We start from the raw sequence: 115,343 nt of genomic DNA on the forward strand, positions 1-115,343 counted from the left end.
GATTCAGGCAGACAACGGACAAAACCAGGGTGGCGACTTAGATCAGTGGCGGTTGAAACGCGCTTTGGCTGGAGGTGGGTCTTTGCCAGATGTGGGAATTTATTGTCTGAATGCAGCTCGTTATTTGACAGGAGAGGAACCGATCGCAATCAACGCTCAAATCTTCAGCACTCCTGGCGATCCGCGCTTCAAAGAGGTAGAAGAAAGTGTTACTTTCCAATTGCGGTTTCCCAGTGGAGTGCTAGCGATTTGCTCGACTAGCTACGGCTTTCATGAAGGACGACGGTTTCGTGTCTTCGGTTCTGATGCTTGGGGACAACTCGATCCGGCGTTCTCTTACAACGGTTTGCGAATGATGGTTTCGCGTAAATCACCCACCAACAGTATGGCAGAGAACATTAGCGAAGTGCGTCTGAGTGAAAAGAATCAGTTCGCTTTAGAAATCGATCATATGGCCGATTGTCTGATTAACAACAAGCAACCCCACACCCCTGGGGAAGAAGGTTTGCAAGATCAAAAACTGATAGCTTTAATTTACGAAGCAGCACAAACAGGCAAAACGATTACCTTACCACGCGTATCAGGACTGGACGTAACTCGCGGCCCTGCTCCCAGAACTCTTAAGTGATTTATCGAGTTATAGTGAATGAGGTTGTAGTTTTGAAATCCCAATTAACTAATCATCGGGTTGATTTACAAGATTGCACTATTTTTTATCAGCAAAGTACATTAGAGTCGAGTTCAATCCCTATCCTATTTCTACACGGATGGGCAATCTCTACTGAGCCTTATCAAGAAGTGCTGAAGCTACTAGCACAGCAGCATCCCATAATTGCTCCTGATTTGCCCAGTTTTGCGAGATCGACTTACTCTGAGCTAATTCCGGATTACCTTAGCTATAGCAAAATTCTCCTTTCATTTGTGGAAGTTTTGGATTTACGACAATTTCATGTAGTAGGACAGTCATTCGGTGGGGGTATTGCCATTACTTTATGTACACTTGTTCCAGAAAAAGTCAAAAGTCTAATTCTGGTAGATAGTACCGGGATTCCCGCGCCGTCTATACCGGAGATGATAGTGCGAAGGGCGATCGAAATGACGGTTCAAATATTTCTTCCAAGGCGCAGATTGAAATTAGTTGATATTCCTTTGGTTTTCTCCTATAACTTGTTATTCAATACAGCAAATGTCATTCAAGGATTGCTAATTTCTTTGTACGAAGATATCAGCCATCTGCTACCAAAAATTCAAGCACCCTGTTTGTTATTATGGTCAGATAAAGACCTAACTACGCCATTAAATAACGCTCAACAAATGGCAGCAATTATTCCCAACTCTCAATTAATTACTGTAGAAGAAGGTTTACACGAATGGGGACTTTGGTATCCTGATAAATTTACATCACTCATACTAAATTTTATCGATCGAGTCGAGCAATATTGATACAGTGATACAGCCACCTCTGTGAGCGATTTCTACCTTTTCATCAATATCAATTTCTAATCCTACTTCAACAATCTTAGACCGCTGAGGGTAACTAAAACTGTGGAACCTTCATGACCAATGACGCCGATGGGTAAGTTAATATTTCCCAAAAAGTTGCCCACTAAAAGCAAGACAATAAAACCCAATGCTATGACTATATTCTGTTTGACTATGAGTTGCGATCGCCTGCCTAAATGTATGGCCGCAGCAATTTTTTCTAACTTGTCTGCCATCAAAACTATATCTGCGGTTTCCAATGCCACATCGCTACCCGCGCCTCCCATTGCTATACCCACAGATGCTTGTGCTAAAGCTGGTGCATCATTAATGCCATCGCCCACCATTGCCACAGTTTGATACTTTTGCTGTAAACGACGAATCACATTCAGCTTATCTTCTGGCAAAAGTTGAGCATACACTCGCTCAATTCCTAATGCTTTGGCGACACTATTGGCAGTTTCCTCATTATCCCCAGTTAGCATGACAATTCGTTCAACTCCCAACTTCTTCAACCGATTAATAGTCTCCGCAGCTTGGACTCTCACCTCATCTGCAATAGCAATAATACCTATCACCTCTGCCCCTCTGCTCCTCCGGTTACTGAGCGCAGCCGAAGTATGCCCCTCTGCTCCCTCTCCTTCCCCCGCTACCCAAACCACAGTTTTACCTTCTTGCTCCAAATATTGAGCTATTTGGAGCAATTCTTCGGCTAAATTTGTGACATACTGCTGCACAAAAGCGGCATTGCCAACAATTATCTGTTGTTCTTCGACAATTCCCACAATTCCCCGTCCGGGTATGGCTTGTACTTGGATTGCAGCAACCCAATTCAGATCGGCAGCGGCTTGTACAATTGCCTTGCCAATGGGATGTTCGGACGATGATTCCACACTTGCAGCGGCTTTTAATACATCATTTTGTGTGTATTTACTGGCTGCAATGACTTGGAAGACCTGCACCTGTCCAGTTGTGAGGGTACCAGTTTTATCAAATGCGATCGCTCGAACTTTGCCAATCTTCTCTAACTGTGCGCCATTCTTAAATAAAATCCCTTGTCTTGCACCGTTGGCAATTCCGGAAAGCAGGGTAGGCATAATTGCAGCCATTAAGGCGCAGGGAGAAGCCACCACTAAGAAGGTAAGGGCGCGATAAATGGTAGTTTCCCAATCCCAACCCCAGAGGAATGGCGGTAAAGTTGCCAGTAATATCCCGGCTATTACAATGACTTTGGCATATGCTTTTTCAAAGCGATCGATAAATTCTTGCGAAGGGGGTGCTTCTGTCTTTGCTTGTTCCACCAAACGAATCACCCGCTGAATCAAACTACTTTGGGCTGGTTTGTGGACTTTAATCTGCAATGCGCCATAGCCATTGAGCGTACCGGCAAAAACTTCTGCACCGACTGTTTTCTCTACAGGTAAAGACTCGCCTGTAATTGCGGCTTGATTGAGGGTGCTGTAACCAGACACAATAATTCCATCTGTAGGAATTAACTCTCCGGGTTTGACGACAATTTCATCACCAACTTTTAGCTGACTGATAGAAACTTCCTCTTCCCTTCCCTGAAGCAAAATCCTTGCGGTGTCTGGTGTCAAACTCATCAAACTCCGAATACTCCGCTCAGTTCGCTGCATCGCATAGCCTTCGAGTGCGCCACTGATGGCAAAGATGAGAATCAAAATTGCCCCATCAATAATTAAATGATATTCTCTTCGCCATAAGCCCAAACCAGCAGCACCAATGGCGGCGACAATCATCAGCAAATCTACATCGAGTTCTTTTTCTTTGAAAAGGGTAGTCAGTCCCTCCCGCGCACTTTCGTAACCACCAATGACGTAAGCAGCAGGTAGCAACAACAGCGCCAATTCCAAAGCGCCAAGATGCAAGGCGAACCAGCCCAAAAATAACAACAAGCCACAAACTACGGCTGCTAAGATATCTGCGTGTTCTCTGGTGAATTGGGTAAAACGCTGTGGGTAGAGCATGAGAGGTAAATTAACATCGACTCTCTCACGCTAAACCTTGACATTAATGTTAATGTCAAGCTCTATAATGATTTTGAAAGGCAAAGGGGTGCTAAGGGAAGCGCAAAGGTACGCGAGTTGCACAGTCGCTCAAGAAGTTTGTTGACCGATGACGATTAACTGTCAACCGTCAACAGTTAACAGCCAACACAAGACAATGTGAAACTTAAATGTGTTACAGCTTATTTGTTATACTTGCTCTAAAACTTCATCTTTTTCCCAATTCACTGATTCTTCCATTGTCCCAAGCTCTGCGAAAGCTTTAGCAGCTTTGAGGGTTGTATTCAAGTCAACACAAGATTTAGCAGGATAAACACCTTCCTGACCTCCAACTATTACGAATTCATCTATATCTGATTTAGATGGGTCAACAAGATAATGAAAACTCTCATTATCAAATGTCAAATACACGATATATTTTCCTAAACCACCACCCACAGCCATGTGAGTTTCGCTATCTGTTTCTAAAGTTACAAGTGTTTTGTCATGCCCGTCTAGTTCTCTAATAGCTGATTCTATTTCTTGCCAACTATGCGCTTGCTCGACACTTCCCTTGTTCTGATTACCAATCCAATTTTCAACTGAAAATTTTGTGATAAACATAATTAACCTCACATCAGTGTAATTGTCTGACGACCGCTAGGGCTAATAACTTCTATTTCTTCTATACCAAGCTGTCTAGCCATTCCTTTCACACCTCCGTTTTGACCACACGCCCTACAAAGATCCCGGTCAACTGTTAAACGCGCTTTTCCTCCTTTTAATCCTGCATCAAAGGCTTGTTGAAAGGCATCAGCTTCCGCGTGTGTGCGGCTAATTGGATTTACTTTAAGTGTAATCTTTCTGCGATTGGGATTACTGCCTGCACTGATACCAAAAAATACACTACCACCAATTTCTAACTTTGCGATTGTAGAACGGTCGTCTTCACTACCTGCTGGAGTCAGGCCAAGCTGTTGCCTATACTCTGCTAATTCTTCAAAAATAAGCTTATATCTCCATTGTTTAATATGACTTAATCATCGCTAAGTTTTCATATATTACAGTTAGTGACTCCTAACCTAAATTTCCTCCAAATCAATCAAACTTTGGTGGGGCGAGAAATGAAAAGGAGGTTGTAAGGAAGCATAACGATTAATGTACCAGTTGCAAAGGTCTTTAAAAGACTCAAAAGTATCAATTTTTTCGTTTCCATGAGGCAAGACAAATAGGCGATTTCGATTAGAGGGATGAAATAGAATATCGTCTCCATCGTAGCTATCAAAACAGGGAATGCATTCAACAGCAAGTGTTTGTGTTAAAGACTCAGTGCTATCTCGCCAAAACCAGTACATAGCTAGTCTTTCACGTACTTCATTTAGCAAATTCTCCACAATGTCGTGTGGAGAAAACGCCCGCAGAGGTAGATCTAAAAATGTGCCAGATCCAAAAGTTGTAATAAATGTACGATAGTCTTCTGGAAATAAAACTTGCAATTTTTCCTCAACTACTAAAAGTTCTTGCGTAGAAACAGGGTACAGTGGCTCCTGAGTGACAATGAATGAAATTCCCTGAAATTCAAGCATAGATTGTTGTCTAACAATTGGTCGTACTGAAAATATACATTAACACTAAGCCTTGAATCCAAAATATTTCAGATAAGTTGATAGTATTGGTGGAATTTGTGGAGAATTACAAAGAATTTTGCTGTTGTTGGAGTAAATTATGAATGCTGGTTGTTTGACTATTAAGGAACTTACCGAAGCAGTTGGTGGCGGTTTGACTCCGCGGATGGTGCGGCATTATCATCAATTGGGGCTGCTACCGCAACCAGTACGATCGCCAAGCAATTACCGTCTCTACACCCAAAAAGATGTCGTTCGTTTACAGCGGATTGTCGCACTCAAGCAGCAAGGGTTTCAGCTAAATCATATCCGGCACATTTTGGAGGTGGAACCAGAGGCGGATACAAATCAAAATTTGATGGTGCAACTGCAACGGCAATATCGAGCTGTAATGCAACAAATTTCCCAACTGCGGCAAACTGCATCCGCATTAGAAGGATTGTTGGGACGCGATCGCCATTGTCAAATTATGCAGGCGGAAGTTTTAGCCCAACTGAAGTTGCTGGATGTGGAAACCCAAGCGGGATTGGGGGGACTGGAAAAATTGTGGAGTGGTTTGGATGCCGAAATTCACACGCACTCAGAAGCTTTTGGGGAATCGCTACAACATTTATTACCCGATTTATCCAATCGTTCGGAAATCGAACAACATCTAATTTCGCAGCTGGTTTTGGCTTGTGGCGACGTGAGTTTGGTGTCTTTTGTGAAATTGAGTCGAGATGCGATCGCCGCTAGTCGAGAAGCTTTATCTGAGGGCTGTCAAATCGTTGTCGATACCCAAACTGTTGCTGCTGCTTTAGATCGAACTCGATTATTTCACTTGGGATGTCGCATTGAAACTTTAATTGATAATCCCCACATTACTACTGCCACAGAGGCGGAAATTGCCTTTTGGCAGCAGCAACAATGGCGTCAAAAATTACAACAAGTAACTCCAGGTTGCGTGCTGGTAGTTGGTTATGCTCCCTCGGTGCTGCTAGAAATTTCTGTGGCAATTGCCAATCAAAAAATTCAGCCTGCACTCGTAATTGCAATGCCTATCGGCTTTAGCCATGCTCCAGCTGCTAAGCGACAACTGATGCAACAACGAATACCTTTTATTACAGTTGAAGGAACTTTGGGAGGTGGTGCTTTAGCTGCAACTGCTCTGAATGCTTTGGTGGAATCGCTAATTGATAAACCAGATTGCCATTGTTATCTCAATCAAACCACAGCAGATTTTGTCTGAAGGTTTTAAGCTGTAATTCCTAAGTTGGAATATAAAGCAATTGAAGCATAGTTTAGGACAGAAATTAATTGTCAAATTACTACGCCAAAAAACTTTCTTTTCCTGTTATACCATTTCACTAAAATCCTGATACAAATTCTTTCCCCTCTGCTCAAGAGCACCTGAAGCTCCCCTGCTTGCCTAAATGTATCAACCTTAAAGTGAAACGGTATTACCTGTTGACTATCCTTATTAGCTTATTTTTTATAGAGAACGTAAGATTTATTGCGGTAAGCGATCGGCAGATCTAACTGATGTTGAATGCGAGTTACGAAATAACTAGCGTCATATTTGACCATTAGTGCCTTAGCTTGGTCAGTTGTCAAGTTGTTGTAGCCTTGTGTAAGCAGTTTCTCGCTAAAGTTAGTCAATGGATCGAGTCCGTTAAAATTACCGCTCAAGTCCCGCATACGAGAAAACCACTCTAATGTTCCGGCTTTTGTTTGAGCCATCAGCTTATATTTAGCAATGGTTGGGCGCTCTGTCAGCCAAATGAAGTTGGCAAATTCAACCGGGGGGGATATAAATATATCGTTTTTTGGCGTATTTTTTCGCACCCAAGCAACCATATCTTTCCACTGAGGGTCTACCTCTTGGGTTTCGTCAGGAAAATTAAGTGTAGACTGAAATTCTTTCTCAAAGGTATGAAATCCTTTGACAATGCTTATACTCAGTACGACAGTACATAACAGTACCAGCATTTTTTGTTGTTTTCTGGTTGCGAAGATTCGCTCTAAAGCACAGGCAAACAATATGCAGGCGTTAAGGTGCAACATTACATCACCTACGCGGAAAAGATAATACTGTAGTAAAGTTCCTTGAGAGTCGAATGGAGCGATAACTAATCCCAGTACATAAGGAATTAGACTAATCAGCGTAAACTCAAAAAGTCCGATTCGAGCTTGGTATTCTTCTAACTGTTCGGGTAGCGCTTGAGTTGGACGATTGAACCAAAGAACGGCGGCGCTACTCACAAGCATCACCAAGTACAAAGTAGGAATTATCCACCAATTTGTATGCCAAGATAAAGGATTCAGGTGGTGGGGCATCCTCAGAAAAACATATATATAAGAAATCGGTATAGAACTTGCAGGTGTTGGGCTAGACAATTGTTCGATCGCCGCTTTGAGGCCGAATACACTTGTTATCAGGTATAGCGGAATAATAATTCCCCATTCCCGCATACTAGGAAAATAAATTTTTCGTTTTAAAATCACCCACACTGCTGCAAATAAAGTTGTATAACCGCCTACCAAAATATGGAATGAAGTTGCTAGCCCCAACAAAAAAGCCATCAAGCGATAACGTTTCCTCAGCATGAAGGCGATCGCCAACATTACCATAGCATAAGCAAATATCTTCGTTTCTAAGACTCCGACAATTCTTTCTCCAGCGGCAACACCTTGATCTCCGATGAGAAATATTGCAACTGCTAACAGCTGCAAAGGCAAAGTCAACCCTAGTTTTCTGCCTATCAGTACTAGTCCCCAAGCTATCAAGGCGTAGCAAAAAAACCTGCCAATTAGAGAACTAGCTAAAAATCCCCAACTTCCTATGAGCGAGCCAAATAAAGTTTGAAACAACACTCTATAAACAGGTGGTTGATTAACAGACCAATCCCTCGGAACCCAGCTAGGATCGGCGTACTGTCTCGCTAAAGGCAGAGCGTCAATATCGTTTCTGCTCATGATATCAGACAACAAATTTCTGAGACAGAGAAATGCTAATACTGCTATGATTTCTAACACTAGCCAGCCCGTGCTGTTCAAAGCCCATTTCTTGTCTAAAAAATATTTTTGGTTCATACTTGGTAGTTTCAACATCTCAAAAAAAAACTAAACTTTATAACTCTTATACTACTTAATAAAACTTCAATTTAACTGCATACGATATCTTTAATGCGTGTTTATACTATCTTTAGTATTTAGCTAATTTTACAAGCACGATCGTTATTCAGCCATACTTAAGTAATGTATAAAACCTAACTAACTTTAGAGTAATTGTATTTAACTAAAATTTTGCTCGGTAAAGCACAACATAATTCAAGGCAAACAGAGTATATATGGACACAAGTATCTGCAATAAATGATAAGAAATATAACAGAGATGTATAATTAGCGGGTCTCCTGCATAATCCATAAAAAGATAAGGATTAAGGCTGGTGGGGTTTGTATTTTTTACTTTAATAAGGGGCTTATGTGGAAACAAAAAAAAGATAATTCAATAGTGAAGCTGGTATTATGGGTTGCTCTAGCTACGACTCCGATGGCAAGTATGGTAGTTTCAGTAGCCGCACTAGCGCAATCTGCATCACCAACACCATCTTTTCCGCTGCCGCAAACAGTGGAAAATGGAACCACAGTGCGAATTGATGGTTCGAGTAGCTTAACTGCAATCAACCAAAGTCTTAAAGATAATTTTGAAAAACAGTTTTCGGGCACAAAGGTTGAAATTGCTGCCAATGGGACTGATAAGGCACTGAGAGATTTGCTAGATGGCAAAATCGACATAGCAGCAATCGGCCGTGGTTTAACGCCAGCAGAAAAAGCACTAGGACTCGAACAAGTCCGCTTGCGGCGTGAAAAAATTGCGATCGTGGTTGGTAAAGAGAACCCTTTCAAGCAAAGTTTGACTAATAGGCAATTCGCCCGCATTTTTCGGGGACAAATTACAAATTGGTCGCAATTAGGCGGCCCTGACGCTAAGATTCGCGTCATCGATCGCCCCGAAACGAGCGATACTCGCGATACTTTTCGCGATTACCCAGCTTTCAAAAATGCGAAATTTGCTACAGGCTCCAATGCTACCCAAGTAGCTGACGACAATACCGCCGAAATCGTCAAACAACTGGGCAAAGACGGCATCAGCTATGTCCTAGCCAATCAGATCTCCAAGTTAGAAGGTGTGCGAGTTCTGCAATTGCATCAAACCTTGCCAGACGATGCCAAATATCCCTTCTCGCAACCATTAGTTTACGCCTACAAAAAAAATCCCAGCTTGGGGGTAGCAAGTTTTCTCGGTTTTACTCTTGCACCAGCAGGAGAGCAGGCTATAGAACAAGCTAGAGTCGCTGAAGCTGAAGCCATCGCCACGAGTGTTTCACAACCTGCTACCACAACTTCCCCCAGCGCCCAAGCCACACCGACTGGTACAGCTTCTCCCAGTGCAACTCCTTCTGTATTTGGCGAACAACCCTTTGTCGCTCCCGCCCCTCAAGAAAAAGCTCCAATTGTCAATAAAGAAACACCATTTTGGTTGCTCTTACCCTTGTTAGTTACCACTGTAGGTGGAGGCTTACTTTGGTGGTTTTTTGGCAGACGGCCATCTCTACCTGAGAAAACAAATAATTCACTACAACCAAATCCCGATCCCCCAAACACAGATGATGCCGAAACTGCACTCAGTCCTGACACTACCCTTCAGGTGCCAGGAGGGGAAACCACTCCTTTTCAAATTTATGGTCAAACATCATCTGACTTCACAGAGAATGGTACTCAACAACAGGCAAGTAATGGCACAACCCCAAGCGTAGCTGTATCAGAGAATAACAACTTGGGAGCCTCAGCTCTCATGGGTGGTGCTGCTTTGGCAACCGGAATCGGCGCGGCTACTTGGTCTACCTTTGCAGATAAAGAAAATAACGTCTCAAAAGATACAAATCCAGAAAATAATACTGAAAAAACTCCTCCTGAATCCGGCGAAGTTGCATGGGATATAGAAGCCCCTGCGGCTGTTGTCAATACTTCATATCCTCAACTGGCTAATATTCCAGAAGAAATATCTAATGAAGAACCGCCTTTATCTGAGATCGCAACCCCAACATCTGAATTAGCAGATGTGCCCAAAACAACGTCTGATTTTGAGTATTGGGATACAGAAGTTAGCGAAGAAGAAATCCAAGAAGAACTCAAGGCAGAACTGGAATGGCTGGAAAGTATCACCTCAACTGAAGATATAAGCTTATTAGAGTCCGACGAGGTGGTGACAGAACTGCCAGAATTCCCAGAAGATGCCTTTAATGTGGTAGCAGATGCAGCCGAACCCCCTGTAGATTTACTAGATGAAGAATCGGCATTGGCTGGTGCTGCGGCCTTGGCAGGCGGGGCAGGAATTGGAGCTTGGGCTAGTACGGCGGGCAATGTACCAATAAAAACCGAGACAAGTAGTGTAGTATATGCGGAACCAGAAAGCCGTATTTTCTTAACACCCCGTACTCATAGATTGGCTGATGTCTCTTGGGAAATTTCCGAAAGCGAAAAGTCAGCGTTGCGGCAACAGGGTGTTTCTCAGTTGCTAGTGCGGCTGTATGATGTGACTGGCATCGATTTGAGTTATCAAATTCCGGACTTTATAGAGCAGTACGAAAGCGAAGAATTACTCAACAAGAGTATGGAGATTCCCGCAAGCGATCGCGACTACATAGCTGAAATTGGCTATCTTGCTGAAGGCGATCGCTGGTTCCCCATAGCCCATTCAGCAATTGTGCGCTTCTTCAGTGCTGTTGAGCCAGATCCCATCGTGGAATTACCCGTGGTGGAAAAAATAGTTGATGCACAAGAAGAAATTACTATTGTGCTGACACCGCGCAGTCATACATCGGCTGATATTTCTTGGGAAATTTCCGAAAGTCTAAAATCAGCACTGCGACAACAGGGTGTTTCGCAATTGCTAGTGCGGTTGTATGATGCAACTGGCATTGACTTGAGTTATCAAACTCCCCGACTTTTGCAGCAGTACGAAAGTGAAGAATTGCTCGACAAGAGTGTGGAAATTCCCGCAAGCGATCGCGACTACATAGCTGAAATCGGCTATCTTACTGAAGGCGATCGGTGGTTTTCCTTGGGGCGTTCAGCAATTGTGCGTGTCTTCAGTCCTGTTGAACCAGATCCCGTGGTGGAGGAAACAGCTGATGCACAAGAAGAAATTACTATTGTGCTGACACCGCGCAGTTATACATCGGCTGAAATTTCTTGGGAAATTTCCGAAAGCCAAAAATTAGCGCTGCAACATCAGGGCATTTCTCAATTGCTAGTGCGGCTGTATGATGCAACTGGCATTGACTTGAGTTATCAAACTCCTCGACTTCTACAGCAATACGAAAGTGAAGAATTACTCGACAAGAGTGTGGAAATTCCCGCAAGCGATCGCGACTACATAGCTGAAATCGGCTATCTTGCTGAAGGCGATCGTTGGTTTTCCTTGGGGCGTTCAGCAATTGTGCGTGTCTTCAGTCCTGTTGAGCCAGATCCCGTGGTGGAAGATTTATCTGTGGCGGACGAAACAGCTGATGTAGGAATTGTAGAACATTCATCCGTGGCGGATGAAACAGCCGATACACAAGAACAAAGCACTATTGTCCTAACACCGCGTACTCCCAAGTGGGCTTATGTTTCGTGGTATATTTCCCCAACTCAAAAACAAGCATTGCGACAACAAGGTGGTTCTCAATTGGCAGTGCGGGTTTATGATGTGACTGGCATTGACCTGAGTTATCAAACTGGCCAACTCGTACAGCAGTATGAATGCGAAGAAGTAGCAAGCGATCGCTTTGTAGCGATTCCCGCGAGCGATCGCGATTATATAGCTGAGATTGGTTATCTTGCAGATGGCGATCGTTGGTTAAGCGTAGCGCGTTCAGAAATTATGCGTGTCTTTAATCGTCCTCAGGGGGATTTTTGGTTTGTTGCAGATGCTGAGTTGATTATTCACGGAGCAACCGAACCAAATACAACTGTAGCCATTGGTGGTAACGCCATCAAAATCAAACCCGATGGTACTTTCCACCTACGTCTTCCCTTTTCAGATGGTTTAATGGACTATCTCATAACAGTAGCTCCTGATGGAGAATCTCCAAAAACTATTCATAAAAAATTCTCCCAAGAAACTTACGAAAGCCAATAAGTTGCGTTTTGAGGGTTGACTGTCAATAAACAACAGTATGAATCCAGATGTAGAGACGTTGCAATGCAACGTCTCTAGTTTTCAGGCAATATTTCCTAAGTGGACATTAGATGATTTTGATTTGTTGAGTTTGGTGGAGATGTTAAGGTCATACAACCACAGAAGTTGGTGCAGAAGGTGGAAAAAATAGGTCAAGCGAATTATGAAACTTAAATGTCAAAATATAACTCCTCGATCGCGCTCAGAGAGTTAAATTTATTGCTGTAATTTTAAACTATAATCTATAGTAAAATATCCCCAACTGCTTGAAAAAGTTAGGGATTTTAAGCCGAGTAATTTGGACAAATCAAATTTATTACTGATTTAACCAAGTTACTAAATCAGATAACGATGAAAATCGGAGAATAGCCCTACCTAATGCTTCTAGGCGTTCCTTATTTAAAAGTTCCACTCGCTCAATAATCGACGAATCAATTTCGCCAAACCGTTCATCAAGTAAAAGCAGACAAAATTTCAGCGCTTCTTTTTGTTCGCCGCGTTGTTCGCCGCGTTGTTCGCCACGTTGTTCGCCGCGTTGTTCGCCTTTCTGTAAAATATATTGATAAATCACTGACTCTTGCATAGTTTCTTCCCTTAATAATTGTAGAATCAGATCTTTCTCAAACTTTAACCCTGCTAAAATCTCTGTGTATGCAGCTGTATTTTTTCTAGTCTCAATATCTGGAATTTTAGCAATTTCTCCTGCAATTTGCGATAATAACGCTGGGGCTGAATTCGTTCGTGTTAACGGTGCTAATGGTAACAAGCCCAAATTATTCATAAATAGTGCTGGATCTTGCTCCCACATTCGGATAACTCGATAGCGATGAGTTGTCATTTCGCTGACATATTCTGTGGTAAAGGCAATTTCATCGTTAGTGTCTTGCAAGAAAATCACTACTTGTGTGACTGGAACTTGGTATTTACGTGTTAACCGGACGTAGTAATCTAACATCCGCAGTGAAATTGATGTTTGAGATTGAATTGTAGTTTGAAATTCCAGGTGTAAAATCCGATTTTCTATTTGCAAGAATGTCACAGAATCAGCACGAATTGGTTCGATGCTCAATTCGGTTTTTAAGATTTTAATTGTGCGCGGTTCTTGATTTAATAACCACCGAATAAAATCACGGGGATATTTTTCTGCAAGTAATTTACACAGGTTGTCATATTCTGCCATCTAAAGATTCATTAAGATATTCACTGGGGATAATGGCTAATTATAAATTAACCAATATAGAACCCATTTGACATCTTTTACTATATTGAAGTAGAGTTACCGCAAAAGCCGTATCTAGCAGTCATGCCATACTCTAGCAGCCTAACAGACGAAGAGTGGGAAATCCTTGAACCTCTACTGCCTGAGATCTTGCCGCCTAAGAAGCAGACCAGACCCTCCAATTGGACAAAAAGAGAACTCTTGGATGGCATCTTCTATCAACTGAAGAATGGCTGTAATTGGGAAGATTTGCCCAAGGACTTGCCCCCTTACTCAACCGTATATTGGCATTACAAGCAGTGGCGGGCTCAAGGAGCGATCGAAAAACTAATGGGTATCTTACATTCTCAAGTGCGTGAGCAAGTTAAAAAAAACCCAAATGGACGACGTTGCTCATAATTGACTCCCAAGCGGTGAAAAACACTTGTAATGCTAGTGTTGAATCAAAAGGATATTGTTTCTACAAATCGACGAATGGGATTAAGAGGCATCTAGCCGTTGATACCCTGGGGTTTCCCTTCTTTACTCATTGCACTAAAGCGAATGTATCTGATGATAAAGGTTTGATTGAAATGTTGACGCTCAATATTGATTATTTCAAGTCAAAACCCGTTAATCTTCCCAAGACCACCATCCTGCTAGACCACGGTTATCATCCTGAACATCTCACGCAGGAGTTAGAGTTGGTTTATCCCCAGATCATGACGAAAATCAGATTTGAACTTTCGCCAAAACCATCGAAACAAGAAAAGAAAGTGCAAGGTAAATCTGGGGAAAGTTCCCGTTGCAGCGAGGTGGGTAATTGAACGCTCAAATGCTTGGATGGAAAGATGCAAAATCCTCGTCAAGAACTTTGAGAGAACTCTCGAAGACAGCGACTGCCAAGGTTAATCTTTGTTTTATTCGGCTGATGCTTAAGAGACTTGCAACCCCTTCTTAGATCTCAAATGGGTTCTATAACAACGCAAAAGTACAGCAGTTTTCATGTATTTGAACCACATCTGTCGTAAGGGCACAGCAATGCTGTGCCCCTACCGTGTGGTCTATTTACCTGAAAATAGCTAATTCAAAATTCAAAAACTGACTCACAAGTTATAGGTTTACTGAGTGCTGAGTATTACCCTATATAATGCGAAGGAGCGTTTGAAACTATTAAAAAACCCTACCCTTGAGAGGGGTAGGGTTAGTTACGTTACTAAGGCTATTTAACTAGAAATTATATCACTGAAATTACGCAAGCGATCGCCCTGATACAATGATGAAGCCGACAGAATCAAGTTTGATTTGTGGTCGGCGAATTCCCTCTAAAATAGCTGCACTTAAAGCAGTTTCTATTTTGAGTTCTTCAGCTAATGCTAGATCCCAACTTTGCTGATTCAACAATAGGCGTAATTGTTCTACTCTATTGCTTAATTTCTTCTCGGCAACCAAGCTACGTTTTTCGCACAATTCAATAAAATCAGGACGATTAGAAAGTAAGGCTAAAGAAGCGTTACGTACTTCATAGCAATAATTTTGCCATTTACTAGGCTCGACAAAATCGTCAATAATTTCTAATCGCTCTTTTGCTAGATTGTAATCTCGTTGTTGATTATTGTTTCTATCTTTATACGGACGTTGTAAGATATCCAACAACACCCGATCTTCAACAACAGATATTGGCTCTTGGCGACCATCAATATAGATGGTTTCCATAATTGGTGGAAATAGCGCATCTACACGTCGCTGCAAAATTTTGTATTGAGAATTGTCGAGTTTGTTCTCAATTAAAACTTGTTTGGCAATTTTTAAATTTGCCTCGACTATATAGTTGTATTGAAAACCGAACCATTCCTTACCTTCTTTTGCGTTCCAAGATGCATCAGTGCGCCACATAGCAAAGGCTTGACCCCGGTCATCCCAATCTATATAGTTCAACAATGCTTCTACAAATCCTTCTCCAATTCTCAAGAGTTTCACGTCAGAACTTTGGTTGGCGATTCTGCGGTTATAAGTACCGTATTTATCTAAATAACTGTCAGCAAAACGGGTTTTTAACTCATTTATCGGCACCAAAGTACGGGTTATCGGTTGATAACGTTTCATTTCTGGAGAATCTGGGTTAGTCATTGGTTTGAAACCCAGCGCATCGCAAATCCAGCCTTCAATTGCTCGCTTCATTTCTAAATGACGAGCATCATAATTATCTAATTCTTGAAAATATTCGGTTGCATTTTCATCGCTAGCGTCGATTTCATCTAAAGCATTCAGTTCGCTAATCTTGACGATTTCGGCTTTAATTTGTGTTTTGATTGGCTCAATCATTTGCACCAGTCCAGCAGCACCCGATTGAAATAAAGCTGCTTCTAATTCTGGCAATTTCTCATCTACATAAAACTGGAAACTAGCAATTGATTGCTGAAAAATCTCAAATCCATCTTTCAAAACTTGATACCAAGCATTGTGGGGACTATCTTCTAGATAAGGGCCAATTAATACACAAGACTGGATGCCAATTTTACTGCCAATGCGGTCAAGTCTACCAATTCTTTGTTCTAATTGATTAGGCGACCAAGGAAGATCGAAGTGAATTAACCAGTCAGCAAACTGGAGATTACGCCCTTCTTCTCCAGAGCGATCGCATACTAAAATAAAGCAGTTGGGATTGTTTTTGAATCTATTTAAGCCAGACTCAACTTTATCCGGTGATTCGCCAAATTGATGGCTGACTACTGTTTCTGAGCCAAAGGTATCAGATAAATAGCGGACAATTTCTGCACAACTTTGGGCAAAACTTGTAAATATAATAAATTTGGGGAAAATATCGCCTGCAATTGGTCTCTTGATTCTCTGCTGTATTCTGGTGAGAAATTCCTTTTGATTTCTGCGAACGTTTGCCGGAATTTTGAAGTATGTACCTAGCTGATTTAGCAATACCGTTCTTAAATTTTCCTTGCGTTCTCCGTCTTCTACAGGTTGACGAATAATCTTTAATATCGATTGTAAAATCTCTTCTTCGCCGGAAAATTTAGGAGTTGTAGTTAATAGGCTAATATCATCTTCTTTAAATTCCTGGCTCAATTTAGCATGGGGTTTACCAGTTAAACGAGTTGTAATTACTTGTTCTAAAATGCCTAACCAAGTACCCGAAGCAAGGAATAACAACAAGAAAATTCGCTGATATTGCTTTTCTTTGGGAGCAACACTACGCCATTGTTCGATGAGTTCGTGAATATCAAGCGATCGCTCATCTAAATCGTATTCTTCTTTGGGCGTAAAATTGCGGTCAAATATCACATCTTCCACCGCTGCGCGACGGTTGCGAAGCATTCGCCGATATAGTCGATAGGTATCGCTGATGTGGCTGCGAATTGCTTGGACAAGTTGATTTTGCTCGGCAGAATTTCCTGCCAAACAAGTTTCTAAATCGTCTGCTAACTTGAGTAAATATTTATCGTCAGGAAACAAGTTGCGTAATTCCTGCAAATTGTTTTTCAAAATAACAGGCTTTGCATCTTCTCTCAAAGCCAGCAGCACTTTACCTATTTGTTGGCGGCTGGCAACTTGAGCGCGAAAACCTTCTAAATCCTCTAGTCTATAGGTTTCGGGTTCGAGCAAATATAACATTGCTAAGAAATCTTGCTCGTGATTCACCACAGGATTAGCAGATAATAAAAGTAAGCGATCGCTTTTATGAGCTAGTTCTTTGCAAATCTGAAAACGTTGGCGCACTGCTGCATCCTTAGAGGTCGCCATTGCTGCAATATTGTGCGCTTCATCTAATATTAAACAGCCGATATTAGCTCTCAGATTAATTTTATGAACATCTTCAACAGCTAGCACCGCTACTCGTTTGGGAAAATGCGAAATATAAAACTTGCTTTCTAACTCAGTCCGCCATTGTTGCAGCAAATATTGGGGAACTATGACTATCGCACCTTTTTTCGGTTCATCTAACAGGAATTGGCGAAGAATTGCACCCGCTTCGATGGTTTTTCCGAGTCCTACTTCGTCTGCTAAAATATAACGTTGAATTGGATCTTCGAGTACCCGCCGGACAACTTCAACCTGATGGGGATAAAGATTAATGTTTGCCGAAATTAGTCCCGTCATCCCGCGACTAACTGCGCGTTGCTGAATCAAAGATTTCACGAAAGCCAATCTTTTGTCGTGGAAATACGGCGTTTCGTGACCCTTCATTGCTAAAGTTTCAATGGGGTCTGTGTTCGGTAAATTACAACGGACGTAAATTTCTTCTTCCGTAACAATTGCAGTCTTCTTATCTGGTAAATCAATTTGATATTCTTCTGTATCTTCGTCCCAGGCGAAAACTCTACCAATTATCCATTTATCTTGGTTTTCGGACTTAATATAGCATCGCGCTTGGGGTTCAAGCCTGACTTGAGAAAGTGAAGTTAAAGGTAAAGTTTTTTGTAGACGTTGCCCCATAGAGCAAAAATACTCAACGATCGCATTAGTCTCAGATATTTCGATAACTTTTCCTATACCCAAATAATTATTCTGGGACTGTACTAGTAAACCAACTTCAATCATAGATCCAGTCCCCTAAACAGACTAAAAGTACCTTCCAGACTAGTTTATTCAGCCATATCTGGCAATTTTGCAGATCCCATTATAGACAATAAACTGTTATTACAGTTTTTCAGTATAGCGATCTGTAAATTTCATTCATATCATGTTCTGTTAATTAGTTATGATTGCCACAGCCAATGTACCGTACTTCCAACTAATGCCTACACAAGTCCAAAAATCCCACCTGAAATATTATCATTACTGAAACTAGAAAATGAAACGTTCAAATCGCCTTGCTTGGATGGGAGCGATCGCAATTGCAGCGATCGTTTTACTGACTTTAGTAGCAGCTCCTAATAATACCAAAATTACTCTCGGTTCTACTTATAATCGCGCTCCCGATGGCTACGGTGCTTGGTATAACTTTATGCAACAACAAGGAGTTTCAATTAAGCGCTGGCAAAAACCTTTTAGTGAAATTCAGCCACAGAACAGCCCAACTACCTTTTTACAGGTTAGCACTTATTCCAGAGGTACAAGCCTCGATATTCAAGAACGGGAATGGGTGGAAAAAGGAAATACTTTAGTAATTTTAGGCGTTGGGGGACGAGTTACAGAAGCAGACTTTAGCACCCTGCAAAAATCCTCCCAAGGCGATATTAAAATTGAGACGCGCAGGCGAAATAGAAAAGTTAACCAAAAGCAAATTGATTTAGGCGATCGCTTTGGTGCTATTGTCTGGCAAGAAACATATAAGCAAGGCAAAGTAATTTTTTCTACCACTCCTTATTTAGCCGCCAACGCCTATCAAGATAATTTAAGTAATTTTAATTATTTAGCCGATTTAGTCAACAAAAATAGTAACACAATACTTGTCGATGAATACATTCACGGCTATAAAGATCCTGATGTCAGAGAGAAAGAAAGCGAAGGAGATTTGTCTAATTTTTTTGCTAAAACCCCTTTATTTCCAATCTCAATCCAAGTAGCTATCGTCCTATTGGTGCTAATTTGGGCGCAGAATCGCCGTTTTGGCAAACCAGTCACTTTAGATACACAAGTTACAGACAACAGCGAGGCATATATCCAAGCCTTAGCCTTGGTGTTGCAAAAAGCTGATACCACCGACTTTGTAATTGATATGGTAGGTAAACAAGAACAATTGCAACTCCAAAAAGCCTTGGGATTGGGTCAAATACCGCTAGAACACCAAACTTTAATTAATGTCTGGGTAGAAAAAACAGGTGCAAGTGCCGCGGATTTGGATGCAGTTTTAAAGCTGCGATCGCACAAACAGCCCATTAGCGAACAAGAGCTGTTAAGCTGGTTGGGAAAATGGCGAAGTATAAGATTAACTCGCAATTCGTAATTCGTAATTCCTACAAATGACTAATGACTAATGACTAATGACAAATACCAAATTAATATTATGAACGAAACCCATTCTATTTTAATTCGCCTTGGTCAAAATCTTAACCAAGTAATTGTCGGACAATCTAGCCTCATACAACAACTTTTAGTGGGGCTGTTAGCGGGAGGACACATAATTTTAGAAGGAGTGCCGGGGACTGGTAAAACCTTATTAGTAAAAGTATTAGCACAGTTAATTCAAGGTGAGTTTCGCCGAATTCAACTAACACCAGATGTCTTACCTTCAGATATCACTGGTACAAATATTTTTGACTTGAATAGCCGGAATTTCACTTTAAAAAAAGGGCCAATATTTACCGAAGTACTGCTAGCAGATGAAATTAACCGTACTCCTCCCAAAACACAAGCGGCGCTGCTAGAAGCGATGGAAGAAATGCAAGTAACTTTGGATGGTGAAAGTTTACCATTGCCGGATTTATTTTGGACGATCGCAACCCAAAATCCCCTAGAATTTGAGGGGACTTATCCTTTGCCAGAGGCACAGTTAGACAGATTTTTATTTAAACTAGTAGTAGATTATCCCGACCAAGCTGCTGAAAAGCAAATGTTACTCAATCGTCAGGCGGGGTTTGCAGCAAAACGCTTAGATATTAGCCGTTTGAAACCAGTAGCCACAGTAGCCGATATTTTGGAAGCACGACAAGCAGTCAAAGAAGTTAAAGTATCAGAAGCGATCGTAGATTATTTGTTGGCATTAGTGAGAGTATCGCGTCAATATCCCGACTTAACTTTGGGTGCATCGCCTCGCGCCGCTGGTGCTTGGTTGCAGACATCTCAAGCCCTAGCATGGTTTACTGGAAGGGATTTTGTAACACCAGATGATGTCAAAGCAGTTGCATCGCCATTACTACGTCATCGACTGATTTTGAAACCAGAAGCAATGCTGGATGGTTTACAAATTGACGCGGTAATTGCCTCGGTAATCAATCAAGTGCCAGTTCCAAGGTGATACTATTTTGGATACTTCGACTTCTCTACGAGACGCTACGCGAACGCTCAGTACAAGTTTTGGATTTTGGATTGACATCACTGTGCCATTAATTCAGCCTTTGAGGTTGATTCTTTCAGTAATAGCGCGGCAAGACTAAAGTTCTGCATTATGGGTGGTTGCCTGAATTCAATAAACGACTGCCCGAATTCAATAAACGACTGCCCGAATTCAATAAACGATTGCCCGAATTCAATAAACGATTGCCCGAATTCAATAAACGACATCCCGAATTCAATAAACGATTGCCCGAATTCAATAAACGACTGCCTGAATTCAATAAACGACTGCCCGAATTCAATAAACGACTGCCCGAATTCAATAGATCTCTTGCAAAAGTCCCTAACACCCCACCCCAAACCCCTCCCCTTGGTAAGGGGAGGGGAGCAATCTCTGTAAGTTTGCGATAATATGGCGCTAATCTGAGAAATTTAGATTTATGATCCAGGATTTTGCTTTTTTAAAGCGGATATACAATGTTTTCGATCCATTTCGCCCCTTACCCGCAGGAGATCCCGCTTACGTTGATTGTACAGAAGTGCGGGGAGATGGTGACATATTAGTAGAAGTAGGTAGAGAAATTTTGTATTCAGACAGAATGACCTCTCAACTGTATGCAGGTCATCGCGGTGCTGGAAAATCTACAGAATTACTGCGGCTTCAGAAATATTTAGATGAGCAAGGTTGCTTTGTTGTTTATTTTCCCGCCGATGAACAAGATATCGATCCAGAAGATGCTCAATATACTGATATTCTTTTAGCTTGTACGCGCCATTTATTAGATGCATTAAAAGATAGCACTTCTCCAGCTAGTTTATTGAATTGGTTAAATGAGCGTTGGCAAGATCTAAAAGATTTGGCATTAACTGAAGTCTCCTTACAAAGCTTAAGTATAGAAGGGCAAATTGCCCAATTCGCCAAATTAACAGCAAATTTGCGAACAGAACCTACTCAACGCCAAAAAATTCGGGAGCGTGTCAATCCGCATACAATTACTTTGATTGCAGCTTTAAATGAGTTTATTCAAGATGCTAAAAAAAACTTACCTTCAGGATATTCTCAACTTGTATTAATTGCTGATAACTTAGACCGAATTGTACCTATACCTCAAGAAGATGGACGCACCAATCACGACCAAATTTTTATCGACCGTAGCGAACAACTCCAAGCTTTAGATTGCCATTTGCTTTATACAGTACCCATTTCTTTGCTGTATTCTAGTCGCGCCGCAGACCTAGCTAATATCTATGGTAATACTCAGGTATTGCCGATGATTATGGTGCAAACGCCTGAAAATCAACCCTATCAACGCGGTATTAATAAAGTTATAGAAATACTGCAAAAACGTCTGAGTTTGATAGACTCTAGTTTATCTGTGGTGGATATGTTTGAGCAGCGGGAAGCTTTAGAAAGACTATGCCTCATGAGTGGAGGTCATGTGCGAAATTTATTATTATTAATGAAGGAGGCGATTAAATACACTAACAGCCTACCCATTCCTAACCGAGCCTTACAGCGCTCAATGAGCGAGTTACGAAATACTTATCGAAATACAGTTTTTGCTAATGAATGGGAAGCACTGGCAACTGTGTATCATTCTAAAGAAATAGAAAACGATCCATTGTATCGAGGCTTATTATTTAATCGCTGTATTTTAGAATATCGTTATTTAAATCGAGAAGGAGAAAGTCAAGTTTGGTATGATATTCATCCTCTAATTAAGGGAATTAAAGAATTTCAAGATACCTTTAATCGACTGTATCCATGATAAAAATAAATCACTGTATCATTCACAATACCTTTGCAAAAATGCAACATTTTAGAAGGGTGCTGCTATAGGAACAAAGGCTACGACCGTAGGCTATCAGATATTACACGGCTAAGATTATGACCCTAGAACTGACTGATTGGGATAAGGATTTACCATCAGAAATAAATGAAGAATATCAAGCCTTAGTCCGCACGCTGAATTTTACAGAAGGGTTTGGTTTATTATTTGTCCGTTGCTCTCCGGCAGAGGGTGTGCAGTTAATTAATAAAGTAAAAGAAAATATTACTAATAAAAATATTGAAGTTTTACGGCTGGAGCAAGCTGTCACTAATTTATATGAAATAATTGATTCTTTGGAAAATAAAGAAAAGATAAACATTTTATTTATTACAGGATTAGAGCATTCTTTTTATGAATATGAAGAATGCAAAAGATTAATGGGGTGGAATAGTAGAGATATTTATTCATACAGTTGGAAGGGTGTACCACCTGTTTTAATTAACCTCAACCAACAGCGAGAACGGTTGAAAGATAAATTTAATATTTGTTTTGTGTTCTTGCTACCGATATTTGCAATTAAATATTTTATTCAACGTGCCCCAGATTTTTTTGATTGGCGTTCTGGATTGTTTGAATTTCCAATAGATTCAGAAACTTTAGAAAAAGAATCATCACGTATTATTAAGGATATAGATTCTGAAAAATATCTCAGTTTAACAAGAGAAGAAAGAACTCAAGAAATAATAGCAATTCAAGAATTAATAGCAGAAGATAATCAAACACCCGATCGCCAATATGATTTACTGATTAATTTAGGAAAATTACAGTCTGCTGGAGAAGAATATTATCAAGGTTATGAAGAAGCGATCGCTTCCTATAACAAAGCAGTAGAAATTAAACCTAATGACTACCAAGCTTGGTACAACCTGGGGTATGCGCTAGAGAAAATAGGACGCAATGAAGAAGCGATCGCCTCGTTCACAGAAGCCTTGAAAGTTAAACCAGATTACCGCAATGCTTGGAAGTGTTATGGCTATTTGCTGAATAAATTAGGACGCAATGAAGAAGCGATCGTATCCTACGACAAGGCACTGTCAATTCAACCTAATTACCACTATGTTTGGAGCTTGCGAGGGCTTGCGCTCCATCAATTAGGACGCTATGAAGAAGCGATTTCCTCCTTTGACAAGGCACTGTCAATTCAACCTAATTACCACTATGTTTGGAGCTTGCGAGGGCTTGCACTCCATCAATTAGGACGCTATGAAGAAGCGATTTCCTCCTTTGACAAGGCAGTAGTGATTAAACCTGACGATCATCATGCTTGGTACTTGAGGGGTCATGCATTACGGAATTTAGGACGCAATAAAGAAGCGATTTCCTCCTTTGACAATGCACTGAAATTTAACCCAGATAAACATGAAGTTTGGAACGGCCGGGGAATTGCGCTACGTAATTTAGAAAGCTATGAAGAAGCGATCGCATCCTACGACAAAGCACTGTCAATTCAACCTGATGACTGCATAGCTTGGATCTGGCGAGGGATTACACTCTATCAATTAGGACGCTATGAAGAAGCGATTTCCTCCTTTGACAAGGCAGTAGTGATTAAACCTGACGATCATCATGCTTGGTACTTGATGGGTCATGCATTACGGAATTTAGGACACAATGAAGAAGCGATTTCCTCCTTTGACAATGCACTCAAATTTAACCCAGATAAACATGAAGCTTGGAACGGCCGGGGAATTGTGCTACGTAATTTAGGAAGCTATGAAGAAGCGATCGCATCCCACAACAAGGCTTTGGAAATTCAACCTGATGACCACGAAGCTTGTTACAACTTGGGAATTGCGCTATGTAAATTAGGACGCGATGAAGAAGCGATCGCATCCTACGACGAAGCATTGTCAATTGAACCTGATGACCACACAGTTTGGAGCTTGCGAGGGCTTGCACTCTATCAATTAGGACACGATGAAGAAGCGATCGCTTCCTATGACCAAGCACTGTCAATTCAGCCTGATAACCACATAGCTTGGTACATCCGGGGAATTGTGCTAAAAGATTTAGGACGCCATGAAGAAGCACTCGCATCCTACGACCAAGCACTAAAAATTAAACCTGATGACCACATAACTTGGTACATCCGGGGGATTGTGCTAAAGGAATTAGGACGCAATGAAGAAGCGATCGCTTCCTATAACCAAGCACTAAAAATTAAACCTGATTTCACAAGTGAAAGGTTAGAGTGATTGCACATTTATTTAGATATTCCACCTAATCCTGGCGATTACAAATCGCGGTTATACAAAAATAGAGTTCAGTGAGGCTGGAAAGTTTCTTTTTTTATTTTTTACTAGTTGTTTTGAGATAAAGCTATTTTTGTAACTGAGGAATTACTGTATCAGCGTTGGCAAATGCGATCGCACTTAGCATCACGTCTGCTTACTAAACACAGCACTAATACTCTATCACCGTTGGCAAATGCGATCGCACTTTCCCAACATATACCTGCGTGAATTTTCAATACAGTTGCTCGATTATCCAGGTACTTTTTCCTTTTTGATTGGTTTCTTTTGCACTGACTGATAGCTACAGCGTTTGCGAGGCGATAATACACATAAACCGCTAACTGCCAACACTCCTAACAGGGTAGAAGATTCAGGAACAGAAGCTGACTTGAGGGCGAAAAATGCGAATTCTCCAATTAGCTGATTAGTTGCGGTTGTGGAATGGATTTCATCCCAGAATAAAAACTTGTCTGGTTCGCAGACAACTGGCTTTACCGGAACTTCGATAGGCACTACCGATAATTCTCCAACACAAGAATCAGTGACATTTGTGAAACCGAATTCGTCTGGATCTGCAATGATGCGATTAAATAAAGAATTAATATCGAAAGGAATAATATTAGCTTCAGGACTTAGTTGCTGATTCAACAAGTTAATAGTTGCGGCCAAATTAGAGTTATGTGCATTCGTGAAACTGCTTAGTATGCTTGCTGTTTGAATATTGCCACCTGTGACTGGAAACTTTCCCAAATCTGGTAAGTTAACTACTAGAATATTTTCAGCACCCACCGCAGTCAGTGAAGTTATTGCTGAGGATAAATTAGCTACAGACTCTGTTGGGTTAGGAGTTTCATCAAAAAAGTATTTAAGGTAATCATTAGCACCTGCCCAAATAATATAAAGGGCGTCGCGATCGGCGGATTTATTTAGTGTTGTAAATTCATTAATTTGTTGCTTTAATCCTGGTAAAAAACTTAGTCCTAAGTTATCCGATCCCGTAGTCGCACCACCAAAGGCAAAATTATTTTTGGGATTGAAAGTTAACCCTAACTTAGAGGCGAGATACTCTACCCAAACTGGGCCATTGGAAAAATGTCCATTAAAATAAGTTGGGCTTGGAGGAATAACCCTATTTGTGGCATTAAATACATTACCTGTATCAGATAAACTATCACCAAAGACATAGATATCGTCATAATTCTGTGCTGAAACTTTGAGTGGAAACATCAAAGACAACAGAAAAAACCCTGTGGTCAGAAATTGTTTTCGCATAAGAAAATTGAGAGTAGGGAATAGAGAATGGAAAAATATATGAATTGCTTTTTGCCTTAAGTGTGAGCCATTTTTTTGCAGCAAAATATTATTGCTATTAGGAATTACTAATAGGTCGATTACTATTACTTATAAGGTGGACACCTTTTCTGCACTGAATTACGGCCCGGCAAAACGCCCACTCCACAAGAAGAGTTGAATATTTTTATTTGTAAATCCCTTATCTAGCAAAAAGCAAAACTAGGAACTATGTAACTTGTCAGTATTATCTCAGATTTCTGGAGATTTAGAAAAGTACTTAATACCACATTTCCTTAACGTATGATACTTGCAGAGGCGGTGCTGCTGCGCTGCCTTAACAGATAAATTTCCACAAAGCCAAGCCCAAAGCTTTGTTCCACAGCCGTTTACCCCACCCCTCAATCCCCTCCCCTTGCTAAGGGGAGGGGAGGTTTTGCGTCAGCAAAGCCGGGGTGGGGTAACGCGGATCTTGATGCTAAGTTAGAGAACTGAATATCACATCTTTATAAGGGTTTCACGTTAAGTTGACACCTATGAGCAGTGCTGTGCCCCTACGACAAATATGGTTTTTAAATAACGCATATTTATTATTTTTTGTCAATGCGTAAGTCATAATAAAGATAATTGTTAGAGCGAACATCTGCTCGCCCCTAGCTGTAGTTTATTTACTTGAAAAACGCTGTAATTAGACACTGTACAGCGGTTGTTTTACTTTCACGCCTGCATTTTGTTCTTGACTATCATTTAAATTAATCATCACTGGCTGAAGATCCCAGATATCTTGGGCATATTCACGAATGGTACGATCTGCGGAAAAATAACCAGTGCGAGCAGCATTCAATATTGACATCCTTATCCATTTTTCGCGTTCTTGATAAGCTTGACTAACTTTTTCTTGACACTCGATATAAGATTGATAATCTGCGAATAACATATATTCGTCCTGGTTTTTTAAGGAATCTATTAATGGCTGAAATAAGCCTGTATTTCCATCAGAAAAATAACCAGAAGCAATTAGATCGATCGCTTGTTTGAGTTCGGGATTATTGTTGTAATAGTTCCACGGGTTGTATTGTTGCGCTTTCAATTGAGCAACTTCAGAAGCAGTTAATCCAAACTGAAAAAAGTTTTCTGCACCGACGCGATCGCGAATTTCAATATTTGCTCCATCCTGCGTACCAATTGTTAACGCTCCATTGATGGCAAACTTCATGTTACTTGTCCCAGAAGCTTCTTTTCCAGCAGTGGAAATTTGCTCGGAAAGGTCAGCAGCAGGATAAATTCGCTGTGCTAACGAAACATTGTAGTTGGGTAAAAAGACTACTTTTAGCTTGGAACCAACATCAGAATCGTTATTAATGACATTAGCAACAGAATTAATTAGCTTTATGATTAACTTCGCCATTGAGTAACCCGGTGCTGCTTTTCCACCAAAAATTACAGTTCGCGGTACTATATCGAGGTTGGGATTTTTCTTGATCCGATTGTAGAGAGTGATAACGTACAGTATATTTAAATGTTGACGTTTGTACTCATGCAACCGCTTGACCTGAATATCAAACAGAGAATTGATATTTACCTCAATGCTAGTTGTTTGCAAAATATATTCTGCTAAATCTTGCTTGTTTTCAGATTTAATTTGCCACCAAGACTGGCGAAAATCTGCATTATCGATAAATGCTTCTAGTTGCTTGAGTTCATCTAAATTTTTAATCCAGCCTTTGCCAATCTTCTTAGTAATTAACAGTGCTAGTTTCGGGTTGGCAAGTAATATCCAACGCCTGGGAGTAACACCATTAGTTTTGTTACTAAATTTTTCCGGAAACAATTGATAAAAATCTGGGAACAAATTGTGTTTTAGGAGTTCGGTATGTAATTCAGCAACACCATTAATAGCGTGACTACCTACACAAGCGAGGTGTGCCATACGGACTTTTTTCTCTGCACCTTCTTCAATCAGTGAAAGTCGAGCTATTTTCCGATCATCGTCGCCATATTTGAGACGAACTTGTGCTAGAAACCTACTGTTAATTTCAAAAATGATTTCTAAATGTCTGGGTAACAGATGAGCAAATAAACCAATACTCCAACGTTCTAATGCTTCTGATAGCAAAGTATGATTAGTAAATCCAAAACTATTCTCAGTAATATTCCAAGCTTGGTCCCAATCTAATTGATGAATATCTACTAACAACCGCATCATTTCTGCAATACCAATAGCTGGATGGGTATCATTGATTTGGATAGCAAATTTTGTCGGGAACTCGTCGAAGCTTTCGTGTGTAAGTAGGTAATTGCGAATCATATCTTGCAGCGAGCAAGAAACAAAAAAGTATTGCTGCTCTAAACGAAGTTCTTTTCCTTGATAGTTTTGGTCGTTCGGATAAAGGACTTTGGTAATATTTTCGGAATACACTTTATCTGCTACGGCCCGGGTAAAGTCTCCACAGTTAAAAATCTGCAAGTTAAAATCTTCGCTGGCTTTGGCACTCCACAGGCGTAGCGTATTCACTGTATTGCTGTTATAACCCGAAATTGGCGTATCGTAGGGTATGCCTAACACGGTTCGCTCTGGTATCCAACGTACTTGATAGCGTCCGCGTTCGTCAGTGTAAGCTTCGGTGTGTCCGCCGAACTTGACTTCTACAATATAATCGAGACGAGGAATTTCCCAAGGATTACCAAATCTTAGCCAGCGATCTGGACGTTCTACCTGCCATCCGTCTTGAATTACTTGCTGAAAAATCCCGAATTCGTAACGAATACCGTAACCAATAGCAGGCATTTCTAGACTAGAAAGAGAATCGAAAAAGCAAGCCGCCAGTCGTCCTAAACCACCATTACCTAATGCTGGTTCGTCTTCTTGTTCCAACACATCATAAAGATTAAAGCCTAATTCTTGAAGAATATTACGAGCTTCTTCATAGAGTCCCACATTCATTAAATTTTTCCCTAACTGCGGCCCAATTAGATATTCGGCAGATAGGTAACAGAGGATTTTGATATTTTTGTGGAAATAGGTTTGTTCTACAGTTTTGAGCCACCGTTGCAATAGGCGATCGCGTACAGTATACGCCAACGCCATGTAGTAATCATGTGCAGTCGCCCAGTCTCGATCCTTGGCCTGGATGTAGTAGAGGTTATCTAAAAGAGCGCGTTTGAGCGTTACTGCATCCATCCCCGTGCGGTCATCTTGCACTTGAATTTCAACTTGTTCTGTCCGCCGATGACATTTTTTGAAATGCGGGGTGCAATTATTTTTGTGATTGTTGTGAGTAAAATTCATAGGTTTAAATCTCTTATCAAGAGATGATGCCGATTCATCCATTAAGATCGCTTCCGGTTCAAGTGCGATCGCTTTATTCACTCGCAGCAAAGTTTACGGCTATGTTTGCTCGTGGGAAAAACCCCATGAGCAAAGATCCAATTTTATGGAGAATTGTTAGTTTGAGGAAGAACAATTGTAATTCCATATTCAGGAGCGGTTGCTAATATTCGGTCAATCACTTCTTGAGTTATGGGCAAGGGTGGAACTGACGAATTCTCGACTTTAGTTCCGACTCGTGCAAAAAACTTTTCTATTCCGCCTGGAGCAGTCCAAATCAGCATTTTGGCTGGTGTAGAACCTATATTTTTAAAACTATGGAGTTGGCCTTTGGGAGAATGCAAAAATGTTCCGGGAGTTGCTACAACTGTTTGTTCGTCAAGATAAAACTCAAACGAACCTTCTTGAATGTAGAATGCTTCATCTTCTCGGCTATGAATATGTGGCGGCGGGCCTAATTCGGGTGCAACTACTACTTCAAACAGTGCATACTTGCCACTTGTTTGTTCGCTCGTAGCTTTAAAGGTGGCTACATCGCCTGCTACTGAATAACTATCACCTTCACCTGGTTGCTGCCATATACCACGATTAATTGTCATTTTCATCATCTCCTGAGTTTTATGACAAACAGATTGCCCCGCTCGCACAAATTAACAAAACACAGCCTAGCCACGATCGAAAATTTCAGTAATTAAGCTCCAATGCGCTCTCCACTATTGTTTGTGCCAAAAGTAAAAATGATTCAATTTAAAGCGATCGCTCAAATTACTTTTTTGCTTTGACTGCGTGCTAACTCAATTGCACTACAATATCTTGGGGCAATGGATTGACGACACCATCAGTAGGCAGAGATTTAATCTCATATTCAGTTCTCTCACTTACCATCAAGATCCGCGTTACCCCACCCCGATTTTGTCTAAAGCCAAAATCGCCCCTCCCCTTAGCAAGGGGAGGGGTTGGGGGTGGGGTAAAACGATTGTGGGGCAATTTTAGCTTAAGTTGGCATCAATGCATAGCTATGCGCCCCTACCTTGTACATCACGCTTATCGAGAAATTAAGATTACGGCAAATCCATCTGTATAATTTTTGGTATCAATGAATCTGCTTCAACTAATAAAATGCTTTGTTCTTCAAAGCTTATCCAATTTTGCTTAGACAAAGGTTCAGATGCAACAATAACTCCGTTTGGATTATTTTCATCGTAAGACCAATAAAGAGTAGGCGCTTCTGTACCATAAGCATAGCGAACAGCCGCCATTGCTTGACCATCACTAACAATTAAATTGGAAGTAAATGTGGTATCGTATTTTTGAGCTAAATCAGCCAATGTTTGCAGCGTCATACTTAGAGCTGACAAAAGATTACTATCAAAAGATGACTGCCACATTTCTACTAGCATAGCGAAAATGTGTTCTGAGTCTGTCATACCTTTAATCAAATGGTATGTTGAATCAGAAAGTCCATCACGTATAGGTCTATAGAGTGTTTGTTTAAAGTTCGATATTTCACCATTATGGACAAACAAAAGCTTTTCACTACGGAAGGGCTGGCAGTTACTAATGTCAAGCGATTCGCCCATTCCAGCTAGTCGAACATAACCTACAGTGCAATTAGATTGTACGTATTGGCTTAATTCTTGCAAATTTGTATCGTTCCACAGTGGAATAGTGTTACGGTAAATAAATGATTTTCCCGCTTCATCGTACCAGCCTACACCAGCACCGTCTCCACACACGACTCCAGACTTTAATTCTAAAGGATTATAACTTTGCCTATAAAGAGAATGTTCTTCTTTATACAACAATTGTTCGAGCCGAATACCGTTGCCAAGGTAGCCAATTAATCTACACATAGAAAACAAAAATGATGGAAAAATGAACGAATTTTGCTACGAAATTAATTTTAATTGTCTGCCTTGAACTATTGTTAACTATTATTACTTTACCAATGAATTTATATATTGTGTATGCTTTTACCATGACTAAAGTAATGGATGTATTTGTGACTTTAGTAAGGACATGTTCCTTTTGAATTATTAAACGGTAATTTACTTATGAGCCAACTAGAAAACATTCAAGCTGAGTACGAAAAGTTTCCCGAACAATTTGAAAGTATAATTATTAGCACCGTTAGCGCAGAAGGAATACCTAATGCTAGTTATGCTCCCTTTGTGATGGATGATGCTAAGAATATTTATATTTATGTCAGTGGTCTGGCGACTCATACCAAAAATCTCCATGCCAATCCTCATGTTAGTGTTTTGTTTATTGAGGATGAAGCCAAAAGCAACCAAATTTTTGCCCGTACCCGTTTGAGCTTTGATTGCGCGGTAACTTTGATAGAGCGCGAAAGCGACAAGTGGAATCAAATTGTTGACCAATTTCAAAAGCGATTTGGTCAAATTATAGAAATTTTGCGAGGCTTGCCTGATTTTCGGATTTTTCAGCTAACTCCCAGTGAAGGTCGTTTTGTTGTCGGTTTTGGGGCAGCTTATCGCATTAAGGGTGGTAATCTCCATCAACTTGCTCAAATTACAAAAGATAGCGACCAACAGCAACAATAAATCTCAGAATTCAGGAGTCATAATTCAACAACCAAATTGAAGAAGAATACAGAATTCATAATTCAGCAATCTTGACGCTCTCTACGAGACGCTACGCGAACGCGGACACGGCGAATCGCGGCTCTATCCGCCAGTCGCACAAAATACCTTTCCTGTATTCTGACGACTGACTCCTGAATTCTGTTTGATGATTAAATAATCAGAGTAATAGATGAATAAATATAGCAATGATATAAGAAATATCTTGCAAAAGTAACTTTTACAACATGTTGAGATAAGGTTAAAGGTAAAAGGTAAAGAGAAAATTCTATCCTTTCCCCTTTACCCACTTCTGCAATAAGTCTAAGTTATAGCTCTGATTATTAGGTGTTGAATTATGATTTATGAATTATCAATTATCAACGAACCCATGAAGCTCAATCTTTAATTTTATGCTTAAGTTTCAACCTCCTGGCTTCGGACACAAAGTCATTCATACATCCTTAGGGGCAATGGTTTATTACACCCAAACTAATGCACCTTGGGCGCTTGCTGACATTGAAAATTTACCGCCACTTCTATTTCTGCATAACTTTGGTGGTGGCGCGTCTGCATATGAATGGTCTAAAGTTTACCCGGCTTTTGCCTCGAATTATCAAATTTTAGCGCCCGATTTAATCGGTTGGGGAGAATCGGCTCATCCAGTCAGAGATTATCAAATTAAAGATTATTTGAATACGATCGCTGAATTTATCATCCAAACTTGTCACCAACCAGTCACAGTAGTAGCCTCGTCCCTCACAGCGGCTTTTGCTATCCGCCTAGCCATTACCCAACCAAATTTATTCCAAAGATTATTTTTGGTCTGTCCCTCTGGATTTAATGACTTTGGACAAGGTAGTGGGCGCAGGCTTCCGCTTTCAGTCATCAATACACCAGTGCTAGACGATTTGATTTATAGTCTGGGTGCAGAAAATGAAATCGCAGTGCGAAACTTTTTAGAAAGTTTTCTCTTTGCCAAGCCACAACGAGTATCCCAAGAAATGGTAGAAGCTTATTTAACTTCTGCCCAACAACCTAATGCTAAGTTTGCCGCTTTAGCATTTTTGCGCGGCGATCTTTATTTTGATTTGAGTTTATATATTCAACAACTAACAATTCCCACGGTGATATTTTGGGGAGAAAAAGCACAATTTACTAGCATCAAATCAGGACGAAGATTAGCATATTCAAATACAAACGCAATTCAAAAATTTTACGCGATCGCAGATGCCGGAGTCTTACCTCATTTGGAAGTGCCGGAAATCACGATCGGCCTATTGCAACGATATCTTGGGTGAGTGTGGAGAGTGTGGGGAGTGTGGGGAGTGTGGGAAGTGTGGGGGGAAAGAGAATTTATGCCCCCGTCTCTTCCCACACCTCCTAGACCTCCCACACCTCCCAATGCCCAATGACCAATGACCAATGACTAATGACTAATAACCAATGACTTCAACGCTTTATTAATGCGATCGCCAGAAGCTTGTAAGTGGGCTAAGGTGTAAATATCAATATTTTCACTTAGTTGTTTGAGTCTGACATCTATGGCTGTTTGCAGTTGCCGCAATTCATACCACGCCAGTGTCCGACCATCTTCAGGCGCATCATTAGTATGCAACATCATCCCTAGCAAAATATTCAGATATTCTTGTTGCAACGAACGCCGCATACTAGAAATCGGCTTGAATTCTCCAGGGTTTAAAACTTCTGTCCAGATGCTTGTTTGCAGGGTGTCAAACAATTCTGGAATCGAGAGTGCTTCCCCAGGCTGGGTTTTTAATTCTATATCTTGTAACCGATTTAAGCGATCGCCATCTAATAGCGATCGCAGTATCGCACTTTGGAAACTCAAAATGCGATCGTGAATCGGATAATCAAGGCGATAATTCGGTGCAAAACTACCCCAATGTCGCCAACGCGATGGAGCCAACTGATTTAATAATTGTCCTGAGAAATTAAAAGCACGTTCGCCAAATACATATTGTTGTAATTTCGTCAAGGCTTGACGTTGTTTTAATAATGAAACTGGTACAAATGCCCAGGATGTATCATCACCAGCATGGAGACGCCGAAACGATTGCCCAGCAATGTATTGAGACAGCAATTTCGCATTACTAAAATAATATCCAAGTACTCTATCGAATAAGACGCGCAGATTACTGTAACTTTCTCCTGGTGATAAATAACCCTTTTCCAGGCGCTGCAACATCATGCGGGCGTTATCCATTTGCCACTGTGAATAAACCAGCACATCATTACTCATATCCCAAACATTTGCTAAGGGATTGATATCTAAGATATCTTCATCTGTTGCGTAAGATAATTCTGGTTGCGGTGAAGCCAAGGCAATGTTTTCCAAAAAAGTTTTTTCCATTTCTGGAATTATTGGCTCAATTTTTGGCGATGGGTTGATTTTGTAACCATACTCTATTGCCCATTCGTCATACGGCCCCACAATTTCTGGAAAATAGTCCCCTTGCTCTACTCCCTGTGGTGCTACATTCACAGGTAGATAGTCCATCACCGAACCGACTAAACCTTTAGCGTGAGTAATTTCAGTGTTATTTAATTCATGAGGTGCTAACATGGCGCTGCCGTGAAAGTTATGGCGCAAACCGAGAGTATGTCCAACTTCGTGAGCAATCAGAGAACGCAAATATTGATGCACATATTCTTGCATCACTTCACTACTGGGTGTAGCGTTTTGCAAAATTGACAATGCCAGTGCCCCCATAGTTGCCTGATTTACAGACCCCATACCATAGCAGACATCAGAATTCTTTTGTGAAGCCAACGCTTGAGATTTAGCAGCGTGCGGCTGGAAACCGCTACTCGTGACCTTTTTTCCCCACTCCCGACTTTTCTCAGGTAAATCTCGACCGGTGCATTGGGAGTTTAATCCCTTATTATTTGACTCCACGTAGGTGTCATATGTTTGGCGAATTGAGCGCACCATATTGGCGTCTACAATAATATCTGCATCCAATATTTCCCCGGTGAGTGGGTTGACGCGAGCTGGGCCTCTGGCAAAACCTCCATCCAGAGAATTGAACCAGCGAATAGTGTTGTAACGTACATCTGCCGGTTGCCAATCAGCATCATCTGGCATTTGTTGTACTTGAATCGCATTTTGAAATCCGGCTTTTTCAAATGCTTTGTTCCACATCAAGACGCCTTCACGAATCGCATCGCGATACTCTAGCGGTACAGCATTTTCAATCCAAAATACAATTGGTTTTTTGGGTGGAGATAAAGAAGCGTTGGGGTCGGATGGTTCTAAATGCCAACGATTAATGTAACGGACAAATTCTTCTTGGGAGTGATTGTTAGAGAAATTTTGAAAGGCAGTAATAAAATATCCTACTCTGTCATCGGCAAGTCTGGGAACATAATTGTTGTTTTCTCTAAGCTTAGAAAAACTGTAGTGTACCTTGAGAGTCAGCGCCCTGCTATCGGGTACGCTGACTAAATCTGCTCCTTCTTGTGAAGAAAAACCATAAATTGAATCAATCTCTATATTTTCGGGAAAGCTGTTAACATCTCCAAAATAAGACTTGCTTGGCTCTAAGTAATAATCAGCTTGTAAATAGTATTTCAATAGAGGAACTAACCCTGGAAAGTCCTGCATTAACAGGTTATCCAGGTCAATCAAAATATTTTTAGTAAAGGGATGAATACCATCTATTGGCAGTGAATACAGAACTGAATCGCTAAATGAGCGAGCAAGCGATCGCTGTTCTGATTTACTCTCTGTTCGGAATTTTACATTACGGACGACAAAATGCAATTTGTTGTTTATTCGCCGGAAATAAAATAAAAAATCTCCAAGTGGTAATCCACTATAAATTCCATTTTCGCCAATTCCGGATTCTAAGGTTACTGTGGCTAAATAGTTATTATTTAACTGCTCTGGCTTGATTTCTAAATAAATTTTATCTGAATCATCATTGCAATAAATTGTAAAAAGCCCCTCTAGTTTATCTGAGCTTTTAGCTATTTCAATAAATCGCAAAAAACCATCTTTTCTACTATTGCCAAAATTATTGTCAGCACTTGCTAAGTTTTCAATTACTGGAACTGCATTAAATGACTGCAAATCAATATTTTCAAGTTGGTTGGCTGCTGCGTAATCCGTCACAAGTAACAAGTTGCACAGTAAAACTAAAAAGATTGCTAATTTCGCGACCCAGTATTTCATCCTTTGGCTTTCCACCTGAAGCAGTTATCGTGTTGAAAAAATGTTGACTAAATTTGCAAATAGCCTAAAAATAATGTGACTTTTGATTGCTATTATTCACTCTTCAGTAATTATGCGCTTTTGAGAAGAAATTATTTATACATGCAATATCTATGTCTGAAGATAGATAATTTCTATATCTAAAGACACATGCTTTTTAAGGACTATATCTTGTATTAAAAGCCAAATGTAGCACTAAAATTGTATTGGGTGCTACATTTGCTATACTAAGAAATTTCAAGCATAAGTGATAGAAATGTGGTTTAGCTTAATAAATCGGCGTATTTCCCAATAATCGCTGCTAATTTCACCCATTGCTACGTTATGGTACTTATTGTGCCCTAGCATCAGACTTTCTTTAGGAGTAAAGCATTTTGTGTAGTCGGACAAAAAACGAGCCGCTAAACTAAAACACATAAATAAGTAGTAAGTTATTTTAGTAAAATTCCTCGTTCTTTTAATTTTTTTCCATATAGTTATTCACTTATCCCAAAAAAGCTTGCACCTTTATTTAATATTTTATCTCTTAATTTTTCTACTTATTGCTAACTAGTTTTAAGATTATCATATTTAGTTTTTCTGTAGCGATCGCCTGCTCAATAATAATCTCCATTAGTTATTCCAAAGCAAAATTTAGAAGAATTTCACGGTATAGTTTCAACAGCAGTTTTTGACTGCCATTTTTTATAAATTTTTAACTCATCCCCCGGCTTTACGCGCCGAGGATTTCGAGTCATTAATCATTATTAGCTATACTCATTTTGTCGTATTCAATAATACTAATGACTAATGACCATTGACTAATGACTAAGACGGCAATTTGAATTCTCCGATTCAGTGATTCAAACACTGCTGGATAAAGAACTGCTACAAGTGCAGAACACAGGATGCGGATTTTTGTTGGAGATTGCCTAAGAAACTTTAAAAAGTCAGTATTTCTACGTATTTCCATAGATAGATATGTAATTTATGCTTGATTAAGTTAAAAAGGCTTTTTTGCTTGATATTTCGCCTATATATAAGGGTTAACAGACAGAAAACCTAAATTAAACAGGCTTTTTTCCTATGAGGCAAAAACTGAGCCAATAAAATACTCTATAGGTTTTATAAAACTAATTTATACTACCTTACGCACAGTGCTAATTTTGCTTTTTACCTAATAATCAAGCCTATGCTTGTGCTGGACTGTTTTAGTAAAGGTATTACAAAAACAGAGCCTATTTTGTTAAGCAATATTTTCTAAAAAATTACAGATTTTGGTTGTCTTCACTTTGTTAACCTCTAGTATCTAAGCTGACAAATTGAAAAATATATATTGCTTAAAAGTCCCTTGATTTATAACAACCAGACCAATTACTTAAGAGAAGTTCATTATGTCTTTGAATCCTAGAATCACCACAGATAGCCCCACAAAAGCAATGAATGTACAAATTTTATTCCTCGATACTTTTGTTGAAGATATAGAAATCCTTCTTACAGGAACTTTTCCTGGAATTGAAACTATTATTCTGTCAGCACGAGAAGACGGAGTTAAGCAAATTACAGAATTATTGAAACAACGCCAGAACGTAGAGACAGTTCACATTGTCTCTCATGGTGCGCCAGGATCTCTTTATTTAGGTAATAGCGAACTTAGCCTAAATACCTTGAAAGATTATGCGTCACAGTTACAGGAGTGTTCGAGAGAAAATCTCAACTTACTTTTATACGGTTGTAATGTTGCTGCTGGTGATGCGGGAGAAGAATTTCTCAACAAACTACATTCATTAACCGGCGCTAACATTGCTGCTTCCGCTACAAAAACGGGTAATGCAGCATTAGGAGGAGATTGGAACTTAGAAGTAACAGTGGGTGAAATTGTACCCCAACTCGCTTTTAGTTATCAAGCGATCGCAAACTATGCAAGTATTTTAGCCCCCACAGTATCATTTAACGTCTCATCAGTGTTTGATGCTGATGTCCTTGTCAACCGTACCGGAGGAGTCACTGACACTACCCAAACAGCGATTGATTTGACCAGCAATGCTTTGATAACTCAGTCCTTCGCTACTTTTGCCAATAGCACTTCGGGTAATGGACTACCAGATAACGGATTTTTTGCAGCTACTAGCTTTAATCCAGATATTCAACTTAGTTATAGAAACACTGACAACGGCAATAATGCCCGTCTAATTAAAACCTCTACTGGGACTTTTACATTTTCTGTTAATGGTCAGTATGCTTATGTACATCTAGCTTTAACTTCAACAGAAGGAAGCAGCAATGTCCGTTTGACTTTTAACTATAGTGATGGAACAACGGAAACCACCAATAGCCAAACAATTCCCGACTGGTACAACGAAATTACTCCATCGAATACACTCTACTATCTAGGTAATGGCTTAGACCGCAGCAAGGCAGATGGAACTGGCTTTGAGGATGCTAATAACCCAGCGGTATTTGGGGTAAGGTTCTCAGCGAATGCAGCTAAAACCCTTCAAAGTATCACAGTAGAGAAAACGGCTTCCACAGGGTATTTAGTCTTTTTTGGCGCGACAGGAGAGTTGAATACCGCACCCGCCCTCACCGGAACAGCAGCTACCCTCAGTAATGGTACAGAAGATACCGCTTACACCATCACTGCCACCAGCCTCTTACAAGGCTTCACCGATGTTGACGGTGATACCCTTTCGGTTTCTAACCTCACTGCTACCAATGGCACTTTAATCAACAATGGCAACGGAACTTATACCTTTAACCCCAATACCAACTACAACGGTACAGTCAACCTCAGCTACAACGTCACCGATGGCAAAGGTGGTAGTACAGCCGCAACCCGCAGCTTTAGCCTAGCTGCTGTCAACGACGCACCCGCCCTCACAGGAACAGCAGCCACCCTCACCAATGGTACAGAAGATACCGCTTATACCATCACTGCCACCAATCTCTTACAAGGCTTCACCGATGTTGACGGTGATACCCTTTCAGTATCTAACCTCACCGCTACCAATGGCACTGTAATCAACAATAGCGACGGAACTTATAGCTTTACTCCCAATGCCAACTACAACGGTACAGTCAACCTCAGCTACAACGTCACCGATGGCAAAGGTGGTAGTACAGCCGCAACCCGCAGCTTTAGCCTAGCTGCTGTCAACGACGCACCAGCCCTCACAGGAACAGCTGCCACCCTCAGCAATGGTACAGAAGATACCGCTTACACAATCACTGCCACCAGCCTCTTACAAGGCTTCACCGATGTTGACGGTGATACCCTTTCAGTATCTAACCTCACCGCTACCAATGGCACTGTAATCAACAATAGCGACGGAACTTATAGCTTTACCCCCAATGCCAACTACAACGGTACAGTCAACCTCAGCTACAACGTCACCGATGGCAAAGGTGGTAGTACAGCCGCAACTCGCAGCTTTAGCCTAGCTGCTGTCAACGATGCACCCACCCCAACCGTATCATTTAACGTCTCATCAGTGTTTGATACTGATGTCCTTGTCAACCGTACCGGAGGAGTCACCGACACCGCCCAAACAGCGATTGATTTGACCAACTATGCTTTGATAACTCAGTCCTTCGCTACTTTTGCCAATAGCACTTCGGGTAATGGACTACCAGATAACGGATTTTTTGCAGCTACTAGCTTTAATCCAGATATTCAACTTAGTTATAGAAACACTGACAACGGCAATAATGCCCGTCTAATTAAAACCTCTACTGGGACTTTTACATTTTCTGTTAATGGTCAGTATGCTTATGTACATCTAGCTTTAACTTCAACAGAAGGAAGCAGCAATGTCCGTTTGACTTTTAACTATAGTGATGGAACAACGGAAACCACCAATAGCCAAACAATTCCCGACTGGTACAACGAAATTACTCCATCGAATACACTCTACTATCTAGGTAATGGCTTAGACCGCAGCAAGGCAGATGGAACTGGCTTTGAGGATGCTAATAACCCAGCGGTATTTGGGGTAAGGTTCTCAGCGAATGCAGCTAAAACCCTTCAAAGTATCACAGTAGAGAAAACGGCTTCCACAGGGTATTTAGTCTTTTTAGGGGCAACAGGAGAGTTGAATAACGCACCCGCCCTCAGCAATGGTACAGAAGATACCGCTTACACCATCACTGCCACCAGCCTCTTACAAGGCTTCACCGATGTTGACGGTGATACCCTTTCGGTTTCTAACCTCACTGCTACCAATGGCACTTTAATCAACAATGGCAACGGAACTTATACCTTTAACCCCAATACCAACTACAACGGTACAGTCAACCTCAGCTACAACGTCACCGATGGCAAAGGTGGTAGTACAGCCGCAACCCGCAGCTTTAGCCTAGCTGCTGTCAACGACGCACCCGCCCTCACAGGAACAGCAGCCACCCTCACCAATGGTACAGAAGATACCGCTTATACCATCACTGCCACCAATCTCTTACAAGGCTTCACCGATGTTGACGGTGATACCCTTTCAGTATCTAACCTCACCGCTACCAATGGCACTGTAATCAACAATAGCGACGGAACTTATAGCTTTACTCCCAATGCCAACTACAACGGTACAGTCAACCTCAGCTACAACGTCACCGATGGCAAAGGTGGTAGTACAGCCGCAACCCGCAGCTTTAGCCTAGCTGCTGTCAACGACGCACCAGCCCTCACAGGAACAGCTGCCACCCTCAGCAATGGTACAGAAGATACCGCTTACACAATCACTGCCACCAGCCTCTTACAAGGCTTCACCGATGTTGACGGTGATACCCTTTCAGTATCTAACCTCACCGCTACCAATGGCACTGTAATCAACAATAGCGACGGAACTTATAGCTTTACCCCCAATGCCAACTACAACGGTACAGTCAACCTCAGCTACAACGTCACCGATGGCAAAGGTGGTAGTACAGCCGCAACTCGCAGCTTTAGCCTAGCGGCTGTCAACGACACACCCGCCTTGACACAAACAGCAGCCACCCTCAGTGATGGTACAGAAAATGCTGCTTACACCATCGCTGCCACCAGCCTCTTACAAGGCTTTACAGATATTGACGGTGATACCCTTTCGGTATCTAACCTCACTGCTACCAATGGCACTGTAATCAACAATGGCAACGGAACTTACACCTTTAACCCCAATGCCAACTACAACGGTACAGTCAACCTCAGCTACAACGTCACCGATGGCAAAGGTGGTAGTACAGCCGCAACTCGCAGCTTCAGCCTAGCGGCTGTCAACGACGCACCAGCCCTCACAGGAACAGCTGCCACCCTCAGCAATGGTACAGAAGATACCGCTTACACAATCACTGTCACCAGCCTCTTACAAGGCTTCACCGATGTTGACGGTGATACCCTTTCGGTTTCTAACCTCACTGCTACCAATGGCGCTGTAATCAACAATGGCAACGGAACTTACACCTTTAACCCCAATGCCAACTATAACGGTACAGTCAACCTCAGCTACAACGTCACCGATGGCAAAGGCGGTAGTACAGCCGCAACTCGCAGCTTTAGCCTAGCGGCTGTCAACGACACACCCGCCTTGACACAAACAGCAGCCACCCTCAGTGATGGTACAGAAAATGCTGCTTACACCATCGCTGCCACCAGCCTCTTACAAGGCTTCACCGATGTTGACGGTGATACCCTTTCGGTATCTAACCTCACTGCTACCAATGGCAGTGTAATCAACAATGGCGACGGAACTTACACCTTTAACCCCAATGCCAACTACAAAGGGTTAGTAACTCTTAACTACAACGTCATTGATGGTAACGGTGGCAGTACAGTTGCAACTAGTAGCTTTAACCTAGTTGTGAAAAACGATGCACCCGCCCTTACAGGAACAGCAGCCACCCTCAGTAATAGTATAGAAGATACCACTTACACCATCAGTGCTATTAGTCTCTTGCAAGGGTTTACTGATATTGATGGTGATACTCTTTCCATATCTAACCTCAGTGCTAGCAATGGCAGTATCGTTGACAATAGTAACGGAAGCTACACCTTTACGCCCAATACTAACTACAACGGGTTGGTAACTCTTAACTACAACGTCATTGATGGCAATGGTGGCAGTACAGCCGCAACTAGTACCTTTAGCCTAGCAGCAGTCAATGACGCACCTACCCTTACAGAAACACCAGCCACCCTCAACAATGGTAGAAAAGACACAGCTTACACCATCGCTGCCACTAGCCTCTTACAAGGGTTTACCGATGTTGATGGTGATACCCTTTCCGTTTCTAACCTCACCGCTACCAATGGCACTATAATCAACAATGGCAACGGAACTTACACCTTTAACCCCAATGCCAACTACAACGGGTTGGTAACTCTTAACTACAACGTTATTGATGGCAATGGTGGTACTACAGCCGCAACTCGCAGCTTTAGCATCACAGAAGTAAATGAGGCACCTGTATTAGGTGCAGCCGCATCTGGTAGCCTTGCTTACACAGAAAATGCCGCGCCTACCAAGATTAGTTCTACGGGTTTGAAGATTACCGATGTTGATAATTCCGATATCAGCAGTGCAACTATTTCCATCACTGGTAACTATCAAAAAGGTCAAGACATTCTCTCCATTCTTGGCACATTACCTACAGAAATTACAGCAAGTGCGTTCGATACTACTACAGGAACAATTACACTCACGGGTAGTGCTACTTTTGCAAGCTATACAACTGCACTCTTACAGATAGCCTACAGCAATACCAGCGACAACCCTAATACCAATGCTCGTACTGTCAGCTTTACGGTTAATGATGGTGCGGCTAACAGTAATACTGTCACTCGTACTATTAACGTTACGCCTGTTAACGACGCACCTAGCCTCACCGGAACACCAGCTACCCTCAACAATGGTGTAGAAAATACTGCTTACACCATCAGTGCCATTAGCCTTTTAGAAGGTTTCACTGATGTTGAGGGCGATACCCTTTTTGTATCTAAGCTCAGTGCTAGCAATGGTAGTGTAGCTGACAATGGTAACGGAACTTACACCTTTAAGCCCAATGCCAACTACAACGGGTTGGTAACTCTTAACTACAACGTCATTGATGGCAATGGTGGCAGTACAGCGGCAGGTGGAATCTTTAGCCTAGCCGCTGTTAACGATGCACCTGTATTAGGTGCAGCCGCATCAGGTAGCCTTGTTTACACAGAAAATGCCGCACCTACTAAGATTAGTTCTACGGGTTTGAAGATTACTGATGTTGATAATTCTGATATCAGCAGTGCAACTATTTCCATCACTGGTAACTATCAAAAAGGTCAAGACATTCTCTCCATTCTTGGCACATTACCTACAGGAATTACAGCAAGTGCGTTCGATACTACTACAGGAACAATTACACTCACGGGTAGTGCTACTTTTGCAAGCTATACAACTGCACTCGCGCAGATAGGCTACAGTAATACCAGCGAAAATCCTAATACTAATGCTCGTACCGTCAGCTTTACAGTTAATGATGGTGCGGCTAACAGTAATACTGTCACTCGTACTATTAATGTTACGCCTGTTAACGACGCACCTGTTTTAGGTGCAGCTGCATCAGGTAGCCTTGTTTACACAGAAAATGCCGCAGCTACCTTGATTAGTTCTACTGGTTTAGAGATTATCGATGTTGATAATACTAATATCAGTAGTGCAACTATTTCCATTACTGGTAACTATCAAAAAGGTCAAGACATTCTTTCAGTTCTTGGCACATTACCTACAGGAATTATAGCTGATACTATCAATTCTACTACAGGAAAAATTACACTCAGTGGTAGTGCTAGTGTTGCTAACTATACAACCGCACTTGCACAAATAGCCTACAGTAATACCAGCAAAAATCCTAATACCAATGTTCGTACTGTCAGCTTTACGGTTAATGATGGTAAGACTAACAGTAATGCTGTCACTCGTGCTATTAATGTTACAGCTGTTAATGATGCACCTGTATTAGGTGCACCTGTATCCGGTAACCTTGTTTACACAAAAAATCAAACCAAGATTAGTTCTAGTGGTTTAGATATTACCGATGTCGATAATACTAATATCAACAGTGCAACTATTTCCATTACTGGTAACTATCAAAAAAGTGAAGACATTCTCTCAGTTCTTGGCACATTACCTCGAGGGATTACAGCAGGTGCATTCGATCCTATTACAGGAACAATTACACTTACAGGTAGTGCTACTCTTGCCAACTATAAAGGCGCACTTGCACAGATAGCTTACAGTAATACCAGCGAAAACCCTAATATCGGCGATCGCACTGTCAGCTTTACGGTTAATGATGGTACGAATAACAGTAATACTGTCACTCGTAATATTAATGTCGTACTGGCATACATGAACTTAGGAAATCCGACATTATCAGAATTTTTCCAAAGTTTTAAAACCCTTGCCGAACAAAATCTCAACAATATAAAATTCACGCGGGAAGACAACCTAGTCAAAATAACATACTCAGGAAAACTAGAAGTTAAGGATTTAATTAATAAATTAGGATTAGGAGAAACTAAAAAATCCTTCAGTCTTGATAATCCTAGCCTAATCGTAAAAGGAACGGGCAATCAACGCACATATCAAGTTTCTATTCCCAAAATTAATTTAAATGATTTTCTGGGGTTATTAACCGACTTGGGAGGGATTACGTTACCGACTAATATCAAAGATAAACTTCCTCTCGGTGATGTCGATTTAGTCTTATCCAATCAAGGTATATCACTAAATTTTGCAAATAGTTTTAATTTAGATTTAGGAAAAGTTTTCAGTCTTGATAGTGTGATTCCTTTTATCGATACAGCCATCGATGGGATTACGACTGGAATTTTTGGCACTCCTAATCTTACACTGTCTCAACTAGGGTTGAATCTTTCCTATAAAAATAATCAGAAGCAACTGAAACTGAATGGATTACTAAATGGGAACTCTGTAGATTTCAGTTTTGATAAAACTAAGACTAACACTAAGACTACCTTTGGCTATAAACTAGCAAACACGATTGATTTTGGTCAGTTAACTGGTGACATTCCTATTCTCAACTCTTTTAAGATACAAAATCCCGAACTTATCCTTACCACCGAGGCTTATAATCTAAATTCTCCAGACTTAGGTAATCTCAAATTAACCAAAGGATTCAACTTTATCGGTAATCTTAATTTTGCTGAGGTTAATACTGATATTGGAAAATTTATTAACAAGAAGTTAGGCATTGGTAATCTAAATGCTTATATTGGCATCAACCCTGCTGGATTAATCAATTTTACGGGTATTGTTCCTCAATTAACTAATGCTTCTCTGATTGATGTAGGTGATTTTACTGCTAATCTTGATAATTTTAGTTTGGGGTTTGAGATCAAGAATTTAAATCCAGTTTTGAAGGTTAGCGGTGGTCTGAAACTGAAAGGCTACGATTTTGTCAATACCAACGAACCCGACTTATTGCTTTCGGGCGGACTTGAACTAGACCCGAAATCGTTGACAGGGTATTTTAATCTTAAAGCAGACACCCCCTGGATAGATCCTTTCGGACTGAAAAATACAACAATTCGGAAAGTTGGTCTTCAACTTGGTGGAACTTATGCGGGTGGGTTGGATAACTTTGGCTTCATTGGGGACTTTCAATTCGGAGATTTAAATATTAACACGGCGTTTCTTGTGGATACTAACGATCCCGATCGGGTAGCTTTAACTTTAACCACAATTAAGCCGCTTAAGTTGCTGGACTTATATTTGGGGCCAGTCAACTCCTTTATTTTCAATCAAGTTAGTAACGAAATTGATTTGGTTGGAGATGCTTTAGACTTTCTGAATAAGATTATTGATGTAAAGATCGAATCCATTGATAGTGATGGAGATGGTAAACTCGATCCCTTAGTGCAGTTTGTTCCCTTCGCTACGGAAATTGCTGGTGAAACGTTAGAGGAAGGATTTGCGATTAATGGTAAACTAACAGCTTGGGGAAAAAGTGCGACTCTGACTTTCAACAGTAATCCATCTCTGAGCAATATTGAAGCATCATTAAAAGTTCCTGAAATTGATTTAAAGGTATTGAAGATTACCGGAGTAGGCGACAAGGAATTAAATTTAGACCTGAAGTTCAGTCCAAGTGAGAAGTATCTCAAGGGTGATGGTCGGATAGAATTTTTTGGTAAGACAGTTGCCAATGTTGACGTAGAAATTACTCCGACCAGTCTTAATATCAAAGATTTCGATTTGGATTTTGGAATCGTAGGATTAGACGTTGACAATTTTTCAGTAACCATTGATAAAGCCAATCTAGCGAAGAGTAAGGTTACGGGATCGGCGAAGGTGAAGTTCTTCGGGCAAGATGTAGCAAAAGCTACCATCGATATCAATTCGGATAAATTGTTAGTTAAGGGTAACCTTGATTTATTCGGTGTTCTGAAAATAGAAAATGCAGAAATTTCTATCAGGAAAAAAGACAGCATCAGCATTACAGGTAAATCCACAATATTTGGTCAATCGTTAGATAGCACAATCAGCATCAAGGACGGCAAGCTGAAAGTTACAGGTAAAATAAGCCTGGATGTTGGTATTGGTACGATCGATGCTGGTCTTACTATTACCTCAGATGGCACAGCTGCTGGTTCAAAGGTGAGAGTGGATTATAACATTGGTCAATTGGTAACAAATAAGAGTTACGAGGTATCGCTAGCTCCTCTGACAAGTGTTGAGAGTTTGCTCGAACAAGCGATCGCTGCATCTGCTGGTAAAGCTGCTGAGCTTGTAAATAGTGCGATCAATACTGCGGTTAAGGGATTTAATATAGTCAGTTCAACTGTACTAGATACCTACAATAAAGTTTTTGAATTTGGTAAAAATATAGCGGCTTGGAGTGAAGGTTTGTTCAATTCCATCTTCGGTAGGAGTAATGGGATTGATGAGGCGCTTGATGACGGGGCTAACACAAATTACACAGGTGACAGACATGACAAACTATGGGGTAGGGGTGGAAACGACCTTATCAATGGTCAGCAAGGGGACGACCAACTCTATGGTGAAAATGGCAATGACTCACTCTATGGCGAGTCTGGTAAGGACTTTCTCTCTGGCGGGAATGACAATGACTTTCTCTTTGGCGGAGATGGTGAAGATCGCCTTAACGGTGATAACGGTGATGACTTTCTTGAGGGTGGTTCTGGCGATGATTACCTAGATGCCTGGACGGGCAACGACACTCTCAAAGGTGGGGATGGCAACGATTTCTTAACAGGTGGTAACGACAACGACCTTCTCTTTGGTCAGGGAGGTAAGGATGTCCTTCACGGAGATGATGGTAACGATACTCTCTATGGGGAAGATGACGGCAAACAAGGAAAAACATATACCGGTAACTACGACGATGACAAACTAGACGGTGGCAATGGTAACGACTATCTTTATGGTGGTCTTGGCAACGACCTTCTCTATGGTCAAGAGGGCGACGATTACTTAAGCGGTGGAGATGGCAAGGATTATCTCCACGGTTATAAGGGTAATGACACCCTAGATGGCAACAATGGCGAGGATGTTCTCTATGGTCAGGGAGATAACGATATCCTTTACGGTGGAGATGGCAACGATTATCTCTACGGCGAAGACGACGGCAAGCAGGGGAGCCAAACGTATGACGGTAGCCATGACAACGACATCCTAGATGGCGGTACTGGTAACGACTATCTTTATGGCGGTGTTGGCAACGATACCCTGTACGGTAACACTGGGAATGACATCCTAAACGGTGGAGACGGTAAGGACTATCTCAATGGTTACATGGGTAAAGACATCCTGGATGGCAACAATGGCGATGACCTTCTCTTCGGTCAGCAAGACAATGACATCCTAAACGGTGGAGATGGCAACGATACTCTCTACGGCGAAGACAACGGCACACAGAATCAAACATACGACGGCAGCCAAGACAATGACATCCTAAACGGTGGAAATGGTAACGATTATCTTTATGGGGGAGTAGGCAACGATATTCTCTATGGTCAAGAGGGCAATGATACCGCCAACTTTAGTTTTTCAAATGATGGGATTAAAGGCGATTTGTCAACTGGAAAAGTTGCTTTCTCAAGCTTTATACACAAATTAATTTCGATTGAAAATCTCATCGGCTCTAGTGGTAACGACACCCTATTAGGAGATAGTGCTGACAATGTTTTAAATGGTGGGGCTGGTAATGACTTACTCTCTGTTGGAAACGGTAATGATACTCTTGATGGTGGTGTGGGCAATGATACCGCCGACTTTAGTTTCTCGAATGATGGGATTAGTTGCAATTTGTCAACTGGACAAGTTACTTACTTAAGCTTTATACACAAATTAATTTCGATTGAAAATCTCATCGGCTCTAGTGGCAACGACACCCTATTAGGAAATAGTGCTAACAATACTTTAAATGGTAGCGCTGGTAATGACAGCCTTGACGGTGGGGCTGGTAATGACTTACTCTCTGGTGGAAGCGGTAATGATACGCTTAATGGTGGTGATGGCAATAATACCGCAGACTTTAGTTTTTGGACTGGTGCTGGTGGGATTAAAGGCGATTTGTCAACTGGAGAAGTTACTTTCTCAAGTTTTACACACAAGTTAATTTCGATTGAAAATCTCATCGGCTCTAGTGGGAACGATACCCTATTAGGAAATAGTGATAATAATGTTTTAAATGCTGGTGCTGGTAATGACTTACTCTCTAGTACAAGCGGTAATGATACGCTTAATGGTGGTGATGGCAATGATACCGTCACATTTTATGTGTATGGGGAAATTTTAGCCCAGCTGTCTTATTCAAAAGCTACCTTCTCAGGCTTTACACACAACTTGATTTCGATTGAAAATCTCATCGGCGGTGCTTACAACGACACCCTATACGGAGATAAGGCTAATAATACTTTAGATGGTCGCGGTGGTAATAATATCCTTTTCGGCGATGATGGTGACGATACTCTCTATGGTGGACTTTTCAACGATAAATTAGGGGGTGGTAATGGTAATGATGTCCTTTATGGCGAGTATGGTGACGACACCCTTGATGGTGGTGTTGGTAATGATGTCCTTTATGGCGAGTATGGTGACGATACCTTAGATGGCGGTGCTGGTAACGATACCTTAGATGGCGGCGATGGCAACGATACTCTCTATGGTGGATTTTTCGACGATAAATTAGGGGGTGGTAATGGTAATGATGTCCTTTATGGCGAGTATGGTGACGACACCCTTAATGGCGGCGATGGTAACGATACCTTAGATGGCGGCGATGGCAACGATACTCTTACTGGTAGTGCTGGTAATGATGTTCTTGTGGGAGGACTTGGTGCAGATAAGTTCATCTTTAACAGAGCAAATGAAGAAACCCACCGTATTAAAGACTTTAATAGCCTAGAAGGCGACAAAATTTTGATTACTGCTGCAAACTTTGGAACAGGAGTTACTTTACAGCAGTTCAATTTCAACTACAGCACCAACACCTTGTTCTTCAACAGTCAGCAAATTGCGATTTTAGATAACGTCACTAATAGTAACTTTTCTGTTAGTCAAGATGTTACCTTAATATGAGCTTTCCACGTCATTAGTTACATCTAATGACGAATTATAGAAAGTTTGAAACTTTCTAGCTAACTTACAACCTCCCTAACACCGCGAGGTTTTTGTATTTGAAGGTCAAATAATTACACAGTTTTTTCCAAGTATAAAAATTTGATATCTAAATTACAAATAGTTATTTTAAAAGCAGATTTCAGTTGAAAAAATCTAGTTTTTTACAATTGAATTTCTCGCCAAGTTTCTAATTTTCCCTGTCCCCTTAACCTTGCTAACTCTTCATTTTTGAAAAACCCAGGCTTTCATATAGAACGAGGTTTATCTTCACAATTGGGTAACAAATCACTGTCTTTAAAAAATCACCTCTTCCCCAGGATTTAAAAATATTTCATTTTTCATAAATGAGATATGCCTTTTGTTAGAAGGATAATTGATTTTTTCTAGTTAGTCTTTATCTGTACTGAAAAAATGCAACCTAATTCCCATGACAAATTTGATTTCTAACGCAATTGGTCATATCAGTTCTCTGCTTAAAGGACTTCAGGTAAAACGTTTTTTAGCTGTTGTCTTAGTTGGTTTTCTAGTCCTGACGACGAATATTACTTCTGGGTACAGTAATCAAGACTTAGGTCAGAGAGTTCGTCAACAGGTAGAGCAAGATGGTGCTCAAAGACCGAAAACAACAGGCCAGTGGAATCGAGAAGCTCGTGAAACCGAAGGCTCTCCTAGCGAACGGCTTGGAAGAATTGGACAACAATCAGCAGAAGCCTTTAAACAATTCGGCTCCGGTTACGTAGAGGGTGCTAAGGAAACTGCCCGCGATGTAGGGAATAGTGCAGCACGGACTGGCGAAAATCTCTCCAACCAAGTTAAACGCTAAATTATGTCTGAAAACTGAGATATAGCAGGTAATAGGCAATAGACAACAGGCAAACAAAGTCTCTGGATGTAGGGGTTTTGGTTTTACGAGTGGTTTATTTCCTAAAGTATGCTTCAACTGCTATATTTACAGTTTCTTAGTTACACCGAATACAAGACATTCTTAGGGGGACAGCATTGCTATCCCCCTTGTGTATGTTATATTTATAACCAAAATTTTGGCAATGAATACGCTACTACGGAAGCACTTAGAAAGTTAAATAGTCTGTTGCTTTTCCTGAATTTTGCACGATTTATCTGTATTTAAAAATCTATATTAATACCAAATAATTTAGTGAAATAACTTTAGATAATATCCCAGCAACTTGAGCATAAATAAACTTATTAATATAAAACTTATCAACCTGAAATTAAAGTAATAAATAATACTTTTTGTCAATATAAATACTAGCATTTTATATACAAGTCGCTTCTAACCATTAAAAAAAATTTGTTACACCCAGTCTTAAGTAGGGCAGTTTATTTTTTACCTAATCTAGAAAACGCTTTTTCTAAATATCAGACGGTTCGAGATTTTATTTTTCATTATTAAATAAGGGATATTTTCGCGTTAACTTTTCCAAATAACGTGAGAACTTAAGTAGAAAGCGAGTAATATAAGGATCGAAAATTACTGTAAAGCTAATTAATAGCTATGTTTATTTGTACCCACTTAGTTAGCTGTCTCAGTAAAAATTTAAGTATATTTTTTTACTAAAAAAATAAACTAAATAACATTCAAATAACAGTTGAATAAGCGGCTAAAAACATGGAACAATAAAGAAGTAGGAAGGCAGTTAAGAAAAAATAGATTCATAGTTAGCGATATGAAACAATTTAAGGGCACGCGAAAGCGGGGACTTGTGCTAACCTCTGCTGGGTTGCAGCGTTTACAAGCGGCGATCTTAGCTGTAGAAAAGACACAAAATAAGGGCGATCGCTTTACTCTAGAACAATTACGCGTTCGGATGAATGTTTCTAGCAAAACTCTCAGCCGATTATGGTCATTGAATACAGGCGTAGATCAAAAAACCCTAAAGTTGTGCTTTAGTGCCTTTAACCTAGAATTACGTAGCGAAGACTATACAGTTTTAAATGAGCCTAATAATACACAAAGCCATAAAAGTTTCTCGTTGAGCGTAGATACAGAAGAAGTAAATTTGTCACAGCGTTTATACACAGACTTATTTGTTAACCAAGACCGCGAGGAACTGGAAAATCTTTGGTCGTATCCAGATGGTCCCGTAGCTCTAGATTCGCCCTTTTACGTCGATCGCCCCCCCATTGAGGAGCTAGTTTATCGAGAAGTCACTCAACCAGGCTCAGCGATTTGGATTCGAGCGCCAAGGGAGATGGGTAAAAGCTCTCTGGTGCTGCGGTTGTTAGCTTTTGCACAGATGCAAGATTATCGGACAGTGAAATTGAACTGTAACCAAATCGACGCCAGCTGTCTGACAGACTTAAACAAACTTTTGCGTTTTCTTTGCTGGCGAGTTGCAACAGAATTAGGTATCGACCCGAAATTAGATGATAACTGGAATGAGGAAACTGGATGTAAGTTTAGTTATATTTTATACCTAAAGTCATATTTGCTCAAGCAGATCGAAAGCCCAGTGGTTTTTGTGTTAAATGACGTTGATAGCTTTTTTGAACATCCTGAAGTTGCTCGCGAGTTGTTTGCTTGCTTCCGTTCTTGGTATGAGGCAGCACGACAAGATACTAACTTGCAGAAATTGAGGTTAGTGGTAGTTTACTCCACAGAAGTCTATGTATGGCAGGATATAAACCACTCGCCATTGAATATAGGTTTACCTATTCGCCTAAATGAATTTACTGATGAGCAAGTAAAATATTTAGCCCAGCGACATGGGTTGAACTGGTCTGCTGATAACGAGGTTAGGCAACTGATGTCGCTGGTGGGGGGACATCCAGCACTGATTAGGATTGGTCTGTATTATCTATGCTGTCAAGGAATCACCTTAGAAAATCTCATAGAAGAGGCGATCGCTAATGGCGGTATCTACCGATATCATTTATGGCGACATTGGTCAATCCTTCAAGAAAAACCTGATTTAGCCAAGGCATACGCTGAAGTTGTGACTAAAAAGCAAAATATATTTCTCAATCCCGTTGATGCTCATAAACTCGAAAGTTTGGGGTTGATTCGTTACGAGGGCGATCGCATTGTACCGCGCTGCGAACTCTACCGCGCTTACTTTGAAAAGCAACTATCTACAATTGAACAAAAATGTTGAGCGCAGTCCCTACCGATAACGCAGTTTAGGTAGGGGGGCAAGACCCTCTGCCCGCCTGCGTCTAAACGCGATAAAATATCTTTTTTATTTCTCGTCCCTCAAAAAGCAAATCTGGGTGTGGATTGTGGGATATCCTTAAGTAAGTGAAAGATTTGCCAAAATAAAGTAAGAATGAAGCTGGCAGCAAGAGTAAGTCAGGTAACACCTTCTTTAACCTTAGCGATCGCAGCCAAGGCTAAGGCAATGAAGGCAGAGGGAATAGACGTTTGTAGTTTTAGCGCTGGAGAACCAGACTTTGATACCCCAGCGCATATCAAAGCCGCAGCAGCAAAAGCTTTGGATGAAGGCAAAACCAAGTACGGTGCAGCAGCCGGAGAACCAAAGTTAAGGGAAGCGATCGCCCGTAAGCTTAAAACTGATAACGGTCTTGATTATAAATCAGAGAATGTGATTGTCACCAATGGGGGTAAGCATTCTCTGTACAATTTGATAGTGGCGTTAATCGATCCAGGTGATGAGGTCATCATCCCTGCACCCTACTGGCTAAGTTATCCGGAAATGGTGACCTTGGTGGGTGGAGTTTCGGTAATTGTCCCCACAGATGCAAGCACGGGTTATAAAATTACTCCCGAACAACTGCGTAAAGCCATCACACCCAAGACAAAGTTATTTATCCTCAACTCTCCATCTAATCCCACGGGGATGGTTTACACGCCAGATGAAATTAAAGCATTGGCAGAGGTAATAGTTGATGCAGATATCTTTGTCGTTTCTGATGAAATTTACGAAAAGATTCTCTACGACGGTGCAGAACATATCAGCATCGGTTCTTTGGGTCGGGAAATTTTTGACCGGACTTTAATCAGTAATGGATTTGCCAAGGCTTACTCCATGACTGGGTGGAGACTTGGCTATTTAGCCGGGCCAGTGGAAATTATTAAAGCCGCGAGTACCATCCAAGGACATAGTACATCTAACGTCTGTACCTTTGCTCAATATGGAGCGATCGCGGCGCTGGAAAGTCCCCAAGACTGTGTAGAAGAAATGCGTCAAGCCTTCGCCAAACGCCGACAGGTAATGCTAGACAGACTCAACGCCATTCCCGGACTGAGTACCGCTAAACCAGATGGCGCTTTTTATCTCTTCCCCGATATCAGCAAAACCGGTTTGAAATCCTTGGAATTTTGCGACGCCTTAATAGAAGAACATCAAGTCGCAGTCATTCCCGGAATTGCCTTTGGCGCTGATGACAATATTCGCCTTTCCTACGCCACCGATTTGGCGACGATTGAAAAAGGGATGGATAGGTTAGAGAAATTTGTCAAGTCGCGTATTTAGTTAGTTGTCATTTGTCATTTGATTTAGCAATAACAAAGCCCTCTCTAACAAGAGGGCTTTTCTTTTAAGCATAGTAGCCGTAGGTTAGGTTGCAATATCCTTGGTGTTAAGGCTAAAACTCTTTGTCAAATTAAAGTAGACGCAAAACGGCTGCGCCCCTACCCGTGTACTTCATTCAAATGAAAATCGCTATAGAAAAATTTTGATCGACAAAATTGATGGTGGGTTTTTTGATGAAAATTCTACATCCCAAAGACGCGATAAATTGCGTCTCTTTCCTTAACCCCGAACATATTGAGTAGGGGCGTACAGCTGTACATACGTGTCAACTTAAGTTCAAACACTTATCCCACAAGCGTTTTACCCCACCCCCAACCCCTCCCCTTGCCAAGGGGAGGGGCGATTTTGGCTTTAGACAAAATCGGGGTGGGGTAACGCGGAGCGGATCTTGATGGTAAGAGAGTAAATCCAAAATCGAGTTTTGACAAACGTTTCACGTTAAGTTGACACCAATGACAGCTGTACGCCCCTACAACCTATTTATTACAAAGATTTTGACAAATGCTATCAATTATGATTCAAATCTCTGTACGTTAGAGCCTCCCCACGTCCCTGCACTCTTGCTTTTCTATATAGCTTTTCACCTTTGACTATCTCTTCATATTGCTGTTCGTAGGGAGTGAATCTGATGGATTCTTGTCTTCCTAAACCCAAGATACCAAAGGTACAGAGGCTATTATAAAAAAGCTCGTGTACCCGCTTTTGAAGTATCTGATTGAAATATATCAATACGTTACGACAAAGGATAACATTAAACTCATTAAAAGAACTGTCTGTTGCTAAATTATGCTGGGCAAAAACAATATTTTCTCTTAAGGATGCTCGAAAAATAGCATTGTCATAAGCTGCCGTATAATATTCAGAAAAAGACCTTTTGCCGCCAGCTTTTAGGTAAAGATGAGTATATTCCTGCATTAGTTTTAGGGAAAAAATCCCACTTTTGGCATTTTGTAATACTTTTTCGTTGCTATCAGTTGCATATATCCGGCAGCGGTGATAAAGTCCTTCTTCTTCTAGTAGAATTGCCATTGAATAGACTTCTTCACCGGTGGAACATCCAGCGTGCCAAATGCGAATAAATGGATAGGTTTGCAAGAACGGGATAACTTGAGTTCTAAAGGTGTTGTAAAAGCTGGGATCGCGAAACATTGATGTTACGTTTACTGTCAAAGCCAGCAAAAATCTTTCTAAATAGTTACGGTTGTGAAGTAACCGTTCTTGCAAAGCAGAAATATTAGCTAGCCCTTCTAAATGCATAAAGCCGAGAATACGACGTTTAATTGAGGAAAGGGCGTAATCGCGGAAATCATAACCATAGTACTGGTATACCCCTTCCAACAGCAAACGTATTTCGATGTCCTCCAAGCTTGGTTTGGGCAAAGTCATATTAAAAGTTCAAAATTCAAAACAGTTGGAGTCGGGGGTTTCAACCTCAGTTAAACTGATACTATGTGTAATGTTTGGGGTCTTAAACCCTTGAGTTTACGATAATTTATAATTCGTATTTCGTAATTATTACCTCATAAATTAATGAGCTTTTTGAAATAATGCTTCTGCAATTCGGTCATTTCTATGATTAATATTTGAGGGCGGTCAGGTTGTTATAATCCAAGTCAATCTTACAGCAAAAACAATTGTTGGAGCGATTAAATTTTGAATTTGATAATGGTGCTAATTTTGGGCTTCAGTTTAGCCAAGTGGCTGTTACTCCTAAAACAGCGATCGCAATTATTGAAATCCCAGCTAGCAATCTCACTTGGTGACGCAGATTTTTAATCTCTTGGTTAAGATTTTCAGTCTGTAGTGCAGAATATGGTTGAACCGGTGCAACTTCAATCGCTATTTCTCGCGGTTTAGCTGGGGTAGTCCCAAAAGTAACCTGCGAATGTAACCAATTAGCAATCAATTGCGGGCAGTTCTTTTTAAACCAATTAAAAGCCAAGGTTCTAAAAACTGGTTTGGACATACGCGCAATAAATTTCATCAACCTGTTTACAGGTTTTACGGGAAGCTTTTGGTTGATTAGGTTAACCGAGCCAACATCATACAGACAATCCAGTATTAATTTCACAGTGGCTTCCTCACTGTTAATTAAGTTTTGCAGTAGTAGCAAAACGTCATGCATACGCTCTGCTTCAATATATTTTTCTGCCAAAGTTTCTGGAGGAATGACTGATGTATTTACAGAATTTTGTCTTACTAGTGTCATATTTAGAACATAACAAGTATGTTAATGTAAGTACAACTATCTACCGAGAGAAACATCTTTTATCTAGAGAAATAACCCAAAAAGTTGCATGAAACAAAGGTATTTCTTCTAAATACAGAAGTTATATAGATTATTTTATTACTGAAGTGAATTTCCTGTCATTGATATTGTTTTGACAAAAGAATGGATTGGGGCATAGGGCAAGCAGGGGGTGTGGGAGGTGTGGGAGGTGTGGGAGGTGTGGGAGGTGTGGGAGGAGAGGGAAGCATAAATTCTCTTTCCCCCCTCTCTCCCCACACTCCCCACACTCCCCAATCCCTCACCGATACAGCCAAACCCGCAGCAGTGAAAGCAGTTGTTCGGTATCCACGGGTTTGGTGATATAGTCAGAAGCCCCGGCTTCGATGCATTTTTCTCGATCGCCTGGCATGGCTTTGGCGGTTAAAGCAATGATTGGTAGCGAGCGAAATTGAGGTTGCTGGCGAATGGCGCGGGTGGTTTCGTAACCATCCATTTCTGGCATCATGATGTCCATCAAAACTATGTTGATGTCGGGGTTTGCTTGCAGTTTCTCAATGCCATCTCTGCCATTTTCGGCAAAGAGTACTTCCATGTGATAACTTTCTAGAAAGCTGGTGATGGCAAAGATGTTTCTCAGGTCATCATCGACAATCAAAATTTTCCGATTGGCCAGCACTGGGTCGGTTTGGTGTAGCTGTTCGAGCATTTGTCGCTTTGGTGCTGGCAGATTTGCCTGGACGCGGTGCAAAAATAAGGCAGTTTCGTCTAATAGCCGTTCTGGCGATCGCACGTTTTTAATAATAATTGTCTCTGCTAGCCCCCGCAGCTGGCTTTCTTCTTGGCGGCTGAGTTCTTTGCCTGTGTAAACAATTATTGGCAGTTTCATCAGCTTGGGTTCTAGCTTGATCTGCTCAATCAGCGTAAATCCGGTCATGTCGGGCAGACCTAAGTCCAGTACCATACAATCAAAGTGCTGCGATCGCAATATTTGGAGTGCTTCTTTTCCCGTACCTACTGCTGTACTCTGGACATCGCCATTACCAATGAGTTCGATAATACTTTGGGCTTGTCTGGGGTCGTCTTCTACTATTAAAAGATTTTTTACCTGACGTTCAACAAAACTTTTAATCTCAGTCAACACTTCATTTAGGGCTTCTGGAGAAACGGGTTTTTGCAGGTAGGTAATTGCTCCTAGCTTTAATCCCCGTTGCTGTCTTTCATCCACAGAAAGTATATGCACTGGGATGTGTCTGGTGCTTGGGTTATGCTTGAGACGATCCAGCACTGTCCAACCATCCATCTCTGGCATGTGGATATCCATCATAATGGCGTTCGGCTCGAATTGTTGCGCTAGTGCTAGACCTTGTTTGCTTTGTAAGGCAACGATTCCTTTAAAGCCTTGCTGACGTGCCATGTCTAGTAAGATGCGGGCGAATTTATCGTCATCTTCGATAATTAACAAAACGCGATCGCCTGATTCAATTGTTAGGCGATCGTCTGGGATTTCGTTGACGCTGGAAACTACTTTCGGTGCTGGAGAAATGTCCGCAGAGGTACTTCGGCTTTCAACCGTCACCACTTTTGAGATCGGAGGTGTCAATTTAGTTGGAACATTTTTCGCCCTTTCCCCATTGACTTCAAAGCTATTTCGTGCCGCTTGAGGCTTTGCTGTTAGTGGTAAGTAGAGAGTGAAAGTACTTCCCAGTTCTGGTTGGCTGATTAGTTCAATCCTTCCGCCCAAAAGTTGAGCTAGTTCGCGACTGATGGATAAGCCCAAGCCAGTTCCGCCATACCTACGGCTAGTTGTGCCGTCTGCTTGCTGAAATGCCTCGAAAATAATTTTCTGCTTTTCGGGTGGAATGCCAATGCCGGTATCGCTGACTGCAAAGGCGATGGTCTGCTGCTTATCTGGGGCTGTTTCAGTTACCAAACTAATTTGTAACTTCACACCTCCCTGTTCGGTAAACTTAAAGGCGTTAGCTAAAAGATTTTTTAAGACTTGTTGCAGACGCTTGGAGTCGGTAGAAATTACTGGCGGTAATTTGTCGTCTAGTTCAATGGCGAAACTGAGCTTTTGATTCTCGGCAATTTGATGAAAAGTTTGCTCTATAGATGTCCGCAAATCCACAAAGGCAACTTGCTCGATATCTAAAGACATTGTACCGGACTCAATTTTTGCCAAATCTAAAATGTCATTAATTAGTTCTAATAAATCGGTTCCAGCAGAATAGATTGTGCGGCTATACTCTACCTGTTTTTCGGTTAAGTTGTTTAGAGAATTATCTGATAGCAATCTTGCTAAAATTAACAAGCTATTTAGCGGCGTCCGTAACTCGTGGGACATGTTCGCCAAAAATTCTGATTTATATTTGGAAGATAGTGCCAGTTGCTCGGCTTTTTCTTCTAATGACTGCCTAGATTGCTCAATTTCCCTATTTTTGCGGGCAACTTCTTGATTTTGAATTTCTAAGAGTTCTGCTTTTTCTTCTAGTTCTTCGTTGAGTTGTTGCAATTCTTCATTAGATTGCTTGATAATGAATTGTGATTCTTGCAATTCGTGGGCTTGTTCTTCTAGCAGTTGATTGCTTTGTTGTAGTTCTTCTTGCTGGCTTTGCAGTTGCTCTGTTAAAGCAACAGATTCGGTAAGTAGCCGCTGAGTTTGCAATTGGGAGGCGATGTTATTTAAAAATACACCCAAAATTTCACTTAATTGCTCTAGAAATGTCAGGTGTAAATCTTTAAAAGGTGCAAAAGAACCAAGTTCAATTACGGCGTTGACTTTAGTTTCAAATATTATGGGCAATACAAGAATATTTAGCGGTGGAGCTTCTCCCAATCCAGAAGTTATGTGGATATAGTCACTGGGAACTCCGGTTAAAAGGATTCTTTGTTTTTCTAAGGCGCATTGTCCGACTAATCCTTCGCCCAAGCGAAATTCGTTTGCCAAGTTTTTACGTTCTTTGTAAGCATAACTACCCAACAACTTCAGCATTGGCTCGTCGTTCTTTGAATCCATGATATAAAAAACACCAGCAGATGCCCCAACCAAGGGTGCTAGATTCGACAAGATCGTGCGAGACACACTTTCTAAATTTCGCTGCCCTTGAAGCATTTGGGTAAATTCAGCCAAATTAGACTTGAGCCAGTTTTGCTCGTCATTTTTTTGAGTTGTGTAGCGCAGATTGACGATCATTTGGTTGAAGGTTCGCTTCAGAACGCCAATTTCATCCTGGCGATCGCTATCTGGTAAATTAACCGATAAATCCCCATCTGCTACCTTTTCAACTAAATCAGAAACTCGCTTGAGCGGTAGTGAAATGTGTCTGGTGAGGATAATTCCAATCAAAACCAAGATTGCAGCAAATAAAGGAATACTATAAACAATAGTCGCCAGTGTTTGACGAGCAGCTACCTGTGCCCGCTCAGAACGCTGCTTAAGAAGTACATTTTCCTCATTTTTCATCGCTTGCAGCAGTTTCTGGATCTGATCCATCAGCCGCTTACCCTGGTCTGTTTTGATGGCTTCTTGGGCAACCTCTAACCCCTGGGTCTGCCGTAGTTCAATGACATTTTTCATTACAGCCATTCTCTCGGTTACCAGCGGCTGCAAAATATCAAGCCGATTTTGTTGGTTGGGGTTATCTGCTATTAACCTTTGAAGTTCCTTGATTTTTTGATTAAGCAATTGGCTGGCAGCGTTATAAGGTTCTAAATAACGCTGTTCTCCAGTAATAAGGTAACCACGTTGCCCAGTCTCAGCATTTGTCAATTGTAAGTTGACTTCTTCAATCTGACTTAATACTTGATAGGTGTGGTTTTCCCGGCGCGAAGTTTCAATTAACTCATTGGTGCTTTGGTAAGAGATTAGACCTATTGAGGTCAGAATTGCTAGGCTTAAGGTAAAACCTGCCCCAATTTTGGTTCCAATCTTCAAACGGTTCAACATTTTTTCCGAAAGTTAATAATTTAAATTTTTTCTTGCGACTATAAATATTTCGATAATCTTTCAGCTATTTAAATAGTGAAAGTATCCCGGATTAGTCGAATTCAAATACCGATTATTTTAATTATATATATGATGAATATATTTTTATTTATACAGTTATGCTAATAACATCTTATTAAATTTTTCACATAATAGTTTTAATAAGCCTGGAGACAGTATAACTTATCTCAAAAGAAGCAACCACCTAATTTTGTAATTAAATCTCACGGTGGATAATTAAATTTTGAACTGTGAGTATAAATTGAATATCTAATTTTCATATAAAAAGGTGATTTTTATGAGTGCAGTAATCGAGCTAGCAAGACCAAAATTTTCTCAAGGACAAAGGGTAGAATTTATTGGTGGATTAGGAACTATAATACAATGTTGCCGTAACTCTGGAAATTGGTCGTATCTTGTAGAAATGGAAATGGGTGCAGAACCAGAAATGGGCAGAATTGGTTGTGAGACTACTATTGTTCTATTTGAAACAGATATTATTTTACTCGAAGACCGCGCTCTTGCGGCTTAGGATTTCAGGATGCGATTATCTTCTTGCAAGGTTCAAATCCCCGGCTCACATAAAAGCCGGGGATTTAAATAGATTAGGATTGACATTTAGCTAGAGGTTACTAATCACCTGGCGATCGCTTTTAATTGGATGGACTACGGATTGGTTATAAATCCGAAAATTTTGAATTTTGTTACTTTCTAAAATAGCTCTTGCACCTGCCATATAGATATCAGTAGCGTTTAAAAATACAAGAAAATTGCCAAGATTCAATTGATGTTCGTAATATTTTGCTAAATCTTCAGAAAGTTCTAAAGGATAATAGTTACCTTTAGTAATTACTGAAACTTGACTCATAGGAAAGCCGGCTTTTTTGAGTTCTGTAAGTGCTGTTTCTACATCTTGACGCTGACAAAAAACACCAACTCCATGTTTATAGCGACTTTTTGGGGATAAATATGGCTCATAAATACCCCGGTATTGAATTCTATGGCGATTAAAAATCCTCTGAGCAAAACGAATTTCGATTTCTATACCGGTTACGATCGCCAAATAGTAACCTTGGAAGACTAAATCGCTATAAACCTGTGCTTGTTCTTGAGGAATTCCCAAAGGTAGCAACGCGCCAGCCAAATTACCTGCGGGTATGCCGATCGCACCACCTGTGATAGTGGTAGCGATCGCTGTTGCTTCTGCTCCCGCTAGCATAACTTGGCCCATGCCAGGAATTGCCAACTGATTTATACAGCTAACAAGATCGCTTAAAGTACCACCAGTGAATTCCTCAGATATATTGCCAGTGTCCTCTTTAGCCTTAACACCAGCAATATCACTTTGTTCTTCTGCCTTGCGTGCAATTACAGAAACTTTGTGCATTGGGAAGTTTGCAGCTCGCAGTTCCTGAAGTGCCAATTCTGCTTCTGAACATTTAGCGAAAATTCCGATAAATTTCCGCTCTTTTTCTAATGTCATTTTCTCTGTTTCGACTCAAATTGATTCCCAAAATTGTTAACTAACTTCAGACAATTAAACAGCACTTCGAGTTAATAATCCCCAAAGGAAAATCAATAGCATTGCGCCAAGAACAGCAAATAAAATGCTTCCCAGGGATAAAGCTCCTACAGATGCGGCCGCCGCCGAACCACTCCCCAACAATACTTGACCTAAATAACCACCAACTACAGCTCCGAGAATTCCTAACACTATGGTGGAAAGAATACCGCCACCTTGGGTTCCTGGATAGAAGAATTTAGCTAAAGCACCTGCAATTAAACCCAAAACCAGCCAAGCAATGATGTTACCCATAATCTTTCTCCTTGTGAAAATGTTGTTTTTTTTGACAATTTAATATTAAAATTTTTCCGATAAATTCCCGATCTATCTGGAGAACTAATATCAAAAATCTTGAGACATTATTTGATGTTCGCAAGGCTCAGATACCTGGCTTGTTAAAGAAGTCGGGTATTTAGTTGTTAGTGAATAAAGCCATACTTACTTATTCGTGAAAAACCAGCTGCTTAGGTTGGATTGAGCGACGCAGACACCTAGAAGCCGGCTTAATACGTGACTTTTAACATCATTTGCAATGCTTAATGCCAATACGGTTCAGTTAACGGTATTTAGCTCCGGAAGATCCCCCCAACCCCCCCGATAAATTGGGGGGCTTAGTTCTCTGCTTTTTAACGAGGGTTAGGGAGGATCGAGTCTTAACTGAAATTGGGATATAAGCGTAGCATGTGTTACGGCAAAAGCAAGGATTTGGGACTTTGAGAGAGTAGAGATTAGCCGCAGGACGCCATGTCTTTCGGTGCGTTAAGCGTTGCTATAACGCACCCTACAATTTTAGGTTTACTTTATAAATCATCCCTTAAGCCTTTTGCCTGTTGTCTATTGCCTATTTTCTGCTAGAAATTCCTATAATTTCATCTCCAGATAGAGCAATAGAAGTATTCATTTCTATCTTCAGGGTATTACTTTAATTTTCTTCAGATGAATTCAAATTTTAAATAAGTCTACAGAACGGATAAAAATATTTATCATAAAAACATCTATAGATAGAAGTATTTCTTTTTTATAAGAACTATTCTATAAACATTGCAGCCCAAGTTGGGTAAGCAACAACGAATAAATAGTTAGTGAAGTGAATTTAGGAGCAAGTTATGAGTATCGAAGATAGAGCAAAAGCAGTTGCTAAAAATGTTGAAGGTAAAGCTCAAGAAATAATTGGCGACATCACCGGCAACCCTGATGATAAGGCTGAAGGTAAAGCTAAGCAAGTAGAATCACAGGTTCGTCATACAGTTGAAAATGTCAAAGATGAAGTTAAGAAAAATGTAGAATAAACTTAATTTTATCTTGGCAGAAAGTCGAAGTAAAATCATAATTTACTAAACCTTCTTCCTCGTTCTAGTTTTTCTATATCTGTGTTGAACTCAGTTGTAAGGTAGTGGCTTGCAACTGAGTCAATAAAAAAATCGAAAACTCAAAACCCAATTTTGATAATACGGTCGCCAAAATATTTTTTTAAGCCATCGCTGAATTTTTGTTGACAGGTGCTAACTCATGATTAATCTATTATTTAGTTATTTTTTAACAGACATATCTGTTGGCTCAGAAGCTACTTCTAGTTACTCTGCTGTACTCACCGGATTATTTGTAGTCGGTTTTATTGCTGCTGTGAGCATAGGATCTATTGCTTGGTATAACTCCAAACGTCCTGTAGGTTGGGAAGATAAAGAGCGTCCCCAAGTCGTTCCAGAAGTAGATAAGTAATCAAATTATTGCCTACCTCCTCCTAAGTCTAAGTGTTTTTTAGTGTTCATGGATTTTATCAATGAACGCTATTTTTTTGTGATAATACTTTGTTCAGACAATGAATTTACCCCTATATTGGAGCTACCGTGTATACACAAGTCGAATTACCCCCCTTAATCCCCCCGATGTATTGGGGGGAAACCGGAAAATCTAGTTCCCTCCCCTTTACAAGGGGGAGCCACTGCGTTGGGCGGCTCTGCCGACTTGTTCGCGCAGCGTCTCCGACAGGAGAAGCAAGTGGCGTTAGGGTTAGGGTGGGGTAAAACCCGGATTTGCCCCTACCGATGTACTTCATTTACCTGAAATACGCTGTAACTTCTAGTTTTCGTCAGCCAGAGGTAGACGTATTGTAAATGTACTACCTTGCCCTGGTTCAGATATGACATCAATTGTGCCTTGATGTGCTTCAATGATGCAGCGAGATAGATATAGTCCTAAACCACTACCAGAACGTTGGTGTTTACCTTGGCGAAATCGCTCGAATAATATTGCTTGGTCTTGTTTAGAAATTCCCGGCCCCGTATCTTGGATACTAATAATTACATCTGGCAAATTAACATTGCAATGAATATTTACAGAACCTTTGTCTGTAAATTTGATAGCATTGCCGATGATGTTTGTTAAAACTCGCCGCAGTTCTACGCGATCGCCCATCACCGTACTCATACTTTCACCTTTATCAAGGTTGACAGCTAACCCTTTTTCTTCAGCTAAAGGAGTTAATTCTTGGGCGACTTCACTAACTAATTCCTGAATATTACAAGGAGCAATTTTTAAGGTTTTACAACCTGCTTCATGACGATAAACTTCTAACAACGTATTTACCATTTCTAGCAGGTCTTGGTTACTGCCAATCATGGTATTAATTATTTCTTGCAATTGTGGCGAAACGTCGCAAAACCTACCTTCGAGCAATAATTTTAAAATCCGGTTAGAGGCTACTAGTGGTATGCGTAAGTCGTGGGTAAAACGCGAGACAAAATCTGCCCGCAAATTAGCCATTTGGTCTCGTTCGTCGATGCTATGCTTGAGGCGCAGGAGCGATCGCACTCTTGCATGTAGTTCATCTGGATCGAACGGTTTACGAATAAAGTCATCTGCACCAGCATCAAGTCCTTGGACAACGCTGGATTCATAGTGAGCTGTAATCAACAAAATTGGGATAAATGGTAACCCTTGATTTTGTCGGATGCGTCGAGTGAATTCATACCCATCTATCCCCGGCATCATCACATCTAACAGAATTAAATCTGGCGGTGACTGCTCAACCATACTCAGAGCAATTTTACTATCTTCCACCAAGCTAAGTTCATAGTCCTTATCTTGTAGGACTGCTTCTAAGATTAGTAAATTGTCAAAAATGTCATCGACAACGAGAATTTTATCTTTTTTAACAGTTTTAGTTAAAGACATGGCTAAATAAAATAAGAAGTGCTTGGCTATCCCTCGCAAATCTAGTAATAGCTTACTCTAATAGCGTTGAGATGATTAAAATTTCACATTTTCCTTTAAAGTTTCCTGAATTTGAGGTATCTTTTTTCAGGAATTATACTGTTTTTTCTGTTCCTCTCAGTATTGATAGTATTAAATATATCTTATTCCTCAGCATATTGCCTGCCTGACTAATTATCCATATCTTGTGAGTAGAGTGTGAGGTGAAGTAGCTTAGTGATTAATTTTATGTGCATTTTGCGTGCTAGACCAAGGGTAAGCGATCGAACATTCAACGATTCCTAGTTTTATCAGATTTTGAGAATCAGTTGTAGTCCATAAAACATATATCTTGCCAATAATGTATCAAAATAGTTTTTTGATTGAATTGTATTGTTCGGATCGAACTCTTGCCTTTTGAAAAACTTACGAGATAAGGTTATTTCATGTGTAATAGTAGATGCACTCCTGGGAACAATAGCAAACATATTGCTTTTTGTATAAAATCCTGAATTTGAGAACGGGATTATTTTAATGTGTACTTTAGATAGATAACAGTAAACTTAAGCAGCTATGGATGAAATCAAGATCCTCGTCATTGAAGATCATAACCTTACAAGAATTGGTTTGCGGGCTGCCTTACAAACTCAGCCCGAAGTAAACATTGTTGGTGAAGCTGCTAATGCAGCAGATGGAATCGAGCTTGTAAAAACTCTCAAGCCTGATGTTGCTACTATTGACATCGGTTTGCCTGATATGGATGGTATCGAGCTAACACGGACAATTAGGCAATATCAAGCAGAAACTGAAGATTATACAACAAAGCTTTTGATTTTAACAATGCAGAATAGCGAGCAGGCAGTCTTAGCTGCATTTGCAGCAGGCGCTGATTCCTATTGCATGAAGGATATCGAAAGTGAGAGACTGATTGAGGCTGTGCGAACAACCCATGCAGGTAGCTCATGGATCGATCCAGCGATCGCAGACCTTGTACTCCAGCAAATACGTCAAGATTTCCCCGATGCCAGCAGAGGAACAGCCACAAAAAGAGTCTTGATTGAAGGCATTGACCCAGATATCGAAAAAACTATCGTCACTTATCCTTTAACTCAACGGGAAATGGATGTTTTAGAGCTGATTGTCGCTGGCTGTGACAATGCAGAAATCGCCAAAAGACTCTATCTCACAGTTGGCACTGTTAAAACTCATGTTCGGGGTATTCTCAATAAACTCTGTGTTGCCGATCGCACACAAGCTGCTGTGCGTGCTTTGCGTGCAGGGTTGGTGCCTTAAAAAATATAGCAGGGTTGGGGAAACAGCTAATAGGCAATAGGCAACGGGCAATAGGCTTGAAAATCTCTTTGTGTTGAGGTTTTATTGCCAACTGCTATAAAAAGATAAAAGTAAAAAGAAATACTTTGCCTTTTAAATCTTGCCTTTTTGCACTTGACAAAGGTAAAAAAATACGCAAAAATAAGAAATTGTGAATAAAGATAATTGCCAGCGGAACTGGCGGAATTGGCAGACGCGCTAGATTCAGGTTCTAGTGCCGCAAGGCTTCCGGGTTCAAGTCCCGGGTTCCGCATATAAATAAATTTTGGATTTTGGATTTTGGATTAATCTGAAAACTGAACTTCCTTTGACTAGGTTAGAAAATTTGAATATTTTGGATGTTGAATGAATCTAAAATCCTATTAACCCAGTTAAAGAATGTGATATTGAAAATTTTGGATTAATCTAAAATCTAAAATCCAAAATCTAAAATCATGTTGACCAGCTTACAAAATCCTTTAGTCAAGCAAATTCGCAAGTTACACTCTACTAAAGAGCGGCACAAGCAGGAGTTATTTTTGCTGGAAGGAACGCACTTGTTAGAGGAAGCTTGTGCGGTGAATTATCCACTAGAGACAGTGTGTTGTACCCCAGATTGGCAAGCAACCCATCCGTCATTGTGGGAGGAAGCTTGTAGACGATGCGATCGCGCCGAAATTGTGAGTAAAGAAATTTTAGACGCGATCGCCACCACAGTCCAACCGGATGGTGTGGTGGCAACGGCAAAACGCAGCGATGGTCGAACTCAAGTACCATTTACTGGTTTAGTCCTAGCTTTAGAAACAGTACAAGATCCCGGTAACCTGGGTACGATGATTCGCACTGCCGCTGCGGCTGGGGCGTCCGGGTTGTGGCTAAGTGGAGATAGCGTAGATTTAGACAACCCCAAAGTTTTACGCGCTTCAGCGGGGCAATGGTTTCGCCTAGCAACGGCAGTAACCGAAGATTTAAAAGCAACAGTCCAACAAAGTCAGCAAGCAGGAATGCAGGTAATAGCAACATTACCAAATGCAAGCTTAACTTATTGGCAAGTGGACTGGCGAAAACCTAGTTTAATATTACTGGGAAACGAAGGTGCTGGTTTGTCAGCAGATTTAGCAGCGATGGCAGACAAGCAAGTGAGAATTCCTCTAAGTCCTGGGGTGGAATCCTTGAATGTAGCGATCGCAGCTGCTTTAATGTTGTACGAAGCTCAGCGGCAAATTATTTATTAGTCATTGGTCATCGGTCATTAGTCATTAGTTATTTGCAAATGACAACTGACAAATGACTAATGACAAACTTTTATTTCGTTTTTTGCTCCAAATATTGTTCAATATCGGCAACGGCATCTTCAAAAGCGGCTAAATCAATATCTGTCAAATCTTTAGCTTCGACTTCATCAGCACTCTCAGTATGCAATTTTGGTGTATCTTCATCCTCAGTAGTATTTTCTTGTAAGATATCCTCCAATTGGTCGAGAGCTTCTTGAAACTCTCGATCGGGGTCGTAGTGCTGTGGTCGCTGACTTTGCTCCATAATGCTGACTTGAAAATCCTAATTTACTATTGTAATTTTTATAGATTTAAATTTTGCATATATAACATCATATTTGTGCTTATCTGCTTTATCAACTTTACACACTAATTTCTCGACTCAAGTTGTTTAACGACACTCTCGACTCATAACCAAGTTTCCATTTGTCAGTCGATATACCCCCTGAGCTTCGACAATTGGGTCACCTTTTTTCCACTGACGTATTGCACGATCGCTCATCGCATCTTGTACATCATCTGTGGGATAAGTTGAAGCCGAAGCATTACCAGGACGGTTGGGCAAACCGCCAGAACCTGCGATCGTAAATGTCCCTTTTTGGCGTGGATTTCGGGCGATGCAGCTATTAGCGATGAGTGCGTTGGTGTCTATGAGGTTCTCAGGTAGTTGTGTCAGGCTGTTTTGAATGGAATCATTATCAGGTGAATTGATATTTGTCACACCTTGCAGGCCTAGTTCTGAACTGGCAGTAATATCACTTTCAGCAGTTGGCTTAGGGCGTGCCTCAATGCCGAAAATACCTTGAGTACTAATTTGGACATTTCCACCTGTGCCTAAAAATGCATTAGCGGTAATGTCGCTGTCTTCTTGGGGGATAGCAACGATGAATTTAGCGTTGATATTAATATTGCCGCCATCACCACCTTGCTGCGCTGTACCTGCATTGGTAGAAATTTTACTGCCTTGACGTAGCAACAATAAGTCCTGCACTTGCAGAATAATATTACCCCCATTCCCTAATGAACTTGCGGCTCTAAGCGCTCCTTTTTCTAATTCGATAGAGCGAGCGACTACTTCTATATCTCCCGCAGATCCTAATACTTCTCCAAATAAGTCAGTGGCATTTACTGTAACTTCAGCTCCATTTTGAACAATCAACTGTCCGGTTTCAATTCTGAGATTTCCAGCATCTCCAGAGCCAACTGTTTGAGCAAATATACCGCTATTAATTTGCCCATCGTCTGAAAAGCCAGTAACTTTTACTGATTCTGAGGCATTCACAATCAAATTTCCTCCCTTTCCTAAAAAAGTGGAACTAGATATTCGTGCCCCATCCTCGATAACTAATTTCCGCGTTTCAATCGTCAAATTTCCAGCATCTCCAGTTTCAAATGACCGAGTAAATAATCCACTGGAGGTAATACTGTTTTCATCTCTATTGAACCCTGTACCTTTCAATTCAACAGAATCTGAAGCAAATATGTTTAAATCACCTGACTTGCCTGTATCAAGACTACTAGTTAATATCCTTCCTCCATCCCGGACAGTTAACTGCTCTGTAGTAATTGTCAAGTTACCACTAGCTTTAGCAGCATAATTAGCAGTTATAGTCCCTACCTCGGCTCCATCTTCAACTATCATCTGTGGCGTACTAATCGTCAAATCACCGGCAGCCTCAGCACCTTGAGTTTGATTACTTATAGAAGCAGTACGCTTTAGCCCATTGATGACTGAAGTACCACTTACTTCAACAGAATCCGAGGCATTAATAGTCAAGTTTCCCCCTTTCCCTTCATCAAAAGTTACAGCTCCTATGCGACCTCCATCACGAATATTTAAACGTTTCGTAGTAATTGTTAAGTCGCCAGCATCCCCAGAACCAGCACTCTGAGTAAATAAGATAGTAGGAAACAGCCCAATACCCGAAGTATGATTTACTTCTACAGAATTTGAGGCATTAATAGTTACCTTTCCTCCTTGTCCCTCTGCCAAGGTAAGAGATCCTAGCTCAGATCCGTCTTGGAGTATTAAGTTTTTCGTAGCAATTATTAAGTCGCCAGCACTCCCAGAACCTCGACTAAAAGTACCCAGTACAGCAGAAAATTGTCTCTTTGCTGAGATACCAATTACTTCCACAGAATCTGAGGCATTAACAGTCAACTTACCACCTTGTCCTTCACTGAAAGTACCAGATTCTATCAAAGCTCCATCGCGAACAATTAAGCGTTTCGTAGTAATTGTTAAGTCACTCCCACTTCCAGAACCTTCAGTATAAGTACTCAACAAACTAGAAAACCGCCCATCGGTTGATGTACCAAGTACTTCCACAGAATCTGAGGCAGACACGTTCAAAGCTCCACCCGATCCTGAACCAAGGGTAGAAGTTATAATCCGCGAAGCATCAGCGACTATCACACGCCTACCCCGCAGCTCAATATCACCACCACTCTCCCCACTAGCATCAACAAAAGCATCCTGAGACAGTTGTATGTCGTTGAAGTTCTGTACTCCCTGATATCCTAGTACCCAAATTTTGTCTATGAAATCGAGGCTAACCAAGCCGTCAGCGACACTTCCCAATTCAATTCGTCCCCCTTCTGCTGTCAAATAGCCACTCTCTAGGGTGATATTGCCACCTACTAACGCTAATGTTTTACCAGGCTTGACCTGTAAACCATAAGCTATGCCGTTACTATCAGTAGCCTGAGATTGATTTTGAATGCTTCCTGGATTGTGCCCAAATTGCAAACCAATGGGAACACTAATAGCTAGTATTGACGTAGTTTGAGGAGTCAAAGCACTAAACTCGCTTCCATTAGCAAACTTGATTGCGCTGGCAGTACTGGCAAAAAACGAGCCACCAATATCTAATTGAGCATTTTGACCAAATATAATTCCATTTGGATTAACTAAAAACAGGTTAGCTGTACCGTTAGCGGCAATTAGACCATCAATGTTAGATATTGAATTTCCCGTCACTCGACTAATAATGTTTTGAATATCCCCAGCATTATTAAAGAAAGCAATGTTGTCAGTAGGGACAGAAAACTCACCAAAGCTGTGAAACAAGTTTCCGCCAGCTTGAGTTCCTCTAGTAATGTTGAAGATGTTACCGTCTTTTTCGATACTAGAGTTAATGGGTAGAGTACCATCCGAAGTAATTTGAGCGATTGCACTATTCCCACACAAAGTGCTAACACCACCTATTGCAATACTCAACACAGTGCCCCAACTGGACATTGCACCCCTCCTCATAGCAGCAGCATTAGGTTTAGTTAAGCACAAATCAGGTTACTAGCGATTGAGTAGTAAAAGTTCAACACATTGCCAAATCTACAGCAACTCGAACCTTGCCTGAAAAAACCGCAGATATTTTGGTTCGTAAATCATCTTCAGTCCGCGTAGGCGATCGCGATTATAATAAACTTCTTCAACTGCTTCCGCAGTCAAATCCATGTGAGCTTGGGTATACACTCGCCGGGGAATAGTCAAGCGCACCAGTTCTAAGTCTGGATAATAATTATCCCCTGTTTCTTTACTGCGTCCAGCGGAAACGATACCCCGTTCCATCGCCCGAATACCTGCTTCTACATACAGTTCGGCTGCTAGGCGTTGTGCCGGAAATTGCTCTTGGGGAATTTGCTCTAAAAAGCGTTTGGCATCTAAATAAATCGCATGTCCACCAATGGGCACAACAATTGGAATACCCCAATCTAACAACTTTTGTCCCAAGTATTCAACTTGACCGATACGGGCACGAATATGATCGTCTTTCACTGACTCTTCGATACCGCGTGCCATAGCTTCCATATCGCGGCCAGCCATACCACCGTAAGTATGCAGCCCTTCATATATTACTATTAAATTACGCGCTTCTTCGTAGAGATTATAGTCATTGAGAGCCAGCCAACCGCCGATGTTCACTAGTGCATCCTTTTTGCCACTCATGGTGCAGCCATCGGTATAGGAGCAAAATTCATGTAAGATGGTGGCGATCGCCTGATTTTTATAATCTTCGTCTCGTTGCTGGATAAAGTAAGCATTTTCTACAGCGCGGGTAGCATCAAGAATAATCCGGATACCGTGGGTTTGGGCTAACTGATGTACCTCCCGCAAATTAGCCATTGATATCGGCTGTCCGCCAGCCATGTTCACGGTTCCAGCGACGCTGATGTAGGGAATGCGTTCTGCCCCAACTCGCTCAATGAGGTCTGTGAGCTTTTGCAGGTCTATATTACCCTTAAATGGATGCAATGATTGGGCATCGTGGGCTTCGTCAATAATTACATCTACAAATGTACCGCCAGCCAACTCTTGATGCAGCCTGGTTGTGGTGAAATACATATTGCCAGGTATGTAATCGCCTGGTTTAATCAATATTTGAGAAAGGATATTTTCAGCGCCACGTCCTTGGTGGGTGGGCACTATATAGCGGTAGCCGTAATATTTCTGGATGTTTTCTTCTAAATTATAGAAATTCTTGCTGCCAGCGTAAGCTTCATCACCCAGCATCATCCCTGCCCACTGATAATCGCTCATAGCTGAGGTGCCGCTATCGGTGAGCAAATCAATGTAGACATCTTCGGAACGTAACAGAAAAGTATTGTAACCCGCAGTGGCGATCGCTTGTTCCCGTTCAGCACGAGTAGTCATTTTTAATGGCTCAACCACCTTGATTTTATATGGCTCTGCCCAAGAGCGACGGCGACGGGGGGAAGTCTGCTTGGCGTCGGTCATAGATTGATTGCTCCTTAATACCGATTAGCTAAATATTTGCACCATTGTGGTTGCTAAAACCTGCTCTTGCCAAGACCTCAAACTCAAGTACGGCTAAATATTTATCATTAGCATTTACACTACTACTTTGAAAAATTTTTATACAACTGTTTTACAGTTGCTTAAGTACACCATCTAAGTATCAAACTACAAGGTAAGCATGTCTTACTTCTGGATTCTGAATTCCGAATTCTTATCGAGTAATTAACCGGAGTTAATGTAACAACTAATTTTAGTGCTTCGGGGCACACCACTGAGCTATTGTTTCAATCCGCGCTTGCTGCATCAATTCCCGAACTTGGGATTGATTACAACCATAGGTAGATGCTAATAATTCTTCGCCTTGATTTTTTGCCTCATCGGCAGATGCACCAAAACTTATGATTTCTTCGTCTTGGTTACCTGTAATTTTATCAACTGGAATGATACAGATATATTGAGGTTCGTTTTGCCTGATTTCTTGCACCATTATTTACTAACCTCACTGATAATAGATGTCTATTTTTAATATATTTCTAACTCCAGATAAACACTAGTCAAAGAGAAACATAGCCAATATTTCCGTGCATAATTTTTTAAAAATACAGTTTTTTATACATGGTTAAGGTAATGTTAAGAATTCTCTCAAAATCCTGTTTATCTGGAGTGTAAACAGTTACCTATGTGAGAATTAAGTTAAGCATTAATAAATATCTTTTTGTAAAGTTTTGTTGAGTTGTGAGCTAGTAATACATTCTGAATTCTGACTTCGGAATTCTATTGCTAAAACCATCATAAAAATCGGAGGTTATCAAATGGCATTTCGGAATAACTCAGTCACTAATTTATGGCAGAGAATACAACAAGATTCAGTTGTTTGGGGATCGTTAGGTCTTTGGATTACTGCATTAGTTGTAGTGTTACTAATGCTGGCAATGTTTTCTAACGCTTAATTAAGGCAAAATTAGGAAATTTAAAGAAATAAACACAACAGTTTGAAGTTGGTGAATGATGACTGTTGACTGTTGACAGTAGGATATTCTTTTGTTGGGAAGTCGCTTATTCTATTTTTAGTTCCTGGGTAGCAGCCTGGGAACTAAGATAGGATAAGGTGCGATTTCTAGAAAAATTATGAACTGCAAAATTGTCGCTACACTCGTAGTTTTAGCTACTACTAGCTTTGTAACTCCCGTTAAATCTCAAGAACCTGCAAATGAAACTCCAGCAACATCAAATGAAGTTGTGAATGCTTGTATTCAAAATCAAGCCCAAAATTTACCAAATCCCTTTACAGATGTTCCCTCAGACCATTGGGCTTTCAAAGCAGTTATGACCATGCACTATTGTGGTGCATTTCGCCAAGCTACACCACCAGCTTTATTTGAAAAACTTCAACCAACTGAACGCCAACAGCAACCGCAGCAAGAACAGCAGTTTGAAAAATAATAAATATAAATAAGAATTCAGAACTCAGGAATCAGAATTCAGCATAAATTCTCTAAGGCTGAGTATTCCTTTATGGAAAAATTATTCTGACTCCTTTTTATAATTACTTCAACAAAAAAGAATTAGCAAAAATTAAACTCCGATTTAATATTCCATCGCTTCCCGTCGTGAAGTAATAGAGTCAATTTGTTAGGAGAAAATTCAAAATGTAACTGACGTTTTTCAAATTCTGGCCAAGCAGCTTTAAAATTTTGCTTAGTCAAATCTCGAAACGCAACTGTCATGTGGGGCGCAAAAGGTCGGGTTTTAGAAACTTTGTCAACAATTCCCAACTTACTTTCCACATAAGCCATTAAATCAACTTGCAAAGTCAAAAGTTCTTGGCTTCTCACCACATCTATATATATAACGCGGGGTGGAAAGGCAGCAAAACCGCTGAGTGTGATGGGTATTGACTTTTGTTCGCTAGCAAATTCCCTCAAAGATGTTTCTAGCAATAAAACATTAGTATCTGCCCATTCAAAGGGCGGTTGCAGGGTAATATGAGGCGGAGAATTTTGTGCCCCACGACTGGCAAAATTATCAGCAAAATACTGCCTAATCTGATTAGCGTAGTCCTGAATCTCTTGTGGTGGTAGAAGGGCAATGAAAAAACGGCTCATTGAATTTAATCAACTACAGTAGTTAATATAATTCTATAATTTCTAACTCTGGTGGTGATGGAAAGCCAAATTTTTCGTGAAAATGAGGAAATTTAAGTAAGAAAAGACATAAGGGTTGATTGCGAGAAAAAGCTTTTAGCTTAAACAGACGAATTTCGTAATCTACATTTTCAACTTCTTGAGATGTAGAAAAATTGCCAGGAAAAATCTCGTCAAATTGAATCTCAAGATTTCTGGCAGTTTCTAGAAAAGCTTTACCAATTATTTTTGCAGCATTATCATATGCTGGATTAGGAAAAATTTTTCTATATTTACTTTCGTCAAATCCAGCTTTTAATAAAAAATCATAAAAATCATTTAGTATTTTAAAATTTTCACTTTCGTCAAAAGATTGCCATCCTTGCAATAGGCTATTTTGAAGTTCTTGATAAATCTGAAATCTAAACTTACTTTCTATTGATTTTAAATTTCTTGTTTCTGATTCCATTTTTAGGCTTTTGATAAATTGCAATAGCCACACGCATATAAAAAGTTTTTCATATTTTCCCCAGCGTTCCCTAGTCAGGGTTCAGTTGATTGGCCAAAGTTTTACCCAGCCTGGATTGCTGGGGGAAGCATTTGAAGATTAGCACTTTAAAGGATTGCGATCGCTCTTATAAAAGCTAATCATCAAATAAGTGAATTGTGTTGTTCGCTGTTGATTTTGAGCGTAGCTACTTAAGATATAGTAGATTTTATTTTAATAGGGGCTTTTCTCAGGATATAAGAGCTTAAGGCGCTTCTGACGTAGTGCTGATTCTTCTTTTTGTAGCTGCTCTAACTGCTCTACTATCTCTTCTGAAACCCCTATAATAGAAGCCATTTGCCGAATTTTTGCTTTTTCCTGTTCGTGATATTCCTTATCAGCAGCAGAAGCCCAAATTGCACTCAGAAGTATATCCCTCTGTGCTATTGATACTTGAGGAGAGAGAGCAATGACTTCTTCTAAAGGCTCATTTGCTTCATATGCTTTTAGTTCTTCAATTACCCAGTCTTCTACTCCCCAAGATGCACAAAATCCAATAGCCCAATCTTTTTCTTCTTGGGAGAGAATTCCATCTCCTTTAGCACAACATAAAACTGATTTGATATAGATGCAACTATCTTCATTTGTAGGAGTCTGGTCAAAACCAAAGAACCAATTAAATATCCACGATTGACCAAGCTTTTTGATGTCAGACATAAGTTTTTTTCGTTAGCAACGTCAGTATCCTCCCATTGTTGTCACAAGAATACAAAGACAGTTAAGACAGTTAAGAAAATAATTAAGACATTTAAGACAGTTAATTATGAAATGTTTCACTATGCTTATTAAATACTACAAATATCAAGTTAATAGCTGTAATAAATCAGCGATGTCTGGCGACAAGAAGCGTAGCTCTCTACGCACTACTGTCCGTCTTGATTTATCGGATGCCTAGATTTTTGGTTGCTATTCAAAATAGTTAGGACTTACGCAAAATTATGAAAAAATGAACCGCAAAGGGCGCATAGACGCGGAGCGGCTTGCCGCAGGGTAGGGCACGAAGTTATAAGAGTTTCAGAGAGCTTTTGCGTAAGTCCTAATAGTAATAACTTGGGTAAAAAGCCTTTTGTAATAGGAGCGAGTAAGTAGATGCCAATATTTGTAAAGATCGAACAAGGTAAAGTCGATAAATCTACCTTTGACCAATATGTACCGGCCCATAAAGCCTACGTTCAAGAGTTGATTGCAAAAGGACACAAAGCGCAAACAGGCTATTGGGCAGAAGCCGAAGGCGGGATGTTGCTATTTGAGGCAGCCTCAAGGGCTGAGGCAGAAGCGATTGTAGCTAGCGATCCCTTGGTACAACACGGTTGTGTCAACTACCAACTATATGAATGGCGGATTGTTATGGAATAAGACACATTTACTGAATTTTAATGTTATGCTTTTATAAGACCTGGATCTATGCGACTGCAACACCCAAATCTTGTCAGAACCGGAAGGTAGCAGCAACACGGGAGGCTTGTGGTAGGCGTAGTCTCCGGGTCGCCCTATTTTTAGGAGCGTTCGGGAGAAATGCCTGGTTTTGGAGATATTGTTCAAAAAGCTTTTTACCTTGGTGTAGGACTAGCTTCTTACGCTGGCGAAAAAGCAGGGGGAAAATTAGCCGAACTGCGATCGCAAGTCCAAAAACTGGCAGACGAAATGGTGGCCAAGGGCGAAATGTCCACAGAAGAAGCCCGCCGCTTTGTCGAAGATATGATGAAGCAAGCCCAACAACCGCAAGCATCTGGTGAAAATGCTGAAAAAACACCTCCTTCAGAACCTCGCCGCATCGAAATTTTAGAGGAAGATGAAGAGCTAACGGTGAAAGAGGCATCAACTGACAACAACGTAGATGAATTACGCCAACAAGTCCTAGAACTGCAAGATGAGTTAAAACGATTGCAACGGGATTAGTAAAAAGCATTGTTTTACTTGTAAATTCAGTAATAACTGGCAGTTTGACATAGCGGTATATATATAAAATTGATATGATACATTGCCTAATGTGTACTTTAGTACATAAAATTAGACACTACAAAACGTCCTGTTTATAGCCTGTAAAGGCGTCAAGTTTATGGAACAGTGGCAAAAAGATTTAATAGAAATCGTAGAAACAGTAGCAGATGAAGTAGAGCGTTTCTTCCTGGGAATGGGTGAAATGGTAGACGCCTTTTTTGAGTTAACGGAAGAAATTACCGAGCAAGTACACAGTAACGTTATCACTGAAGTCGATCGCTATTTACAAGATATAGCTGAACCGATGATGGAAGCTTACTGGGACTTGGAAGATGTTGTGGCAGATATAGATCCGGGTTTTCCCTATTCAGTGGAACCCACAGCCGAAAAAAATCCAGCTTGCATCGGTTGTATTCACTACCACGGCCAAGTTTATGGTGGTAACTTGTTAGTTTGTGCTATGCATCCCAACGGTTATGAAGATGAAAGTTGTCCGGACTGGGAGAAGGAGGAGTGTTGAGGAGATGGGGAGATGGGGAGATGGGGAGATGGGGAGATGAGGAAGTGTGGGAAAAAAATTTCTTCCCTATCCTCCCACACCTCCCACCCCTCACACACTTCCTGCTTGCTCTGTTTGCCCCATGCCCCATACCTAATGCCCTGTTTGCCAAATTACTAATGACTAATGACCAATGACAACTAACAATTTACCTGAAAGTGTATCTGGGCCAAGCCAAGAAATGAAGTATGGCGAGCGTAATATAGCAGAAGGCGAACTAATTACATTTCCTAATCCGCGCCTGGGAAGGCGATATGACATTAGCATTAGTTTGCCGGAATTTACTTGTAAATGCCCATTTTCGGGCTATCCTGATTTTGCGACTATTTATATTACCTATGTGCCTGATGAACGAGTAGTAGAGTTGAAGGCACTCAAACTTTATATTAATAGTTACCGCGATCGCTATATTTCTCACGAAGAATCTGCTAACCAAATTTTGGATGATTTTGTCGCAGCTTGTGACCCCTTAGAAGTCACTGTAAAGGCAGATTTTAGCCCTCGTGGCAATGTTCATACTGTAGTCGAAGTACGTCACCAAAAGAATCATTAATTGGGCATGGGCCAAACAGGGCATTGAGCATGGGAGATTAGTTTTCAGTAACGATCTATGACTCATGACTAATTGACTAATGACATTAACAGCCAAGATGTGTAAAGTAGTTGAAGATCTGTTAGCAAATCTCATCTTTAACGCATCCATCTATGGATAGAAAAAGTAGAAAAACCCGACGCCTTTTGCTGCTAGTTGTTTCTTGTAGTATAACTGGCGTAATTTTAGGAGGTACTGCCAGTTGGGCAGAAAGCAATCTGTGTTTGCAAGATAGCAAGGTTACAAATGATTGCCTAACGCAAGATCCAATCGAAAAAACTATCCAAGGAATGAGTACAGGATTGTTAGCTGGGGCTGGAGCAGCTTTTGGTGCAGCATGGCAGTTACGCCATGAAGATTAAGTTATATAAAACTTACGGTAATTAATTCACAATTTACCATTACTCGATTGACAAAAACAGAAGTCTGAGCCAAGGTTTCCTTAGCTCAGGACTTCGGTGATAAATCTTGCGATTAGACATCCAAGTTTATTCGCGTAAGAAATTAAAAGCGATAGTTGCGATCGCGTACCCACATACTAATTGGTAGTGCGTTTCCCTGAGGATCGACTTTCGCCTTCACAACGATGGGTGGTACTTGTCCTCTCCGAGCGCGCTGGGCTTGCAAGTCGTTTCTAATCTGCTGCCGTTGGTTTTCCGGGATGTAATATGTTTCTAAACCGTAGTTGACGGAACCATCCTGATAGACACCTCTTAGAGCTACTTGATTAGCTCTTAGGGAAGTGGGGCGCGAGCTGCTGACTCGTAACGGTCTCCAAGCTGTGGGGACACCACGACCAGAAGATACTTGCTCTTGTAAAGTTACGTAGATGTTGGTTCCTTCAGGCAATCTTCTGCCACTTCCACGGCCTTTGCTAACTATGGTCTGCCAACCAGGCAGTCTGCTCAAATTAGCAGTCCGGGAGATGTTATAGTCTAACTCTAGAGCGTTTCCTTGAAGGACATCATTAGGGTTTACAGGTACGGTTTGCAAAATCACCGTCTTGCCCGTCATGTCTGTATAAAGTGCTTGGGCTGGTACTGCCATAATTAACGCGGTTTGCACCGCCAATGGTGCTATTAACCGCCAAACGGGTAAAGGCTTATTCGATTTTTGTTCAGTAGCAATCAAGTAATCCCGAAAAGTCACTGTGTTGGAAAATTCAGCTTCGGGAGACAAGGATTTATTTTTAGATTCAGAAGAATTACTGGTCATGAGCGTAGTCCTAAAAAGCAGGGGTATTGAAGAGGACAAAATTAACGAGATTAGGACTGACGCAGAGAAACTTTAACAATTTTAGATTTACAATTTTCGACTTCGACTTCGCTCAGTCGAACGATTTTGGATTGAAGAAAAAATCTCAAATCTAAAATCCCAAACTTTTACTGACTTGGTGAATTCTGAATTGGTGAATTCTGAATTCTTTCTTCCACTACTTCTGACTTGTAGACTTAGATGTACCGATTTGGCGACGTTCAAACCAAAGTCCAGCACTAATTAAAGCTGAACCGCACAAAACAAAGACCAGAGACTTAAATAGTAAGTCGGTATCATACTCTTGTACCCGACTGATAACTTGGAGCGTGAATAACAGCATACCGCCCCAAAAGGAACTTCTGTTATTTAATTTCAATCCTTCTTGAATTAGTCCCCAGGCTAATGTTGCTAGAAGTACATTGAAAATAAAAATCCCAAGTTCATCAATTCGGCTGATAGTTTGATGCCAAAAAGGCGCTAAGGCAATAAACACAAGAAAAGTAGTAATCACAGCAGTGGTAAAAATTACTTCGCGGCGGGGGGGATTATTCCTTTGACGCAGCAGAAACAACCATTGCAACACCGCTAAGCCGCTGAGAATCCCTAAATCAATTATTGGCAGAGACTCAAACAAATTTGTCAAAGTCGTTGGCTGATTAGAGCTATAATCTGGAGAATCCCAGACCCAACGAAAAGACAGGACGTAGAAGACTGCGCCAAAGCTCACCAACGCTAAATTACGAGCCAGGGATTGAAACAATCTGTAATTTATCGTTGGAAACAGCAGGTCATCATAACTCCAGAATAATGCAGGTGGGAGTGCAAAAGCAAAAGAAGCCACCCAAGGGGCTATATCAGCATAATTTAGCAGTGGAAGAGGATTGAGGTTGGCTTGCAAGGAACTAGCAAAGACAAAGGCTGCTAGGACGAAAATCCAGCGCGATCGACAGAAGTAAGCCAAGGGTACAAATACCAGCCACGCCAACAGAGGCATATGCTGTACCACTAGTCGCGCCCAAGTTGCTTCACTTGAAGAGTACCACAAATCTTCTAGTCCCGTCCAATAGCCAATTTCCACAAGGATAATTGACAGAATTCCTAAGGAATTTAAGAACAGACTATAGGCTATGACTGCAACACCAAACCCCCAAGCGAGAAACAATTGGGAAATTGAACCGCTAATATTGAACATCTGGGCCATTAGCAGTAGATTTGCACCTAAAATGAAAGCACTTAAAATTAGCAAACCCTCTCCCAGTAAGCGTTTGCTTTGTTGTGGCTTCTTTCCTTGAGCTTGTCTCCAAGTGTAAAAACCAGTTATAGCCGTGGCAAAAAACAAACTCATCAGCAGAATAAACTTGACTTCTCGCGAGCCTGACTGCCAGTTTGCTGCTACAAAAGTAATTATGCCTAAGCATAAAAGGATGCTGCCTATAGCAATCACGATCGCAATAAAGCGATCGCGTGCAGCAGCCTCCAGGTTTTTAAATTGGTAACGTTCTGCTATTTGTTCGTACTGCGAAGAACTAATTATTCCTTCATCCCTCCATAATTGTGCTTCTTTGCGTAATTTTTGCCCAAAATTATCTAAGAACATGACCTTCTCCGGTGCAGTGGGGTAGCTTGGCCATTGCATTCCCAATGGCGGTCATTATATTTTGAGTATGAAGCCAAAAGCCTTAATTACACTGTTCTTGTGTAACAGTTTTACTTGTATTCTGATACAGCTAAATTAGTAAGAATTTAGAATTTTGACAGCAATTATTGATAGATATACATGGAAAAACCTTCTAATTTATTACTTAAACTCTCGCGGCGGTTGTTTACAAATATAGACGAACGAGAGAAATTTATTCAGGCGTTAATAAATCCTCAACTATTTACATCTAGCATTGTTTGGTGTCAAGAAAAACCAGAAATCTCACCTTTTGCTGTGGAAAATCCTATTAATTGGCAACCGCAATTTATAGACCGTTTACAGTTGGGAGAAAAACCCGGTCAACATTCACTCCATGAAAAAGGATATTTTTATTGTTTGGATTTTTCTTCTGTGTTTGCAGCTTCTACTTTGTTAACAATTCCTCAGCCAGTGGGTTTAATTTTTGATATGTGTGCTGCACCCGGCGGAAAAAGTATCTTTGCTTGTAAAGCTTTGCAACCTAATTTACTCATCAGTAATGAAGTGATTGGCAAACGTCTGGGAATGCTTATTTCTAATTTAAAGCGTTGCGATATTAGTCCTAATGCTGTAGTTAATAGAGATTCGAGTATATTTGCCGAAATGATTCCAGCTTCTAGTAACTTGGTAATAGTTGATGCTCCTTGTACTGGACAATCACTACTTGCTAAAGGCGAAAAAGCACCTGGTTGTTTTCATCCAACTGTCATTAATAAAAGTGCAAATAGACAAAAAAGAATTATAGCTAACTCTGCTAAACTGGTTGCACCACAAGGATATCTTGCTTATATGACTTGCACCTATTCACCAGAAGAAAATGAGCAGGTTTGTGATTGGCTTTTAGAACGTTTTCCTCATTTTCAGCCGATGGAAATTAATCATTTAGCAAAATATCAGTCTCATTTAACTACGATGCCTTGTTATAGGATGTTTCCTCAAGATAGGTTAGGTGCGGGTGCATTTACAGTACTGTTTAAAAATACTAATGAAAATGGAAATGAGGAAATTAACTTAGATACTATTGGTTCACTATATATCTACCAAAATATCAAAAAAATAAACTGATGCGGGCACATTAAATTACTTTAGGTTTTGTTAGGTGGGTATTTGGATGTGATACAAAATCTGGTTTTCAAACCCGCAAAAAAGGGTTATGATATCAAGTCAGTGTAATTACTTGTAATTCAAATGTGAGTTTGACAAACCTCTCCCTCCTCTGCAAACTACGGTGTAGAGACAAACGATCTAATCACCGTAAATTTTGTAACAGTAGGGTGTGTTTTTCATATAAACCCAATCCGCGATCTGACGGCAATAGGTAAATTATTTACATAAACATAAGGTATAAAATAGGCTAGAAGCTCTAGGATAAGGGCATTTGCAATTTTTTTGCCAACTACTGTTAACATCCAAAAAATTGCCTCCTGCTCGCGAACAGTTACTTTAACACGATCGCGCGGCTCAGTATTATTACATTAAATAATGTATATTATCTGTCAAAAATATACTGATTTGATTTATTTGTAGCCTATTATATGATAGCTACTGTTGGTACTTAAAATTGATAGTAGCTGTATTATCTACTTACTTGTTAAGTGTAGCAGCAGTGGCGATCGCTTAAAAACACTCAATAAATAAAAGCACTCTTCGGTTTGATATAGATATTATTAAACCGAGATATTTTGGTGCATTAGCCCTTGATGTAGCTTGATTTTATTACCGACAAATACCTTAGCAAACTTCAATTTTGTAATGCTTTTTCTCTAAAACTGTGTAACATAATCAGACTCTGGCAACCTATTGCCATTGTTTTTTGAGAGGACACAGAAGTTAGACTTACAAACTGCTTTATTATGCGGCGTGGAGAAAGCAAACTCTCCGTTCTAGAAATAGATTGATTGGCTTCAAATTTTTGATTTTGATTAAGTGAATGGAGAGTAATAATGCTTACGTTTTATCTTTTGCATGAGCAGAAAAAGTATATAGAAGAATTGATGAATAAAGTTTCTCGCTCTTTCGCCTTGGTAACTCCTTGCTTTGAAGAGCCATTAGATACTTTCATGTCTACTGCTTATCTCATTTTTCGCGTAGCTGACAACATTGAAGATTGTAGACAACCATATAACTGGCAAAAAAATCGTTTTATCGAGTTTAAACAACTTTTAAAAGAACCAACTTTAGCAACCAACATTTTGTCTAGCTGGTCGTATGAAGATTGGCGAGGACTCAACACCGACCAAACAAAATTAATGACTTTGGAAGGTGGATTAATGCTGTGGGAAATTTTTGCACTCATCCCAGATGCGGTTAGACAAATTATTAGCCGCTGGGTTTTAGCAATGGTTGAAGGTATAGAAGAATTCCTAGATGGTCAATACAAAGCTACTATGGTCACCCGCAATGGAGTGCGTCTGCTAGCTCAAGAAGATGATTACAGCCGCTATTGCTACTTTGCAGCAGGTACTGTTGGTCAAATGGGTACGGAATTAGCTATAGACCATTACCGATTTAATCTAGATATTGCTAAAAATTTACTGGCGCATAGTGGAACCTGCGGTCAAGCTTTACAAAGAACCAACATTGTTAAAGATTTTCCTGAAGACTTAGCCAATGGAATATGCTATTTACCCGATGTTTGGATGCAAGAAATTGATAGTTTACCTCTGACATTGGGAGGGGCACCCAAAAGCTGGACAAAAAAGGTTTTAGGAAATGTATTGGCTGAGATAAATAAGTCGGTTTCCTATGTAATAGACATACCTTATGAAGCTGTAGGTTTTCGTTTGGCTAGTTTGATGTGTCTACTTCCTGCTTATCAAACATTACTCTCAGCAGCGCAACAGCACAACAAATTGTTTACCCAAGATCACAGCGTCAAAATTTCCCGTAGTTGCTTCTCCAAATGTATGGAAGATGCCAAATTAATGGTGCGCGATAACAATGCGCTACTACACTACAGCCAAGAATTACAAACCTCTGTAGAAGTTGCTTTTGTCTAACAAATACAAGGTTAGAAATACAGCAGATTTCAAGGCAAGTAAAGTACATGATAATTCGTGTATTTTACTGCTGAATCCTGAATTCTGCTGTATGTTTCCACAGCCAGACAAAATTTATTGTTGGATAGTTTTTTGGGTGCAGAACAAATCATGTCAGAAATTTTGAATAGAAAGAAAATCGCTATTTTGGGAGGTGGTATGGCTTCCCTAACAACAGCATTTGAGTTAACTAGTCAAGCTGATTGGCAGGAAAAATACGATATTACTATCTATCAAATGGGATGGCGGCTCGGTGGAAAAGGTGCAAGCGGACGCAATTTAGATGCCCAAAATCGCATTGAGGAACATGGGCTACATATTTTTATGGGATGCTATGAAAATACCTTTCAGGTTATGCGTCAGTGCTATCAAGAGTTAAAGCAAAGCGATGAAACACCTCTTGCTACTTGGCAGGAAGCTTTTAAACCACACAACTTTATAGTATTCCCAGAATATATCAATCAACAGTGGCTTCCTTGGGCTTTTGAGTTTCCAATAAATGATTCTCTACCAGGAGAAGGAGAGGAATTACCGTCGATTTGGGGTCATATTTGCCTGCTAATCGAGTTTATGGTTAACCAATTTCAGAGTTCATCTTATTCATTAGGTACGTTGTTTACTGATGAAGATTCAGACGAAGTTAGTGAAATTCCAGACTGGTTAAAATCTTTGCTGCAAGAGATGAAAATTGAGTGTGAAACCCAGAGTTTAGCACATGAAGTTTCTTTTCTTGATATTGCCCATAAGTTAGTTAATAAATTGCCTCAAGATCCTGGTATGCACCGACCTATAGAACACCAAGCTGTTCTTTGGTTGTTAGATAAATTCAAGACTTGGCTTTTTGAAACTGTTAAGGAAATCATTGAAACACACCAAAAATTTCGTCGGCTTTGGATAATTGTAGATTTGGCTTGTACGATAGTTCGTGGTGTAATTATTGATGGGTTGCTTCTTAGCGGTTTTGATATTATTGATGACTATGATGTTCAAGAGTGGCTAAATAAACATGGTGCTGCAAAATTGAGCATTAATTCACCTTTAATTCGAGGGCTTTACGATCTTGTTTTTAGTTATGAAAATGGCAATGTTGAGCGTCCCAACCTAGCAGCAGGAGTGGGATTGCGTTTCTTTCTGCGGATGAAACTTTCTTATAAAGGTGCATTTTTCTGGAAAATGCAAGCAGGAATGGGGGATACAATTTTTGCACCACTATATAAAGTACTCCAAGAACGTGGCATAAAATTTGAGTTTTTCCATCGAGTAAAAAACTTGGGGCTGTCTGCGGATAAAAAGGCGATCGCTACAATTGAAATTAGCCGTCAAGCAACTCTAAAAAATTATATCTACAATCCATTAATCGACATTGAAAATTTGCCATGTTGGCCTAGCACTCCACTTTATGACCAACTTATATAAGGCGAAGAAATTAAAGCTAAAAACATTAATTTAGAATCTGCTTGGACACAGTGGAAAGATGTAGAAAATATCACCCTCAACATCAAAGAAGATTTCGATCTAGTAGTGCTTGGTATTTCTTTAGGAGCATTAAAATATATCTGCCCAGAATTAATTGCAGCTCGTAAAGAATGGCAAGAGATGGTAGAAAAAGTCAAAACTGTTCAAACTCAAGCACTTCAAGTTTGGTTAAAACCAGATTTAAAAGAATTAGGTTGGATGATGCCTAGTCCTGTACTTGATGCTTATGCACATCCTTTTAACACATGGGCTGATATGAGTCATCTCAATATCAGAGAAAGTTGGGAATCAGAAAATTTTCCTAGTAATATTGCCTACTTTTGCGGCCCTTTGGAAGAAGCTGAGAAAATTTTGCCCTTTACAGAACATACCTTTCCGGAAAAGGAAATGAATCGAGTCAAAGAAAATGCAATTAATTGGTTTAAAGAGAATATTTCTACTCTATGGCCAGAAATTACCTCTTCCCAAAGTTCAGATAAAATTGACTGGAAATTAATTGTCGATCCGAAAGAAGATAATGGTTTAAAAAGATTTGATTCTCAATTTTTCAGAGCAAATATTGAGCCTTCTGAACGTTATGTTGTGTCTCTCAAAGGAACTACTAAATATCGTCTAAAACCAGGGGAATCTGGTTTTGATAATTTGTATTTGGCTGGAGACTGGACTCACAATGGTATTAATATTAGTAGTATTGAAGCCACAGTGACATCAGGAATGCAAGCGTCTAGAGCAATTTCGGGATATCCAAAAAACATTGTAGGTGAATCAGATATTTAGAGGTGGTTTATGAATATTAATAGCTCTGCTGAAGTATTACAAACTGGCTTTCATATTGCTATGGGAGCAGCCAGTTATGTTATCGAAATCCTTGGCAATCCACAAAAATTGCAAGAAGATTTAACTAAACCTCCACAGCCCCTCGAACAACTAATTCAAGAGTTAGCTGCTAAAGGTGAAAAAACTGAATTAGAAGTTAATAATTTTGTCAAGCAATTTTTTCCAGATGCTAATTATTCTGTAAAATATCCTCAATACGTCGAGCGTCCAAACGAACAATGTTTTCTCCAGCCTTTTAATCTTAAAAATGCTAACGTTTATGGATTTTTCTTGGAAGGTTCTTTAGAAAAATTACAAAAACTATGCGATAAATACCTGAATGAACCTTCTGATGGAAAGGTTCAATACCGTCCGGCGACAAATTATGTTCTAATGACATTCGCAACTATAGATTCACTGAGTTCTATAGAAAGACCCGACAGCGAAAAAGTTTACTGTTCTGAAGAGGAAGCTGTTTTTTGGGTTGTGGCTGTAGCAGGTAAACAAATAGGGTCAGCCTTTGTTGGAGAGCGTCTAGTTTGTTTTATGCCCTATATTTTTGTCAATGATTCACCAATTTTAGTTTCGGGACGCGAAATTTATGGCATTTGCAAAGAAATTGGCTTTTTTCAAATTCCTCATCCCGAAGAAAAGCCAGAATTATTTACTGTAGACACTCTAGCGTGGAAAAATTTTAGCTCTGAAGCTCACGCAAAAAAACAGCGTTTGTTAGAAGTAGTGCAAATAGAAAAGCAGGACAAGACTCAGCGAGAGCAAACATTAAATACTCCTGATGAATTAATGGAATTAATCAGAAAGTTAATTTTCCAAAACCAAGGAAATATAGAGATTCCTAGTTTTGGTTGGTCGTTACCGCTAAATATTATCGAGTCTCTGACATATAAATCAGTTCGTACTGTTTTTCTGAAACAGTTTCGTGATATAGAAGATGGTAGACGTGCTTGTTATCAAGCGATCGTGGAATGTTTAATGAAAATATCCCAATATCATCAAGGGAAAATCCTCAGTTTTGGCGATATAGGTGATAAATTTGAGCTAAAAATTTACAACTTTGCTAGCCATCCCATAGTTGAAGAATTAGGATTACAAGGAATTGAATCTTTAGAAAAAGAATCGGTGCGCTTACCAATAAAGTTAGCTTATTGGCTAAATTTTGATTTCATCCTTGAAAATGGAACTGTAATTTGGAAAACTCAGTAGTTTTAGCAGTATTTTAGTATCTTAAATAGAGACAATCTCAGTGTAATCTCTATTGGCTACTTTTATACCACACAAGGTAATACTGACTCATACAATATTAAAATTTGGTACGGAGTCAGTTGCAATGAACGCAATATTAGATTTAACCTGCTCAATTCCCGGATACAATCTGATCGAGCAACTGTATTGTGGTTCTAGAACGATAGTATATCGAGGGATACGAGAGTTAGATAGCCAACCAGTAGTTATCAAATTCTTGAAACGCGAGTATCCCACTTTCAATGAACTATTGCAGTTTCGCAATCAATACACCATCGCTAACAACTTAGAAATTCCAGGAATTGTCCGTTTCTTGTGCTTGGAACCATACCGCAATAGTTACGCCTTAGTGATGGAGGATTTTGGTGGCGTTTCTTTAAGACTATATGCCCAAGACCAATTACTTTCGATAACTGAGGTTTTGGAAATTGCCCTACAACTAGCTGATATTCTTCACGACCTCTACTATCATCGTGTCATTCACAAAGATATCAAACCTGCCAATATTCTAATTCATCCCCAAACAAAACAAGTTAAGCTGATAGATTTTAGTATTGCTTCCCTGCTACCCAAAGAAACCACCGAAATTAAAAATGTTAATGGGTTAGAAGGAACATTAAGCTATTTGTCGCCAGAACAAACAGGAAGAATGAACCGCGGTATCGACTATCGCAGCGACTTCTACTCTTTGGGTGTGACTCTTTACGAACTGTTAACTGGACAACTTCCTTTTGAATCTAACGAAGCAATGGAATTAGTGCATTGTCATATTGCAAAACTTCCAAATCAATTAGCAGATAAAAGGCAAGAGATTCCAGAGGTTTTGTCAGAGATTGTGATGAAATTGATGGCAAAAAATCCAGAAGACCGCTATCAAAGTGCCTTGGGATTAAAATTTGATTTAGAAAATTGCTTGGTGCAATTACAGCAAACAGGAAAGATCGATCCTTTCATTATCGGTCAACGGGACTTGTGCGATCGCTTTATCATTTCGGAAAAATTATATGGCAGAGAAAACGAAGTCGAACAACTACTGGCAGCCTTTGAAAGAGTCGCTCTTGGTAGTAGCGAACTGATGTTAGTTGCGGGTTTTTCTGGAATTGGTAAAACTGCCGTTGTTAACGAAGTTCACAAACCAATTGTCAGGAAACATGGATATTTCACTAAAGGTAAATTTGACCAATTTAATCGCAGTATTCCCTTATCTGCTTTTTTGCAAGCTTTCCGCAATTTAATCGAACAAATCTTAACACAAACCGATATCCAAATTGCCCAATGGAAAGATAAAATCCTTGGCGAATTAGGTGAAAACGCCCAGGTAATTATAGAAGTTATTCCCGCATTAGAAATAATTATAGGCAAGCAACCACCGATACCAGAGCTATCAGGAACTGCTGCTCAAAACAGATTTAATTTAATATTTACAAAATTTATTCAAACATTTGCCAGCCAAGAACATCCTTTAGTAATCTTCTTGGATGATTTGCAGTGGGCAGATGCAACTTCATTGAAATTTTTGCAATTATTAATGAATCAAGCAAGTCTGGGATATTTATTATTAATTGGAGCTTATAGGGATAATGAGGTATCCCTCGCACATCCTTTAATATTGGTATTGGATGAAATTCGCAAACACGGTGCGAAAATTAGCACAATTACTTTGCAAGCGCTGAGTAATTTGAAATTAAATCATTTAGTGGCTGATACCCTTGCTTGCTCGGAAGATGTGGCATTTCCACTATCACAATTGGTATATCAAAAAACTAAAGGCAATCCGTTTTTTAGTACCCAGTTTCTCAAAGCATTACACCAAGAAAGGTTGATTGAGTTCAACTTAGAGTCAGGCTGTTGGCAATGTGACATCGCCCAGATAAATCAGCAAGCTCTCACTGAAGATGTGGTGGAATTCATGGCATGGCAATTACAAAAGTTACCTGAATCTGCTCAATTTGTATTGCAGCTAGCTGCTTGTATTGGAAATAAGTTTGATTTAAAAACCTTAGCCATCGTTTCTCAATTATCGGAGGTAGAAACCGCTGCTGCTTTATGGAAGCCATTACAAGAAGCTTTAATTTTACCCCAAAGTGAAGTTTATAAATTTTATCAACAAGAGTCATTAGTCAATAGTCATTTGTCATCCGTAGATAAACTACAACAAATAACCAATGACCAAGGACAAATAACAATTACATATAAATTTTTGCACGATCGCGTCCAACAAGCCGCCTATTCTTTGATTCCAGATGACCAAAAACAAGCAACACACTTGAAAATTGGGCAACTGCTACTCAAAAATACAAAAGCAGCAGAACAAGAAGAAAATCTGTTTGAAATTGTCAATCAACTCAACATTGGCAAATCTCTAATTCTCGAACGTTCGCAGCAAATACAACTCGCCGAACTCAATCTCAAAGCGGGACAAAAAGCCAGAATTGCAACAGCCTACACCGCAGCTTTGGAGTATTCCACCACAGGGATTTGTTTGTTGAACCTTGGCGAGGAAGAGTCTTGCTGGCAAACACAATACGACCTCAGCTTACCACTGTATGAACTAGCAACAGAAGCCGCCTACCTCAGCGGTGATTTTCCACAGATGGAGGAATTTGCAGATATTGTTCTACAACAGTCCAAAACTGCGATCGATAAAATGAAAGTTTATGCTGTTAAAATCCAAGCTGAAATGGCCCAAGCTAAAAAGCTGCAAGCTGTCAAAATCGGGTTAGAAGCTTTGGAATTAGTAGGAGTAAGTATATCCGAATCCCCCGATTCCTCAGATATTCGACAAGCAGTTACTGAAACTACAAATAATCTAAATAGCAAGAATATCGAAGATTTGATTAACTTGCCTTTGATGACAGATATCGAAAAATTAGCAGCTGCAAGGATATTAAACAGTATTGGTACTGCTACCTATCAAGCCGCACCCGAAATTTTTCCCTTGGTGATTTGCAAACTGGTTAACTTATCAATCAATTATGGAAATTCACCTTTTTCAAGCTATGGTTACGCTTGTTACAGTATTCTCGTAAATGAAAAACTTCAAGATATTGACTTGGCTTATCAGTCCAGCAAGTTAGCTTTAAAGTTAGCAGAAAATTTCAATATTCCAGAGATGAAAGCATCTGCGTTTATGGTGGCGGGATGTTCGACAATTTTTGGCAAAGCTCATTTAACACAAACATTGCCAATTTTGTGGGAGAGCTATCAAAGTGCAATGGAAAGTGGCAACTTAGAATTTGTTGGTTATGCGGCCTTAACGAAATGCCAAAATTCATATTTAGCTGGGCATGAGTTAAGTGTATTGCAAGAAGAAATTGCAACCATAAGTAATGCCTTGGCTCAACTCAAGCAAGAAAACATCTTATATATACTAGGCATGTATCAACAGTCAGTTCTAAATTTGTTAAACCCCTCTGAAGATCCATGCAGTTTCCGGGGTCAAATCTGTGATGAAGAAATTTGTTTAAAGCTGCTGAATCATGCTAGCGATCGCACTGGATTTTTTCAGTTTTACTTTAACAAAATGATTCTTTGTTATTTGTTTGGTGAATACCAAAACGCCTGTAAAAATGCACTGCTAGCCCAACAGTATTTAGATGCAATACAAGGAACTATCTCTGTCCTAGTATTCAATTTTTATGATTCTTTGGCGCACTTAGCAATCTATTCGTCACTGTCAGATTCAGAACAAGAATATATTTTAAATCGAGTGACAAACAACCAGCAAAAGATTCAGCTATGGGCAAACCACGCACCAATGAATTTTTTGCACAAGTATTATTTAGTGGATGCAGAACTAGAGCGAGTACAAGGTAATAAAGCCAAAGCTATAGAGTTCTACGATCGCGCCATCAAAGAAGCTAACGAAAATCATTATATCCAAGAAGAAGCGATCGCTAACGAACTCGCTGCTAAATTTTACCTGGATTGGGGCAAAGAGCGCATTGCTGAAGATTATTTAATTGCAGCCTACTATGGTTATGCTCATTGGGGTGCAAAAGCTAAAGTTGCCGACCTAGAACAATGCTATCCCCAATTGTTAACAACAATTCTGCAACAGTCTGCTAGAGGATACGCGCCTAATGAAACCGTGTATGCAACTGAAAGTCGATTTATTTCTCAAACTTCTTCATCGGGTAACGGTGGTAATGTATCCACATCTCTAGACTTGAGTGCCATCCTCAAAGCCTCTCAAAATTTATCGAGCGAAATTCAACTAGACAAGCTACTGTCAGCACTGCTAGAAATCGTCACCGCAACCGCAGGCGCGGATAAATGTGTGTTGATGTTGAGCGATAGAAATCAACTTAGTATTCAAGGAGTAGCTCAAGTTGGTCAACCTGCGGTGGTTTTGCAGTCCATACTGCTGCAAGAAAGCAACGATGTGCCTGTGAGTCTAATTAACACGGTCAAACGCAGCTTAAAAGCGACTGCGATCGTGAATACAATGGAGCATCCATTGTTGTTAACCGAGGCTTACATTTTACGCCAACAGCCCAAGAGTGTCCTGTGTACGCCAATTTTGCATCAAGGCAAACTCCTTGGCGTGCTGTATCTGGAGAACAACTTAACAACCGGAGCATTTACCCACGAACGCGTCGAACTGCTGAATCTACTTTGCACTCAAGCCGCCATCTCTTTGGAAAATGCCAAACTCTATCAACAAGCACAACAAGGAATCCAAGATTTACAACAGGCACAGTTACAAATCGTGCAAAGCGAAAAAATGTCTGCATTGGGTAACTTGGTTGCTGGGGTAGCTCATGAAATGAATAATCCTCTCGGTTTTATTGCTGCCAGTCTTAAACAAGCTAAACCCACTCTTGCTGATATTGTCGAACACTTGAAACTATATCAAGAAAATCTACCCAATCCAGGGGATGAAATTATAGACCATGCCGAAGAAATTGACTTGGATTTTAGTTTGGCAGACTTACCTAAGATGATTGATTCTATGACCATCGCTTGCGATCGCTTGAAAAATATCAGCACTAGTTTAAGAACTTTCTCCCGTGCAGATCGAGATTACAAAGTACGTTTCAATATTCACGAAGGTCTAGACAGCACAATTTTAATTTTAAAACATCGCCTCAAGGCAAATGAACAACGCCCTGCCATTGAAGTCAAGATCGACTATGGTAATCTCCCACAAATTGAGTGTTTTCCGGGGCAATTAAATCAGGTATTTATGAATATCTTGGCTAATGCTATCGATGCATTAGAAGAAGCAAATCAGGGACGCGAGTTTGAGGAAATTAAAGCCAATCCCAACCAGATTACAATTACAACTTCAGTGATAGATAAAAATGTCAAAATTGCCATTGCTGATAATGGTCAGGGTATGAATGAGTCAGTCAAACAAAAAATATTTGACCATTTATTTACTACTAAAAGTGTTGGTAAAGGTACAGGTTTAGGCCTGGCGATCGCTCATCAGATTGTTGTAGAAAAACATGGCGGCACTTTGGATGTGAGTTCTACACCAGGCGAGGGAACTGAATTTACCATTATCATACCGATTCAGGATCAAACTAAGGGTTAACTCAAAGCGATCGCTTCTTGTTCAAGAGGCAGGGAGTGTGGGAGGTGTCGGAGGTGAGGGAGGTAAGGGAGGTGTGGGAGGTGTGGGAGGAGAGGGGGGCATAAATTCTCTTTCCCCCCACACTCCCCACACTCCCCACACTCCCCCATCCTTGCTCCGCTGCCTTCTCCGTTGAGGTTTAATACGGGCTAGCCGTGGGGCGGACGATAATCTCGTTGACATCCACATCGTCTGGTTGGTCGATGGCAAAGGCGATCGCTTTGGCAATAGCCTCGGCCGGAAGTGCTATTCTTCGGAATTCCTCCATCCCTTTGCCAGCTTCGGCGTCAGTAATACTATCGGCCAGTTCGGACTCAGTTACACCCGGTGAAATCACTGTCACGCGAATGTCGGTATTTTCCTGGCGCAGTCCCTCGGAAATCGCTATGACAGCGAACTTGGTAGCAGAGTAAACAGCGCAGGTTGGCCAAACGGCGTGTCCGCCAATGGAGGAGATATTAACGAACTGGCCGAACCCCTGACTTTTCATTACGGGCAGTCCGGCGGCGATGCCGTTGAGTACGCCCCGGATGTTGACATCAATCATCCGATCCCATTCATCAACCTTGAGGGCTTCTAGTTTGGAGAGTGGCATGACGCCGGCATTGTTGACGATGACATCAACACGGCCAAATTTGTTCTGAGCAAATTCTACAAAGGCTTGGAAGTCACTACGACTAGTGACATCGAGCGTTTGGTACTCTGCCGAGCCGCCTTCAGAACGGATGGCAGCCACGAGGGTTTCCAACCGCTCGGTGCGCCTTGCGCCCAGCACCACGCGGACACCTTTGCGAGCGAGTAGACGTGCTGTTGCTTCACCGATGCCGCTGCTTGCGCCCGTAATCAATACGACTTTTTGTTGGTTGGTAGTCATAAAATCAATTAGGTATCTAAATAATTTGATATTGCGTGGAACTTTGGGTTGATTGGATGTCCAGCACACTTTTAATTTAAGAGAGTCAAAACGCGATCCGGTAATCTGAACCTGCTCAATTCTTGCCTAATCCTGCATTCTTTTTATTGTTTACGCTCAAAAGCTAGATCGCCAGAATTGGTTGAATATATGGGGGCTATCCTAGATGTTAGTCTGATAAAAGATTTCAAGCGAGGTTATGGAACAGACAGTTACAAAGCAGCACTCAGAGCTTGCCGATTTGATTGCACAGAACAGTAAAACAGATGGCGTCCATGCCACGGCGATCGAGCGGTTGTTTTTAATCCGCTCCTCGCAACCAACTATGCCTCTGTATGCTCTGCACGAGCCGGCTCTGTGCATTGTCGCTCAAGGCAAGAAGCAGGTGATGTTGGCGGACAAATTGTATGTTTATGGTCGAGATCGATGTTTGGTAGTGTCCATCGATCTGCCTGTGGCGGGTCAAGTGATTGAAGCAACGCCAACCGTTCCGTATCTATGCCTCCGGCTAGATTTAGATCCGGCAGAACTCAGTACACTGATGATGGAAGCAAAACTAGACGCTACTGCTAACCAACAACCACCAGGCTTGTCTTTAAGTCCTGTGAGTCCCCAACTGCTGGATGCAGCCATCCGACTTTTAAGGCTGTTGGAAACCCCTGAAGATATTGCCATCCTCGCGCCTTTGGTTGTACGAGAAATTCTCTACCGTTTGCTATCAGGCGAACAAAGTGCGCGATTGCGACAGATTGCTTTAGCCGATAAAAAACTTCAGGGGATTAGTAAGGCGATTAACTGGCTCAAATGGAACTATGAAAAGCCATTTCGCATTGAGGCGATCGCTCGCGAAGCCTGCATGAGTACGTCATCTCTTCATCATCATTTTAAATCTGTCACTGCCATGAGTCCTTTACAATATCAAAAGCAACTCCGGCTCCTACAAGCCCGTAGGTTAATGCTGGGACAGGGTATGGATGCGGCAACAGCTAGTCATCACGTGGGTTATGAAAGTCCCTCACAGTTTAGCCGTGAATATAGTCGATTGTTTGGCGCACCACCCTTGCGTGACATCGCTCGGCTAAAAAATAGTCAAGAAATGTAAAAAGAAGCGGGTAGAGATGCGATTAACCTTTGTCTGTACGGAAGTGGCGAAAAAAGAAATTTAAGTAAGCGATCGGCGTAAATAATTATTGTTGGGAAAAGGCAGGGAGCAGGGAGCAAGGAACGGAGGAAAAAGGGTTTGAGCCTTGTTTCCTTTTTATCAAACAGTTCGGTTTTTTTGTACCGACTTACTTATAAATAAAAAAATAAATCAAAAATTACCCGGTATCAGCTCTCGACTTTCTGAAATAAACATTGTACAAAACAATTAAACAGTACGGGATGTAAGTTAAATGGGTCGAAAAATTAATAAAGTTTTTCAACAGTCTGGAGTTATTCCCTATAGAGTTAACAACGGTAAAGTCGAAATCTTATTGATTACAACTCGCAACCAGCAGCATTGGGTAATTCCCAAAGGAGATATTCCGTCAGGAATGAGTCCGCCCGATTCCGCAGCCAAAGAAGCTTGGGAAGAAGCAGGAGTAATTGGACAGGTGGACGCCAACGAACTGGGCACTTATAAATACCGCAAACAAGGTAAAGCCTACCAGGTCAAAATGTATTTATTGCCAGTGGATATTCTGAGTGAAGATTATCCAGAAGCAACTAAAAGAAAACGCCAGTGGGTAGAAGTGAATCAAGCTATCAGGCGGGTTAAGTTTAATTCGCTCAAACGAGTCATGAAAGGTTTTTTTAAAGTTAAATCTTCTTCTTGTGCATTTCGATGCTTCTGAAAAACAGAATTCAGAATTCCGAATTCAGAATTCAGAGTGTGGGGCATTGAGATCTATTATTTAGAAGTACCACCAAATTCTTAATTTGGTGTGGTGTTTTACTGTTTATTCATATCCACCAGTCATACCAATTCACAATTCGCAATTTGCAATGGGCTACGCCCCGCTGCGCTAACGCAATTAAAAAACTTAGATGCAGCAAAGCTTTCAGCGTTTACCTCTGTATCAGGCCTTTCGTGAAATGGTGTCACTTAAGCTTCATCTGAATTCTGATGACTGGCGCTTTTATTGTTACTTGCAAAATCCTGTTACTTCTGATTCCTGAATTCGGAATTCTGAATTCTACTGTAAGTTTGCAAACTTATCTGTTGCTTCAATCAAAGCACTACGAATTCCCGGTTCACTCATGGAGTGACCGGCATCAGGAACGACAATAAATTCGGCTTCTGGCCAAGCACGATGTAATTCCCAAGCTGATATCATTGGGCAAACTACATCATAACGTCCCTGAACAATTACAGCAGGAATATGACGGATACGGTCAACATTTAAAAGCAATTGGTCTTCTGTTTCAAAGAATCCTTTATTGGTAAAATAATGGCATTCAATACGAGCAAAAGCTGAGGCAAATTCGCTATCACCAAACTTTTGCATGAGTTCTGAATCGAAAAAAAGTCTACTTGTACTAGCTTCCCAAATTGACCAAGCACGCGCCGCTGTTAATTGAACTTGTAAATCTGGACTAGTCAAACGTTTGTAATATGCTGCAATCAGATCGTCACGCTCATCTATAGGAATTGGCTTTAGATATTCTTCCCAAGCATCGGGAAAAATATAGCTAGTACCTTCTTGGTAAAACCATCGCAACTCTTTTTGTCTGAGCATAAAAATACCACGAAGAATTAATCCCGTGCATCGAGAGGGATGGGTTTGGCTATAAGCTAATGATAAAGTGCTACCCCAACTACCACCGAAGACTGTCCATTTTTCTATACCTAAATGTTGGCGCAGTTTTTCGATATCACTAACTAAATCCCAAGTGGTATTTTCTCGTAATTCAGCGTGGGGTTTACTTTGACCGCAGCCGCGTTGGTCAAACATCACTAACCGCCATTTTTCTGGATGGAAGTATTGGCGATAAAAAGGCGGACATCCACCGCCAGGCCCCCCATGCAGTAAAACGATGGGTTGACCTTGGGGGTTACCCGACTCTTCAAAATGGATAGCGTGCAGGTCAGAAACCTGTAAATTTCCTTCTCGGTAAGGTTCGATCGCTGGGTAAAGTTCTCGCATTTTAGATATCCTATGAGGAATATAATCATAGCGATCGCTATGACTTTAAAAGACTTCCAAAGAATAAATTGTCTCAAAAAATAATTTTCTGAACATCTAAGTAATAATAATTATTATTCTGAGCGGGAAAACAGGAGTAACCACTTTCCGCATCAGAATGATTATTATCTTTTATGAAATATTTGATTTTATAGCAATCCTATTTGATTTGTTCTCCATCAAGAGGCTCAGATACCCGACTTCTTGAATAAGTCGGGGTTGTCAAAATCCGTAGCAATAACCCTTGGAGTATCGTCTATTGATTTATTCTGGATTCTGAATTCTGGGTTGTGAATTCTTCTCCATTTCAGACAAATTTTTTAATATTTGAAGTGACTCAAGTATGGTTAAACTACCGTTATATCGGTCGCTTTGGAATCCTACTCAATGCTTAAAAATACGAGAAGATTTGCTGCTATTTTTGGGTTGGTGTTTTTTCTAATTGTTTTTATCAACTTTGGTGTTGTTGCTCAAACTCCTCCAAATGTTCCTGCTGTGAATTTTACACCATCTCGAACTTGTTCAGTTCCTCCTACTCTCAGAACTAAACAAGTTATTTCTGAGAATGGTCGTAACCAAGTTAAGATGGGCGATATCATTAAGGTTCAAGTTGAAGGATTGTCAGCAGCAACAAATTCAACAGCTAAGGGCAATTCATTCGATCCTCGACAGTTAGTCTTGTATTTGAATGGTTATGAACTAGAGGATGTATACGCACAACCAACCATCGTTAAGGTTCCGAATCAAGATGGACAACTAGTTGTTGATGAAGATTGGTTAGCCTTTCGACTCGAACGCAATGACACATCTGAAAATGTCTGGAATGCCCTGATTGGTAGACCCCGATATAGCATCGACACCATAGTGGGGGTAGGCTGTCCCAATAAAATTGCCATTCCAGTCAGCAATCTTCAATCGCCTCCGTACATAACAATAGTTCTGTTTTCGTGGCGCTTTTGGCTGTGCGTTCTTCTAGTTTTGGCTGTTGCATTATTATTCACGAGATATTGCCGAAACGCCCTTCGGAGTTCTGGCATAGAAGGTGTTTACTCGAAAAAAGAGGTGAAGGATGGCGAGCAATTGTTGATACCAGTTAACACTGAACCTCAACGACGGAAAAGCCGAATTGCTCAATTCTTTCTTGGACGAAAAAAAATTAATCAAAATCCTTTCAGTCTATCCGTATCTCAACTGGCTTTTTGGACATTAATAATTTTTGCCTCTTACATGATTATCTACGGAATCACAGGAGATTATACCAATATTTTAACCCAACAATCTCTAGTCTTATTAGGAATCAATTCCGTAACTGCATTTGGGAGTTCGTTAATTGATGGACAGGGGGACGAGAGGAAGAGAAAGGGTACTCAACGCGTTTCTGAAGGATTTTTCTTAGATATATTATCAGATATTAATGGAGTCAATTTTCATCGATTCCAAACATTCATTTGGACAGCTGCCATAGGAATATTCTTTATTTGGGAGGTTGCCAAAAATCTGGCAATGCCGGAATTTGATGAAACACTTCTGACACTACAAGGAATCAGTTCCGCCACATATCTGGGACTAAGAGGACAAGAGGAACATGCGATGGTCAAAGTTACGGAAAAAGAGCTAATACCAGAAACATACAATCCGCCAGAAAGTGTAGAAACGAATAATCCACCGGAGAGCGATTCTTCTAATATTTCTGGCTAAAGAATTGAGGGTTCAGAATTCAGAATTCAGAATTCAGAATTAATTTAAGGGTTAGCTCCCCGATTTATTGAACAAGTCGAGGAGCTTTTTGTTCAGCAATAGACCTCTTGCAAAAGTCCCTAACACCCCACCCCCAACCCCTCCCCGATGGCTTGGGGAGGGGAGACAAAGCGTAGCTTTGGCGGGGTAGGGTCTTATTTTCGGAGCAGTTTTTAGTGCCATTCACGCCATTTGTCGTGCCATCAGATTAGCAAATAACCCTTTTTGATTTACTAATTCTTCAAACCTACCTTGTTGGACAACTCGACCGGCTTCAATCACATAAATTCGGTCGGCGTTGCGGATGGTACTGAGGCGATGGGCGATAATTATACGCGTTACTCCTAACTTGTCTAAGCTGGTACTAACTATCGCTTGAGTACGATTATCTAAGGCACTGGTAGCTTCATCAAAAATTATAATTCTCGGTTTTAATACTAAAGCACGAGCAATTAGTAGCCTTTGACGTTGCCCACCAGAGAGATTTGTACCCCCCTCGGAAATGACTGTGTGCATCTCCATTGGCATTGACTTAATATCATCAGCAAATCCAGCCATCCGTACTGCTTCCCAAGCTTCATCCATTGTTACTAATGCGCCACTAGAAATGTTGTCAAAAATCGAGGCGCTATTGATGCGACCATTTTGCAGCACTACACCAATCTGCCGACGCACTGCTGATGTATCTAACCCTGATAAGTCCTGACCATCGTAGTAAATAGTGCCATCTTTTGGCGTTTCAAATCCCAATAACAGCCTAATAATCGTTGATTTGCCACTACCAGAAGGCCCTACCAAAGCAATTAATTCTCCTGGGTCTGCTTCAATGGTCAAATCATCTAAATTCAGGGGCCCGTCTTCGCGGTAACGGAACGTCACGCGATCGACTTTTACTTTACCTGTTAACCGCCCCGGATCGCTTTTGCTCAGGTCGATTTCTGGTTGAGCTTGAAAGATGGGTTTTGCACGTTCCCAGAAAATGCTGATATCTAATATGCTGACTATGGTGTTACTCAGCTGAGTTGCCCCGGCAATAAATATGGCAAAAGCGGAATTAAATGCCAGAAATGTACCTGTAGATAATCCTGTTTGGCTTTGAGATGGCGCTTGTGTAATTAAGGTAACTGCCAGCCAAAAGATAATTATCGAACTAACAGTTGGCATGGCGGTGTTAAATATCGCTAAAACATCTTCAATTACCTCTGTACTCAACTTGAGTTTTAGCTGCTGACTATACTTTTTTGCCCAGTAAGCAAAAGCGCGGTCTTCTGCATTGCTAACTCTAAGTTTGGAAACACCAGCAACCATTTGTACGGTAAAACCAAAAATTTCCCCCTCTATTTCTTCTAAAGCACGTAATTTTTGGCGGCTAAGTACACTTGAGATAGTGGTGAAGATGATTGCAATGAGGGCTACTGCTACTACAACTAAAGCTAGGCTGGAACTGTAGATAAATAATAATCCCAGATTAAGTAGAGAGAAGAAGCTAGTAAAAACAGTGCGTAACACTGTGTCATTGAGTTTTTGACGGATTTGAGTGACCGCAGAAACGCGAGATTGCAAATCTCCAATTGAATATTCACGAAAGAAAGATACCCGCAGATTAAACAATCTATCCCATAAGGCTGCTTGGGAGTCTAAACTAGCTTTACTTTCTAATCTCAGACCGGCAAAACCTTGGGCGATTTGAAAAATTATCGTACCAAAGGTGGCGGCTATCAAACCCAATCCAATCTGCACTAACAACCCTCTGTCTGCATCCGGTATGACAGAATCGATGAGGATGGCAGTTGCTAAGGGGGTTAACATTCCCAGTAATGCACCGACGACACCAGTAAGGAAAATAACAACTAGTTCTCGTATTTTCCCCTTGAAGGCAAATAAAAGTAAGTCGATCGCAGTAAAATTATTTTCGGGTACGGGACGATAAAATACATAAGCAAAAGGAGCTAGTTGCTGGGCAGTATCCTTGTTTACAGGTATGCGGACGTGCTTCTGGGGGTCAAATATTTCGTACTTTCCTACCCCTGCTGGTAGCAGTGCAACAGGAAAATTATCTCGCTCGGTATATGCTAATAGCGGGCCGCTATCTTTTTGCCACCATCGATCGTTAAGTAATACCCGACGGATGCGAATCCGGGATGCACGGGCGATCGCTTCTAATGGTTCTTTAATCCGATTCATGTCTTCGGAACGTACAGGTGGCAAAATCTTAATTCCTAATGCCCTTCCCACTGCACCTGCGGCAATCAGCAGTGGCGTACCTGACTGCATCAGTTCGGCTTGCTTGGGTTTGAGGACTGATGCTAATTCTCCTAAAGCACTGACTTTTACCTGAGAGTTAAGTTCTTCCCGTGCTTGGAATTGAGTCAATTTTGCTGCCGACTCTTCTTGTTCTATTTGAGTCAGAATTTCGCAAAAATTACCGTGGATTTCACTTAGAGTAACTTGGATGTCGTTCCAGTTGGTAAGGTTTTCAGGGTGGGAAAAAACTGGTGGAATAAAAAAACCTTGGCTGCGTCTCGTAGAGAAGGTATCACCTAGAAAAATTTGAATTTTTTTCTCCCAAATCTGCACTAACTTCAGTAAACTTTCTGCTTCGTCTTTCCCCTGTCTTATCCATTCTTCACATTCGGGTGCAGATATTTGTAACAGCACAGTATCTTCTAGAGATATCGCCAAAATTTTATGGTTATTAGCCAATATCCCAAACAATGGTTCTGTGGGATTGACGCTAAATAGATAACGGCGAACGCCTTCAATACCTTGCTGGATGGGAATAGCAAACACAGCGATCGCACCGGATTCAATTTGCCAAACTGTTTGGGGATTGTCTAATACTAGGGATTGATTACCCGCGAGTAGTAACTTGGAATCACTCATCTGGAGTTAGAGATGCAATAGTTTTTTGGCGGAGGCGTATAGCATTAAATTCTCCTACCACTTCTAATGGAAGGTTGGTAAAGCGAATATAAAAATTATTTGGTTCTGCTGTTTTGTCTAAGACTTTAGCATAGATATCTTCACTAATTTTGGTATTACCCTCCATAAATAAGTTCAGTTTCAGATTAGTAAAGGGTTGTAAAGCTAGAGAGTTTACTTTTGAGTCATAACATACCTGCGCTCCCCTAGCTGACAGCTTCACTAACTTTCCTTCAACTACGCTACTATTTACATCTTTGCCATCCAAAACTGCATATTTTAGGGGAATTGCTTCTAAAAGTTTCAAGAAGACTTCTTTTTCATCTTCAGCCAGATATAAATTATATTCTCCAGCAATCCCACCCACTTCATAAATTTTTATCGGTTCCTTCACTCCTTTTGCTTGTACTTCTTTATGTCCGATAACTTTGACAATGGAACCAGCCTCTTTAATAGTTGATTCGGAAACAAAAATTTGTCCGCCGACTGTATAAGATTCAATCCGATAAGTTAAATTAACTTGATTGCCGATAATTCCATATTTAGTCCGTTTTTCCGAACCAATATTACCAACTACTACTTCTGCTGTATTAATTCCAATACCCATTTCTAGCTTTGGTAATCCCATTTGTTGGATTTTATTATTTACTGGTTCCATTGCTAGCTGCATTGCCACGGCACAGGCGATCGCTCTCGTCGGATCGTCTTCTCTAGTAATAGGAGCGCCGAACAAAACTAAAATTCCATCACCCATAAACTCATCAATGGTGCCATGATACTGAGTAATCGTATCTGCCATATATCCTAAATAAAGGTTAATTATTTTAATTACTTCTTCAGCAGATAATCTCTCAGACGTAGCGGTAAAGCCTCTTAAATCGGAAGTGAGAATAGTAATTTTTTTCCGTTCGCCGCCTAATTTTAAACCTTCGGGATTTTCTAATAAATTAGCAACGACTTCATCGGTGAGATAACGCCCAAAAGTTTTACGAATTTCTCCCGCAGTCATGGCAATATAGGCAGTAACAGTAACTGACGAACCAATTAATGCGATTAATGGTGGAACTAGAGGAATCCACCAACCTGCGATAAAAGCCAAATAACTACTACCTATAAGGCAGCAACCAGCTACCAAAATGCTAATTAAAGGTAATAAGGATTTTCTTTTAGAGCCACTGCTATATCGTTGTTGCCATCTGATGATTGCACCAATTAATGACCAAACAGAAATCCATAACCATTCTTCTAGTTTGCTCCATGTTTTAATTAACGAACGATTATCTAAAGTAGCACTTAAAATTTGACTGATAGCATTAGCATGAATTACTATACCAGACATCCGTTTTGGTGCTGTTAATATAGTACTGCTGTAAGGTGTATAAAATAGGTCTTTGAGACTTTCGGCTGTAGGGCCAATCAAGACAATACGCCCCTTGAATAAATCTTTGGAAATCCGATTTTCTAACACATCCATAATAGATATGTGTTGAAATTTGTCTCTATTACCACGATAATTTATTAGTACTTGATAACCTTGGTCTTCAGCCCGGATGTAACCGCCATCATTTCCTTGAAATAATGGGTAAATCACATTACCTGTTTTTACCAAAAAATCTTCTGTTTGTCCGACATCAATTTGGCGATCGCTCAAATAAAGATAGGCAAGTTTAAAAGCAAAACTAAACACATTTTCGCCATTTTCATCGGCCAAATACATTAAACTACGACGAATTTTACCATCCCCATCTAAGGGAAAATCATTTGCACCCACTTGACCGAGTTTTTTCAGCGCTGGTGGTGGTGCTACCGCCGAACTATCTTCACTTTGGGCTACTTTTTGGACGCCAACTAAATTTGGTGTAGACTCAAACACTTTAACTAAGGATTGATGTCCAAAACCTACTGGTAAATCTCGATATAAATCTAAACCAATAGCACTGGGTTTTTGTTGTTTTAAATTCTCTAAAACTTGTGCCAGCAAGCCGTCAGGCAGAGGCCAATAACCGCGCTTGCCAAGTTTTTGTACATCAGATTCATTAATTTCTACAATGACAATCCGCGGATCGATAGGTTCTGAAGAACGTAACAGAAACATTCGATCCAGCGCTGCCAATTCTAACATCTGCAATAATCCACTCAAACGCAGAATAAACACCAATACTCCAGCGCTGGGAGCAGCAATGAAGATACCGCGCCATTGCCAAAGTCGTCGTTTGATGTTTTTCCACATAAATTACTTAGTCTTTTTATTGCAGATATCTACTAAAGGTTTGGAAACTAAATCTTCTAACCCCACTGACTCTAAAAGTGCTTGCCAATTAGCCATGACTGTGCGATCGCTAGGATTAGCAAGACGTTGCTGTACTAAAGTATGCACCGCTTCGTACCAAATACCAGATGTGGCATACACTTGGGACAGTTGTTTGGGATTTGTCGTGGCTATTTGCTTCGATAAATCAGGAGTGGGTTCAATTCGTTCTACCCAACCGTTAATAGCGATTTCCTCTGCTAGTTCGTCTGAACCGCAAGGGATTCCCATATACCAGCGATACTGTTTACCAACTTTGAGACTTGGCGCTTCTTTCGGGAGAGTAAAACCAATAATTCCCGATTGGTTAGGAAGTTTCAAATTCGTTTCGTAGACTATATCTTCACCATCTAGAAGTGAAAAGCGAGCAGTTTGTACTGCTGTCTCTGGTACATACCAGTAAAATGTCGGACGTTCTGCAAAGGTTAAACCATATTTATTCCCAGGCATTAAGGGAGTTGAAGTTTCTTTCCTCTGTAGAAAACAGGAACCACCACGACGACTTGCTCCACCAGTCGTAGTTTGTGGTGCTTTTCGATTTGGCGGGATAAACTTCTGACTAATTTGCCAATGGAATCTCTGGAGTTTAAGCGAAATCGGTGATTCAGCTATTACGATGCTGGGCAAACCAGAAATTATTAATACCACAGAGATAGGAAATGCTGGAAATTTTACAAATTTTTGTATCCAATTCATATTAAGTCCTATTAATTTTCGATCGTTGAACAAAGACAAATATTTGTGATAACAAGAAAAGCCGATATTGAGTTAAATTAACTATTAATGATAAAACCTATATTAACTTCTGTGTAAAAGCTTTGTTAAAGATTTTGCAAAAAAAATAAACTACGTAGTAGTTAGTATGGTAGCCCGGAATTTTTTATCAAAAAGTTACGTAAAATTACGTAATTAATTTTAATGACAGAGAATAGAGCGATCGCTATAGTTGTCTGGTAACTTTGCCTTCTTATGTAATTAGACCCCTTTTCTGAAAAACCTTGTTTGTACTGAGTTTTTACTACTTATGTCAGACAGCTATAGCAGTCCTAAATGAGTTACGAACAAAAAGATCCCCGACTTATTCAAGAAATCGGGGATCTGAGCGCTGCTGTACTAGGTTGAAAATTTTAATAAAACTAACAAAAAGCTGTATTTTCCTGCAACAAATGATTTAATTCAATTCAGAATCAAGTTTAAATCCTATGTTTAGACAAATCCTGGTTAATAATCCCAGTTTTGCTGCTTTCAGGGAAAGTGATATTGACTGGATGCTCAGTGTCGGCAGATGTAGAGAGCATCGTATTGGTGAAGTTCTCATTCAAGAAGGTAAAGAAATTCTTGATACAATAGAAATTTTGCTAGAGGGAGCATTAAGTATTTGTGTTTCTCCCACAGGCAATTTAAAAGACGCACAAGAAATCGATCGCGTATCTCCAGGGGAAATTGTAGAAACTTTATCTTTTATAGATAATCGTCCTCCATCTACTAGTTTTATAGCTCTGGAATCCTCACAGGTATTAGCATTGCCAAGACAATTGTTATTCAAAAAACTGGAGCAAGATACAGATTTTGCCGCGCATTTTTATCAAACAATGGCTGTTTTACTTTCACAGCAATTGCGGGGACTCACTAATTTTCTGACTAAAAACAAAGTAGTCCCAGGAGAACCACTGCGAAAGGTTTTGTTTGTATTTGCTATTTTGAACGATGGCGATATTGATTGGATGATTTCCCAAGGAATAAAAACTCAAGTCAATCCAGGTAAGGTGCTAATTGAAGAAGGAAAACCTGTTGAAGCATTATATATATTAATAGATGGCAAGTTAGGGATTTTTGTTACCACCCCAGACAATAAACTTGTCGAAAGAGAAATTGCTCAATCAGTCAAAGGGGAAATTTTAGGGGAAATGTCTTTTGTAGAAGCAACAAGCGCCTCTGCGACAGTCAAGGCAGCAGAATCTTCTGTATTACTAGCTCTACCACAACAGAAACTAGCTGAAAAATTAAAGCGAGATACAGGATTTACAGCACGTTTTTACAAAGCGATCGCTGTAGTTTTAGTAGATCGGATTCGCGATCGCCTCTTTCGTCGTGGATTTGGAAAATTGGCTTACCAACTAGACCAACTTTTAGCAGAAGATATTGAAGTTGAAGATGAACTCAACTTAGATACATTAGACAATACTGCCCTTGCAGGTGCTAGATTTGACTGGATGATTAAACGTCTGAATCGGCAATCTTGAAGGGGGCAGGAGGCAGAAGGTAGAGGTAAGTAGGAAGTAGCTTTATTAGTCTTCAATTTCGGTCTTAATTAGGAACTTGTACTGAGCGCAGTCGTTGGCGCAGCCTCTCGTAGAGAAGTATTACGAATTAATAAATGAATGGCTGAAAATCAAGATAGTATATTTCGCAAAGAATCACTGGATCGTTTATCTTCTCCAGAAAGATTGGATCAGTTAATGCAGGTAGTTAACCCTTTGGATTGGCTACCTTTGGCGACACTGGGTACTTTTGTGTTATTGGGGTTAATTTGGAGTATTTTTGGACGTATTCCTGTAACAGTAACAGGAAAAGGAATTCTCATTCAACCTAATCAAGTTGTCACTTTTGAGTCGCCAATTTCAGGGCAATTAAAAAGTCTGAATGTCAAAACAGGACAATGTATAGATCGAGGATATATCCTAGCAACAATCGATCCAACGGATTTAAAACAGCAATTGCAACTGCAACGCTCAAAACTAGGACAATTACAAATACAAGAACAAAATTCATCGTTGCTTCAGCGACAACGTACCGCTAAAGAAAAAGAAGCGATCGCATCTGCTAGAGCCAGTTATATTCAACGTTTGCGGGATACTCAGACTCTCACGCCTGCATTCTATGAAAAAGGCTTAAATGCCATCCGCGAACAGCGCATTAGTTTGCAGCAACGGCTCAATGATGCTGTAGCGATCGTACCGATACTCAAAGATCGATTGCAAAAGCGCCAGCAACTCGTAGATGCAGGAGCTATTTCCAAAGATACATATCTACAAGCAGAGCAAGAATATAAACAGGGAACCCAGACCCTATACGATCTGAGAGCGCAGCTCAAACAATTAGATGTACAAGAAACAGAAGCACAGCAGAGATACTTGCAAAATTTGAGTTCCGTAAGCGAACTACAAGCGCAATTGAAAGATTTAGATACAAAAAGCCAACGTATTGAGCAAGAAAACGTCGAAAATATCAATACAAAAATTAATCAAATTCAAGAAGTTAATCGAGCGATCGCTCAATTGGAAAAACAAATATTAGATAATAGTCAGATTGTTAGCCCTAGCAATGGCTGTGTATTAGAAGTAACTGGTTTTGTAGGACAAGTTACTAGTCCGAAAACTCCCCTTGTCACCCTGAACATCGGCGACAAAAACACCCCACTAATTGCCGTTTCCTACTTTAATATCCAAGATGGCAAGCAGATTCAACCAGGAATGACCGTGCAAATCACCCCCACGTCCGTGAAAAGAGAACGCTTTGGCGGCATTGTCGGCAAAGTTATTTCCGTTTCCCCCTTACCTGTGACTAAAGAAGGTGCAAAATCTGTGATTGGCAACTCTGATTTAGTAACCAACATCTTGCCAACTGGTGGCGGAGACATTGAAGTGCGAGCAGAAATGGAAATAACTCCATCTACCTTTAGCGGTTATCGCTGGTCTTCTTCTCAAGGGCCAAAATTAAAAATTTCTGGGGGAACAACTACCAATGTCCGCGTTAAAGTAGCAGAGCAGGCACCAATTACTTATGTCTTGCCCATTTTACGAGAATTTACTGGCATTAACTAAAGTTTAAAAATGGTCTTGTGCAATTGATTCAGCAATTAATTTCCTCAATTCAAAACCTCAATCCCTTACGTAAAAAAGCTCCATCATCAGACCTAGAAACAGCACAAACTAAGATAAACTACCGCGTCAAAACTCCTACCTTATTGCAAATGGAAGCGGTGGAGTGTGGAGCAGCAGCTTTCGGGATTATTTTGGCCTATCATCGCAAAATTGTGCCTTTAGCAGAACTGCGGCAAAATTGCGGGGTTTCTCGTGATGGTAGCAAAGCCTCCAACATGATCAAAGCTGCGAGAAATTGCGGGATGCAAGCCAAAGGTTTTAAAAAGCAGTTGGCGCAATTACAAGAACTTCGTCCGCCATACATTGTTTTCTGGAATTTTAATCATTTCTTAGTAGTAGAAGGATTTAAAAAAGATTGGGTTTATCTCAACGACCCAGCTACGGGGCCGAGGCGAGTCTCCTTCAAAGAATTTGATGAAGCCTATACAGGGGTAGTCTTGGTGATGGAACCAGGCCCAGAATTCCAACGTGGGGGTCGCAAACCTAGCTTAATAGGCGCACTTATCGACCGTTTGCGGGGTTCTTGGGGAGCCATTCTCTATTGTTTTCTGGCAGGATTTTTTCTAGTCATTCCAGGGTTAGTTTTACCAGTTTTTAGTCAAATTTTTGTCGATAATGTTCTGGTAGAAAATCGTGCAGAGTGGTTGCGTCCATTGATTTTGGGAATGACGATCGCTGTGGTTATCCAGGTATTGCTGACATTACTACAAAGACGGTTTCTGAGAAAGCTAAATATTAAGTTATCGGTGGAGATGTCCGGGCAATTTATCCACCATATTCTGCGCTTGCCAGTATCATTTTATTCCCAAAGATTTGCTGGGGAAATTAGCAGTCGAATCAATATCAATACTAAAGTTGCAGAAGTATTATCGGGGCAGTTAGCCAGGACTGTAATTGACGCGATAATGGTGGTATTTTATGCCTTAGTTATGTTTGCTTATGATGGCGTGCTGACTGCGATCGGTATTTGTTTTGCTGCGATTAATATATTCACATTGCAATGGATTTCACGGCAGCGTACAGATATTTATATGCGAATCATCCAAGATAGAGGCAAAGTTGCAGGTACAGAAATTGCTGCTCTTCAAAGTATGGAAACCCTCAAAGCATCAGCTTTGGAATCTGATTTTTTCTCCCGTTGGTCGGGTTACTACACAAAATTTATCAACGGTCAGCAGGAATTAGGCATCACTAATCAAGTACTAGGCGTTTTACCTATTTTATTGACTAGTTTAAGTTCCCTATTAGTTTTAGTTATTGGCGGTCTACGAGTCATGGATGGGCATCTCAGTATCGGGATGTTGATTGCTTTCCAAAGTTTAATGACTAGCTTTTTGACTCCAGTCAACTCTTTGGTGAATTTCGGCAGTACTTTACAGGAACTAGAAGGAGATTTAAATCGGCTCGATGATGTGTTGCAAAACGCAACCGATTCAGAATTGGACAGTCATAATTTACATACCTCCACAACCAAACCTTTAGAATATGCTTCATCTTGCGAACTTAAGGGATATGTAGAATTAAAAAATGTCACATTTGGCTACTCTCGAACAGATGGGCCTCTAATTGAAGACCTGAGTTTTCAATTAAAACCAGGACAGCGAGTAGCCTTAGTTGGTAGTAGTGGTTCTGGTAAATCAACAGTTGCCAAATTAGTAGCGGGACTGTATCAACCTTGGTCGGGAGAAATTCTTTTTGATGGTATCCCCAGACAGCAAATTACTAGGGCGATACTTTCTAATTCTGTGGCAATGGTAGAACAGGAAATTTTTCTTTACGCCGGCACAGTTCGAGATAACTTGACTTTGTGGGATGATACAGTGTCTAACTTTCAATTAGTGCGAGCTTGCAAAGATGCTGCCATTCATGAAGTGATTTTAGCTTTACCTGGGGGATATGAAGGCAATTTACTTGAAGGTGCTGCTAATTTCAGTGGAGGACAGCGCCAGCGTTTAGAAATTGCTCGTGCATTAGTCAACGAGCCGACAATTCTCATTATGGACGAAGCAACCAGCGCCCTAGATGCAGAGACGGAAAAAATTATTGACCGGAATCTGCGGCATCGCGGCTGTTCTTGTATTATTGTGGCTCACCGCCTCAGTACTATCCGGGACTGTGATGAAATCATTGTTTTAGAAAAGGGTAAAGTGGTGCAACGAGGGAACCACAAAGAAATGTCCCAGGTAGATGGTTCTTATGCACGGTTAATTCGGTCAGAGCAAGCAAGTGTTTAGGAATGTATTTGCGATCGCACTCTCTTAAAATACAATACGGTTCAGTTAACGATAATTGTAGGTTGGGTTGAACGAAGTGAAACCCAACAAACCAAGACAATGTTGGGTTTCGTTCCTCAACCCAACCTACACATTTTAAGGTTTTTGGCGCTAACACCAAGCGTATTGCCTTAAAATAACCTCTTAAGATTATGAATTAAGTTATACTTTTCCTACCAAAGACTTGTTCAACATTGCTTCACGTCTTCTCAACTCCCGAATATTCTTGATAGGTTCAAGGCCAAGATATTGCCCACGAATCCTTAAAGATAGGTAGTTCAAAGCGTCCCGGCGATCGCTTTCATTCCCTGCCAAGGATTGGCTTACAGCCTCTAGTTTATTCAACCATTCCAGATGATGCGATCGCACTTGTGTCTCATCTTGCAACAACAGCGATAAGCATTGAACATCAACCGATGGGGCTGGAAATAAATTCGCTAATCGACGATTATAAGGGTTGCGTCCTAAACGATAAGCAATTGACATGGCTGGTTCCAAATACTCAATATAATGCCAGATCATCATCGGCATAAAAATAGTTTCGCCGGGGTAAAGTACCGCGTCAAATGCGTTGGTATATCGGAGAAAATCTGTTTTCTCAGCTTCTGACATATTTTCCAAGAAGATGCCACTTGTACGACATAAATTAGCTTGGTCGATGGCATCTAACTTTTGAGTTTCACGCGGATGAATCAATACAAATCTTTTTGCGCCAAAAACTTGAAACAACAAAACATTACGCTGATCGGCATCATAGTGCAAATGAGCATAGTTATTGCTGGCGGCGACAAACATGTTCGAGTATAAATCGCTCTCATCATTAAAATTTTGGTATAAATTTAGGGGCAATAACTCAAGCAATTTTTGAGGTGTCGGATACTCAACACAAATATCAAGAGTTGTGGGTTGTGCTTGCAGGAAATCAAGATATGCACCCAAGTTCATCATCCGGGGAACATCGCCTGATGTTGAATCTAAAAGATTAGCGATGTAATTTGGGCAGATTTGAATTGGGATCTCAGTCAACCCTGTTCTTACCTTTTCAAGGGTATCCATCTGACGCAGTGATGAATTGTCAAACATATTAGTGATAATCGCTGGGCGCTGCGGCAGAATATACTCTTGGTAAAATACATCTGCTGGAGGTGCTTTGATACGGTCGATGTTGTTGAGAACCATGTTACTTTTAGTGGCTAATATGCCGTAATGCTGCTTTAAGCGAGTTTCTATTGTCAACCTTTGTTTTCTTGATTTAACATTGGCAAAGTTACAACTAATCTAAATATTTCAGACAAATTAAAGCAGCCATAACAGTCCTAAATGATTCGCGATCGACAATTTAGTAGTCAGAACTGGGAAAATGGGGATTGGGTGCAACTCAATGTGGGACTGGTAAGGCATCAGAACGAGGCATTACCAAGCGCCCGCGCCCTATTTGCTCGGCTCGAACCTTTGGTTACTCACTGGCGGAGTAACGATTTGTTGCGCTGGTTTTTCTTTATGAGAAAACCGCCAGATGTCCGGGTGCGCTTTTTTACAACACTGCCTCGGCAACAAGCGATCGCCCAAATCTCCGAACTGATGTATACTCTTGAGCGTGAGAATTTTATTAATCTATTTTTCTTTAGTGACTATGAGCCTGAAAGCGATCGATTTGGTGGGCTTGAAGCCATGAAGTGCGTTCATCAGCACTTCGACGCAGACACTTCAATATGGCTTATACTTGACCATCTCGATCGACATCAACTTAGTGTTATCCCCAAAGACTTACTTTTGCCAACTGTGCTGCACGATCTTTTTAGCCGTGCTTTGTCAGATAGAGTATCTATTCTGGCAGCTTGGCACAGTTTAAGAGCTTTGATTCCTACACTTCCTGAAGCCACAATTCCAACAATTGAACTACTTTCTCTCAAAACTTTGTCTGAGTCTCGAACCGTAGCAGGACAAGAAGCTGATGTGTTACAAAAATATGCAATAGCTAACGACATACTTGCAAAGGAATTAGTTAATCTTCAGCATCTCGGTCAATTGACTGAGGATCTGGCTGATATACTCGCCGCAGTAGCGATGTTCAATTTTCACCGCCACGGGTTTGACTGGCATCGTTCGGGGAAGCTAATTGAAGCTATAATCCGAATCCTTGAGCAAAATGATGAAAGTTCCATCTGCTGAACAAAGTCGGGCTTTGTCTGTTGGGTGTAAGTCTCGGTTTTAAGTAGAAGGACTAAATTAAACTTAGCTTGAGGTTGCCGGGTTTCGACTTCGCTCAACCCTCATTTTCTCAAGGTTCGAGCATTGAGCGCAGCGATGCCCTGAGCTTGCCGTTGGCGAAGCCTCTCGTAGAGAAGGGTCGAAATGCGTCTTCTAAATAATTATGTCCACTTACTTAGAAGCCTTGCTAAGACACAGGATACCGAATATTGCTCGAACGCATACATAATGTGATGGGCTACGAAGGAGAAATGGAAATTGGCGGATATAAAATTTTAAGGTTCAAGCAGCACTATTTTGTCAATTTCAATGTTATTTTTTGTATTATAAAATACAAAATCAATGTTTTATTAGTTACAAAATTTCACCGAACCGATCTAGACACTAGAGCGATCGTTAAGCAATCATTGTATTGACCAATACTAAAACTTAAGTTATATAACTGTTCTGTTGCCTAGCGGTTCAGGAATAATACTTCTGAAGTCGATCGCTTAGCTTCAGATTTAGTTATCTATTCCGAGATACCAAAGTATAAAGCCAACTATCTTATCTTAAGGAGAGTTTAAAATGTCTCAGCAAAGTTTTGTCGAATACTACGAAAATTTTTTAGCGGAACCAAGCAATTCTCAGTTGCGTGAGGCTTTGGATGCTACTGAAGCAGGCGAATTTGCGAGAATTGCTGTGGAACAAGGCCAGTCAAATGGTTTTGATTTTGACGTTGAAGACGTGAAATCTGTAATGATTTCCGCTGAAAGAAAGGTTCTAGGTTTGTCAACTACTTCTCCATCTGTGAATATCCGATCTATTGATAGCGTTAACGGTATTAAAGCAAGACCAGCTAACCGAGAATTATCAGAAGATGAGTTAGAAAGTGTAGCTGGTGGATTGGCTTCATCCACAGTTAAAGAGACAGTTATGTGTTGCTGGTAGCCTTGATTTGAGGCTTGCAGCGTCACTACGAATGAACGTCGTGGCTGAGGGCGTTGTTAAATAAAGATATGTTTTAGGCTGACAAAAGGACAGAATAATATTTGAGATATTGCAGTAACAGCGAAGAAAATTTCTCAGTACTTTTTGCCTTTGAGATAGCACAGTGTTTTCTGATAGTGACGAGTTAAATATCTCAAATGAGTATTTGTGTTCTCAGTTTACCTCGGTATAATATTAGATGTCCGGGGAAAATTTAATAGCTATCAGAATTCACCTCAATTCATATTAATATTTTCATGCAACGCCTATCAGAGAAACGAAATCTTAAGGCACTTCCAAAGAAAGAAATGGAGATGCCTAAGTTTTATTTTGTAAAGCAAGATTAACAACACCAGTCTGATAAAAAGTTAGTTTTAAATTCATCTTTTTTCTGCAACGCTAACCTTTTACTAGAATGGTTTTGACATCGCAATTTTCCAAAGCACTAGTCAAAACTTAATATACTGGGTGCTGAATACGACATATTATAAATCACTGAAATGCATTAAATTGCGGGTACTTATTATTACTTACAGTAATGGTAGGAGAACGAAACAAGCGAATGTGGCAAAATCTGAATGCTCCTAAGCTGAATCTTAATGGCACGTTTCGGGCTGAAGAACCCAATTCTACTTGGGAGAAGTTACAAGGACTTCTGAGTGTTTTTGGCATCACGCGTGTTGCAGATATTACTGGTCTTGACTGCATTGGTATTCCCGTCGCTCAAGCAATTCGTCCTAACGGAAAAGCCTTTTCTGGTTCTCAAGGCAAGGGAATTTCCCTTCTGCTGGCGATGATCTCGGCGGCGATGGAATCTGTGGAGTCTTATCATGCAGAAAACCTTCCAGAACCGGAGATGGTTGCCTCTTATAAAGAAGTCTGCCGACATCATCAGGCAATCGATCCTAGCCTTTTAGAGCCAGGTAAGCGATCGCACTCCTATCATCCCGATCTGCCGTTAGATTGGATTTGTGGAACCGATCTATTTACGGGGGAACCTGTTTACGTACCGCAGGCATATCTTGATTTAGACACCACAACCCAAAAACGCGATACCAATCTTTTCAGCACTTCTAGCAATGGACTAGCATCAGGAAACCATTTACTAGAAGCGATCGCTCATGGATTATTTGAAGTCATTGAACGCGAAGCTGAGTGGCGTTGGTGGCGTTTTCCTCTGGAGAAACGGATTAACTGCTTGGTTGATAGTCAAACCATCCAGTCTCCTTTATTGCAATCCTTACTCCATCAAGTTAAACTTGCCGGGGCGACAGCTGTGGTTACTAACTTAACCTCGACTATCGGGATACCTACTTATAAATGCTTGATTAGTGATAGCGAAAACTGGCATGGACGACCCACAGCAGCAGGCTGGGGATGCCACAGTTCCAAAGAAATAGCCTTAGCACGGGCGATTACTGAAGCAGCTCAGTCACGAGTAACGGTTATTGCAGGTAGTCGAGATGACATTCATCCAGATAGTTATGCCCTTGGGCGCATCAGGATGCCAGGTAGCCCAGCGATGAAGTCTAGCAGCAAAAGACCGATCGCCACCCTGATTGATTTTGAAACTCAGCCTGAGCTGGCGTTTACCCCAACCTTTGCAGAAGAAATTCAACAAATTCTCGATTGTCTGAGTAACCAGGGATTTAAGCAAGCTGTCTTCGTCAATCATACGCGACCGGAGTATGG

The 115,343-nt window shown here is 40.6% G+C and carries 78 protein-coding genes, 1 tRNA gene and 1 other RNA gene (2 of these 80 running past the window's edge); 45 read left to right on the forward strand and 35 right to left on the reverse strand.

The window, feature by feature from the left end; genetic code table 11:
• Positions 1-628, forward strand: the 3' end of a protein-coding gene (locus tag NSTC745_RS21845; RefSeq protein ID WP_445632816.1) for a Gfo/Idh/MocA family protein. 689 nt of this gene lie to the left of the window's left edge; the window shows 628 of its 1,317 coding nt (coding positions 690-1,317); its start codon lies off the left edge, out of view; it ends in the stop codon at positions 626-628.
• Between the two features lie 32 nt (positions 629-660).
• The gene (locus NSTC745_RS21850; RefSeq protein WP_445632817.1) at positions 661-1,443 is read left to right on the forward strand and encodes an alpha/beta fold hydrolase; all 783 of its coding nucleotides are present in this window, start codon (positions 661-663) and stop codon (positions 1,441-1,443) included.
• A 62-nt stretch (positions 1,444-1,505) separates the two neighbouring features.
• Here NSTC745_RS21850 and NSTC745_RS21855 read toward each other — a convergent pair whose 3' ends face one another.
• From NSTC745_RS21855 to NSTC745_RS21870, 4 genes are all read right to left on the reverse strand, one after another.
• Positions 1,506-3,470, reverse strand: a complete 1,965-nt coding sequence (locus NSTC745_RS21855; protein WP_445632818.1) for a heavy metal translocating P-type ATPase — start codon at positions 3,468-3,470, stop codon at positions 1,506-1,508.
• Positions 3,471-3,698: 228 nt separating this feature from the next.
• The gene (locus tag NSTC745_RS21860; RefSeq protein WP_445632819.1) at positions 3,699-4,112 is read right to left on the reverse strand and encodes an Imm1 family immunity protein; all 414 of its coding nucleotides are present in this window, start codon (positions 4,110-4,112) and stop codon (positions 3,699-3,701) included.
• 8 nt (positions 4,113-4,120) lie between these two features.
• Positions 4,121-4,519: a deaminase gene (locus tag NSTC745_RS21865; protein WP_445638658.1), complete on the reverse strand. Its 399-nt coding sequence runs from the start codon at positions 4,517-4,519 to the stop codon at positions 4,121-4,123.
• A 51-nt stretch (positions 4,520-4,570) separates the two neighbouring features.
• A complete protein-coding gene (locus tag NSTC745_RS21870) occupies positions 4,571-5,074 on the reverse strand; it encodes an SMI1/KNR4 family protein (protein ID WP_445632820.1) in 504 nt (167 codons plus the stop codon).
• Positions 5,075-5,213: 139 nt separating this feature from the next.
• On the opposite strand from NSTC745_RS21870, the gene NSTC745_RS21875 reads away from it, so the two are divergent.
• Complete coding sequence (locus NSTC745_RS21875) at positions 5,214-6,341, forward strand: precorrin-8X methylmutase (RefSeq protein ID WP_445632821.1); 1,128 nt, start codon at positions 5,214-5,216, stop codon at positions 6,339-6,341.
• Between the two features lie 236 nt (positions 6,342-6,577).
• Here NSTC745_RS21875 and NSTC745_RS21880 read toward each other — a convergent pair whose 3' ends face one another.
• Complete coding sequence (locus NSTC745_RS21880) at positions 6,578-8,185, reverse strand: DUF6798 domain-containing protein (RefSeq protein WP_445632822.1); 1,608 nt, start codon at positions 8,183-8,185, stop codon at positions 6,578-6,580.
• Positions 8,186-8,576: 391 nt separating this feature from the next.
• On the opposite strand from NSTC745_RS21880, the gene NSTC745_RS21885 reads away from it, so the two are divergent.
• Complete coding sequence (locus tag NSTC745_RS21885) at positions 8,577-12,281, forward strand: DUF4912 domain-containing protein (protein ID WP_445632823.1); 3,705 nt, start codon at positions 8,577-8,579, stop codon at positions 12,279-12,281.
• A gap of 355 nt (positions 12,282-12,636) precedes the next feature.
• On the opposite strand, the gene NSTC745_RS21890 is transcribed toward NSTC745_RS21885, so the two are convergent.
• Positions 12,637-13,500 carry an Rpn family recombination-promoting nuclease/putative transposase gene (locus NSTC745_RS21890; protein ID WP_445632824.1) on the reverse strand — a complete coding sequence of 288 codons (864 nt, stop codon included), beginning with the start codon at positions 13,498-13,500 and terminating at the stop codon, positions 12,637-12,639.
• A gap of 123 nt (positions 13,501-13,623) precedes the next feature.
• Here NSTC745_RS21890 and NSTC745_RS21895 point away from each other — a divergent pair, with 123 nt between their 5' ends.
• Together NSTC745_RS21895 and NSTC745_RS21900 are read left to right on the forward strand one after the other, a co-directional pair.
• Positions 13,624-13,938: a transposase gene (locus NSTC745_RS21895; RefSeq protein ID WP_445632825.1), complete on the forward strand. Its 315-nt coding sequence runs from the start codon at positions 13,624-13,626 to the stop codon at positions 13,936-13,938.
• Positions 13,929-14,345, forward strand: coding sequence for a transposase (locus tag NSTC745_RS21900; RefSeq protein ID WP_445632826.1), 417 nt, complete (start codon positions 13,929-13,931; stop codon positions 14,343-14,345). Before NSTC745_RS21895 ends, NSTC745_RS21900 begins: the two co-directional genes overlap by 10 nt.
• Before the next feature lie 424 nt (positions 14,346-14,769).
• Here NSTC745_RS21900 and dpdE read toward each other — a convergent pair whose 3' ends face one another.
• Positions 14,770-18,072: a protein DpdE gene (dpdE, locus tag NSTC745_RS21905; RefSeq protein WP_445632827.1), complete on the reverse strand. Its 3,303-nt coding sequence runs from the start codon at positions 18,070-18,072 to the stop codon at positions 14,770-14,772.
• A 253-nt stretch (positions 18,073-18,325) separates the two neighbouring features.
• On the opposite strand from dpdE, the gene NSTC745_RS21910 reads away from it, so the two are divergent.
• The 4 genes from NSTC745_RS21910 to NSTC745_RS21925 all read left to right on the forward strand — a co-directional run bounded on the left by NSTC745_RS21910 (position 18,326) and on the right by NSTC745_RS21925 (position 24,496).
• A complete protein-coding gene (locus NSTC745_RS21910; RefSeq protein ID WP_445632828.1) occupies positions 18,326-19,420 on the forward strand; it encodes a DUF4350 domain-containing protein in 1,095 nt (364 codons plus the stop codon).
• 60 nt (positions 19,421-19,480) lie between these two features.
• Complete coding sequence (locus NSTC745_RS21915) at positions 19,481-20,431, forward strand: AAA family ATPase (RefSeq protein WP_445638659.1); 951 nt, start codon at positions 19,481-19,483, stop codon at positions 20,429-20,431.
• A gap of 478 nt (positions 20,432-20,909) precedes the next feature.
• Positions 20,910-22,238 carry an ATP-binding protein gene (locus NSTC745_RS21920; RefSeq protein WP_445632829.1) on the forward strand — a complete coding sequence of 443 codons (1,329 nt, stop codon included), beginning with the start codon at positions 20,910-20,912 and terminating at the stop codon, positions 22,236-22,238.
• Between the two features lie 119 nt (positions 22,239-22,357).
• Positions 22,358-24,496 (forward strand): tetratricopeptide repeat protein, encoded by a 2,139-nt coding sequence (locus NSTC745_RS21925; protein ID WP_445632830.1) that lies wholly within the window; start codon positions 22,358-22,360, stop codon positions 24,494-24,496.
• 152 nt (positions 24,497-24,648) lie between these two features.
• On the opposite strand, the gene NSTC745_RS21930 is transcribed toward NSTC745_RS21925, so the two are convergent.
• The 5 genes from NSTC745_RS21930 to egtC form a co-directional block, all read right to left on the reverse strand.
• Positions 24,649-24,771, reverse strand: coding sequence for a hypothetical protein (locus NSTC745_RS21930; RefSeq protein ID WP_445632831.1), 123 nt, complete (start codon positions 24,769-24,771; stop codon positions 24,649-24,651).
• 13 nt (positions 24,772-24,784) lie between these two features.
• Entirely contained in the window at positions 24,785-25,807 is a 1,023-nt protein-coding gene (locus NSTC745_RS21935) for an SGNH/GDSL hydrolase family protein (protein ID WP_445632832.1), read from the reverse strand.
• Positions 25,808-26,513: 706 nt separating this feature from the next.
• A complete protein-coding gene (locus NSTC745_RS21940; protein WP_445638660.1) occupies positions 26,514-29,114 on the reverse strand; it encodes a glycogen/starch/alpha-glucan phosphorylase in 2,601 nt (866 codons plus the stop codon).
• A 143-nt stretch (positions 29,115-29,257) separates the two neighbouring features.
• On the reverse strand, positions 29,258-29,752 hold the full coding sequence (locus NSTC745_RS21945; RefSeq protein ID WP_445632833.1) for a quercetin 2,3-dioxygenase: 495 nt from the start codon (positions 29,750-29,752) through the stop codon (positions 29,258-29,260).
• A gap of 462 nt (positions 29,753-30,214) precedes the next feature.
• Positions 30,215-31,006, reverse strand: coding sequence for an ergothioneine biosynthesis protein EgtC (gene egtC / locus NSTC745_RS21950; RefSeq protein WP_445632834.1), 792 nt, complete (start codon positions 31,004-31,006; stop codon positions 30,215-30,217).
• A gap of 201 nt (positions 31,007-31,207) precedes the next feature.
• Here egtC and NSTC745_RS21955 point away from each other — a divergent pair, with 201 nt between their 5' ends.
• On the forward strand, positions 31,208-31,717 hold the full coding sequence (locus NSTC745_RS21955) for a HugZ family pyridoxamine 5'-phosphate oxidase (RefSeq protein ID WP_445632835.1): 510 nt from the start codon (positions 31,208-31,210) through the stop codon (positions 31,715-31,717).
• Positions 31,718-32,148: 431 nt separating this feature from the next.
• Complete coding sequence (locus NSTC745_RS21960) at positions 32,149-33,036, forward strand: alpha/beta fold hydrolase (protein WP_445632836.1); 888 nt, start codon at positions 32,149-32,151, stop codon at positions 33,034-33,036.
• Positions 33,037-33,164: 128 nt separating this feature from the next.
• On the opposite strand, the gene NSTC745_RS21965 is transcribed toward NSTC745_RS21960, so the two are convergent.
• Positions 33,165-35,933: a zinc-dependent metalloprotease gene (locus tag NSTC745_RS21965; protein WP_445632837.1), complete on the reverse strand. Its 2,769-nt coding sequence runs from the start codon at positions 35,931-35,933 to the stop codon at positions 33,165-33,167.
• 775 nt (positions 35,934-36,708) lie between these two features.
• Entirely contained in the window at positions 36,709-36,924 is a 216-nt protein-coding gene (locus tag NSTC745_RS21970; protein ID WP_445632838.1) for a hypothetical protein, read from the reverse strand.
• A gap of 421 nt (positions 36,925-37,345) precedes the next feature.
• Here NSTC745_RS21970 and NSTC745_RS21975 point away from each other — a divergent pair, with 421 nt between their 5' ends.
• The 4 genes from NSTC745_RS21975 (at position 37,346) to NSTC745_RS21990 (ending at position 54,024) form a co-directional block, all read left to right on the forward strand.
• Positions 37,346-49,528: a cadherin-like domain-containing protein gene (locus tag NSTC745_RS21975; protein WP_445632839.1), complete on the forward strand. Its 12,183-nt coding sequence runs from the start codon at positions 37,346-37,348 to the stop codon at positions 49,526-49,528.
• 469 nt (positions 49,529-49,997) lie between these two features.
• The gene (locus NSTC745_RS21980) at positions 49,998-50,393 is read left to right on the forward strand and encodes a hypothetical protein (protein ID WP_445632840.1); all 396 of its coding nucleotides are present in this window, start codon (positions 49,998-50,000) and stop codon (positions 50,391-50,393) included.
• An 865-nt stretch (positions 50,394-51,258) separates the two neighbouring features.
• A complete protein-coding gene (locus tag NSTC745_RS21985; RefSeq protein ID WP_445632841.1) occupies positions 51,259-52,686 on the forward strand; it encodes an AAA-like domain-containing protein in 1,428 nt (475 codons plus the stop codon).
• Between the two features lie 171 nt (positions 52,687-52,857).
• Positions 52,858-54,024 carry a pyridoxal phosphate-dependent aminotransferase gene (locus NSTC745_RS21990; RefSeq protein ID WP_096540071.1) on the forward strand — a complete coding sequence of 389 codons (1,167 nt, stop codon included), beginning with the start codon at positions 52,858-52,860 and terminating at the stop codon, positions 54,022-54,024.
• Positions 54,025-54,591: 567 nt separating this feature from the next.
• Here NSTC745_RS21990 and NSTC745_RS21995 read toward each other — a convergent pair.
• The gene (locus tag NSTC745_RS21995) at positions 54,592-55,470 is read right to left on the reverse strand and encodes a CheR family methyltransferase (protein WP_445632842.1); all 879 of its coding nucleotides are present in this window, start codon (positions 55,468-55,470) and stop codon (positions 54,592-54,594) included.
• Between the two features lie 298 nt (positions 55,471-55,768).
• Positions 55,769-56,293: a hypothetical protein gene (locus NSTC745_RS22000; RefSeq protein WP_445632843.1), complete on the reverse strand. Its 525-nt coding sequence runs from the start codon at positions 56,291-56,293 to the stop codon at positions 55,769-55,771.
• A 183-nt stretch (positions 56,294-56,476) separates the two neighbouring features.
• Here NSTC745_RS22000 and NSTC745_RS22005 point away from each other — a divergent pair, with 183 nt between their 5' ends.
• Positions 56,477-56,674, forward strand: coding sequence for a hypothetical protein (locus NSTC745_RS22005; RefSeq protein ID WP_445632844.1), 198 nt, complete (start codon positions 56,477-56,479; stop codon positions 56,672-56,674).
• On the opposite strand, the gene NSTC745_RS22010 is transcribed toward NSTC745_RS22005, so the two are convergent.
• Positions 56,613-60,260: a response regulator gene (locus NSTC745_RS22010; protein WP_445632845.1), complete on the reverse strand. Its 3,648-nt coding sequence runs from the start codon at positions 60,258-60,260 to the stop codon at positions 56,613-56,615. The two genes, NSTC745_RS22005 and NSTC745_RS22010, sit on opposite strands and share 62 nt — an antisense overlap.
• Positions 60,261-60,597: 337 nt before the next feature.
• On the opposite strand from NSTC745_RS22010, the gene NSTC745_RS22015 reads away from it, so the two are divergent.
• On the forward strand, positions 60,598-60,831 hold the full coding sequence (locus NSTC745_RS22015; RefSeq protein ID WP_445632846.1) for a hypothetical protein: 234 nt from the start codon (positions 60,598-60,600) through the stop codon (positions 60,829-60,831).
• A gap of 90 nt (positions 60,832-60,921) precedes the next feature.
• Here the strand turns inward: NSTC745_RS22015 and NSTC745_RS22020 are convergent, their stop codons facing one another.
• A complete protein-coding gene (locus NSTC745_RS22020) occupies positions 60,922-61,782 on the reverse strand; it encodes a hypothetical protein (RefSeq protein WP_445632847.1) in 861 nt (286 codons plus the stop codon).
• Positions 61,783-61,836: 54 nt separating this feature from the next.
• Positions 61,837-62,115 (reverse strand): GlsB/YeaQ/YmgE family stress response membrane protein, encoded by a 279-nt coding sequence (locus tag NSTC745_RS22025; RefSeq protein WP_096540082.1) that lies wholly within the window; start codon positions 62,113-62,115, stop codon positions 61,837-61,839.
• Between the two features lie 854 nt (positions 62,116-62,969).
• On the opposite strand from NSTC745_RS22025, the gene NSTC745_RS22030 reads away from it, so the two are divergent.
• Both NSTC745_RS22030 and psb35 read left to right on the forward strand, forming a co-directional pair.
• The gene (locus tag NSTC745_RS22030) at positions 62,970-63,152 is read left to right on the forward strand and encodes a CsbD family protein (RefSeq protein WP_445632848.1); all 183 of its coding nucleotides are present in this window, start codon (positions 62,970-62,972) and stop codon (positions 63,150-63,152) included.
• 220 nt (positions 63,153-63,372) lie between these two features.
• Positions 63,373-63,582: a photosystem II assembly protein Psb35 gene (psb35, locus tag NSTC745_RS22035; protein ID WP_445632849.1), complete on the forward strand. Its 210-nt coding sequence runs from the start codon at positions 63,373-63,375 to the stop codon at positions 63,580-63,582.
• Between the two features lie 360 nt (positions 63,583-63,942).
• Here the strand turns inward: psb35 and NSTC745_RS22040 are convergent, their stop codons facing one another.
• Complete coding sequence (locus NSTC745_RS22040) at positions 63,943-65,037, reverse strand: hybrid sensor histidine kinase/response regulator (RefSeq protein WP_445632850.1); 1,095 nt, start codon at positions 65,035-65,037, stop codon at positions 63,943-63,945.
• 591 nt (positions 65,038-65,628) lie between these two features.
• Here NSTC745_RS22040 and NSTC745_RS22045 point away from each other — a divergent pair.
• The 3 genes from NSTC745_RS22045 (at position 65,629) to NSTC745_RS22055 (ending at position 67,601) form a co-directional block, all read left to right on the forward strand.
• Positions 65,629-66,348 (forward strand): response regulator, encoded by a 720-nt coding sequence (locus NSTC745_RS22045; RefSeq protein WP_445632851.1) that lies wholly within the window; start codon positions 65,629-65,631, stop codon positions 66,346-66,348.
• A gap of 210 nt (positions 66,349-66,558) precedes the next feature.
• A tRNA-Leu gene (locus tag NSTC745_RS22050) sits at positions 66,559-66,640 on the forward strand.
• A 181-nt stretch (positions 66,641-66,821) separates the two neighbouring features.
• The gene (locus tag NSTC745_RS22055; RefSeq protein ID WP_445632852.1) at positions 66,822-67,601 is read left to right on the forward strand and encodes a TrmH family RNA methyltransferase; all 780 of its coding nucleotides are present in this window, start codon (positions 66,822-66,824) and stop codon (positions 67,599-67,601) included.
• Positions 67,602-67,671: 70 nt separating this feature from the next.
• Here the strand turns inward: NSTC745_RS22055 and NSTC745_RS22060 are convergent, their stop codons facing one another.
• The 4 genes from NSTC745_RS22060 to NSTC745_RS22075 form a co-directional block, all read right to left on the reverse strand.
• Entirely contained in the window at positions 67,672-67,905 is a 234-nt protein-coding gene (locus NSTC745_RS22060) for a hypothetical protein (RefSeq protein WP_445632853.1), read from the reverse strand.
• 126 nt (positions 67,906-68,031) lie between these two features.
• Complete coding sequence (locus NSTC745_RS22065) at positions 68,032-70,881, reverse strand: two-partner secretion domain-containing protein (RefSeq protein WP_445632854.1); 2,850 nt, start codon at positions 70,879-70,881, stop codon at positions 68,032-68,034.
• Positions 70,882-70,974: 93 nt separating this feature from the next.
• Positions 70,975-72,378 carry a tyrosine phenol-lyase gene (locus NSTC745_RS22070; protein ID WP_445632855.1) on the reverse strand — a complete coding sequence of 468 codons (1,404 nt, stop codon included), beginning with the start codon at positions 72,376-72,378 and terminating at the stop codon, positions 70,975-70,977.
• 271 nt (positions 72,379-72,649) lie between these two features.
• Positions 72,650-72,886: a hypothetical protein gene (locus NSTC745_RS22075; RefSeq protein WP_445632856.1), complete on the reverse strand. Its 237-nt coding sequence runs from the start codon at positions 72,884-72,886 to the stop codon at positions 72,650-72,652.
• 641 nt (positions 72,887-73,527) lie between these two features.
• Here NSTC745_RS22075 and NSTC745_RS22080 point away from each other — a divergent pair.
• Complete coding sequence (locus tag NSTC745_RS22080) at positions 73,528-73,842, forward strand: S-layer protein (protein WP_445632857.1); 315 nt, start codon at positions 73,528-73,530, stop codon at positions 73,840-73,842.
• 122 nt (positions 73,843-73,964) lie between these two features.
• On the opposite strand, the gene NSTC745_RS22085 is transcribed toward NSTC745_RS22080, so the two are convergent.
• The 3 genes from NSTC745_RS22085 to NSTC745_RS22095 form a co-directional block, all read right to left on the reverse strand.
• Positions 73,965-74,504 (reverse strand): 2'-5' RNA ligase family protein, encoded by a 540-nt coding sequence (locus NSTC745_RS22085; protein ID WP_445632858.1) that lies wholly within the window; start codon positions 74,502-74,504, stop codon positions 73,965-73,967.
• A gap of 22 nt (positions 74,505-74,526) precedes the next feature.
• Positions 74,527-74,991, reverse strand: a complete 465-nt coding sequence (locus NSTC745_RS22090; RefSeq protein ID WP_445632859.1) for a hypothetical protein — start codon at positions 74,989-74,991, stop codon at positions 74,527-74,529.
• Between the two features lie 252 nt (positions 74,992-75,243).
• Positions 75,244-75,726, reverse strand: a complete 483-nt coding sequence (locus NSTC745_RS22095) for a TerB family tellurite resistance protein (protein ID WP_445632860.1) — start codon at positions 75,724-75,726, stop codon at positions 75,244-75,246.
• Positions 75,727-76,158: 432 nt separating this feature from the next.
• Here NSTC745_RS22095 and NSTC745_RS22100 point away from each other — a divergent pair, with 432 nt between their 5' ends.
• The 6 genes from NSTC745_RS22100 to NSTC745_RS22125 all read left to right on the forward strand — a co-directional run bounded on the left by NSTC745_RS22100 (position 76,159) and on the right by NSTC745_RS22125 (position 78,523).
• The gene (locus tag NSTC745_RS22100) at positions 76,159-76,425 is read left to right on the forward strand and encodes a YciI family protein (protein ID WP_445632861.1); all 267 of its coding nucleotides are present in this window, start codon (positions 76,159-76,161) and stop codon (positions 76,423-76,425) included.
• A gap of 37 nt (positions 76,426-76,462) precedes the next feature.
• Positions 76,463-76,559, forward strand: an RNA gene (gene ffs / locus NSTC745_RS22105) — signal recognition particle sRNA small type.
• Positions 76,560-76,584: 25 nt separating this feature from the next.
• Positions 76,585-76,968 carry a phasin family protein gene (locus NSTC745_RS22110; protein WP_445632862.1) on the forward strand — a complete coding sequence of 128 codons (384 nt, stop codon included), beginning with the start codon at positions 76,585-76,587 and terminating at the stop codon, positions 76,966-76,968.
• A gap of 160 nt (positions 76,969-77,128) precedes the next feature.
• A complete protein-coding gene (locus NSTC745_RS22115) occupies positions 77,129-77,530 on the forward strand; it encodes a hypothetical protein (protein ID WP_445632863.1) in 402 nt (133 codons plus the stop codon).
• A 172-nt stretch (positions 77,531-77,702) separates the two neighbouring features.
• A complete protein-coding gene (gene queF, locus NSTC745_RS22120) occupies positions 77,703-78,122 on the forward strand; it encodes a preQ(1) synthase (RefSeq protein ID WP_445632864.1) in 420 nt (139 codons plus the stop codon).
• A 152-nt stretch (positions 78,123-78,274) separates the two neighbouring features.
• A complete protein-coding gene (locus NSTC745_RS22125) occupies positions 78,275-78,523 on the forward strand; it encodes a hypothetical protein (protein ID WP_445632865.1) in 249 nt (82 codons plus the stop codon).
• 142 nt (positions 78,524-78,665) lie between these two features.
• On the opposite strand, the gene NSTC745_RS22130 is transcribed toward NSTC745_RS22125, so the two are convergent.
• Positions 78,666-79,376: a GDYXXLXY domain-containing protein gene (locus NSTC745_RS22130; RefSeq protein ID WP_096540113.1), complete on the reverse strand. Its 711-nt coding sequence runs from the start codon at positions 79,374-79,376 to the stop codon at positions 78,666-78,668.
• A gap of 217 nt (positions 79,377-79,593) precedes the next feature.
• Entirely contained in the window at positions 79,594-81,015 is a 1,422-nt protein-coding gene (locus NSTC745_RS22135) for a DUF2157 domain-containing protein (protein WP_445632866.1), read from the reverse strand.
• Positions 81,016-81,195: 180 nt separating this feature from the next.
• Between NSTC745_RS22135 and NSTC745_RS22140 the strand changes: the two genes are divergently transcribed.
• From NSTC745_RS22140 to NSTC745_RS22165, 6 genes are all read left to right on the forward strand, one after another.
• Positions 81,196-82,161 (forward strand): RsmB/NOP family class I SAM-dependent RNA methyltransferase, encoded by a 966-nt coding sequence (locus NSTC745_RS22140; RefSeq protein WP_445632867.1) that lies wholly within the window; start codon positions 81,196-81,198, stop codon positions 82,159-82,161.
• 878 nt (positions 82,162-83,039) lie between these two features.
• On the forward strand, positions 83,040-84,095 hold the full coding sequence (locus NSTC745_RS22145; RefSeq protein ID WP_445632868.1) for a phytoene/squalene synthase family protein: 1,056 nt from the start codon (positions 83,040-83,042) through the stop codon (positions 84,093-84,095).
• A gap of 150 nt (positions 84,096-84,245) precedes the next feature.
• The gene (locus tag NSTC745_RS22150; RefSeq protein WP_445632869.1) at positions 84,246-85,550 is read left to right on the forward strand and encodes an NAD(P)-binding protein; all 1,305 of its coding nucleotides are present in this window, start codon (positions 84,246-84,248) and stop codon (positions 85,548-85,550) included.
• Between the two features lie 105 nt (positions 85,551-85,655).
• Positions 85,656-86,387, forward strand: a complete 732-nt coding sequence (locus NSTC745_RS22155) for a hypothetical protein (protein ID WP_445632870.1) — start codon at positions 85,656-85,658, stop codon at positions 86,385-86,387.
• A 9-nt stretch (positions 86,388-86,396) separates the two neighbouring features.
• Complete coding sequence (locus NSTC745_RS22160; protein WP_445632871.1) at positions 86,397-87,647, forward strand: hypothetical protein; 1,251 nt, start codon at positions 86,397-86,399, stop codon at positions 87,645-87,647.
• Positions 87,648-87,771: 124 nt separating this feature from the next.
• Entirely contained in the window at positions 87,772-93,228 is a 5,457-nt protein-coding gene (locus tag NSTC745_RS22165; RefSeq protein WP_445632872.1) for a trifunctional serine/threonine-protein kinase/ATP-binding protein/sensor histidine kinase, read from the forward strand.
• A gap of 178 nt (positions 93,229-93,406) precedes the next feature.
• Here NSTC745_RS22165 and NSTC745_RS22170 read toward each other — a convergent pair whose 3' ends face one another.
• Positions 93,407-94,141 carry an SDR family oxidoreductase gene (locus tag NSTC745_RS22170; RefSeq protein ID WP_445632873.1) on the reverse strand — a complete coding sequence of 245 codons (735 nt, stop codon included), beginning with the start codon at positions 94,139-94,141 and terminating at the stop codon, positions 93,407-93,409.
• A gap of 238 nt (positions 94,142-94,379) precedes the next feature.
• Here NSTC745_RS22170 and NSTC745_RS22175 point away from each other — a divergent pair, with 238 nt between their 5' ends.
• A complete protein-coding gene (locus NSTC745_RS22175; RefSeq protein WP_445632874.1) occupies positions 94,380-95,282 on the forward strand; it encodes an AraC family transcriptional regulator in 903 nt (300 codons plus the stop codon).
• Between the two features lie 292 nt (positions 95,283-95,574).
• Complete coding sequence (locus NSTC745_RS22180) at positions 95,575-96,015, forward strand: NUDIX hydrolase (RefSeq protein WP_445632875.1); 441 nt, start codon at positions 95,575-95,577, stop codon at positions 96,013-96,015.
• Between the two features lie 342 nt (positions 96,016-96,357).
• Here NSTC745_RS22180 and pip read toward each other — a convergent pair whose 3' ends face one another.
• Positions 96,358-97,308 carry a prolyl aminopeptidase gene (gene pip / locus NSTC745_RS22185; protein WP_445632876.1) on the reverse strand — a complete coding sequence of 317 codons (951 nt, stop codon included), beginning with the start codon at positions 97,306-97,308 and terminating at the stop codon, positions 96,358-96,360.
• A gap of 426 nt (positions 97,309-97,734) precedes the next feature.
• On the opposite strand from pip, the gene NSTC745_RS22190 reads away from it, so the two are divergent.
• On the forward strand, positions 97,735-99,045 hold the full coding sequence (locus tag NSTC745_RS22190) for a hypothetical protein (RefSeq protein ID WP_445632877.1): 1,311 nt from the start codon (positions 97,735-97,737) through the stop codon (positions 99,043-99,045).
• A gap of 222 nt (positions 99,046-99,267) precedes the next feature.
• Here the strand turns inward: NSTC745_RS22190 and NSTC745_RS22195 are convergent, their stop codons facing one another.
• Genes NSTC745_RS22195 through NSTC745_RS22205 form a run of 3 tightly spaced genes read right to left on the reverse strand, consistent with a single transcriptional unit; the run spans position 99,268 to position 105,010 of the window.
• Positions 99,268-101,967, reverse strand: a complete 2,700-nt coding sequence (locus NSTC745_RS22195; RefSeq protein WP_445632878.1) for an NHLP bacteriocin export ABC transporter permease/ATPase subunit — start codon at positions 101,965-101,967, stop codon at positions 99,268-99,270.
• Positions 101,960-104,236, reverse strand: a complete 2,277-nt coding sequence (locus NSTC745_RS22200) for a CHASE2 domain-containing protein (protein WP_445632879.1) — start codon at positions 104,234-104,236, stop codon at positions 101,960-101,962. Before NSTC745_RS22200 ends, NSTC745_RS22195 begins: the two co-directional genes overlap by 8 nt.
• A 3-nt stretch (positions 104,237-104,239) precedes the next feature.
• Positions 104,240-105,010 (reverse strand): DUF928 domain-containing protein, encoded by a 771-nt coding sequence (locus NSTC745_RS22205; protein WP_445632880.1) that lies wholly within the window; start codon positions 105,008-105,010, stop codon positions 104,240-104,242.
• Between the two features lie 506 nt (positions 105,011-105,516).
• Here NSTC745_RS22205 and NSTC745_RS22210 point away from each other — a divergent pair.
• From NSTC745_RS22210 to NSTC745_RS22220, 3 genes are all read left to right on the forward strand, one after another.
• On the forward strand, positions 105,517-106,557 hold the full coding sequence (locus tag NSTC745_RS22210) for a cyclic nucleotide-binding domain-containing protein (RefSeq protein ID WP_445632881.1): 1,041 nt from the start codon (positions 105,517-105,519) through the stop codon (positions 106,555-106,557).
• A 138-nt stretch (positions 106,558-106,695) separates the two neighbouring features.
• Complete coding sequence (locus NSTC745_RS22215; protein WP_445632882.1) at positions 106,696-108,138, forward strand: NHLP bacteriocin system secretion protein; 1,443 nt, start codon at positions 106,696-106,698, stop codon at positions 108,136-108,138.
• A gap of 149 nt (positions 108,139-108,287) precedes the next feature.
• Positions 108,288-110,432: an NHLP family bacteriocin export ABC transporter peptidase/permease/ATPase subunit gene (locus tag NSTC745_RS22220; RefSeq protein ID WP_445638661.1), complete on the forward strand. Its 2,145-nt coding sequence runs from the start codon at positions 108,288-108,290 to the stop codon at positions 110,430-110,432.
• 201 nt (positions 110,433-110,633) lie between these two features.
• Here NSTC745_RS22220 and NSTC745_RS22225 read toward each other — a convergent pair whose 3' ends face one another.
• Complete coding sequence (locus NSTC745_RS22225; RefSeq protein WP_445632883.1) at positions 110,634-111,707, reverse strand: cupin-like domain-containing protein; 1,074 nt, start codon at positions 111,705-111,707, stop codon at positions 110,634-110,636.
• An 84-nt stretch (positions 111,708-111,791) separates the two neighbouring features.
• Here NSTC745_RS22225 and NSTC745_RS22230 point away from each other — a divergent pair, with 84 nt between their 5' ends.
• The 3 genes from NSTC745_RS22230 to NSTC745_RS22240 all read left to right on the forward strand — a co-directional run.
• On the forward strand, positions 111,792-112,643 hold the full coding sequence (locus NSTC745_RS22230) for a thiopeptide-type bacteriocin biosynthesis protein (RefSeq protein ID WP_445632884.1): 852 nt from the start codon (positions 111,792-111,794) through the stop codon (positions 112,641-112,643).
• A gap of 606 nt (positions 112,644-113,249) precedes the next feature.
• Complete coding sequence (locus tag NSTC745_RS22235; RefSeq protein WP_445632885.1) at positions 113,250-113,612, forward strand: hypothetical protein; 363 nt, start codon at positions 113,250-113,252, stop codon at positions 113,610-113,612.
• Between the two features lie 601 nt (positions 113,613-114,213).
• Positions 114,214-115,343 carry the 5' portion of a YcaO-like family protein gene (locus tag NSTC745_RS22240; protein ID WP_445632886.1) on the forward strand. The gene runs 55 nt beyond the window's last position, so only the first 1,130 of its 1,185 coding nucleotides appear in the window; its start codon is at positions 114,214-114,216; its stop codon lies off the right edge, out of view.

It is taken from the genome of Nostoc sp. DSM 114161, from assembly GCF_052692665.1.

What these genes read in the sequence shown, in the direction of transcription:
- NSTC745_RS21855 (WP_445632818.1), bottom strand. Translation starts at nt 3,470, where the DNA reads ATGCTCTACCCACAGCGTTTTACCCAATTCACCAGAGAACACGCAGAT.
- NSTC745_RS21860 (WP_445632819.1), bottom strand. Translation starts at nt 4,112, where the DNA reads ATGTTTATCACAAAATTTTCAGTTGAAAATTGGATTGGTAATCAGAAC.
- NSTC745_RS21870 (WP_445632820.1), bottom strand. Translation starts at nt 5,074, where the DNA reads ATGCTTGAATTTCAGGGAATTTCATTCATTGTCACTCAGGAGCCACTG.
- NSTC745_RS21875 (WP_445632821.1), top strand. Translation starts at nt 5,214, where the DNA reads ATGAATGCTGGTTGTTTGACTATTAAGGAACTTACCGAAGCAGTTGGT.
- NSTC745_RS21880 (WP_445632822.1), bottom strand. Translation starts at nt 8,185, where the DNA reads ATGAACCAAAAATATTTTTTAGACAAGAAATGGGCTTTGAACAGCACG.
- NSTC745_RS21885 (WP_445632823.1), top strand. Translation starts at nt 8,577, where the DNA reads ATGTGGAAACAAAAAAAAGATAATTCAATAGTGAAGCTGGTATTATGG.
- NSTC745_RS21890 (WP_445632824.1), bottom strand. Translation starts at nt 13,500, where the DNA reads ATGGCAGAATATGACAACCTGTGTAAATTACTTGCAGAAAAATATCCC.
- NSTC745_RS21895 (WP_445632825.1), top strand. Translation starts at nt 13,624, where the DNA reads ATGCCATACTCTAGCAGCCTAACAGACGAAGAGTGGGAAATCCTTGAA.
- dpdE (WP_445632827.1), bottom strand. Translation starts at nt 18,072, where the DNA reads ATGATTGAAGTTGGTTTACTAGTACAGTCCCAGAATAATTATTTGGGT.
- NSTC745_RS21910 (WP_445632828.1), top strand. Translation starts at nt 18,326, where the DNA reads ATGAAACGTTCAAATCGCCTTGCTTGGATGGGAGCGATCGCAATTGCA.
- NSTC745_RS21915 (WP_445638659.1), top strand. Translation starts at nt 19,481, where the DNA reads ATGAACGAAACCCATTCTATTTTAATTCGCCTTGGTCAAAATCTTAAC.
- NSTC745_RS21920 (WP_445632829.1), top strand. Translation starts at nt 20,910, where the DNA reads ATGATCCAGGATTTTGCTTTTTTAAAGCGGATATACAATGTTTTCGAT.
- NSTC745_RS21925 (WP_445632830.1), top strand. Translation starts at nt 22,358, where the DNA reads ATGACCCTAGAACTGACTGATTGGGATAAGGATTTACCATCAGAAATA.
- NSTC745_RS21935 (WP_445632832.1), bottom strand. Translation starts at nt 25,807, where the DNA reads ATGCGAAAACAATTTCTGACCACAGGGTTTTTTCTGTTGTCTTTGATG.
- NSTC745_RS21940 (WP_445638660.1), bottom strand. Translation starts at nt 29,114, where the DNA reads ATGAATTTTACTCACAACAATCACAAAAATAATTGCACCCCGCATTTC.
- NSTC745_RS21945 (WP_445632833.1), bottom strand. Translation starts at nt 29,752, where the DNA reads ATGACAATTAATCGTGGTATATGGCAGCAACCAGGTGAAGGTGATAGT.
- egtC (WP_445632834.1), bottom strand. Translation starts at nt 31,006, where the DNA reads ATGTGTAGATTAATTGGCTACCTTGGCAACGGTATTCGGCTCGAACAA.
- NSTC745_RS21955 (WP_445632835.1), top strand. Translation starts at nt 31,208, where the DNA reads ATGAGCCAACTAGAAAACATTCAAGCTGAGTACGAAAAGTTTCCCGAA.
- NSTC745_RS21960 (WP_445632836.1), top strand. Translation starts at nt 32,149, where the DNA reads ATGCTTAAGTTTCAACCTCCTGGCTTCGGACACAAAGTCATTCATACA.
- NSTC745_RS21965 (WP_445632837.1), bottom strand. Translation starts at nt 35,933, where the DNA reads ATGAAATACTGGGTCGCGAAATTAGCAATCTTTTTAGTTTTACTGTGC.
- NSTC745_RS21970 (WP_445632838.1), bottom strand. Translation starts at nt 36,924, where the DNA reads ATGGAAATACGTAGAAATACTGACTTTTTAAAGTTTCTTAGGCAATCT.
- NSTC745_RS21975 (WP_445632839.1), top strand. Translation starts at nt 37,346, where the DNA reads ATGTCTTTGAATCCTAGAATCACCACAGATAGCCCCACAAAAGCAATG.
- NSTC745_RS21980 (WP_445632840.1), top strand. Translation starts at nt 49,998, where the DNA reads ATGACAAATTTGATTTCTAACGCAATTGGTCATATCAGTTCTCTGCTT.
- NSTC745_RS21985 (WP_445632841.1), top strand. Translation starts at nt 51,259, where the DNA reads ATGAAACAATTTAAGGGCACGCGAAAGCGGGGACTTGTGCTAACCTCT.
- NSTC745_RS21990 (WP_096540071.1), top strand. Translation starts at nt 52,858, where the DNA reads ATGAAGCTGGCAGCAAGAGTAAGTCAGGTAACACCTTCTTTAACCTTA.
- NSTC745_RS21995 (WP_445632842.1), bottom strand. Translation starts at nt 55,470, where the DNA reads ATGACTTTGCCCAAACCAAGCTTGGAGGACATCGAAATACGTTTGCTG.
- NSTC745_RS22000 (WP_445632843.1), bottom strand. Translation starts at nt 56,293, where the DNA reads ATGACACTAGTAAGACAAAATTCTGTAAATACATCAGTCATTCCTCCA.
- NSTC745_RS22005 (WP_445632844.1), top strand. Translation starts at nt 56,477, where the DNA reads ATGGATTGGGGCATAGGGCAAGCAGGGGGTGTGGGAGGTGTGGGAGGT.
- NSTC745_RS22010 (WP_445632845.1), bottom strand. Translation starts at nt 60,260, where the DNA reads ATGTTGAACCGTTTGAAGATTGGAACCAAAATTGGGGCAGGTTTTACC.
- NSTC745_RS22015 (WP_445632846.1), top strand. Translation starts at nt 60,598, where the DNA reads ATGAGTGCAGTAATCGAGCTAGCAAGACCAAAATTTTCTCAAGGACAA.
- NSTC745_RS22020 (WP_445632847.1), bottom strand. Translation starts at nt 61,782, where the DNA reads ATGACATTAGAAAAAGAGCGGAAATTTATCGGAATTTTCGCTAAATGT.
- NSTC745_RS22025 (WP_096540082.1), bottom strand. Translation starts at nt 62,115, where the DNA reads ATGGGTAACATCATTGCTTGGCTGGTTTTGGGTTTAATTGCAGGTGCT.
- NSTC745_RS22030 (WP_445632848.1), top strand. Translation starts at nt 62,970, where the DNA reads ATGAGTATCGAAGATAGAGCAAAAGCAGTTGCTAAAAATGTTGAAGGT.
- psb35 (WP_445632849.1), top strand. Translation starts at nt 63,373, where the DNA reads ATGATTAATCTATTATTTAGTTATTTTTTAACAGACATATCTGTTGGC.
- NSTC745_RS22040 (WP_445632850.1), bottom strand. Translation starts at nt 65,037, where the DNA reads ATGTCTTTAACTAAAACTGTTAAAAAAGATAAAATTCTCGTTGTCGAT.
- NSTC745_RS22045 (WP_445632851.1), top strand. Translation starts at nt 65,629, where the DNA reads ATGGATGAAATCAAGATCCTCGTCATTGAAGATCATAACCTTACAAGA.
- NSTC745_RS22055 (WP_445632852.1), top strand. Translation starts at nt 66,822, where the DNA reads ATGTTGACCAGCTTACAAAATCCTTTAGTCAAGCAAATTCGCAAGTTA.
- NSTC745_RS22060 (WP_445632853.1), bottom strand. Translation starts at nt 67,905, where the DNA reads ATGGAGCAAAGTCAGCGACCACAGCACTACGACCCCGATCGAGAGTTT.
- NSTC745_RS22065 (WP_445632854.1), bottom strand. Translation starts at nt 70,881, where the DNA reads ATGTCCAGTTGGGGCACTGTGTTGAGTATTGCAATAGGTGGTGTTAGC.
- NSTC745_RS22070 (WP_445632855.1), bottom strand. Translation starts at nt 72,378, where the DNA reads ATGACCGACGCCAAGCAGACTTCCCCCCGTCGCCGTCGCTCTTGGGCA.
- NSTC745_RS22075 (WP_445632856.1), bottom strand. Translation starts at nt 72,886, where the DNA reads ATGGTGCAAGAAATCAGGCAAAACGAACCTCAATATATCTGTATCATT.
- NSTC745_RS22080 (WP_445632857.1), top strand. Translation starts at nt 73,528, where the DNA reads ATGAACTGCAAAATTGTCGCTACACTCGTAGTTTTAGCTACTACTAGC.
- NSTC745_RS22085 (WP_445632858.1), bottom strand. Translation starts at nt 74,504, where the DNA reads ATGAGCCGTTTTTTCATTGCCCTTCTACCACCACAAGAGATTCAGGAC.
- NSTC745_RS22090 (WP_445632859.1), bottom strand. Translation starts at nt 74,991, where the DNA reads ATGGAATCAGAAACAAGAAATTTAAAATCAATAGAAAGTAAGTTTAGA.
- NSTC745_RS22095 (WP_445632860.1), bottom strand. Translation starts at nt 75,726, where the DNA reads ATGTCTGACATCAAAAAGCTTGGTCAATCGTGGATATTTAATTGGTTC.
- NSTC745_RS22100 (WP_445632861.1), top strand. Translation starts at nt 76,159, where the DNA reads ATGCCAATATTTGTAAAGATCGAACAAGGTAAAGTCGATAAATCTACC.
- NSTC745_RS22110 (WP_445632862.1), top strand. Translation starts at nt 76,585, where the DNA reads ATGCCTGGTTTTGGAGATATTGTTCAAAAAGCTTTTTACCTTGGTGTA.
- NSTC745_RS22115 (WP_445632863.1), top strand. Translation starts at nt 77,129, where the DNA reads ATGGAACAGTGGCAAAAAGATTTAATAGAAATCGTAGAAACAGTAGCA.
- queF (WP_445632864.1), top strand. Translation starts at nt 77,703, where the DNA reads ATGACAACTAACAATTTACCTGAAAGTGTATCTGGGCCAAGCCAAGAA.
- NSTC745_RS22125 (WP_445632865.1), top strand. Translation starts at nt 78,275, where the DNA reads ATGGATAGAAAAAGTAGAAAAACCCGACGCCTTTTGCTGCTAGTTGTT.
- NSTC745_RS22130 (WP_096540113.1), bottom strand. Translation starts at nt 79,376, where the DNA reads ATGACCAGTAATTCTTCTGAATCTAAAAATAAATCCTTGTCTCCCGAA.
- NSTC745_RS22135 (WP_445632866.1), bottom strand. Translation starts at nt 81,015, where the DNA reads ATGTTCTTAGATAATTTTGGGCAAAAATTACGCAAAGAAGCACAATTA.
- NSTC745_RS22140 (WP_445632867.1), top strand. Translation starts at nt 81,196, where the DNA reads ATGGAAAAACCTTCTAATTTATTACTTAAACTCTCGCGGCGGTTGTTT.
- NSTC745_RS22145 (WP_445632868.1), top strand. Translation starts at nt 83,040, where the DNA reads ATGCTTACGTTTTATCTTTTGCATGAGCAGAAAAAGTATATAGAAGAA.
- NSTC745_RS22150 (WP_445632869.1), top strand. Translation starts at nt 84,246, where the DNA reads ATGTCAGAAATTTTGAATAGAAAGAAAATCGCTATTTTGGGAGGTGGT.
- NSTC745_RS22160 (WP_445632871.1), top strand. Translation starts at nt 86,397, where the DNA reads ATGAATATTAATAGCTCTGCTGAAGTATTACAAACTGGCTTTCATATT.
- NSTC745_RS22165 (WP_445632872.1), top strand. Translation starts at nt 87,772, where the DNA reads ATGAACGCAATATTAGATTTAACCTGCTCAATTCCCGGATACAATCTG.
- NSTC745_RS22170 (WP_445632873.1), bottom strand. Translation starts at nt 94,141, where the DNA reads ATGACTACCAACCAACAAAAAGTCGTATTGATTACGGGCGCAAGCAGC.
- NSTC745_RS22175 (WP_445632874.1), top strand. Translation starts at nt 94,380, where the DNA reads ATGGAACAGACAGTTACAAAGCAGCACTCAGAGCTTGCCGATTTGATT.
- NSTC745_RS22180 (WP_445632875.1), top strand. Translation starts at nt 95,575, where the DNA reads ATGGGTCGAAAAATTAATAAAGTTTTTCAACAGTCTGGAGTTATTCCC.
- pip (WP_445632876.1), bottom strand. Translation starts at nt 97,308, where the DNA reads ATGCGAGAACTTTACCCAGCGATCGAACCTTACCGAGAAGGAAATTTA.
- NSTC745_RS22190 (WP_445632877.1), top strand. Translation starts at nt 97,735, where the DNA reads ATGCTTAAAAATACGAGAAGATTTGCTGCTATTTTTGGGTTGGTGTTT.
- NSTC745_RS22195 (WP_445632878.1), bottom strand. Translation starts at nt 101,967, where the DNA reads ATGAGTGATTCCAAGTTACTACTCGCGGGTAATCAATCCCTAGTATTA.
- NSTC745_RS22200 (WP_445632879.1), bottom strand. Translation starts at nt 104,236, where the DNA reads ATGTGGAAAAACATCAAACGACGACTTTGGCAATGGCGCGGTATCTTC.
- NSTC745_RS22205 (WP_445632880.1), bottom strand. Translation starts at nt 105,010, where the DNA reads ATGAATTGGATACAAAAATTTGTAAAATTTCCAGCATTTCCTATCTCT.
- NSTC745_RS22210 (WP_445632881.1), top strand. Translation starts at nt 105,517, where the DNA reads ATGTTTAGACAAATCCTGGTTAATAATCCCAGTTTTGCTGCTTTCAGG.
- NSTC745_RS22215 (WP_445632882.1), top strand. Translation starts at nt 106,696, where the DNA reads ATGGCTGAAAATCAAGATAGTATATTTCGCAAAGAATCACTGGATCGT.
- NSTC745_RS22220 (WP_445638661.1), top strand. Translation starts at nt 108,288, where the DNA reads ATGGAAGCGGTGGAGTGTGGAGCAGCAGCTTTCGGGATTATTTTGGCC.
- NSTC745_RS22230 (WP_445632884.1), top strand. Translation starts at nt 111,792, where the DNA reads ATGATTCGCGATCGACAATTTAGTAGTCAGAACTGGGAAAATGGGGAT.
- NSTC745_RS22235 (WP_445632885.1), top strand. Translation starts at nt 113,250, where the DNA reads ATGTCTCAGCAAAGTTTTGTCGAATACTACGAAAATTTTTTAGCGGAA.